We start from the raw sequence: 114785 nt of genomic DNA on the forward strand, positions 1-114785 counted from the left end.
TGAACGCTTCTGCGTAGTCGAAATCCGGGTCCATCGGATCGGACAGCGCCGAATGCCGGTGCAGGACGTTCAGGTTCAGCTGATTCGGCCACCAGTCCTTGTTCGTCGTGCCGCTGCCTGCGGTGTGATGAAACGGGCATTTCGATGGGTTCGACATGGACATTCTCCTTGGATGAGCGATGTTGCGTGGGTTCAGTGCCGCTGGTACTTCAACAGCGGGCGTCCGTTCAGTGGCTGCGTGGCGCGCGCGTTGTGCGAGTAGTGCCGCGTGAACGCGTCGATGTCGGCCGCGGACAGGTCCATCGTGTCCTGCAGCACATACCATTCGACGTTCTCGGTGAGCGGGGGCGTCGTCAGCGAGCCGAGGTAGTGGTAATAGCTGTCGAGATCGTCCGGCATCAGCGCCGCGACGTCGAACGATGCCAGCGGCGACGCGACGCCGCGCCGCGCCGCGCGCACGATCGACGCGAACTGCGCGTTTTCGTTGCCGTTGCGATACAGCACCGCGACGACGGCAAGCCGGCCGTCCTGCGCGCGGAACACGAAATGGCCTTCGAGCGGATAGTGCCGGCCGTCGATCGTGTGCTCGGCCGGCGCGTGGAAGTGCGCCTGAAGCAGCCGGAAGTGACGGCCGCGGATGATCACGTCGCTTTGCTTCGGCACGACCTGCACGGTGTGGCCGTTGTCCACGACGGTCGCGCCGCCCGTGGCGACGTGCACGACGATCGCGTCGTTCACGCCGGGCATGCGTTCGGCCTGCACGACGGTGTCCGACCGGATGTCGATCGGCGATTGCGAATCGCCCGACTCGATCTGCCAGGCTTGCTGATGCGCGTAATCGAAGTCGCGCGGGTCCTGCGTCGGTGCGGCGGCGACCGCGGTCGCGCCGCTCGCGATTGCCGCGGCGAACACCGGCAGCGTCGCGCGCCGGACTGCCGTGACGACCTGCGTCAGGTTGATTCGATGATTCAAACGGGATCCTCGATACGGGAAGGTGAAAGGAAATCGCTCGCGGCCGGTGCGAGATGCCTGCGCGACCGACAGCCGGGATCAATTCATTATTCGTGTCGGCCCGATGCGTTCCAATCAGACTCGTCTGATTCAAGCGCCACTCATGCGGCACGTCGCGATTCGTGTGGACCGTGCGGATCGAGCGTGCGACGCAAACGTGCGCCGATGTAGGACCAGGCCGATTGTGTCGTCGTCGGCGTCTGCCCACAATGTGCCGGTCGAACGGTTGCATGGTGATCCGTTCGATACCTCGTATCCGAAGCTCGTCTTCGTTCCGAACGCCGCCCGAGGTGGGGCGGCGTCCTTTTTCCGTGTTCGACGCACGGCAACGAACGTGGCGCGCCGCGGGCAGACAGGGAATACGCGCGACGTCGTCGACGATTTCGATACACCCTCGAGCGCGCGACGCCGCCGGCGCCATCGCGTTTCATCGTTCATACGCGCAGCCTTCGTGCGCGGTCAATTATCAAGGACTCCATCATGAAGACTCGTATTCAAGCCATTCCCACCGTGATCGCACTCGTCTGCGCCACCGGCATGACGGGCGCGGTCGCCGCCGAAGCCGGCGCGGCCCCGCTGCCGAAAGGCATCGTCGCGGTCGTGAACAACGCGCCGATCGTACAGAGCGACGTGGACACCATCGTGAAGGCGTCGGGCCAGCCCGATACGCCTGCGTTGCGCGATGCGGTGAAGCGCGACCTGATCGTGCGGCAACTGATCGAGCAGGCGGCCGACAAGGCGAACTACGGCAGCCGGCCCGAAGTCCAGGGCATCGTGTCGCGCGCGCGTGCGAGCGCGGCCGCCGATCTGTATCTGCGCGATGCGTTGGGCGCGCAGCGCGTGACCGATGCGCAGGTGAAGGCGCGCTACGACTACATCGTCGCGAATGCCGCGCAGTTCGAATACCGCGCGGAAGTGGTGGCCGTGGCCGATGCCGCGAAGGCGAATGCGGTGGCAGCCGAGCTGAAGCAGGGCGCGGCTTTCGACGCGGTCGCGAAGAAGTACAACACGACCGCGAACGCTGGCGTGGCGGAGTGGAGCGAACTGAAGACGCCGCTTGCCGAAGGCCACACGGCCGGGCTGCCGATGCCGCTCGCGCAGGCCATGACGTCGCTGAAGCCGGGCGCGGTGTCGGGCCCGGTGCAGATCGGCAATGCGTATGCGTTCGTGAAGCTCGCCGACAAGCGCCCGGTGGTCGTGCCGAGCTTCGACAAGGCCAAGCCGGTGCTGCGACAGCAACTGGAGCAGCAGGCGCGACAAAACGCGATGGCCGCGCTGGTCGACAAGCTGGCCGCGCAGGCGACGATCGAGCAGTAACAGGCGCCGAAGAAAACGAGGCTCGGCCGGCTGTGAGCCCGCCGAGCCTTTTTTCTTCCGTGCATCGTTTCGCCGGCAATCGGCCGCTTCTTCCGCCATCGGAACCGCGCCGGGCGCCAACCGCAACGGCGTCATTCCACTGCGGACTAAGCCGCTTCGACGTGAATCATGAAGGCCACGGGCCCGTCGACGCGCGTCCCGTCGAGTGCGAGTTCGACGATCGCGGGCGTCGGCCCGCTGCAATCGATCGACGCCATTTCCATCCGGTCGAACCACGCGCAGTGCGCGACTTCCGCGGACGGACGCGCTCGCGCGTGCGCATCGAGATCCGCCAGGAACACGTGATGCAGCTTGTGCTTGCCGGCCGCGCGAAACAGGTAGCGCAGGTTCCGGCAGACGAGCCCGGTTTCTTCCGCGAGTTCGCGGCGCGCGGCGTCGCTCAGCGATTCGCCCGGTTTGGGTAGGCCGCCGGGTAGTGTCCAGCGGGCGTGCGGTCGGGCGACCAGCAGAATCCGGTCGCCGCGCCGGCACAGGACGGTGGCGCGTTGTTTCATGATGGTGTCGTCCGATGGCATGCGGCGAATGCCGCGGTTGGGAAAAAAGTCGCTTCGGGGAAGCGCCGTCAAGACATTCGTGTCGAGACGTTCGCGATGCAAGGGCGTCGCGGCGTCATGCCGGTTGCGGCGGACGGTCTTGCGCCGTGACGCGTTCCACTTTATGGACACGCTGTCGGCCACTCAATCGGCCCAGTCTTAAAAGCGTCGACAGATGACGCTTGGCGGGCCGCCGGCCGGGAAGCAGGCCACATAGACTCCGGTACGCCGTGTAGGCCTCGTCCGATTCCTTCGCCCCGCCGCCGGACAATAAGACCCGTCCGATAGAGATTCGCGTCCGACTCGCCTGTAATACGCAGCATCCGCCGATATCAAGCGGCATGAACTGGCGATGGAGGACAATCGATGAGTGATGCAGATAATGTGGTCAAGGGCGCGGTGGTCGGCACGATCGCGAGCGCGGCGACCGTCGCGCTCGTGCACTTCGTGATCGAGGCCGGCACGCGCTGGAGCGCCGGCGGCCTGGCGGTGACGCTGATCTCGGCGGTGCTGATGGCGTTCGTGCTGCTCGTGCCGCCAGCGTTCGCCGCATGGCGCAACCGGATGAACGCAATCGATCCGTTCTTCGAGCCCGAGGCGTTGAAGCCGATCCTGCAAGGCCGTGCGGTGGGTATCGTGCTCGGCATCGTATTCGGCATTTCGGTCGTGACGGGCTGGCAATGATGGCGACGAACGCGCCCACCCTGCTTGCGGCGGACCCGGCCGTGCGCCCGACCGTCAAGGTCATTTCGCTGCGCCGCAGCCACGCGCGCCGGCACGCGTTCCGCGCGAACAACCCGCATCTGGATTTCGAATTCGTCGACGCGATCGACGGACACGCACTCTCGGACGCCGCAATCACCGCATCCGGCCTGTTCGCGCCCGGGTTGCCGTACACGCGCGGTGCGTTCGGCATCGCGATGACCACGCATCGGCTGTGGAGCGACATCGCGTCGGGCCGCGAGCGGGTAACGATCGCGGAGGACGATGCGATCTTCCGGCCCGATTTCCACGACGCCACGCTGCAATTCCTGCGTGACGATCGCGGCCGGCACGATTTCATCGCATGGGGCTACAACTTCGATTCGATCTTGCGCGGTTCGATCTTCAACAGCCGCGCGCCGGTGACGATGCGCTTCGACGAAGCGGCGCTCGACGGCGCGATCGGCGATTTCCGGAACGACCGCGGCCCGGTGCTGGTGATGAACCTGCTCGAGTTCTACGGGATCTGTGCGTACACGATCTCGCCGGCCGGCGCGCGCTTCCTGCTCGATCGCTGCTTTCCGCTGCGGCCGGAGACGCTCTACTCGTACGGGCTGGGCCGGACGCTCGACAATTACGGCATCGACATCGTGATGAACAAGTTCTACGGCGCGATGCATAGCGCGGCCACCTTTCCGCCGCTCGCGGTGACGATGAATGCGCGCGAGACGTCGACGATTCAGGCCTGACCCGATCGGACGCGACAACCGGCGACGTTGAATCGAAAGGGGCGCTTGCCTCGTACGTGCACCGGCACGCTTCGGCTGCCGCCCCGTTCGTCGTTGCGCGACGCGCGGTCAGACCGTCGCCGTGATACCGGCCGGGCCCGATTCCCCCGCGGCCCGCACCACGATTTCCACATGCTGGCCAAATGCCGCCAGCGTCAGCATCAGTTGATCCAGCGAAACGTTCCTGAGCCGCTCGCGCTGCTCGGGCGTGACCACCGGCCGGGCCATTTCCGCGAGCGCCGCGGCATCTTCGTCACTCAGGCCGCGCGACGCAATCAGCGCGTTGAGCTTCAGCGCAAGGACGGACTTGGCCTCCAGCTCCCCGACGTCGTAGAAATCGAAATCGGCCGGCACGGCGCCGGTGTAGTCATCCTGATCGTCGTAATTCATCGTGCTTCTCCCGTGATCGCCGAACACTGCGCGGCATCGAGCGGCGCCCTATCGGCGAGCCTGACATGCGGAACGACGCGGCGAGATTGAATGGATGTTTGCGTGTTGACGAAGCAGTCCCGGAAACGAATGGGTGCGCTATGATTCGCGTCAGCCATGGTCAACTCCTCTGTTGAGTTGGTGGTGGTCAGCGGCCTGCAGGTGTTTTACCCACCCGCAGGCCGCGCTCGTTGACGCGGCGGATGTCGATCGTTACTTCATCCAGGCGAAAACGTGCAACTACTTTAGCCAAGATTGAACGGCCGCGGGCAACGGGTGCGCGCGGTTTCAGCCGCGTTGACCATCAGGTCAGTGCCTCGCGTCCTTGCTGCTCAACGATTTCGCGGCGGCTGCGTCGGCTGGCCGATTCGTCGTTTCTTCACCGATGTGTTGAAAAGCGTGTCGATCGGCCGCGTCGAGGCACCCTGACGAACCGTTTTCACCGACGGGAAGAAATCCCAGCACGAATCGGTTCAGTCCTATTGGATGCAGGGTCCAATGACGTTAAGCTGGGTTTGCGCGGTGCCGTGGCATGGATTCGACGGCGGTCGCTGGGCCCGGCCGTTGCGCGAAGCTACGTTGGTTGTAGCACTACTCCTCACGCTGCCTTATGCGAGCGTCGATTCCCCGCCGGCGGTTGCCGCGCACTTCCTCCGCTCATCGTTCAGATGACGCGAAGCGAGCCGTCCTCCCGCTTCGCGCCTCCTTCATGCTCCATGCTTCACTCCGGCCGCAAGCGGATCGCCACGCTGCTGCGCGTGGTCGCCGGCGCGCCGCGCGAGCGCGACTTGCGCGCAGCCGCGGTATTGCTCGAACTCCCGCGCGAACGCCACCGCGTCGCCGGCTAGCGCCAGCGCTTCCAGCGACGCGCAAAGGCCCGACACGTCGCGCTCGCCGATCATCGCGAACGCGCCGCGCATACTGTGAATCTCCGCACGGGCGGCCTTCAGGTCGCCGTATTCCAGTGCACGCACGATCGCGCCATTGGCCCGGTTGGTCGCATCGACCAGCGCCGCGCACAGGTCGCGCGGCAGCGGCCCGCGCGTGCTCGCGGGCGCCGCCGCGATCGCGCGGCCCGGCCGCCACGGGCCCGTATATTTCGCGATCGCCTGTTCGAGCGAGCGCAGCGACGTCGGCTTCGTGACGATCTCGTCGATGCCGGCTTCCTTCGACAGCCGCAACTCGTCGGGCTCCGCGTGCGCGGTCACGGCCAGGATCGGCAGCGCGCGGCCGCGTTCGCGCAGCATCCGGGCGAGCGCATAGCCGTCGAGGCCCGGCATGTTGAGGTCGGTCATCACGATCGCGTAGTCGTGCCGTTCGACGAGATCGAGCGCCTGCGCCACGCTCGACGCGACGTCGGCGCGATAGCCGAGCACGTCGAGCTGATCGTGCACGAGCGAGCGGTTGACGGGGTTGTCGTCGACGAACAGCACGCGCAGGTCCGGCGTGTCGCCGCCGGCCGGCGCCGGCTGCATCCCGTGCTGATGATCGAGCGGCAGCGGCAGCGACACGACGAAGGTCGAGCCGACGTTCGGCACGCTGTCCACGGCGATGCGCCCGCCCATCGATTCCGCGAGCTTGTTGCTCAGCGGCAGGCCGATGCCCGTGCCGCCGAAGCGGCGCGCGATCGATTCGTCGGCCTGCGCGAACGGCTCGAACACGCGTTCGAGCTGCGCGGGCGTCATGCCGATGCCGGAATCGCTGACGCGGATCATCACCGGCGTGCCGTCGGCCACCGGCGCCGTCACGGACAGCGCGACCGCGCCGCGATCGGTGAACTTGATCGCGTTGCTGACGAGATTGACGACGATCTGCCGCACCCGCAGCGGATCGCCGACATACGGCCGCGCCGCCTGCGCATCGACGTCCACGCGCAGCGCGACGCCCTTTGCACGCGCGACCGGCTCGAACAGCTCGGCGATGTCGCGCGCCAGCTCGTCGATGCGGAAGCTGGTCGCCTCGAGCGTCATCCGGTCGGCTTCGATCTTCGTCATGTCGAGCACGTTGTTCAGCATGTCGAGCAGCATCCGCGCGGCCGACGTGACCGCGTGCAGCCGCGACTTCTCGCGATTGCGGTCGGGCGCCTTGTCGAGCAGTTCGAGGTTGCCGAGCATCGCGTTCAGCGGCGTGCGGATCTCGTGGCTGATCGTTGCCAGGAACGTCGATTTCGCGCGGTTCGCGCTGTCGAGCGCGCGCTCGGTGTCGGCGCGCGTCGTGATGTCGGAGAAGCCGCACAGCAGCGTGTCCTTGCCGCGGTAGCGCACGCGCACGAAGTTGACGAGCAGGTCGCGCGCGCGGCCGTCGTCGAGCGTCACCGGGAATTCCACGTCGAGCTGCACCGGCGCGCTGCCCGCGCCCTGCCGGTAGCGCGCGAGCAGGCGCTCGTGCAGCGGCGGCGCGCCGGCCGCGCTTTCGTACAGCTCGTGCATCCGGTTGCGCAGCAGCACCGCGTCGGTGTCGAGCGACACGAGCACGATGCCGAACGGCGACGTCGCGATGATCGCGCGGCTCATTTCATCGGTCTCGAACACGCGGCGCGAGCGGCGGAACACTGGCGCGAACACCTTCAGGTCGAATGCGATCACGAGCGCCCACAGCACGGCCAGGATCAGCGCGGCCACGCCGGTTTCGCGCACGATCGTCGGCCAGATCGCGATCGCGATCGTGCGCCACGAGTACGCGTAGACGATCGCGAAGCCCGTGTCGGCGATCCGGTCGCTGATCGTGAACACGCCGTGCAGATAGCTTTCGTCGAAGCGGTCGAGGCCGCGCCGCCAGCCGTTCTCGGCGAGCGCGTGACGCATCAGCGCGGCGCCGTCGATCGACGCGCGCGTGCGGTCCTCGTCCAGCAGCACGCGGCCGGCCTGGTCGACCAGCATTACCACCGCGTCTTCCGGCGCCTGCTTGAGCCGGTCGTCGAGCACGTTCACGTCGAGATCGCTGACGAAGGTCATGAAATGCCGCGGGCCGTCGAACGCCGGCTCGACGAGGCGGAACACCTTCTTGCCCGTGAGCGGGTCGATCGCGGGCGGCTCCCACGCGATGCGCCGCGTCGCGCGCCAGTAGCGCGCGACGGCCGGGTTCGACCAGTCGGCGACGTTGAACGCGAGCCGGTCGATCAGCGCGCGCGTGTCGGCCACGCCGATGCGCTCGAGCACGTCGCGATAGGGCATCGACGGCGGCGGCGTGATCGCGAGCACGTTGCGGTCGGGGCTGTACGCGTAGCCCGACAGCGGCATCCCCGATTGCCGTTCGGCGGCCGCCACCGAGATCGTGAGCCGCTCCATCAGTTGAACGTATTCGTCGGTTTCGTTGCCGGCCAGCGCGTCGGGCGTCACGGCGACGAAGATTTCGCTCACGTTGCGCAACGGCGACAGCACGACGTGGCCGTCGCGCGCGAGCGCCTCGGCCGCGCTGTGCGAATGGCGCGGATGGCTGTTCCACAGCAGCTCCGCGTTGATCACCGAGCGCCGCACCGACGCCTGTTTCGCGTCGATCTCGAGTTCGACGAGCGCCTTGTGCGTGGCGAACAGCTCGCGCCGCTTCGCGATGTAGTCGCGCACCGAGCCGTCGAGCAGCACGCTCGTCGCGAACAGGATCACGAGCGACAGCACCGCGGCCCCGCCGTACAGCGTAAAGCGCTGGTAGCGGTGCAGCAGGCTCAGGTCGCGCGCTTCGCCGTCGATCGACGCGAACGGCGCGTTGGCGTCCGCCGGGGACGCGAACAGGTGTCGGATGGGCATGGGACGAATACCGTGAAATCAATGCGCGAATCGGGGCCGCACGCGAGACGAACGGCGAGAGCCGTCGGCGGACCGCGCGCGTAGCGATATCCGTAAGCCGTGTGGAATGGCAGGCGATTGCACTGCCGGCTCGGGGAACGAGCCAATTATCGTGATGGCAGGGCCGCCGGTATGTAGGGCAGTCCGAAGCAATTCGGCAACGGCGGTAGGACTGGTCCTAATTGTCGAGGCGAGCCTGCGCGCTGCGTTTATACGGTGCGAGCGGCGCGCATGTCAAACGATCGCGCGTTTCGCGGGCGTGCCGTGTCGCGTTTTCCTCGCGGAAGTGTCAGGCATCGTCATATTCGGACCAGTCTGAGTAAATAAGTTTTGTCGCGTCTGGCTGTCTGATTATCGAAAGGCGTTGCGAAAAATATATTGGCTCACGTAGCTCGAATCTCGTCTCACACTTTCGTATAGAGGCAATCAACGTGAACAAGACATACCGCACCGTCTGGAATCCGACGACGGGTACATGGGTCGCGGCGGCCGAAACGGCGCGCTCGCAAAAGAAATCGAACTCGACGATGCGTTCGTCGGTAACGGCTGCGGTCGCGGTCATGGCGGGCGTGGGCGGAAGCGCGATCGCGATCGATGCCGGAGCGCAGACGGCGAACGGGAATGGCGCGCTGAACCTGTGCGGGGGAGCGAACGGGGGGGTTGGCCATACGTTCGGCTACTCCGGCGCAACGACGAACGCAAACTGTTCGGTGATTGGTACCAACAATCCGGTCTACCGGGGGCATGCGCCTTCCTTTGTGCTGGGAAATGGTGGTGATCTGAATGGTGCGGCCGGGGTCGGCTCGACGGCGAGCACCGCATCGGTGGCCGGCAGCCGGGACGGTCATGTGATGATTTACGGTGCCAACGGCGTTCACATCACCGGCACGACGGATTTCGCCAACGCCGTCAGCATGACGAATAACCGCATCCAGAACCTGGCTGCCGGTACGGCGGGCACGGATGCGGTCAACTTGAATCAGCTGAATGCCGCGATCGCGGCGACGGATGACAAGTTTGTGGCCATCAGTACCGGAACGTATGCGGCCGACGTGGCCGCCAGCGCTGCCAGCAGTGCAACCGCCATCGGCGCGAACGCAAGCGCTGCCGGCACGTCGGCAGTGGCACTCGGCGGCAATACTACGGCTAGCGCGACGAATGCGGTGGCGCTCGGGACGCTCGCGCGTGCAACCAGTGCCGAAACGACCGCGGTTGGCGTAGGCGCGGCGGCCACCGGGCAGAACGCGTCGGTGCTGGGGCGCGGCGCGTTGGCGAGCGGCGGAAATTCGGTCGCGCTCGGTGCGTTCTCCGTTGCCGATCGGGCAAATTCCGTGTCCGTCGGCACGGCCGCGAGCCAGCGCCAGATCACGAACGTCGCGGCCGGCACGGTGGGTACGGACGCGGTCAACGTGAATCAGCTGAACGCCGCGATTGCCGCGAGCGATCCGTATTTCATGGTCAACAGCACCAGCGCCAATCACGCAAATGCGACGGGCGCCAATGCGGTTGCCATCGGACAAAACGTGACGTCCAGCGGCTCCAGTTCCGTGGCGCTCGGATCCGCAACGGCAGCCGGCGGCTTTCACTCGGTCGCGATCGGCGCGTCGGCGAGTACGGTCGGCGACAGCAACGTGGCGCTCGGCGATGGCGCCGCGGTCGCGCAGAGCAACCGTTTCGTTCCGACGAGCGGCGTAGCCATCGGTACCAACGCTCGAGTCATCGACGGCGACATTACCGGCGCGACCGGCTCGATCGCGATCGGCAATAGCGCGACGGCCGGTGGAACGGGCACGATCGCAATCGGTACCAATGCGCGACACACCGGATCGGGTGCGACGGTTCTGGGCTCCAACGCCAGCGCGATGGGCGGGGGTGCAGGCGTCGCAGTGGGCTCGGGCAGTTCTGCCGCGGGCAGCTCGTCGGTCGCGACGGGCCCGAACGCCACGGCCACCGGCACGGGCTCGGTTGCAATCGGCAGTTCTGCCGCAACCGCGGGCAACAACAGCGTGGCGCTCGGCAATACCGCTGCCGGCAGCGCGATCAATACCACCGCGATCGGCAGCAACGCCAAGGCGACCGGCACCAACGCGACCGTGCTCGGCCAGAGCGCGTCCGCGAGCGGCCTGTCGGCGGTCGGCATCGGTTTCCGTGCGAATGCGCAGGCAGACAACTCGGTCGCGCTCGGCATGGATTCCGTCGCGAACCGGAACAACACCGTTTCCGTCGGTTCGGCCACGCAGCAGCGCCAGATCACGAACCTCGCGGCCGGCACGGCCGGGACCGACGCGGTGAACGTTGCTCAACTGAACGCCGCGATCGCGAACGTCGGCGGCAGCAATCCGTACGTCAAGGCGAATGGCGCCGGTGACGGCAGCGATGACGCCAGCGCCACCGGCGTCGGCTCGGTGGCCATCGGCTCGAACGCGAAGACGCTGGTCGACGGCGGCGTCGCGGTCGGCCGCAGCGCCACGGCTGGCATGGCCAACAGTGTCGCGATCGGTAATGACGCGGTCGCTTCGCAGGATGGCGTGGCGATCGGTCGGGATGCCCGTGCGCAAAACGCGAACGCGATTTCGATCGGTGCGGGTTCGGCGGCCGGCCAGAACGGCACGTCGCTCGGCAATAACGCGCTTGCCGGTTCGAATGCGCTTGCGTTGGGCACCAATGCATCGGCCACCGGCAACAATTCCGTCGCCCTGGGTAACGGATCGGTCGCGCTGGCGGACAACACGGTATCGGTCGGTAGCGCCGGCAACGAACGCAAGATCGTGAACGTGGCGGACGGTACGCTGTCGGCGACGAGCAAGGACGCGGTAAACGGCGCGCAACTGTTCGCGACGAACACGCGCGTCGGTTCGCTGGAAGATTCGCTCGCGAGGGGTGGCGTGATCGACCCGGTGACGGGTGAATCGCTGGCGGTGGTGTACGACGGCACCGCGAAGGACAAGGTCACGCTGGGCGGCGGCACGGCCGGCACGACGCTGTCGAACGTGAAGGCCGGCGTGGCGGACAAGGACGCAGTGAACGTGAGCCAGTTGAAGGGCTCGGGCCTGGTCGGCGACGACGGCAGCGCGATCGCCGCGGTCACGTACAACCGCAATGCCGACGGCACGCCGAACTACGACGCGGTGACGCTGGGCGGCGGCAAGTCGGCCGGTCCGGTGACGCTGTCCAACGTGGCGGACGGTGTGAACCGCAATGACGCTGTGAACCTCGGTCAGTTGCAGGATTCGGGCCTCGTTGCGCCGGTCGATCCGACGAACCCGGGTGCGGGTGTGACGTCGCTCGCGGTGACGTATGGCAAGAACGCGGATGGCTCGGCGAACTTCGACGAAGTGAAGTTGAAGGGCACGAACGGCACGACGCTGGCCAACGTGAAGGCCGGCGTTGCCGACACGGACGCGGTGAACGTGAGCCAGTTGAAGGGCTCGGGCCTGGTCGGCGACGACGGCAAGGCGATCGCCGCGGTCACGTACAACCGTAACGCGGACGGCACGCCGAATTACAACGCGGTGACGTTGGGCGGCGGCAAGTCGGCCGGCCCTGTGACGCTGTCGAACGTGGCCACGGGTGTCGCGGCGACCGACGCGGTCAACGTGCAGCAGTTGCAGCAGACCGTGGCCAACGGCAACCCGTATATCGGCGGGCGCGGCACGGGTGTCGCCGCGCAGGCGACGGGCCTCAACGCCATCGCGCTGGGCCTCGGCTCGGTCGCGGACGAGATCCGCACGGTTTCCGTGGGTAACAGCGCAACGGGCCTGCAACGTCGCATTACAAACGTGCAGAACGGCGAGGCAGACAGCGATGCGGCGACCGTCGGTCAGGTCAACGATCTGATGGGTATTGCGTCGACGAACGCGCAGGCGGCTATCGACAACGTCAGCACGACGACCACGCAAGCCATTCAGGACGTGAACAGCCGACTGGATGCGATCGGCACGCTCGCGGGCACGGATCCGTATGTTCAGGTCGACGGTCTCGGCGACGGCAGCGACAACGCATCCGTTCGTGCGGGCACGTATGGCGTGGCGATTGGCGCGGAAGCCAGCGCCACCGGCGATACGGCGATCGCGATCGGCGCACAGTCGCGTTCGACGGGCTCCGGTTCGGTCGCGCTCGGCGCGGGTGCATCGGCAACGGGTACGGGCGCTGTCGCGTTCGGAAGCGGCGTGGCGACCGGCACGAGCGCGCTCGCGCTGGGCAATGGCACGAACGCGTCGGGCAACAACGCGGTCGCCGCGGGCTTCAACGCGCGAGCCGCGGGCGTCAACGCCCTCGCGCTCGGCAATACGGCGCGCGCCAACGCGGCCGACTCTCTGGCATTCGGCACGGGTGCGCAGGTCGATCCGCTCGCCACGAACTCAATTGCGATCGGCCGTCAGTCCAGCGTTACCGGCACGGCATTGAACTCGGTCGCGCTGGGCGCGAGCTCGGTGGCGGATCGGCTGAACTCGGTCTCGGTGGGTTCGACCGGGCAGCAGCGTCAGATCATTTATGTCGCGCGCGGTACGGCCAACACCGATGCGGTGAACGTGAGCCAGTTGAAGGACGCGGTGGCGGCCTTCGGCGGCAATGCATCGGTGGGCGCGGACGGCTCCATCGTGAACCCGACGTACACCATCGGCGGCACCACCTATCGCAACGTGGGCGATGCGCTCGACGCGCTGGCCAATCTGGGCGGCGGGGGCGGCGGAACCGATCCGCTGGCCGTCACCTATGGCAGGAATAGCGACGGCACGCCGAACTTCGAAGTGGTCACGCTCAAGGGCACGGACGGCACGACGCTGTCGAACGTGAAGGCCGGCGTTGCGGACAAGGACGCGGTGAACGTGAGCCAGTTGAAGGACTCGGGCCTGATCGGTGGTGACGGCAAGGCGATCGCGGCGGTCACGTATGACCGTAACGCGGACGGCTCGCCGAACCTCGGTTCCGTCACGCTGGGCGGCGGCGCGAATGGCACGACGCTGTCGAACGTGAAGGCCGGCGTTGCAGATAAGGACGCGGTGAACGTGAGCCAGTTGAAGGGCTCGGGGCTGATCGGCGACGACGGCAAGTCGATCGCGGCGGTCACGTACGACCGTAACGCGGACGGCACGCCGAACCTCGGTTCGGTCACGCTGGGTGGCGGCACGGCCGGCACGACGCTGTCGAACGTGAAGGCCGGTGTTGCGGACAAGGACGCAGTGAACGTGAGCCAACTGAAGGGCTCTGGCCTGATCGGCGACGACGGCAAGGCAATTGCCGCGGTGACGTATGACCGTAACGCGGACGGTACGCCGAACTATCGTTCGGTGACGCTGGGTGACGGCACGAACCCGACGCAACTGAAGCATGTGGCGAACGCAACGGAAGACAGCGATGCACTGAATCTCGGTCAGCTGAAGGACTCGGGCCTGGTGGGCGACGACGGCAGCGGTAACCTGACGTCGCTGGCGGTGACGTACGACAGCGCGACGAAGGACAAGGTCACGCTGGGCGGCGGCACGGCCGGCACGACGCTGGCCAATGTGAAGGCCGGTGTTGCGGACAAGGACGCCGTGAACGTGAGCCAGCTGAAGGGCTCTGGCCTGATCGGCGACGACGGCAAGGCGATCGCCGCGGTCACGTACGACCGCAACACGGACGGTACGCCGAACTACCGTTCGGTGACGCTGGGCGACGGCACGAGCCTGACGCAGTTGAAGCATGTTGCGAACGCAACGGAAGACAGCGACGCATTGAACCTCGGTCAGTTGAAAGACTCGGGCCTGGTGGGCGATGACGGCAGCGGTAACCTGACGTCGCTGGCAGTGACGTACGACAGCGCGACGAAGGACAAGGTCACGCTGGGCGGCGGCACGGACGGCACGACGCTGGCCAACGTGAAGGCCGGTGTTGCGGACAAGGACGCAGTGAACGTGAGTCAGCTGAAGGGCTCGGGCCTGATCGGCGACGACGGCAAGGCGATCGCCGCGGTCACGTACGACCGTAACGCGGACGGCTCGCCGAACTACCGTTCGGTCACGCTGGGCGACGGTACGAACCCGACGCAGTTGAAGCATGTTGCGAACGCAACGGAAGACAGCGACGCGCTGAACCTGGGTCAGCTGAAAGATTCGGGCCTGGTGGGCGATGACGGCAGCGGTAACCTGACGTCGCTGGCAGTGACGTACGACAGCGCGACGAAGGACAAGGTCACGCTGGGCGGCGGCACGGACGGCACGACGCTGGCCAATGTGAAGGCAGGCGTTGCGGACAAGGACGCAGTGAACGTGAGCCAGTTGAAGGGCTCGGGCCTGATCGGCGACGACGGCAAGGCGATCGCGGCGGTCACGTACGACCGTAACGCGGACGGCTCGCCGAACTACCGTTCGGTGACGCTGGGCGACGGCACGAACGCGACGCAACTGAAGCATGTGGCGAACGGTACGGATCGTCAGGACGCTGTGAACCTCGGTCAGTTGCAGGATTCGGGCCTCGTTGCGCCGGTTGATCCGACGAACCCGGGTGCGGGCGTGACATCGCTGGCGGTGACGTATAGCCAGAACGCGGACAATTCGGCGAACTACGACGAAGTGAAGCTGAAGGGCACGAACGGCACGACGTTGACGAACGTGAAGGCCGGTGTTGCCGACGCGGACGCAGTGAACGTGAGCCAGTTGAAGGGCTCGGGCCTGATCGGCGACGACGGCAAGGCGATCGCCGCGGTCACGTACGACCGTAACGCGGACGGCTCGCCGAACTACCGTTCGGTCACGCTGGGCGACGGTACGAACCCGACGCAGTTGAAGCATGTTGCGAACGCAACCGAAGACAGCGACGCGCTGAACCTCGGTCAGCTGAAGGACTCGGGCCTGGTGGGCGACGACGGCAGCGGCAACCTGACGTCGCTGGCAGTGACGTACGACAGCGCGACGAAGGACAAGGTCACGCTGGGCGGCGGCACGGCCGGCACGACGCTGACGAACGTGAAGGCCGGTGTGGCCGACGCGGACGCGGTGAACGTGAGCCAGTTGAAGGGCTCGGGCCTGATCGGCGACGACGGCAAGTCGATCGCCGCGGTCACGTACGACCGTAACGCGGACGGCACGCCGAACTACCGTTCGGTCACGCTGGGCGACGGTACGAACCCGACGCAGCTGAAGCATGTGGCGAACGCCACGGAAGACAGCGACGCGCTGAACCTCGGCCAGTTGAAGAGCTCGGGCCTGGTGGGCGACGACGGCAGCGGCAACCTGACGTCGCTGGCGGTGACGTACGACAGCGCGACGAAGGACAAGGTCACGCTGGGCGGCGGCACGGCCGGCACGACGCTGACGAACGTGAAGGCGGGTGTTGCCGACGCGGACGCAGTGAACGTGAGCCAGTTGAAGGGCTCGGGCCTGATCGGCGACGACGGCAAGGCGATCGCCGCGGTCACTTACAACCGCAACGCGGACGGCACGCCGAACTACAACGCGGTGACGCTCGGCGGCGGCAAGTCGGCCGGCCCGGTGACGCTGTCGAACGTGGCGGACGGTGTGAACCGCGATGATGCGGTGAACCTGGGTCAGTTGCAGGATTCGGGCCTCGTCGCGCCGGTCGATCCGACGAACCCGGGTGCGGGCGTGACGTCGCTGGCGGTGACGTACGGCAAGAACGCGGACGGCTCGGCGAACTACGACGAAGTGAAGCTGAAGGGCACGAACGGCACGACGCTGTCGAACGTGAAGGCCGGTGTCGCGGACGCGGACGCGGTGAACGTGAGCCAGTTGAAGGGCTCGGGCCTGATCGGCGACGACGGCAAGGCGATCGCCGCGGTCACGTACGACCGCAACACGGACGGCTCGCCGAACTACAACGTGGTGACGCTGGGCGGCGGCAAGTCGGCCGGCCCGGTGCAGTTGAAGAACGTCGCGGCCGGCACGGACGGCACCGACGCGGTGAACGTGGCGCAGTTGAAGGACGCTGGCCTCGTCGCGCCGGTCGATCCGACGAACCCGGGTGCGGGTTTGGCATCGCTCGCGGTGACGTACGGCACGAACGCGGACGGTTCGGCGAACTTCGACGAAGTGAAGCTGAAGGGCGCGAACGGCACGACGCTGACGAACGTGAAGGCCGGCGCGGTGAACGCGGCGAGCACTGACGCGGTGAACGGCTCGCAGTTGTACGGCGTGTCGAAGAGCGTCGCGGATTCGCTGGGCGGCGGCTCGGCCGTCGACGCCAACGGCAACGTGACGGCGCCGACGTATTCGCTGACCGATCCGGCCAACGCCGCGACGAAGGTCGACTACCGCAACGTCGGCGACGCGCTCGACAACCTGGATGGCCGTGTTGCGACCAACACGCAGAACATCACGGTCATCAACAACCAGCTTGCCGATTCGGGCCTGGTGGATCCGGTGACGGGTCAATCGATCGCCGCGGTGACGTACGACCGCAACGCGAACGGCACGCCGAACTACAACGCGGTGACGCTGGGCGGCGGCAAGTCGGCCGGCCCGGTGCAGTTGAAGAACGTCGCGGCCGGCACGGACGATACCGACGCGGTGAACGTCGCGCAGCTGAAGGACGCTGGCCTCGTCGCACCGGTCGATCCGACGAATCCGGGTGCGGGCGTGACGTCGCTGGCGGTGACGTACAGCCAGAACGCGGACGAATCGGCGAACTTCGACGAAGTGAAGCTGAAGGGCACGAACGGCACGACGCTGACGAACGTGGCCGCGGGTGCGGTGAACGCGACCAGCACGGACGCGATCAACGGCTCGCAGTTGCACGGCACCGCGCAGAGCGTGGCCGACACGCTGGGCGGCGGCACGACGGTCGATGCGGACGGCAAGCTCGCCAACGCGTCTTTCGAGGTCAAGGGCAACCGCTACTCGACGGTCGAGCAGGCGATCCAGGCCGCGGCGGCATACGGCGCGACCGATTCGCTCGCGGTGCGTTACGACCTGAATGCCGACGGCACGCCGAACTACGGCTCGGTGACCCTCGGCGGCACGGGTGCGGCGCCGGTGAAGCTGACGAACGTCGCGGACGGCACGAGCCAGTACGACGCGGTGAACTTCGGGCAGTTGAGCGCGCTGAACGACAAGATCGGCGACCTCGACGACCGCGTCGGCGGCCTCGAGCTGCGACCGGGCAACCCGGGTGACGGCAACGGCGGCGGTTCGGGCACCAACCCGTACTTCGGCGCGACCGACCAGACCGCGGGCGGCTCGTCGGCGGCGAACCCCGGCACCGGCACCGGCAACGTGGCGGCAGGTTCGGGCTCGTCGGTCGGCACCGGCGTGAACGACGGCACGGCCATCGGCTCCGGCTCGAAGGTGGCCGCCGGCGGCGGCACGGCGATCGGCGCGGGCTCGGCCGCGAACGGCGAGAACGCGACGTCGATCGGCCAGGGCTCGAACGCGACCGGCAGCGGTTCGGTGGCGATCGGCTCGGGCGCCGTGGCGAACGAGGCGAACACCGTCTCGTTCGGCGACGGCACCGACACCGGCAACCGCCGCGTCGTGAACATCGCGGACGGTATCAACGCGAACGACGCCGCGACGAAGGGCCAGCTCGACCGTGCGGTCGGCGGTCTGTCGGGCCAGATCAACGATGTGTCGAGGAACGCGTACTCGGGTATCGCGGCAGCCACCGCGCTGACGATGATCCCGGGCGTGGATCCGGGCAAGACGCTGTCGTTCGGTGTCGGCGGCGCGACCTACAAGGGCTATCAGGCGGTGGCGTTCGGCGGCGAGGCTCGCATCACGCAGAACCTGAAGATGAAGGCCGGCGTGGGTCTGTCGAGCGGCGGCAACACGGTTGGCGTGGGCGCGTCGTACCAGTGGTAAGGCGCGGGGCGGGGCCGTGCGCCCCGCCCGTGCGAGGCCGTTCCGATTTTCAACCCTCTCAGACAAGCGCGTCCGCCCGCGGGCGGACGCCATTTCAAGACCATGACTTCAAAGCTTTTGCGCGTCGCGTCGATCGGCGCGTTCGCGATGGCGCTCGGTGCGTGTACGACGCAATCGGGGCTCACCTACGACATTCGCGCGGTATCCGTGCCGGGCAAGCCGGACAACATCTTTCGCGTGAGCTGCGACGGGCTGCTCGGCAGCGCGAATGCGTGCGCGCGCGCGGCGGAAGAGTTCTGCCGCGGGCAGGGCTTCACGCCGCTCGAGATGATCGACCGCGTCTACAGCCGCGCGCCGATGAAGGATCCGCGCGAAATCACGTTCATCTGCGGCAAGCCGCAGCCGGTCGCGCAGCCCGCGCCCGCGCCGGCGCCGCAGCAGCCGGCGCCGCAACCGGTTCAGCAGCGCCAGGTGCTGCTGCAGGGCGACGCGAATTTCGCGACCGACAGCGCGGCGCTGACCGCGCAGGCCCGCAACGATCTCGATCGCTTCATCGCGGCCAATCGCGGCATGGAATTCGCGCGCGTGTCGATCACGGGCTTCACCGATTCGACCGGCGGCGCCGCGCATAACCGCGCGCTGTCGGAAGCGCGGGCGCGCACCGTCGTCGAGTATCTGCGCGCGAACGGGCTGCAGGCCCGTTCGTTCGTCGCGGAAGGCCTCGGCGCGGCCGATCCGGTTGCGTCCAACGCGACCGCGGCCGGTCGCGCGCAGAACCGCCGCGTCGAGATCCGCCTGGACGTGAAATGACGCATTGACGTATCGCGCGGCGCCGGTTCGCCGGTGCCGCCAGGGCCTTCGTCGGTCACGAGCCGATGGAGGAGCGGGGCGCGATCGACCGCCGCACCCCGCTGTCCCGGCAGGCATGCCAAGCCGCCCGCTCTCACCGAGCCGGCGGCTTTTTTCATTGGCGGCGCGCCGCGCGGCGGGCTGCTCCCGTCCGGCCTTGGCGGCCGGCCCCGGTTTCATGCGAAACTAGCGCCCAATTACGATCCAGAAAGAACGGCGCGCACGCGCCGTCGCCGGCCATCGGGCAGCCGTTCGGCCGCCCGCGACAGCGGTGAACACTCGGACGACTATGGGAAGCTATCAGATACGTGTGGTACTGGCCGACGACCACCCGGCATTGCTCGTCGGCGTTCAGCATGGGCTTTCGTCGGTGCCGACGATCCGGCTCACCGGCACGGCCGGCAATTCGACCGAGCTGATCGCGCTGCTCGATGCGAACGTGTGCGACGTGCTGGTATCCGACTACGCGATGCCCGACAACGTGCACGGCGACGGCATCGCGCTGTTCTCCTACCTGCAACGCAACTACCCGGACGTCAAGCTGGTGGTGCTGACCATGCTCGACAACGCGGCGGTGGTCGGCGCGCTCGTGCGGCTCGGCATCGCGTGCATCGTCAGCAAATCGGATGCGGTCGATCACCTGATTCCGGCCGTGCATGCGGCCGCCACGGGCGGCACCTATTACTCGCCGTCGGTCGAGAAAGTCGTGCGCACGCTGTCCGCGCATTCGAGCGCGCGGATCGTCGACCAGGCGCCGAGCCTGAGCAGCCGCGAGATCGAGGTCGTGCGGCTGTATGCGTCGGGGATGACCGTCAACGAGATCGCGGACAAGCTCAGCCGCAGCAAGAAGACGATCAGCACGCAGAAGGCGCGCGCGATGCAGAAGCTCGGCGTGGAAAAGGATATCGACCTGCTGCGCTACGCGATGGAAAATGGCATCGTCGCCGCGTCGGGCGGCGAGGGCAAGGCGGCGGAGCAGGCGGGAGAGGAGAAAGGGCGCGCCGAGCCGGACTGACCGGCGCGCCTCGCGCATCGGCAGAACCCGGCGCGCGATCATCCGAGCCATGGGCGTGGCCGGCCGTGCGCCGGAATGGTGGTCGTACCGTCAGCGCGGATGGTCGTCGAGGGCCGGCAGCGTCGTCGCGTAACCGTAATCGGACACGAGCCCGCACGAAATCGCGTAGCGGACCAGATCGACGTCGCGCTCGATCCCGAGCTTCTGCATCGCCGAACTCTTCTGCGTGCTGATCGTCTTCTTGCTGCGGCTCAACTGATCGGCGATCGCGTTGACCGACAGGCCCGACGCGAACAGGCGAATCACTTCCAGCTCACGCGCGGACAACGCCGGCGCCTTGCCGCCCGTGTTGCCGGCGGCGCGCAGGATCCGGTCCATCGACGGCGACAGGTAGCGGCCGTTCGTATAGGCCGCGTGAATCGCCATCGTCAGGTGGCTCGTCATATCGGATTTGCTGACCACGCATGCGATGCCGAGTTCGATCAGCGCGCGCAGCGCCACCGCGTTCTCCATCATCGTCATCACGACGATGCGCAGATTCGGGTGTCGCTTCAGGATCGCGGTGAACATCGCGAGGCCGTCGCCGAATTCGGTGCCCGGCATCGCGTAGTCGGAGACGAGCACGTCGCATGGATGGCTCGCGAGCGCTTCCATCAGTTCCGTCGAGTTGCCGGCGGTCGCGACCACCGCGAGCGTATTCGTCGCGGACAGTTCGTAACGTGCGCCGATGACGACCGCCGGATGGTCGTCGGCGATCACGATGCGGATGGGGAAATTTCCTGGCATGTCGGTGTACCTGCATGTTGCGGCGCGCAGTGGGCGCCGCGCGGTGGAGATCGGTGCGAACGGCTGCGCGTGCGGCGTGCAAGCCGGCCGCACGCGAAGCCGTTGCGCCGACGGCCGGTGGCGGCTCGTGCGGAACCGTCACCGGCCGTCGGCCGAACGAGCGGGGGATCGCTCCCCCGCTTCGGGTCGAGGCTCCGCGCGACGCGGAGCCGTCCGGTCAGAACTCGTAGCCGACCTGCGCACGCACGCCTGCGTCGCCCGTCGACGTGACGGACACGGCGCCGTTCATCAGCCACTTGCCGTCGCGCGTCCGGTAGGTCGCGCCTGCCGCGATCGCCGAGCCGCTCTTGTAGTTCGCGGCGCCGGCCGCGACGACGGTCTTGCCCGGCTGCGACGGCGTCAGGTTCGGCATCGCCATCGCCGCCGCGACACCGGCGTACGCGTTCTTCGCGACGTCGTTGATCATCCGGTTCGTTTCGCCGAAACGCTGATCCAGCTGACGCACGTTCACGGCGTCGGTCGGTGCGGTGCCGTCCGCGACATTCGTGATCTGGCGTTCGTGACCGGCCGAGCCGACCGACACGCTGTTGTCGCGATCCGCCACGGAGCCCGCGCCGATCGCCACCGAACCGTTGCCGGTCGCTTTCGAACCCTGGCCGATGGCCGTGCTGTCCGAACCCGATGCGACCGAGCCTTGGCCGATGGCCGAGCTGTTCGAACCGCTGGCCGCCGAGCCCTGGCCGACCGCAGAGCCGTTGTTGCCCGACGCCACCGCGCCCTGGCCGACCGCCGTGCTGTTCTCGCCCGACGCAACCGAGCCGTCGCCGACCACGAGTGAGCCGTCGCCGCCCGTGCCGCGGCCGACGTTGTCGTTGCCGCCACCACCGCCGCCGCCCGAACCGCCACCGGTTTCGAGGTCACCGACCCGGCCGTCGAGTCGTGCGTATTCCTGCGCGAACCGCTCCTGGAGGTCGTGCAGTTGGCCGCCGTTCACGGCTTCCATGCTGCCCGCCGCGATCAGGCCCGGCGCGACGTTGAGCAGCTTCGTGCCGCTCGAACCGCCGAAAGTCACGCTGCCGAGCGAGATGTCGTCATACGTGACGGCTGCGATCTCCTTGCCCGTGTAGTCGATGAGGCCGGTTGCCCTCAACTGCGCGATCGTCACCGCATCGTCGTCGTTCACGCCGTTCGCGACGCCCGACAGCTTGCGTGCGCCGGCCGTGCCGGCGAAGCTCACCGCCGCGCCGTCGGTGTTCGCGCCGACCGTCAGATTCGCGCCCGGGCCGGCCTGCTGGACGAGGCCGACCGTGCCGTTGCCGAGCTGGTCGGCCAGCGATGCCACCGCGCCTTCGGTCGTCGTCACACGGCCGTCGAGGTTCGTCACCACGTCGCCGACCGAGTGAACCGTGGTCGTGCCGCCGCTGCCGTCGCCGACCGTGAAACTTGGTGCGGAGATCGAGCCGTCGGCGTTCACGGTCGAGCCGCCGCCGATGGCCGATGCAACGCTGTCCGACACGCCGTGCAGTTGCGAGCCGTTCACTGCGTCCTTGCTGGTGGCCGTGACCGCACCTCCGTCGACGCCGGTCAGCTTGCGCGCGCCGGCCGTGCCGGTGAAGTCGACGGCCGCGCCGTCGGTGTTCGCGCCGACCGTGATGTTCGCGCCCGCGCCGGCCTGCTGCACGAGGCCGACCGTGCCGCTGCCGATCTGGCTGGCCAGGTCGGCGATGTCGCCGGTGTTGCGTGCGATGTTGTCGTTGGCCGTCGTGAGCGCGCCGTCGAGCGCGCCGAGTGCGCCACCGACCGTCGTTTGCGTGCCGCCATTGGCGAGCGTGTACGTCGGGCCGGTCACGGCGCCCGTTGTCGGGTTGATGGTGGCGCCGCCGCCGAGTGCGTCCACGACCGGCTGGAGCTGCGCAACGTTCACGGCGTCGGTGCCCTGCGTACCGGCGGCCATGTTGGTGATCTGGCGTTGCAGCGTGGAAGAACCGACCGACACGCTGTTGTCACGATCGGCACGCGAGCTGGTGCCGATCGCAACGGATTCCGATCCCGATGCGATAGCAGCCACGCCAAGTGCCGATGCGTGATAACCCGTGGCGGACGCGTATGCGCCGATGGCGGTGCTCGCGCCGCCCGAAGCCGTCGCACCCGTGCCGAACGCGGAGCTATTCGCGTCGCTCGCGACCGAGTTGTTGCCGACGGCCGTTGCCCGGGTGCCGGTGCCTTGCGCGTTTGCACCGACTGCGAGCGCGCTGGCGCCGGCTTGTGCGGGTGTGGCGCCCGACGTCGTGTCGACCTTCACGTAATCGTCGGTGACGACCGTGGCGAGCTTGCTGTTGATCGTCGTGATGTCGCCCGTGTTGCGTGCGATGTTGCCGTTGGCGGTCGTGAGCGCGCCGTCGAGTGCGCCGAGTGCGCCGCCGACCGTCGTTTGCCTGCCGCCGTTGGCGAGCGTGTACGTCGGGCCGGTCACGGCGCCCGTCGTCGGGTTGATGGTCGCGCCGCCGCCGAGTGCGGTCACGGCCGGCGAGAGCTGCGCAACGTTCACGGCGTCGTTGGCTTGCGTACCGGCGGCGACGTTGACGACCTGGCGCCGCAGCGTGGTGGAGCCGACGGAGACGGTGTTGTCACGGTCCGTGATGGATCCGGTGCCAATTGCGACTGCATCCACATTCGTTGCGCGGGAATAACTTCCCAATGCTATTGCCCTGTCTGCGCTCGCACTGGCCCCGAAGCCAATCGCGTTAGTCTGTTCGCCCGACGCGACGGCTGTGGCTCCCACGGCCGTTGCTCGCGCGGCAGTGGCTTGCGCGTAGGCGCCGAGCGCAGTCGCCCTCGCTTCCGTTGCATTAGTATTCTGCCCGAGCGCAGTGCCCAAAAGAGCCGCCGCATTCGCATTCTCACCAATCGCTGTCGCTTGTCCGGCGGTTGCCTTTGCATTCACCCCTACCGCGACGGCATAGTCGCCCGACGCGTTTGCGCCGGTCCCTGCTTCATAAGAATATTGACCGGCGAATGTGCCGATCGCATCCGTGCCGATCGTGCGCGAAGCCGTGGCCTTGCACACGCCGGCCGCATCGAGCGAACCGCCTTTCCCGTCCTCGGTCGTGCACGCGTCGGCCGCGAACGCGCCGCCGATCGACGCGCTGCCCAGCGCGAGCGCCGCCACGGCCTGGCGCGCCGCGCGCGCCGAGCCCTTCGAGCGCGAGCGCGCCGTTTCCGCTACGGCCGTCCAGGTGCCCGTCGCCGTGTTCCAGATGTTGCGATACGTCTTGTTCATTGACCCACTCCTTTCAGTTCGTCAGGTTGATGAGTCCATGGTATGGATCGGCCTCGTCCGAATCTGTCGTCCAAAACCTATTCGAGATGCGATGTTTGTAGGGCGTGTCCTACACGCGTGAACGCACGAACGGGCCGCCGCGACGGGTGGCCGTGAAAGGAGCCGAGAGGGAAGGAAAGACAGTCGCGGACGGCGGCCGATCAGGCTTGCGGCGCTTGCGCCGCGCGCCGCCGGAGCGTGTCGCGCGCGAGGCGCTCGGTGCGGTCGACCAGCGGGTCGAGCACGGCCGGATCGCCGGCCTGCACGGCATCCTGCATGTCGCGCACCGCGTCGGCCACCGCATGCTCGTGGATCGTCGCGAACGCGCCGCGCAGCGAATGCAGCTCCGCCCGCAGCGCGGGCACGTCGCCGCGCGCGAGTGCATCGCGAATCGCCGCGAGCGAACGCTCGAGCGTGTCGCCGAACAGTTCGTGCACGTCCGGTGGCAACGGGCCTTCGGCCAGATCGACCAGCGCGTTTTGCGCGGGCCGGCTTGCGGCCGCACCCTTCGCGAAGCGCCGCACGGTGCGGTCGATCATGTCGAGCAGCACCGGTTTCACCAGCACCGCGACGATCCCGGCTTCCGCGCAGCGCGCATGCTCGGCCGCGCTCGCATGCGCGGTGACCGCGACCACCGGCAGGCCCGGATACTGCGCGCGCAGCACGCGGGCCAGCGTATAGCCGTCCATGCCCGGCATGTTCAGGTCGGTCATCACGAGGTCGTAGCGCGTATCGGTACAGCACCGCAGCGCGGCCGCGCCTTCCTCGGCCGCGTCCGCCGCATAGCCGAGCGTGACGAGCTGCCCCTGCAGCAACTTGCGGTTCACCGGATGATCGTCGACCACCAGCACGCGCGCGGCGACGGCCGGCAACGCGGCATCGTCGGCGCGCGCCGCGTCCTGCGCGGCGATCTGCTCGCCTGTCGCCGCCTGCAGCGGCAGCGTGACGACGAACGTGCTGCCGTGGCCGGCTTCGCTCTTCACGTCGATCGCGCCGTGCATCATCTGCGTGAGCTGCTTCGTCAGCGCGAGCCCGAGGCCCGTGCCGCCATAGCGCCGCGTGATCGACGTATCGGCCTGCGTGAACGGGCGGAACAGCGTCGCGCGCTGTTCGTCGGTCATCCCGATGCCCGTGTCGCTGACGCCGATCGCGATCGGCGACGCGGGATCGGCGTCGTCGCGCAGGTACACCTCCAGCGTGATCTCGCCGTGGTTCGTGAACTTGATCGCGTTGCCGACGAGGTTCGCGGCGATCTGCCGGATGCGCGTCGGATCGCCGAGATAGCGCGGCGCCAGCGCATCGTCGACGAACACGTCGAATTGCAGCCCTTTCGCGGCGGCCAGCGGCTCGAACATCGCGCCGGTCTGCCGGATGGTGTCGGCGAGATCGAACGGAATCGCCTCGATCGTCATCTGGCCGGCCTCGATCTTCGACAGGTCGAGGATGTCGTTGATCAGGTCGAGCAGCACCGACGACGCGCCCTCGACCGTATGCAGCCGCTCGCGCTGCGTGTCCGCCAGCGGCTCGCGCCCGATCAGTTCGAGATTGCCGAGGATCGCGTTCAGCGGCGTGCGGATCTCGTGGCTCATCGTCGCGAGGAACGCGGATTTCGCGTTGTTCGCCGCGTCGGCCGCCTGCCGCGCGTGGTCGAGCGCGCGTTCGACGTTCTTCTGCGACGTGATGTCGGAGAAGTTGCACAGCACGACGTCCGCGTCGCGGTAGCGCGTGCGCACGAGATTGACGAGCAGATCGACCGCGTTGCCGTCGGCGGTGGGCAGCGACACATGCAGGCCCGACTGCCACGCGCCGGTATCGGCCGAGCGGTCGAAGCGCTCGAGCAGCCGCGCCGGCAGCGACGGCCCGCCCGCGCGGCGCGCGTCGTAGTCGCGCATCGTGTCGTTCTGCAGCAGCACCGCGCCGTCCGCGAGCGACAGCAGCGCGATGCCGGACGGCGCGGCCTCGACGATCGTGCGGTTCAGGTTCTCGCTGTCGATCACGCGGCGGCGGCGCGCTTCGTCCGGCTTCAGCACGCGGCGGTCGAAACGCACCAGCAGCCACCAGACGAGCGCGATCGCGGCGAGCATGATCGCCGCGTAGCCGCCCGCGCGCGCGCCGATCGCCGCGAGCAGCGAGCGCAGCGAGAACGCCTGCACGAGCGTCCAGCCGGTGTCGGGAATCGGCTGGCTCAGCGCGAACAGGCCGTCGCCGTAAGCGGCGCGCATGCCGTTGCCGCCCGTCGGGCGCGTGTGTGCCGCGAGACGCTGGAGTGCCGCGACCGTCGCCGCGTCGTGCTCGGCGGCGCCGACGCGCAGCAGCGTGTCGCCGTGCGCATTCGCGATGATGGCCGCGTTGGTCGGGACGTCGGTCGTGAGCCGCGCGCGCAGCACGTCCACAGGCAGCGTCGAGACGAGCACTTCGAGCGGCACGCCGTTGTCGTAGGCGGCGCCGACGATTCGGAACACATCGCGGCGCTGCACGGGGTCGTAGGTCGGCGCATGCCACACGAACCGGCGCGGCGCGGGCGTATCGAGATCGGCGGCGACCTGGGCCAGCAGCGCCGACGCGGGAGCGGGCGCCGGTTCGGCCGGGGCCGTGCCCGGTTCCGGGCTCGGGATCACCATCGCGAAGCGGCGGTCGGGGCTGTACGCGTAGCCGGCCACGGGCCGGCCGGCGTCCTGCTTCGCGACGTACGCGCCGACCCGGTAGCTCATGTCGCTCGCCATCGCGAGATAGCGCGCATAGGACGCGGCCGGCCGCTCGGGCGACAGGTCGGCGAGCACGAGCATCGACGGGAATCGCGGGTTGTCGCGCAGTTCGAGCCGCCCGTTTCCGGCGGCCAGCGCGGCGACGGCGGCCGGATCGGCCGCGCGCGTGTGCCATACGCTTTCGTCGTGGGTGGTGAGCATGTCCATGCCCGTCGTGCGCAGCTTGAATTCGAACTGGACGAGAAAATGCCGCACGCCGAACCCCGTATAGCGCTCCTGGATCGCTTCCCTCGCCATCGTGTACAGCATCAGCCCGCTGGCGAGCAGGATCGCGACGGTCACGGCGGCGCCGCCGGCATACAGCAGCGCGCGCTGGCGGCGGCCGGCCGGCGTGGGATCGGCGGACGGGCCGGCGGCGAGGCGGGATCGATCGGGTGCGGCGCGGTGGTCCATCGGGGCGGGGCGGTCGGCCAAGGTGCCCCCATGATAATGGAGTCCGATCGGTACGCAACGCTGCCCGTCAGGGTTGCGCGGCGCGCGTGCCGTCGGCCCGGCGCGGGTCCGGCCCGGGCGGTTCGTCCGGCTCGCACGTGACGAGCCGGTACCCGAAGCCGTACATCGTCATCATTCGCACGCCGTGCCGCCCGTCGAGTTCGAGCCGGTCGCGCAGATACGCGACGTGCGTGTCGAGCCGCCGGCTTTGCGACGCGACGAGCGAGCCCCACACGAGCTGGCTCACGTGCGCGCGATCGAGCGCGCGGCCCATGTTCAGGAAGAACGCGGTCGCGATCTGGAAGTGCTTCTCGGTCAGCACGTGCTCGCGGCCGGCGACGGTCACGCTGCGCGCGGCCGTATCGAACTCGAACTGTCCGATCCGCCAGTGGCGATGATGGATCGCACGGTGATGGGACCAGCGCAGCCACGTCGCGATGCTGCCGATCAGCGCGTCGGGCGACGCGGCGTAGGGCAGATGCTCGTTCGCACCGGCCACGAAACACGCCGATTGCGCGAGATCCGCATCGCGCTGGCTGATCGACACGATCGCCACGGTGTCGGCGAAACGCGCGCGCAGCGCGCGGATCGCGTCCGTCGTGCGGCGGCAGGCCGTTTCGCATTGCACGATGAAGAGATCGAACGCGCGCGTGTCGCAGGCCGCGAGCAGATCGGTCAGATATTCGAAGCGCAACGGCCGGTAGCCGGCGCGACGCAGGATGTCGTCGATGCGCAGCCGATCGTAGCCATGGCCCGCGCGGCGCAGCCGGTCGTCGAACATGCCGCGGCTCGGATGGTCGATCGTCAGGATCGCGATCGCGGTCGAAGGGGCGTCGGTCACGGTGCGAGCGGGCGAAGCCGGTGCGGCGCGGTGGTGGCGTGCGTTCGCGACCGGAGGGAAAGAAGCGGGATCATGGCCGGAAGGCTCCGGGCAGGGAGTGGCGTGATGCCGTCCAAAAAAAGTCCCGCCGGAGAGGGCGGGAAAAGTATCGACTATGGAGCCTGATCTCCTGGAGACGGAGAACAAGCAGGCCGATTGTGGTCGTTTCGGAGTCTGAAGAAAATCAGTCCAGTCCGAAACTGCGCGCCGCTGCCACGGAAAGCGCATGTTTGGGACCGGTCTGACAGGAAACATAACGGCATTCGGACCACAGGCCATGCGGAGTTGCCGACAATGGAGCGCATCGCGTGCGACGTCGCGACGGCTTCTCCGCGTTCGCCGCATCGCGCGGGCCGTGCGCCGCGCTGCGTGCCATCTGTCATCCGTTGCCGAATCCTCGTTGCCCATGAAACCTTCCGTCCGACTCGTCGCGCTGCTGGCGTGGCTCGCGCTCAGCCTGACCGGCACCGCGTTCGTCGTGTCGCGCGCCGTCGCCGACGCGTACAACCGCTTCTTCCAGGATTCGAGCATCGCCATCCGTCTGCTCGCGCAGAAGGCCGCGCAGCACGAGGCGATCCTCGCGACGCTCGGCGCGTCGTCGCTGGCCGCGCCGCCGGCGCACATGCTCGACAGCCTGCGCGAGCGGATGCCGCAGGTCGACGGGCTCGCGTACTGGCGCGCCGGCGCGGGCTGGCAAACCGACGGCGGACCGGCGCCGGCCGAGCCGCCGCGGCCGACGCCCGGCAAACCGTTCGCGTTGGTGTTCGACGGCGCCGCCGCGTACTGGCTCGTGGCGAATTCCGGCTGGGCCGTGCGTGTCGATCCGCGCCAGATGATCTCGCCGGGCGACTGGTCGTCGGCGATTTCATCGGCGGCGCTGGCGGTGCGCGATCGCCGTATCGACTTGCTGTCGCGTGCGTCCGGCAGCCCACTGCCCGGCTGGACGATGCGTCTGGAGAAGCGCTTGCCCGCGCAGCCGCAGGCATTCGTGCTGCACACCACGCGCACGCTGACGGCCGCCGATCTGCCGTGGTTGCCGATCGCGTTGTGGAACGCCGTGGCCGCGCTGCTCGTCGCGGGTGCGCTCGTCGCGTGGCGGCTGCGCGAGGCACGCCGACGCGAGGATGCCCGCGCGCGGCTCGACCGCTTCGGCCGGCTCGATACCTTCGGCGAAATGGCCGCGGGCCTCGCGCACGAGCTGAACCAGCCGCTCGCGGCGATCGTCAGCCACGTGCGTGCGGCCGAACGCCTGCTCGATCAACCCGACGAGCGCGACAGCGTGCGGCGAGCGCTGCAGACGAGCGTCGCGCAGGCGAAGCGCGCGGCCGCGATCCTGGAACGCATGCGCGAAGCCGTCGCCACCGCGCATGGCGGCGAGCGCCGCGCGCTCGATCCCGACGCGATCATGCACACGCTGCTGTTCCTGTACCGCGACGAATGCGCGCGCGAGCACGTCGCGCTCGGCTGGCACAACGCGGCGCCGCGCGAGCGGCCGTTCGCCGAGCCGATCGCGGTCGAGCAGATCCTGCACAACCTGATCCGGAACGCGCGCGATGCGCTGGCCGGTACCGGGGCCGGCACGTCGCGCGGCGAGATCCGCGTGAGCGGCGCGCGCGTCGGCCGGCATTACCGCTTCAGCGTCGTCGACAACGGCCCCGGCGTGCCGGAAGACGCGCTGCCGCGCCTGTTCGAACCGTTCTTCACGACGCGGGCGCGCGGGCTCGGCCTCGGGCTGCCGCTGTGCGACACGCTCGCGCAGCGCCAGGACGGCGCGCTGACGGTGCGCAACCTGCCGTCGGGCGGTGTCGAGGCCGTGCTGTCGTTGCCGCTGGCAGAGGAGGCCGCATGAATGGCTCGCCTTATTCGGCGCCTGCCGCAGCGGCCGTCGCGATCGTCGACGACGACGAAGCCGTGCGCGACGGGCTTGCGTTGCTGCTGCGCACGGTGGGCGTGCCGACGCGCTGCTATCCGGACGCGCCGGCGTTTCTTGCCGATGCCGACGACCCGGCGCTCGGCTGCGTGCTGCTCGACATCCGGATGCCGGGGATGAGCGGCCTCGACGCACTCGACGCACTGCGTGCGCGACGCGACCTGCCGGTGATCGTGATGACGGGCCACGGCAACGTCGATGCGTGCCGGCGCGCGTTCAAGCGCGGCGCGCTCGATTTCCTGCGCAAGCCGGTGGACGACGACGAGCTGATCGATACGGTTCAGCAGGCGCTGCGCCGGCAGGCGGTACAACGCGGGCAGGACGATGCGGGCCAGACGCGCGCGGCCCGTATCGCGACGCTGAGCGCGCGCGAACGGGAAGTGCTCGACGGCATCGTGCGCGGCTGGAGCAACAAGGAGATTGCGCGCGTGCTCGGGCTGTCGCCGCGGACCGTCGAGACCTATCGCGCGAACGTGTTCGACAAGCTGCGGGCCGCGTCGCTCGTCGAACTCGTGCGCGATTACGCGGCGCTCGCGGGCTCGGCGCTTCCATCGCATCGCATGGCGCCTCCGTAGCGCTACGGAGGCGCAACCCGTAGCCGAACGGGTTCAACGATCGCGGCGCGATTCCTACGATGGGGGCTTCTCCGACCAGTCATCCATCGTCAAGGATTCGATTCATCATGATCAAGCGCTTTGCCGTGCCTTCCACGCTGGCCCTGCTGTTCTCGGGCGCCGCTTTTGCCGATACCGTCGCCGCGCCGGAAACGAAGAAGACCGCCGAACCGGGCGACGCCGGCTACTACGCGACGGGCCGCGTCATCGGCGCGTTCGACAACGCGGTGAACATGGAGCTGACGAGCCCGCGCGTCACGAGCCGCGTCGGCGGCCCGGAGACGGGCTCGAACGTCACCGGCTCGCTCGGCCTCGGCTACCAGTTCGGCAATGGCTGGCGCGCGGAAGGCGAATACGTGTTCAAGCGCACCAACAACTTCACCAGCTACTGGGCGCCGTTCGACGCGAACGCGAACGAATTCCACGTGTCGGCGCAGCGCCTGATGCTGAACGGCTACAAGGACTTCGATCTCGGCCGCGGCTTCTCCGTGTACGGCACGCTCGGCATCGGCGTCGCGATCGTGTCGGCCGACGGCTGGCAGACCAACGACACGCGCCGCTTCGCGTCGAAGACGCAGACCAATCTCGCGTATTCGGCCGGCGCGGGCGTGAGCTATGCGATCAACAAGCGCTTCTCGATCGACCTCGGGTATCGCTATGTCGACATGGGCAACGTCGAGACCGGCTTCAACACGTTCGCGAACCGCGTCAACGCGCGCGACGAACAACTGAAGTCGAAGCTGTCGTCGAACGAAGTGTTCATCGGCTTGCGCGGCCGGTTCTAAGTGCCGTCCGCCGGGCCGGCCGCGCATCGGTAGGACCAGGCCGACTACCGTCCGGACCGAAGGTAACGCAGTCCGATTTACCGAAACCGGCGCGACGGCGATACTCGGGGTCATTCGTTCAACTACGGGAGCACGGATTGCCGCGGCGGATGTCGCGCAATGCGTCGTCGACATCATGAGCATGCAGGACATCACCGGCCATTACGCGATTCCGCTCGCGCATCCGTTCTCGGATGTGCCGCCGCCGTACGGCCGGCGGCGCCGGCCGTTCGTGGCGAGCCGGCGGCCGAAACCGAACGTGTTCGACCTGAAGGGCACGCGCCGCGCGGCGATGCCCGCGGCCGGGCAAACCGACATAGTTGTTCACGCAACGAAGTCGCGCAAGGCCGAGAAGGCGGTGCGTGCGGAGGATTTCGGTTCGGATAACCGGGCATGGGTCCGGCCGCACCCGCTGCGCCGCCACTGGCGGCTCACGCTGATGGCGTGCGCGCTGTTCGGCGCGACGTGCGTTTTCGCGACGCATTTCGTCGATGAACGTCAGCACGCGGCGGAGCATGGCGCCGTCTATTCGGCGGCGATCCTGGCGGCGCCGACGGCGGCCGTTGCCGCGACGCAGGTGGCGCAGGCGACCGGCAGGGCGGCCGAAGTGGCGATCGTGCCGGCCGATCGTGCGACGGCCGCGGACGGCGAGGTTGCCCGTCCGGCGGCTGTCGCGGTGGAAGCTGCGGAAGCGGCATCCGCGGCATCGCGTGCGCTGCATGCCGGCCGCGCGCCGTCGGGCGATGCGCCGGTGGCCGTGGCGATGGCGATCGCATCGGATGCCGTCGTGGCGCAAGCCGCGGCGCCGGATGCCGAACCCGCATCGCCGGTCACCTCGAAGCCGGTTGCCGCCGCCGCGCGTTCGGCGGCGAAGCCTGCCGCCATGTCGCGTGGCAAAAAGGCGCCGGACGCGGCGTCGAACGCGCCGGCGGCCCCGCCATCTCGTGGTGCGGCAACGCATGCGCAACGGGCCGCACACGCGGCAGGCGAGCCGGCGGGCACTCCCGCATCGAGTTCGGCCGAGGCCGTCGGCATGACCGCCGCCGAATTCGCGCAATGGCTTGCCACGACGCGTGACGTGTCGCGGCCGGCAGCGGGCGACACCGATCTCACGGTCGCGTTGCCGAGTCACACGCGGCTGATCGGGCGCTGACGGCACACGTCGCGCGCGGGCACGGCGCGCGTCGTCTTGGGGGCAGACCATTCCGGCGACGCCATGGTTCGGCGTCGCTTTCCTGGTTTCCATATTTCGATTATTATCGAAAAATGGAAACGAACCAGACCATTGCCGCCCTTGCGGCGCTCGCGCATGAATCCCGGCTTGCCGTCTTTCGCGCGCTCGTGCAGGCCGGGCCGCAAGGCATGCCGGCCGGCCGGATCGCGACGCTGCTCGACGTGCCGCCATCGTCGCTGTCCTTTCACCTGAAGGAGCTCGCTCATGCGCAGCTCGTCACCAGCCGCCAGGAAGGCCGCTTCGTCTTCTACTGCGCGAACTTCGACACGATGAACGGGCTGCTGGGCTATCTCACGGAGAACTGTTGCGGCGGGAATCCGTGTTCGCCGGTTTCCGTCTGTTCGCCGTCGGCAAAGAGCAACCGCAACCGGCAATCCTGAAGCGCATTCGCGTGCCCCGCCCATGACCACGAACGTCCTGATCCTCTGTACCCACAACTCGGCACGCAGCGTGCTGGCCGAGGGCATGCTCAATCACTGGGCCGCGAAGCTCGGCAAGGCTGTGCGTGCCTACAGCGCCGGCAGCGCGCCGAGCGGTCGCCTCAATCCGTTCGCGCTGGAGGCGCTGACGAACGCCGGCGTCGACGTGGCCGGATACCGCAGCAAGAGCTGGGACGAGTTCGTTGGCGACGGCGTGCCGGAAATGCGCGTCGTCATCACCGTGTGCGACGGCGCGGCGGCGGAAACCTGTCCGTACTGGCCCGGCAGCCCGGTCAAAGTCCATTGGGGTTACGCCGATCCGTCGAATGCGACGGGCGGTGACGAAGGCAAGCGCCGCGCGTTCGAACTCACGCGTCAGGCGATCGGCTATCGCATGCTGCAGTTGCTCGCGCTGCCGCTGGACCGCATGAGCCATGCCGAACTCCAGACGGCGTTGACCGCGATCTCGCAAACCTGATCATTTGCGCGGCGGTCTGCCGAAACGCGCGAGCGCCAACGACTTCGAGGCTGAACCTGTCCGATGAACACATCCAACGTCGCCCCGCCGGGCAAGGCTGTCGCAAAGCCTTCCATCAACTTCTTCGAACGCTACCTGACGATCTGGGTCGCACTGTGCATCCTCGCCGGCGTCGCGCTCGGCCAGGTGCTGCCCGACCTGTTCCAGCGGATCGGCCGGATGGCGTACGCGCAGGTCAATCTCCCGGTCGGGCTGCTGATCTGGGTGATGATCGTCCCGATGCTGGTCAAGGTCGACTTCGGCGCGCTGCACGAGGTGCGTCGGCATGTGAGAGGCATCGGCGTCACGCTCGTCGTGAACTGGCTCGTCAAGCCGTTCTCGATGGCGTTTCTCGGCTGGCTGTTCATCCGCCATCTGTTCGCGCCGATGCTGCCGGCCGACCAGCTCGACAGCTACATCGCGGGCCTGATCCTGCTGGCCGCGGCGCCGTGCACGGCGATGGTGTTCGTCTGGAGCCGGCTCACGGGCGGCGATCCGCTGTTCACGCTGTCGCAGGTCGCGCTGAACGACAGCATCATGGTGATCGCATTCGCGCCGCTGGTCGGCCTGCTGCTGGGGATGTCGGCCATCACGGTGCCGTGGGCGACGCTGCTCACGTCGGTCGTGCTCTACATCGTGATTCCGGTGATCTTTTCGCAGCTGTGGCGCAAGATGCTGCTCGCGAAGGGGCAGGCGGCGTTCGACGCCGCCATGGCGAAGACCGGCCCGTGGTCGATCGCCGCGCTGCTGGCCACGCTCGTGCTGCTGTTCGCGTTTCAGGGCGAAGCGATCCTGCGGCAGCCGCTCGTGATCGCGCTGCTTGCAGTGCCGATCCTGCTTCAGGTGTTCTTCAATTCGGCGCTCGCGTACTGGCTCAATCGCGCGGTGGGCGAAAAGCACAGCGTGGCCTGCCCGTCGGCGCTGATCGGCGCATCCAACTTTTTCGAGCTGGCGGTCGCGGCCGCGATCAGCCTGTTCGGTTTTCATTCCGGCGCGGCGCTGGCCACCGTCGTCGGCGTGCTGATCGAGGTGCCGGTGATGCTGCTGGTCGTGCGTGTCGTCAACCGGTCGAAGGGCTGGTACGAGTGCCGGGCCCGAGATCACGAGAGAACCGCCCCATGACCGACTCCCTGAAAGACCTGCCGCAACTCGACGCCACGCTGTTTCACGTGCCGGACGTCGCGCACCTGCGGCCCGCGGCGCCATCGACTCATTCGCCGAGGTTCCTGCTTCTGTACGGCTCGCTGCGTGAGCGTTCGTTCAGCCGTCTGCTGACCGAGGAAGCCGCGCGGTTGCTCACGGCGATGGGCGCCGAGGTGCGCATGTTCAATCCGAGCGGATTGCCGCTGCCGGACGATGCGCCGGAGAGCCACCCGAAAGTGGTCGAGCTGCGCGAGCACGTGATGTGGTCGGAAGGCATGGTGTGGTGCTCGCCGGAACGGCACGGCGCGATGACCGGCATCATGAAAGCGCAGATCGACTGGATTCCGCTGTCTGTCGGCGCCGTGCGGCCGACGCAGGGCAAGACGCTCGCGGTGATGCAGGTGAGCGGCGGCTCGCAGTCGTTCAACGCGGTGAACCAGATGCGCGTGCTCGGGCGCTGGATGCGCATGCTGACCATCCCGAACCAGTCGTCGGTGGCCAAGGCGTTCACGGAGTTCGACGAAGCGGGGCGGATGAAGCCGTCCGCGTATTTCGATCGCGTGGTGGACGTGATGGAGGAACTGGTGAAGTTCACGCTGCTCACGCGCGACGTCGGCCCCTATCTGGTCGACCGGTACAGCGAGCGGAAGGAAAGCGCGGAGGAACTGTCGAAGCGCGTCAATCAAGCGCGTATCTAGCATTGGCCATTGAATGAACGCCGGGGCGCTCCGGCGCATTCCGGCGCGGCGCGTCGGATTTGCGCGAGTGTGCTGGATTCGCGGAATGTCACGGCAAACCGGGAGTGGAACCATGGTACTTCTTCGTCAAGCGACCGAATCCGATCTGACCTCGATCGAGGCGCTCCTTCGTGCCAGCGGTTTGCCGATTGCGGGCGTTGCCGTACATCTGCCGCATTTCATCGTTGCCGACGCGGCATCCGGCATCGTTGGGTGTGGTGGAATCGAGCTCCACGGACGCCATGCGCTCATTCGTTCGATCGCTGTCGTCGAACACGCGCGTCGCGCCGGCGTCGGGCGGATGCTGGTGGCTCGCCTGCTCGCGGAATGCCGCGCGCGTGCCGTCCAGTCGGTCGCGCTGCTGACCACGACGGCGGAAGACTACTTCGTCACGCAAGGCTTCGTCCGTATCGCCCGCGAGGCGGTGCCCGCGCCGTTGCTGGCGTCCAGCCAGTTTCAGGGCGTCTGTCCGGGGTCGGCCGTCGCGATGCTGATGATCTGCGACGCAAAAATCGGACGTGGCTGATTTCCTTCCCGGTTCATATTCCCGACAATTCAGGTTCTGCGGCCCGGCACACCCCCGTGTGCCGGATCATGGAGATATCTCCTCTTCGCGGCTGGTCTTCCCGACTGGCCGCTTTTTTATTCCTGTTCGTTACCGGAGAGTACGATCGATGCAGCTCGACCGTCTGATCCCTGAAATCCTGTTCGGCTTCACCGGCCTGATCGGCATCATCAATCCGGTCGGTATGGCATTCGTGTTTCTCGAGCGCACGCAATCGCTGACCGAAGCCGAGCGCGCGATTCTGTCGAAGCGGCTCGCGACGAACGTCTTCGCCACGCTGCTCGTGATTTTCTTCGCCGGCGCGCCGGTGCTGAATTTCTTCGGAATATCGATGGAGGCGCTGCGGATCGGTGGCGGCTTCGCGGTGGCCGTGGCCGGCTGGTCGATGCTGAACGCGCCGGACGTACCGGCCGGCGGCGACGCCGCCGCGCACGGCGATGACCTGCACAAGCTGATGTCGCGCGCGTTCTTTCCGCTGACCGTGCCGCTGACGATCGGCCCGGGCTCGATCGCGGCCGGCATCGCACTGCACGCGAACCGCGCGCATACGGCGAGCGACTATCTGTTGTCGGGGGTCGTATCGGCGGCGGTCGCGGCGCTCGTCGCGTTCGCGATCTGGCAGATCTACAGCCGCGCGACGACGCTCGCGCGCTATCTCGGCAGCGAAGGGACGAAGGTCGCGATGCGCGTCTCCGCATTCCTGCTGCTGTGCGTGGGCGTGCAGATCATGCTGACGGGAGTGGCCGCGTTCGTGCAGACGCTGGGCGGGTAGGCGCGATGAAGGGGCGTCGTCGTGGCCTGCTTTCGAGGCCGGCGGCAATGTCGGCTACGTGTCGTTTCGATGCACATCCGCGCGCCCGCGCGGTGCCGCATCGGTTTCCCCATGCGACGGGAGCGTGGCGCCGCAATGCGGGCAACAGGATATGTCGCCCTTGCCGGCCCGCTTGTGCTCCAGCGCCGACGCGACCAGCTCCGCGCCCATGATCCCGGTCGGGAACGCGATGATCCCGTAGCCGAGCAGAATCGCGCACGACGTGATCAACCGGCCGAGCGGCGTGACGGGCGTCAGGTCGCCGTATCCGGTCGTGCTCATCGTCACGGCCGCCCAGTAGACGCCCACCGGAATGCTCGTGATCCCGTGCTCCGGCCCTTCCACGAGAAAGATCACGGTGCCGAGAATCACGACGAGCACGAACATCCCGCCGATGAACACGAAGATCTTGCGCCGCGCACGCGTGAGCGCGCGGATCAACATCTGCCCTTCCTCGAGATAGATCGACAGCCCGAGGATGCGGAACACGCGCAGCAGCCGCAGCAGCCGCACGTCGATCAGCGCGTGCAGGCCCGGGAAGAAGAACGCGAGGTAGGTCGGCAGCACCGACACGAGATCGACGATGCCGAAGAAGCTGCGCGCATACGCGGCCGGCTTCTTCGCGGTGCAGAGGCGCAGCAGGTACTCGGCGGAAAACAGCAGCGTGAACGCCCATTCGGCCGCGTAGAGCGCGTGGCCGTATTGCTGGTGCAACTCCTGCACGCTGTCGGCCATCACGACGAGCACGCTCGCGACGATCAGCGCGAGCACGGCGATGTCGAGCTTGCGCAGGAACGAAGGGCGGCGCGCGACGTGCGCGACCGCATCGCGCGCCGTATCGAAGGCGGACTGGATCAGCGAAATCATGGGCCCGAGTGTACGGGCCGTGTATCGCCCGGCCTATCGGACAGGTCTGATTCCTGCGTTGCGGGCTACTGCGCGAAGCGCTGCGTAATGGTGTCCTTCAACCGGGCGGGGGTCAGTTCGCCCATGTGCGATTCCACGAGTTCGCCTTTCGCGTCGAAGAACAACGTGGTCGGCAGCCCGCGCGAGCCATACGCATGCATTGCGTGCAGCGAAGGATCGAGCAGCACGTGATCGAAGCGCAGGTGCTGCTGTTCGAGGAAAGCGCGCACCGCTTGCGCGCTTTCTCCCTGGTTGAGCATCAGCACCGTGATGCCCGGATGGTCGCGCTGCGCCTGTGCGAGGATCGGCATCTCGCGGCGGCACGGCGCGCACCACGTCGCCCACAGGTTCACGACGACCGGCTTGCCGACGAAGCCCGCCGGCAACACGGGCGTCGAATCGAGCGCCTGGAGCGGCATCGCGGCAAGCGGCGGCGCGCCGCGCTGCAACGTCGCGAGCGTGCCTTGCGCGATACCCCACGCACCGAGGCCCGCGACGATGCCGGCCAGCACCGGCCGACGCAGCGCGGGCAGGCGGCGCAGGCGCCAGCCGGCGAACACCAGCGCGGCCGCGATACCGATGCGCGCGTCGAAGCCGCCGTCGCCGAGCGCGACGATCGCGCGCGGCGTCGCCGCATAGTCCGGCCACCATTGCGCGACGTAACCGACCCGAGCGGCGATCAGCCCGAGCAGCAGCACGTCGAGGATCAGGCTCGACGCGCTCTTGTGATGCCCGTCCGGCGGACGGCGCTGGATGAAGCGCGCGACGAGCCACGCCAGCAGCGCGGCGACGGCTACCGCGACGACGCGGATCGAGAAGGGACCGATGCTCAGCATGAGGCAGGAAGAATGATGGACGTGATCGAGCGGGGCGGAAAGGCGGATGGCCGCCGCGGCGATCGAGCCGTCGGCGGTCGTGCGGCGTTTCGACCGGTTGCCGCGGATGGGGTTCCTTTCCGGAACGTAACGGCGTGTTGCGGAAAGCGACAGGCGCCAGGCGGGGTAGCCCGGGATTGCATGCCGTTCACGCCGGCGTGCAGCGAATCAGACGGGGCCGATGGTCAGCAGCGTGCCGTTCATCAACAATATGCTTGCCGGTCTGGTGTGGTGTCCGCCGGTATCCCGCACAGGGATCTCTCCTTGACGGCCGCTCCGCTCGCGAGCGGCCGCTTTTTTTAGCGTCGTGCGTGCACGCGTGAATGCCTTGTGGCGGTCGGTGGGCGCGGCCGCACTCCGGTGTATATCGGCTGGTTTAACGGAATAGGAACGCTGCCAGATGCGAGCACAGGGCATTCACGCGTTCGCGACATGACGCCCGTCTCGGCTGCCCCGGCGTATCCGCGGGCGGCTGTCGATCGCTTGCTCACTGGCCGTCGCCGCCGGCATGCGTGCCGTAAAGCGCGGCGACGAAGTCGACAAACGCACGCACCTTCGGCGGCACGTGCCGGGATTTCGGATACAGCGCGTAGTAGCGGCGCTTCGCCAGCGTATGGCCGGGCAGGATCGGGACGAGCCGCCCGTGCGCGATGTCGTTGCTTACCGTGTGGTGCGTGAAGGCGCCGATGCCGAGGCCGCCGAGCGCGGCCGCATGCAACGCGGTGATCGCATCGATGCGCAGCGGGCCGTCGAGCCGCACCGTGACCGGTGCGCCGCTCGGCGGTGTGACGCGCCAACTGATCCGGTCGTCGCCGCCGCTGTAGGCGAGCAGATCGTGTTTCGCCAGTTCAGCGGGTGTGCGCGGCAGGCCGCGGCGCGCGACATAGTCCGGCGCCGCGACGAGAATTTCGTCGGAGATCGCCAGGGTTTTCGCGACGAGATCGGAGTCCGGCAGTTCGCCGCTGATGCGCAGCGCGACGTCGAACCCTTCGCCGATCAGATTGACGAAGCGGTCGCTGCACGACACGTCGAGGCGAATGTCGGGGTAGGCGGTGCGGAACGCGGGCAGCCATGCCGGCATTTCCAGCGTGCCGACCGACAGCGGCATGCTGACGCGCAATACGCCCGACGGCTGGCCGGGCGTATCGGTCACGCTCTCCGCCGCTGCCGCGACGCGCTCGAGAATCTCGACGCATGCGTCGTAATAGCGCTCGCCGGCGGGTGTCAGCGAGAAATGGCGCGTGTTGCGGTTGACGAGCTGCACGCCCAGGCCGGCTTCGAGCAGTTTCAACTGGCGCGATACGGTCGAATGGGTCGTGTCGAGGCGATCGGCCGCGGCCGAGAATCCTTTTGCTTCGACGAGGCTCCGATAGACGCGCATCGCGAGCAGTTGATCCATGTCGGGCTCCGGTTCGCGGAAGAAACGGTGATCGGGCCGCCGCACCCGCATCGGCGGATGCGGTGCGGCGAACGATCAGCGCAGCGGCAGGGCGAGGATGTCGGCCGTCGTCTTCACGTCGCCGAACGTATCCTCGATCTCGGCGAGCGCGGCGCGGTGCAGCGTGTCCTTGTCGATCGACTGGCCGTTCGCGCGTGCGATGGCGCGCGTCGCAGAGGCGTCCGATGCTACCACGACGCCGTAGCCGAGCGGCGCGGCATCCCGGGCGGCGCCGGCGACGCATGCGTGCGTCATCAGGCCCGCGATCACCAGCGTCTTGATACCGTCCGCCTTCAGGCGCTTGTCGATATCGGTGCTCGCGAACACGCTGACCGTTTCCTTCTGCACGACGGTGTCCTGCGCGCGCGGCTTCATTTCCGGAATGAACTCGACGGTCTTGCCGCCGAGTGCGAACAACGCCGAGCCCGCCGGCGCGACGTGCTGGACCTGGTAGACGCGCATGCCGTTGCGGTCCGCGAAGTCGATCAGGCGCTTCGCGTTGGCCATCGCCTGTTGGACGTCGGCGATCGGCATCCTGCCGTTCAGGTATTCGTTCTGGAAATCGATGACGACGAGCGCGGTCGTCTTCGGGTCGAGATGGTCGATCGGTTGCGCGCCGGCCATCGCGCGAATCGTCGGCGTGGCGGGCAGGCTGGATGCGGCTTCGGCGGTCGGCAGCATGGTGGCGGCGGACGCGAGGACGGCGTAGCGGGCGAGGTTACGGATCGAGAATGCAAACATGACGGGGCTCCTGTGGAAATGTCGAGTGCCTCGAACTATAGGGACGTCGCCGCGAATACGCGCCACCGCCGGGAAAACATCACCTGTGCGGACGGCGAACGAATCGCGCGGGACTGCGGCCTGGCGATGCGTTGTGCGAACGACAGGCCCTTGGTCTGTCCGTCGGTGCGTCATGCAAGGATAAAAAACGGGCGCGCATCGATCACTCGGTCCCGGCTGATTCAGGCGGGAATTCCCGTGAGGCGGGTCTTATCGAACGCAGGAGACACGCGCAAGCGAAAGGCGGCGTAAGCGCCGGCCGTCGTTGCGGCCGCAAGCAGCGGCGGCTTTTTGATAGACAGGCAGGCTTGCGGGAAGCGGGAAGTGCGAAGCGTGATGCCGTCAGCGTCGGGAGCCGTTGCCCGATTCCGCCTCACCGAGCCGATACGCGGTAAAGAACGCGTACCACGGCGACCCTTGCGTGACCGGTATGCCGAGTGCCGTCGTCCGCCGTTTCAGCGCACCGAACACATCGTTGACGAACGTATTCAGCGCTTTGTCGCCGAATGGAACCGGTTGCGTTCGTCCTGCGGCGAACGCGCCGTACGCGATCGCCAGCAGGCGCGCGCGGTCGTCGGTTCCCGCGATCGTCGCGTTGATCGTGTCGACGAAGCGTGGCCGGTCTTCATCGCGCGCGGCGGACAGGCACAGGAACACGATCGCCGATAGTTCACGCGGGTCTTCCACCGTCAGCAGCGCAGGCAGCCGGGCAACGATCCGCTCCGCGGGTTCCTCGCGCAGCGCATCGCCGAAGTCGAGTACGGCGGTCATCGGATTCGTGTCCGCTTTCAGGCGCTCGAGTGCCGGTTGCGACGCCGACGACACACCGTCTTGCGTCGCGGCCGGTGCGGACCGCAACGCGTCGGCCACCTGCCGCGCCCACTCCGGAAAGATCATCCGCACGTTGCCGAACTGCTCGCCGCCTTCGGCGGCCGGATTCCACCGATAGACGATCGTGCCGCCGCGAATGAACGGCGAATACAGATGCTCGGGCGTTTGCGGCGGCGGCCGCCGGTTGATCGGCAGCCACGCGAGCGTGAGCCAGTCGTAGCGGCCCGCCGCGGGCACGGCGGGGCTCGCGCTCGCGACGACCTGCCACGTGCCGCGATTCGCATAGCGGCGGCGCGCGTCGGGTACCGGGACGGTGCGTCCTTTCGCGGTGTCGAAATACGTGTTGCCCGTGACGTTCGCGCCGCTGTCAGCGGCCGGCGTGATGGTCGAGATGACCCACGACGCGCCGTCCGCCGAGCGGTAGTCGGACGGCTTCAGCGTCGCCACGTCGTGCACCATGCGCGTTTCCGCCGCGACGGGGCCCGGCGGGGCATTGGCGGGTGCGGCGAAGATACTCGGCATGGGCAGTCCTCGGATTCGGGTGCGCATCGCCGAGCAGGGGATGCGGTGCGGTTGTTTCTCGTAACTGTAGGACGTTGCTACAGATATCGCGAGGAATCCCGGCGCACAGGGCGAGGAGTGACACGGATTCACATTTTGTAGCAACATACCTACATATATGGCTTCCAGGAGTCCATCGTGACCATCACCACCCTCTCGAGTCGTGAGCTCAACCAGGACGTGACCAAGGCAAAGAAGGCGACGAAGGATGGCCCCGTGTTCATCACCGACCGCGGCAGGCCGGCCCATGTGCTGCTGAGTTTCGAGGAATACCAGCGTCTCACCCGGCAGCGGCGCAACATTGCCGACTCGCTCGCTATGCCGGGTGTCGAGGACATTGAGTTCGACCCGCCGCGCGCAAACGTCAAAATCAAGGAGGTCGGCTTCTGATGATGTTCGTTCTTGATACCAACGTGGTTTCGGAACTCCGGAAAGTGCGGGCGGGCAAGGCGGACAGGAACGTGGCGGCCTGGTGTTCGACCGTCGATGCGTCGGTGCTGTTTGTCTCGGCCATCACGATCATGGAGCTGGAGACCGGTGTCTTGCAGGTCGAGCGCAGAGGCACGGAACAGGGGGCGCTTCTCAGGGCATGGCTTGACGGGCACGTGCTGCCCGAGTTCGCTGGGCGCGTGTTACCGGTCGATACCGCCGTCGCCCAACGATGCGCACGGCTCCATGTGCCGGACCGGCGATCCGAGCGGGACGCGCTCATTGCTGCGACGGCGATCGTGCATGGCATGACGGTCGTGACGCGCAACGTTGCCGGTTTTGTTGAAACCGGTGTCGCGATTCTGAATCCGTGGGATTGAGCGAATAGATCAACTTGCTCCCGAGGCGAAATCGGATTCTGCCGCTGGTCGCAGTCGTCTTCGCGGGCATCGAACATCGGCGCGACCGACGAGTCGCGCCGCCGCGTCAGCGTTGCCCTTTACCCGCGCATCGGCGGATCGAGCCGCGCGAACGCTGCCTGCCGGCGATACGGGAAATGCGGATACGGCGCTTCCACCGCGCTCGCCGCATCGAGCGTCGCCATCTGCGCATCGGTCAGCGCCCAGCCGACCGCGCCGAGGTTCTGCCGCAACTGTTCCTCGTCGCGCGCGCCGACGATCACCGACGACACGGTCGGCCGCTGCAGCAGCCAGTTCAGCGCGATCTGCGGCACCGTCTTGCCGGTTTCCTCCGCGATCGCGTCGAGCGCGTCGACCACGTCGTACAGGCGCGCGTCGTCGACCGGCGGCCCGTAGCTGGCCGTTTCATGCAGGCGGCTGCGTTCGGGCAGCGGCGCGTTGCGCCGGATCTTGCCGGTGAGCCGGCCCCAGCCGAGCGGGCTCCACACCAGCGCGCCGAGGCCCTGATCGGCGCCGAGCGGCATCAGGTCCCATTCGTAGTCGCGGCCGACGAGCGAGTAGTACACCTGGTTCGCGACGTAGCGCGACCAGCCGTGCCGGTCGGCCGCCGCGAGCGACTTCATGATCTGCCAGCCGGCGAAGTTCGACACGCCGATATAACGGAGCTTGCCCGCGCGCACGAGATCGTCGAGCGTCGACATCACTTCCTCGACCGGCGTGCTCGCATCGAACGCGTGCAGTTGCAGCAGGTCGATGTAGTCGGTGTCGAGGCGGCGCAGCGCGTCGTCGACGGCGCGCACCAGCCGTGCGCGCGACGTGCCCGCGTCGTTCGGGCCGTCGCCGGTCGGCAGGCCCGTCTTGGTCGAGATCAACGCCTGGTCGCGGCGCCCCTTGAGCGCGGCGCCGAGCACGCGTTCGGACGCGCCGTCGGAATACACGTCGGCCGTGTCGAACAGGTTGACGCCGGCTTCGAGGCAGATGTCGACCAGGCGGCGCGCTTCGTCGACGCCGGTATTGCCCCATGCGCTGAACAGCGGGCCGGTGCCGCCGAAGGTGCCGGCGCCGAAGCTCAGGGCGGGGACCTTGAGGCCGGAGCGGCCGAGCGTACGGTATTCCATGTGCATTTCCTTTCGTCGTGTGAGCGCGGCGCGGCCGCGTGTCGATCGTCACGCGATCACTGTACCGTTTGCGGCTTTTCCAGATAATCCGGAAGATGGCGAAAATATCCTTCGGATGGAGCGAACAATGCTGCTCGACAACCTCGCGCTGTTCCTGCGCATCGTGGAGAAGGGCGGGCTGGCCGCGGCCGGCCGCGAGGTCGGCCTGTCGCCGGCCACGGTGTCCGAACGGCTGACGGCGCTCGAGCGCCACTACGGCGCCGCGCTGCTCACGCGCACGACGCGCGCGATCAGCCTGACCGACGAGGGGCGCACGCTGGTGGACGGCGCGCGACGCCTGCTGGCCGAGGCCGACGAACTGGAAAGCCGTGTGCGGCTGGGCATGCAGACGCTGTCGGGGCCCGTGCGGCTCAGCGCGCCGGCCGATCTCGGGCGCGAGCGGGTCGTGCCGATCGTCGACGCATTCCTGGCCGAGCATCCGGGCGTGACGGTCGACCTGCATCTCGGCGACGGATATGTCGATCTCGTCGGACTCGGGCTCGATTTCGCGATCCGCCGCGGCACGCTGGCCGACAGCTCGTTGCGCAGCCGCTCGCTCGGCCGGGCGCGGCGCGCGGTGTGCGCGTCGCCCGCGTATCTCGCCGCGCATGGCACGCCACGGCATCCGGACGAACTCGCCGAACACGACTGCATCGTGATGCGCTTCGGCCAGGATCTGTATGCCGAATGGCCGTTCAGCATCGACGGCACATTGAAGCGCGTGGTGGTGCGCGGCCGGCGCGTCGCCAACGACGGCGCGCTCGTACGTGCGTGGTGCGTCGCGGGGCACGGTATCGCGCTGAAGTCGCTGGTCGATATCGAGCGGGATCTGGCGTCGGGCGCGCTCGTCGAGGTGCTCGGCGCGTTCTCGCCGGGCGACGTAGATCTGCAGATCGTCTATCCGGGCGGCGTCGCGCAGCCGCGGCGCGTGCGGGCGTTGATCGACAGGCTCGCGCAGGCGCTGGCGTAGCGGCACGTTGCTTGCGCCGCGTACGAGCGGCGAGCGGTTGCGGCGGCGATATCGCTGCGATTGCATCGGTGCCCGATGTCGGCGCGTGGCGACCCACATCACGTGCCGAAAGCGCGCCCCGGATTCATTGCCCACATTTCGTCATTTAGCTAATATTCAAAACGACAAACGAAGCCGAACCCCATGGACGACGTCACCCGCCTCAGCGCCCTGGCCAACGAAAGCCGTCTGGCCGTGATGCGCTGGCTCAAGCAGCCGCGCAAGCATTTCCCGCCGCAGCCGCACGGCGATGTCGACGCGCTCGGCGTGTGCTGCACGTACATCACCGAGAAACTGGGCATCGCGCCGGCCACGACCACGCGCCACATGCGCATCCTCGCGGATGCCGGGCTCGTGCAGGCGACCCGCGTCGGCAAGTTCACGTACTACAAGCGGATCGACGGCGCGCTGCGGCAGCTCGGCCGCGATCTCTCGCAACTCTGACTCCGACCGAGGCAACCGACATGGACGAACTTGCACTGCTGGCCGATGCCGACCGGCGCGCGCACGCGTATCTGGCCGCGACGAACGAACGGCGCGCGTTTCCCGATGCGGGGGCGCTCGCCGGCCTTGCGGCGTTCGACGAGCCGCTGCCCGATACGGGCCGCCCGGCCGACGACGTGCTGCGCCTGCTCGACGAGCGCGGCACGCCCGCGACGGTCGCATCGAATGGCCCGAACTACTTCGGCTTCGTGATCGGCGCGACGCTGCCGGCCGCGGCGGCGGCCGAGCGGCTGATGCTCGCGTGGGACCAGTGCGCGTCGTCGTACGCGAATTCGCCGGTGGCCGCGACGCTCGAGCGCCAGGCCGCGCGCTGGGTCGTCGAGGCGCTCGGGTTGCCCGAAGGCAGCGCGGTCGGTTTCGGCACGAGCGCGACGGCCTGCACGCTCGTCGCGCTGGTGGCCGCGCGGCGCGCGCTGCTCGCGCGCCAGGGCTGGGATATCGACGAAGATGGCCTGATCGGCGCCCCCGAGGTGAAAGTCGTGATCTCCGCGCTCGCGCACATCACGGTGAAGAAGGCGCTGCGCGTGCTCGGCTTCGGGATGAAGCGCATCGTCGTCGCGCCGGTCGATACGCACGGCCGGATCGACCCGGCGCAGTTGCCGCCGCTCGACGACATGACGATCTTCTGCGTGCAGGCCGGCGAAGTGAACACCGGCGAATTCGATCCGTTCGCGGCGCTGATTCCGCCCGCGAAGGCGGCCGGCGCGTGGGTCCACGTGGACGGCGCGTTCGGCCTGTGGGCGCGGGCCTCGTCGAAACGCGCATTGACGGACGGCGTCGACGGCGCGGACAGCTGGACGACCGATGGTCACAAGTGGCTCAACACGCCGTACGACGGCGCGATGGTGATCTGCCGCGACGCGGCCGCGCTCGCCACCGCGATGAACAGCGACGCCGTGTACCTGAGCGGCGCGCAGGATGCGCAGAAGAATCTGAACCTCGAATTCTCGCGGCGTGCGCGCGGCATTCCCGTGTGGGCCGCGCTGCGCTCGCTCGGCCGCGCGGGCGTCGCGACGATGGTCGAGCGGCATTGCGCGCAGGCGGCGCGCGTCGCGGATGGCCTGCGTGCGGCCGGCTACGACGTGATCAATCGCGTCGTGCTGAACCAGGTGCTCGTGCGCGCCGGCACCGACGAGGAAACGGCGGCGATTCTCGAAGCCGCGCAGGCGTCGGGCGACGTGTGGTTCGGCGCGACCGTATGGCAGGGGCGGCCGGCGTTCCGGATCAGCGTGTCGTCGTGGCGCACGGAGGATGCGCACATCGATCGGCTCGTCGCATTGCTGACGAGGTTGCGCGGCGTGCACGCGGGTTGAGCGTCACGCGTCGTCCGACGTCGTAACGGTTGCGTACGCAACTTTCTGGCGTTCGATGAAGTGCCGCGCGGCATGCGGGGCGCGCGACACATCCGCAGGCGTGAAAATGTCGGACAATAGTCATCGCGCGGGCCGCGCCGGCACCGCGCGTTCAACCGAAGCATTCACGCTTGCGAGATCCCCATGTCGACTTCCTTTCCCCGGGAACTGCTGAAGGCCGCCGATATCGCGAAGATGGAACCGACGCGCGAGGTGCATTCGCTCAATCCCAATGCCGTTCGTCTGAAGCGGCAACTCGGCGACCTGACCGGCCTGACGCAATTCGGCGTTCATCTGCTCACGCTGATGCCCGGTCACGAATCGGCCGAATATCACCGCCATCTGTACGAAGAGGAATTCGTGTACGTGCTGTCCGGCACCGGCACGGTGACGATCGGCGGGCACGCCAGCGAAATCGGGCCCGGCGATTTTTTGGGTTTTCCGCGCGGCGGCGACGCGCATACGGTGCAGAACACCGGCGAGGCGCCGCTGGAGCTGCTCGTTGGCGGGCAGCGGCTCGAACACGACGTGTGCGAATACCCGCGTATCGGCAAGCGGCTGTATATCGCCGGCCAGCTCGAGGAGTATGTCGAGCTGCCGAAGGCGCCGTGACGGCGGATTGAACGTCGTCGCCGGAGCGGCCGTTCGGCCAATCAGGATGAATTCGCTTCTCGCGACCCTGTCGCGCTTATGATGCGGGAACGCCATTGAAAGGTTCCACGCCATGGACGCGCCGCTCCCGCCGATGTCTGCCCCGATTTCCGAAACGGCTCCTGAAACCGAAACCGAAGCCGCCGGCGAGCCGCGCGCGTCGCGCGTGCATCGGCCGGTCGCGCTCGTGACCGGCTCGACGTCGGGGATCGGGGCGGCCGTCGCGCGGCGCCTCGCGGCCGACGGCTACGCGGTGATCCTGCATTCGCGCACCTCGGCCGACGCCGGGCGTGCGATGGCGCACGAACTCGGCGGCGCCTATGTGCAGGCCGATCTCGCCGACGACGCCGAGCGCGTGAGATTGATCCGCGACGCACTCGCCGTGCACGGGCGGCTCGACGTGCTCGTCAACAACGCGGGCGTCAGCCGCGTGATTGCGCACGACGACCTCGCGGCGGCCACGCCCGACGTGTGGCGCGAAATGCACGAGATCAACGTGATCGCGCCGTTCCGGCTCGTCGCCGAAGCGGAGGCCGCGCTGCGCGACGCGGCGTCGCACGGGCGTGCCGGATGCGTCGTGAACGTCAGTTCGCATGCGGGCGTGCGGCCGAAGGGCGCGTCGATTCCGTATGCGGCCGCGAAGGCCGCGCTCAATCACACGACGCGGCTGCTCGCGCGCACGCTTGCGCCGGCGATTCGCGTCAATGCGGTCGCGCCGGGGCTCGTCGATACGCCGCTGACCGCCGACTGGACGCAAGCGCAGCAGCTGTGGCGCGAGCGCGCGCCGATGCGTCGCGCGGCGACGCCGGACGATATCGCGCAGACGGTCGCGATGCTCGTCGCGTCCGATTACGTGACGGGCGAGATCGTGATGCTCGATGGCGGATTGAACCTGACGTGACGGGGTGACGCGGAGAACCGGCGGCGGTGCGCGCATCGTGTACGCAACCGCCGGGTTCGTTCGCAGGGGGATCGATCAGCCGAGGTTCGACCGCAGCCGCGCGAGCGCCTGATCGTGCGTGCGTTCGAACTTCAGCGGCGTGACCGCGATATACCCTTCGCCGAGCGCGACCGTTTCCGAATCCGCATCGTCATCGCGCGGCGCACGCGCGAGCTTCAGCCAGTGATAGTCGATCTCGCGCGGATCGCGTCCTGACACGATTTCGACGCCCTGCAGCGTGCCGGCGCCCTGGTTCGTCACCTTCAGGCCGCGCACGTCGTCGGCCGGCCGCGGCGGGAAATTGACGTTGAGGCACGCATCGCTGTCCCAGCCGGCGGCGGCGAGCCGACGAATGACGTCCGGCGCGTGCGCGAGCGCGGTTCCCCACGGCACCGCGTTGCGATCCGTGAACGCCTGGCTCAGCGCGATGGCCGGCACGCCGACCAGCATGCTCGTCATCGCGGCGCCGACCGTGCCGGAAAACACCGTTTCGGTGCCGAGGTTCGCGCCGCGATTCACGCCCGACAGCACGACGTCCGGCCGCGCGCCCTTCATCAGGTGGCTGACCGCGATCGCGACGCAGTCGCCGGGGGTGCCGCGCACCGCGAAGCGGCGTTCGCCCTTGCGATGCACGCGCAGCGGTTCGTGCAGGCTCAGCGAATGCGACGTGCCGCTCTGGTCTTCGGCGGGCGCGACGATCCACACTTCGCGGGCGAGTTGCGTGGCGACCTGTTCGAGTATTTCAAGGCCGGGAGCGTCGAATCCGTCGTCGTTGGTGAGCAGGACACGATCGAACGGCGGGCGGGTTTCTTGCATCGGGACGATCCTCGCGAAGGGCAATGAGAGGCGAAGGGCGGCGTGGCGCAAGCCACGGCTGATATGACTCCCGGTGTCGACCGGGGATCGGTTTCTCGAGTCATGTTGCCAGAATTTCAGCGATTCGCCTTCAGGTAATGCCGTTATGCGGTGCCTCACCGACATCCTGGCAATTCGCAACTGCCCGGCGAGCCGAGCTGTCCACAGCGCGCCACGTAGCGTGGCGACCATGCCTCGCGGGCGCGTGGCCGGCTCCGGTATCGTGTAAAAAGCGGCGAGTCATCGATAACTTCGAAAAATCCGCACGACGGGGACGTGCGGCCATATCCTGTGCACTGCCGGCGCAGTGCGCGTACCGTCCGCTGCTCGGCCGCACGCCGATTTCCGGACGAACCGGAAATTATTCTAAAATTGAGCCGCTATTGCCCGGTATGCCGAGTACGGCCTGCAACACGATGGTGGGAGCATGCTTCCCATCGCGGCGGGGAAGCGGCGCATCACCGAAAGCCTCGGCGGAAACAGGAACATGGAAGAATTTTTTGTGCGCGTGATGGTAGCCGACGATCATCCCGCGTCCGCGCTGGGCATGTCGCAGGCGCTGCAAGGCAACAGCACGATCGGGCTCGTGGGCACCGTTTCGAATTCGACGGACCTGGTTGCAGCGCTCGACGTGCAGCAGAGCGACGTGCTCGTGCTCGACTATGTGATGCCGGGCGGCAAGTACGGCGACGGGCTCGTGCTGCTGTCGTTCCTGCAGCGGCGCTATCCGGCGCTGCGCATCGTGACGATCACGATGATCGACAATCCGAGCGTGCTGCGCGCGATCCACAAGCGGGGCGTGAGCTGCATTCTCAGCAAGTCCGATGCGATCTCGCACCTGATCGGCGCCGTGCATGCCGCGTACGTCGGTGCGAGCTACACGTCGCCATACATCAAGCAACTCCTGCACGACGCCAAACCCGAGCCCACCGCGCGCGCATTGACCACGCGCGAAATCGAGGTGGTGCGATTGTTCGGTGCGGGCTACACGGTGGGCGAGATCGCCACGCAGCTTCATCGGAGCAAGCAGACCGTCAGTTCCCAAAAGTCGAGCGCGATGAAGAAACTCGGTATCGTTCGCGACGCGGATCTGATCCGCTACAACGGCGAGCAGGATCTCGACGGCGCGCCCGACGACGAGGCGTCGCGGACGTGACGCGCCCGCGGGCCGGCTGTGCTCCGACTCCGCTGCGGGCCAGTGCCGCTGAAACGATGCATGTGCGTGTCGGCGGTGCGCGCCGCGCGACAACGCTGTTTTCGGGGCGCCGACGCGTGGAAGTCGGTGAACGATGCGGCATCCGCGGCCGCGTGTGACGAGATCGACAGGACATGCCTGCAAAACTGAAAAGACTTCTTTCGTCCGCCACGCCGACGGGTCGCAAGTCATTCGAACCGGCTCGCGTGAGGCGACAGCAGCAGTTCCTGCTGTATGCAAGCGGCGCCGCGATCTCGGTGTTCATTCTGGTGTGTGCGGCGCTCGTCGTGCTGCTCGATGTGAAGGAATCCCTCGAGCGCGCCCGCGTTGACTTCACCGAGCGCAAGGCGGAGTTCTTTGCCGAGCTGGAGGTGATGAAGGCGCTGCAGAATCGCTATGTCGACAACATGGAGCAGCGTTGGGCGCACGGCCCCGTCATTGCGCCGGGCTCGCCCGGGCTGTTCGACGGCAAGCGCGGTAAACAAACCCTGGTCGGCCGGATCGGGCCGGTGGCGGTCGCGGCCTTCGTCGATGTCCCGTCAGCCGATCCGGCGAATACGCGCCTGCCCTATCTCGAAAACTTTCTCGGGCAGGTCGAGACGACCGGCGTGCTGCCGCCGAAACCGGCGATTTCGGTATTCGCGTCCTATCTGATCGATTCGAACGGCGATTATCTTGTCGCGATGGGGTATCCGGTGGTCAAGCGAGCGCTCTCGTGGCCGGCCGGTTTCGACGTGCGGGCACTCATTCGGCAACTGCGGCCGCTGAACGACGGCGCGTCCGCCCCGGCGGCTTCCGCGCCGAACGCGATCACGCTTGACCGTCGATTCGACCCGGTGCTCGGGCGCGCCGTGTTGCGGCTGGTGCAACCGGTGCGCGGCGCGAACGGCAAGCCGGTCGCCTGGTTCATCACCAACAGCCGGCCGCAGATGGACGAGATCGTGCGTCCGTCGAGCATCGGCGCGGACTACGCGCTCGTCGACGTCGGCGGCAATCTGCTGGTCGGCCGTCAACCCGATGATGTGACAGCCGCCCTTGCGCTCGCCGACGCGCGCCGCACGCAAACGGTCGTTCGTCGTGTCGGCACGCACTTCGTCATCGGCAGCCAGATACGGGAATCGGATGCGGTGCTGATGGCGACGCTCTCGTGGCGCGGCGTTCTGTACGACATTGCCGCCGCCCTCGGCGTGACGCTCGGGGCCGCCGTGTTCGCCATTGGGCTGCTGTGGGGCGCCATCGTGTCTTTCGACCGGCGCGCGCTGCGTCCGGCGAATCGCCGTGCAATTCGCCTGATCGAAAGCGAGGCGCTCAACCGTACGCTGATCCGGACCGCGCCGGCCGGGCTCGTGCTGTTGTCCTTTGCCGATGGCGAAGCGATCATGCGCAACGAAGCGATGATCGCGTACGAGCGGGAGGTGACGGGCGAGCCGCTCGGCACACTGCTGTGGCGCGCGTACCGGGACGGCGCCCCGGCCGGCAACGCGCGCAAGCGCGTGACGCGAGAGCTGGGCGTCGAGCGCGCGGGGGCCGGCATCGTCTATTTCGACGCGCACATCGCGCGCACCAAGTACCGCGGCATCGACGTGCTGCTGTGCACGCTGCTCGACATCACGGTGCGCAAGCAGGCGGAGGAAAAGCTGCGCGAGGCGCGCGAAGCCGCCGAACTCGCGAACAAGGCGAAGTCGACGTTCCTCGCGACGATGAGCCACGAGATCCGCACGCCGCTGAACGCGATCATCGGCAACCTGGAGTTGATGGCGCACGCGCAGATGGCGCCGCCGCTGCGGCGCCGGCTCGGCACGATCGTGTCGTCGTCCGATGCGCTGCTGCGCGTGATCAACGACGTGCTCGACCTGTCGAAGGCGGAATCGAATCAGATGACGCTGGAAGTCATGCCGTTCGACCCCCGTCGTCTGCTGCTCGACATCGCGGCGTTTTTCCGTCCGCTCGCCGATGCAAAGGGACTGGCGCTCGAGTGCGCCGTGTCGGCGGAGTTGGCTGATGGTTATGTCGGCGACCCGACCCGCCTGCGGCAACTCGTGTCGAACCTCGTCAGCAACGCGATCAAGTTCACCGAACGCGGCAGCGTGACGCTCTCGGCAGGGCCGGCGCGCATCGGCGCCGACAGGCGCGGCCTCGAAATACGCGTCGCGGACACCGGCATCGGCATACCCGCCGACCGCATGCCGGCTTTGTTCGACGTCTACATCCAGGCCGATGCATCGACCTATCGCCGCTTTGGCGGCACCGGCCTCGGGCTGCCGCTATGCCGCCATATCGCCACGCTGATGCACGGCGAACTGACCGTCGGCAGCCGCGTCGACGAAGGCACGACGTTCACCGCGACACTGCCGCTGCCGGCCGCCCCGGCCGGATGGCGTGCGGATACGTTCGAGCAGGACGTGGCGGCCGACGCAAGGCCGGAACCGGATGACCAACCCCGCGCGCCGTTGCGGGTGCTGGTTGCCGAGGACCATCCCGCGAGCCGCGCGTTGCTGCGCGACCAGCTCGATGCGCTGGGGTACGACGCGATAATCGTCAGCAACGGCGTGGAGGCGATGCGGGCGTTCTTCGAGCATCCGTTCGATGTCGTGTTGACCGATCTGGGCATGCCGGAGCTCGACGGCTACGCGCTGACGAATTTCCTGCGGGAACAGGGGGCAACGGTGCCCGTGATCGCGATGACCGCGCATGCGACGGAGGAAGACTACCGACGCTGCGCACGGGTGGGTGCCGCGGAAGTCGTACTCAAGCCGCTGTCGATGTCGGCGCTCGATGCCGCGCTGAGGCGGCATGCGGCTTCCGGCTCGCCCGCCGTGGAGCATGGTGATCACGGCAAGCAGCCGGCGATGACCGACGAGATCCGGCTGAAACTGTGCGAGGCGACGCTTCGCTCGCTCGCGGCAATCGACGCGGCGCTGGCGAGCGGCGATATCGGCACGCTGAAGACCGAATTGCACTCGCTGCGAGGCGGTTTCGCGCTGGCCGGCGACACGCGGACACGGGACGCATGCGCCCGCGCGGAACGTATCGCGATGGATGAAGGCGTGGAAGGGCTCGCGCCGGCATGGCCGGCCTGCCGCGCGACGATCGCGGCCGCGCTGGAGCGGTTGTCCGGCGCCGAAACGCGAGCCCCGCGTACCTCGAACTGACCGATGGCGGCGCACGGCCGGTTGTCCCGATCCGCTTCGGCTCTATTGATACGAAAGCGTAAAGGACGCCCGCGCATTGACTTGCCCCGGTGTGATTTTAGGTGCGGTCTTCACGTATTTCGCGACGATCGGAATGGTCAGGGTGCCGCTTCCCGTCACTCTGCCTGCGAGCCACTGATTGGTGTTGCCTTTCAATGAGGAATCGGGGCCGAAACCGAGCGGCGTCGAACTTCCCTCCTTGAAGAGCTGGATGCCGATACCCGTTGCCGTCGCCTCGGGAGCGAGACTGAGAACGTTTCCGGTGTTCGTTGGCGTGACGACATCGGTCAACGTCACGTAGACGCCGGTCGATTGCTTGCAATTGACTATGAGCGATGTGGTGCCGGATTCGGTGGACACGTCGCCCACCGAAGCCAGCCTGGGGGCAAACAGCTCCGGTAGCGCGACGCTGCTCTGCGTGGCCGACGTCAGTGAGCAGCTGGTGGCGGTGATGTTGATCCTGAGCGCGTTCATATAAATCGCGGAAGCACGACCTCCAGAGCCCTGGTCCAGGTAAACATCCCCGATTTTGGTATAGGGGATGGAATAGGAGCCCGAAACGAGTGCTCCGCTGAATACAAGCGCAACGCGAGCGTAGAGGTCCGAGCTGGAGGGGTACACCGGAATCTGTGTCCAGTCCGAAGTAACGGGGGACCACGGCGATAGCGGGCTGGCGCCGTTCTGTACCGCTGCCATGAGTGCGTAGCCGATTCCGGGAATGCCGGTTTCATATACCGGGTGCGATTTTCCGCCATAGGAAAAGGTGATGCCGGGAACCAGTTTTCCCGGTGACCGGACTCTATACTGTTTGCCGTCGCAGTCCGGGCCTATGAAGTAGGTGGTTCTTTGCTGTTCACTGAGTGCGCCCGAATTCACGAGCGTGCCGGGATTTTTCGCGTCCCGGTTGCTCGTAATGCTCGTCTGGAGCGTCGGAGACAATGGTGGAGGCGCATCGCCGGGAAACGAACATGCGCGAGCGGCGTCCGACAGGATGAACGGTGCACATCCCAATGCAAGAAGCGACAGTAGGACATTCCAACCGCGCGAAGCGGATAAGCGAGGTTTCGTGGATGGTTTCACCCGTTGCTCCTTTGAAAAGAAGCAAGGCGTACGCTTGCTTCGTAAATGAATGGGTCGTGGTTCATGTCGTGCACGGCATGCTCGCGGGCGATCAGCCGCGCCGGACCACGCGCGGCCACACCACGCCGGTCAGGGTTTAGCGCAGACGCCGGCGATCTGGCTATATCCGTTCGAACCGTGCTTGCCCTGTCGAACCGGAAGGTCGTACGAGATGCGGCACGACGAATTCGCATCGTCGGCCCACTTGACGGTGAGTTCGCCGTGGGGGTCGAGCCCGCGCGCAAAGATCTTGCTTGCCTGCCCGACGACGCCGAGTTCCTTGCCCGATCGGTCGTACACGGTCGCGCCGAACGGCAGCGGTGCGCCGTTCGCCTGCCGCGCCTTGATGACCGCCGCGCGCCCCATATCGGTCGCGAACTTCAGCAGCGGCACGGCGCCGGCTCGCGGCGCGACCTGCTGGCTCGTCTCCTTCAGCTCGACATCCATCGAGATGCCCTTCGGGTCGAGCTCGACGGTATTCAGGTTGTAGGGCGTCAGATACGGCACGATCGCATAACCGCGACCGTCGACGCGCACGCCCGACGCATTCGTGATGCGCGCGCCGGCAGCGCCCGGCGCCTCGACGATCCCGAACGTTTCGGACAGCGGCTGCGACAGCGTGATGCCGCCGCCATGCGCGACCGCCGCGCCGCGGATGCCGATCGACCCCTGCTGATAATCGCCGCTCGCGCTGGCGCTCGCGCTGAGTTCGGCGAAGCGTGCACGGTAGGTGGCGCTGCCGCCGCCGTCGGTGCTCGAACTGCCGGTATCGGACGCGTGGTTCACGTTGACGCTGTACGACAGCGCATTGTCGACGCCGAGCGAATCCGACAGCGTCGTCTGAACCTGCGTACGGCCGCGGGTATCGTGCGTGACGCTGCCCGACACCGTCGTGGGCCGCGATCGGCCGAGCGGAATCGTGACGCTGACGTAATACAGCGTGCTCATTTCGCCGCCCTGGCTGCGCTGCCGCGCGGCCGACAGGTTGTACGAAATATTGCGGTACGCGTTGTTGTAGCTGACCGAATAGCTGGTGTCGGAGCCCTGGCGATTCCAGTAGTCGGAGGCCGACGCGGTGACGCCGAGCTGGCCGCCCTTGTCGCCGAGGCGCTGACTGAGGGTCAGCGACGCGCGATTGCGCTGACGCCAGATCGAGTCGACAAGCCCGCCTTCGCGCACGGTGTCGCGTGTGCGCATCGCGTCGTTCAGGCCGAAGTAGCCGCTCGTCGAGTAGCGGTACGCCGCGATCGCGATATCGGTATTCGTCTGCGCGATCGACTTCGAATAGCTGACCCGCATGCTCGAGCCGTTGAAGCGCTTCACGCCCGGGATCGATGTGGTCGCATGCGTGATGTCCGCACCGAACGCGCCGATCGACGTATTGAGCGCGGCGCCGACCATCGCGGACACATAGCCGGTCGCGGCCGTCACGCCGCCATAGCCCGTGATGAGGTTCGTCAGGCCGCGCTGGTACGTGGCCTGCGCGAACAACGGATGGCTGCTGCCCTGCGGATTGCGCAACGAGCCGACGGAAAAGCTGTAACGGCTGATGCCGGGCCGCAGCGACATCGGAACGGCCGCGTACGGTACCGAGAACGTATGCACGGAGCCGTCGGCTTCGGTGACGGACACCTGCAGGTCGCCGCCATAGCCGGTCGGATAGAGATCGTTGATCTCGAACGCACCGGGCGCGACGGTCGTCTCGTACAGCGTCACGCCGTTCTGGCGAATCGTGACCTTCGCGTTGGTGTTGGCGATACCGCGCACCACCGGCGCGTACCCGCGCAGCGAATCGGGCAGCATGCGATCGTCCGACGACAGTCGCACGCCGCGGAACTGCGTGGAATCGAACAGGTCGCCGGACGTATAGGTTTCGCCGATCACGAGTTGCGACGACAGCGACGGGAGGTCGCGCTGAGCGTAGGTGGAAATGTCGTCGTACTGGCTGCTCCCTTGCGACGACCAGCTATACGAGCCGTCGTGGCGGAAGTGCCAGTTGCCGATGTTCACGCCGCCGTTCAGGCCGAGATAGCCTTGCGTCTGCGTCGAGTTGCCGCGGTTCTTCGAGCCGTAGAGGTTGAAGTTGTAGCCGAGCATCGCGACCGGCACGCCCGAGCTCCACTGGTCGGGGCTCACGTAGCCGCGCGCCTGGTGCGCGAGCGACGCTTGCGGGATGCTCAGTGTCAGCGTCTGCTCGCTGAAATCGAACGCGGCGCTCGCTTCCGGAATGACTTGACCGATGCGGCGGCATTCGCCTGCGACGGCGAGTTGCGCGACGAGCTCGGGCGACAGTTTGCGGAAATCGACGCCGATGCGCTTCAGCATCTTTTCGTCGAAGCAAGGCTGCGCGTCCGGCGTGCCGGGCGCGGCCTTGAATGGGACGTCGTACCGGCCGATCCAGTCGGCGCCGACGTAGAGGTCGACGCTATATTCGCCGGGCAGCGCGACGTTGCCGCGCGCATAGCGCGACAGGTCGACTTGCCTTCCGTTGCCGTTGCTCAGGAAGCCGGGATCGAATTCGACCTGCGCGAACTCCGTCTGCGCGACCTGGATCGGCGCGGGCGGAGACGGCGGGGGCGTTTCCGCACGCGCGTTTTGCGACCACGCGCCGATGCAGGACAGAACCAGCACGTAGATGGGCTTGAGGTGCGGCATGCCGGGCACGTTCGTGCGCACATGTCGATTCGAAGTCATTCCCAGCTGCTCCTGTCGTGATCGGGTGCACGGCGCCACGCGCAAAGCCCGTTACGGGCTGCGTGTTTCGCGGCATCGCTCGGCGTTCGTTGCAAATAGAAAAATCGGTGTTGTTCGCGAGGCCTGGCCTCCGACGAAGATGTGAAGCGGCGGTGCGCGTTGCGATTGCGGATGTCGAACCCGCAGCGCGCGGCGCGGCTGGGTATCGCGTCAGTGCGCTATCGAAACGGGGCGCTCGTTGTCCGACGACGAACCCCAGTCGTCGATACTGCCGAACGAGGCCGTCGCGCCGCTCGACGGCAGCGCGCCGAGTTGGTTGACCGGGAACTGTTGCGTGCCGCCGGGCAGCACGTATCCCATCCCCGCGTCGTATTGATGGCCGGCGGCCTTCAGCGACACGCTGCCCAGATTGACGACGTAGGGCGTCGGATTGCTGGCCTGCAGCGCATACCCTTCGCCAGCCTTGACGAGGCTCCAGTTCAGTTGCTTCGGCGCGGCGCTGGCGTTGCCGGTCAGGCCTTCCGGGCGGAACATCACCTTGATGCGCGAGCGGAACGCGATCTGAAGCTGGTTGCGGTCGTTTCCGGGCGCCGCTTTGGGCGGGATCTCGAGCACGTTGAGCCAGAACAGCGATTCCTTGTCGGCCGGAAGCGGTTCGCGCGTATAGATCATGCGCAGCGTCTGCCCTTTGCCGGGTTCCATCCGGAACATCGCGGGCGTCAGCGTGAACGGGACGTCGATATTGTCGGGAGACGCGTTCGGGTCGCCCTTGTCGAGCCATGCCTGCACGAGCACGGGTGCCTTGCCTTCGTTCGTGAGCTTGACCGTGACCTCGCGGTCGTTGCCCGGAAAGACCACGCGCGTCCCGGAAATCACCACGTCGGCGCAGGCGTGGGACGTGACGAGGGCGGAAAACAGCGCGAACGTCGAAAAATATTTTGCGGACAGCATGGTCAACTCCGGTAAATATGTAGTAGTTCTTATCAGGCGGAATGCCGAGGAGCCGGAAAGGCCCGGCCGGAAGTCTTTTTTGAAAAGCTCCTCGGATTCCGTTGCGATCGATTACTGGTAGGTCAGCGAGTACTGAACCTTCGAGTTGGCCTGGCCGGCGGTGGCCGCGGCCGTTGCGTAGTACTCGGCGAAGTAGTTCAGCGTTGCCTTGCCGTCTGCCGCGATGTCAACGAGCTGACCGCCTTGATCGCCCATCGCGCCGATCTTGATCGGCGTTTGCTTGTCGTTGAGCACGTTGATTTCGACGTTCTTTGCGGCATCCGTGCCGCCGTCGAGCGTCAGGCGGCCGGTCGACTGGTTGACGTTCGAGCCGGATTCGAACACGACGCCGACCTTCGTCGGGTTCGCGCCGCCGGAGGTGCAGCCTTCCAGCACCACGGAGAACGGCGTGCGGCCCGCCGTCTTGCCCGCCTCGCCGAGCGTGTTCGCGCCGATCTTCGGCAGCGTCACGGCAATAGTGTTGGCCGAGCCGTTCGTCACCTTGCAGGTCGAGGCAATGACGCTGCCCGTGAACGTGATCGTGCCGTCGGATGCATGCGCGGCCGAAGCGGCAGCCAGACCGGCGGCAGCCAGGATCAAGGAAAGAGCATGAGTGCTTTTCGTGATTTTCATTAATCTAGTTCCAAACGGTGATTGATATGAGGGTGAAATGCGAACGCGAGAGCCGCTGCGGAGCGGGTGCGCGATGAATGTCGGCATGTGCATTTCAAGACGGATTTTCCAGATATGGGAAGGAATGGTGAATGGGACGGCATCCAAATTGACGGGAAAATAACTAGTACAAGTACTAAATATGTAAAAGGCGGTGTAGATTTTTAGGAAAGTCTTGTAAATTGTTAAATCCTGCGCGTGGGGCTGGCCAATCGATTCGGCGCGAGAACGGATGCGTTGGCTCCGTTGCCTGCTTCAACAACGGTTCAGTCACGGTTTGCGGCCAGGACACCGGTTATGAGGCGGGGTCGAAGACGGTTATCAGGATGCGGACGGTTTTCCCGCCCGCCGTGACAGTCATCCGTGATTGTTGCCGTCGGCAGGCGTTACAAGCGGGGCCAGGTGGCGCCTGAACCGATTGTTGGCGATCGTCATGGAGCACCCGGCACGGCCGTCACGAAGCATGCTCGGCCGATCGGCGAAGCGAGCAAGACATCGGGCGTGGACGCACATGCCCGCGGCGGAGAAGCCGGCTACGCCGGGCAGGGCCACGAGCAGCAGACCGAACCGGATATGGCGCGGCGTCCGCTCGTATCTGACGACGTACCGGCGAGCATGATCGAATGCCCGCGATTCCGCGGTGACCTGATGCATTCATGTCGGGTTATGGTGCTTACGCCTTGACATCTATCGCTTGAACGACCGGCCATACTTCGTCATGCCCCCCCACGGGTTGGCGCATCGTGTAAATCATTTCGGGCGTTCGCCGGCCCCGTGGCAAGCTCCGCGCAGTCGCGTTTCCCACCGCCCGTCGTGGCGCCGACGCGCCGCACGCTCGATGCAGGCCTCCCGCATGGCACCGGCACCTCAGTCCCTACGCGCCCACACGTGATTTCGTGCTGACGCGCTCGCCCGGTGCGTCACGGTCCGCCTTTCGGGAACGCCGCGTCCGGCGCCACAAGCCGCGTCGCGGATCGTCCACCATTCGCTGCCAACTTCCGGATTTTGTCATTCGATGCAACGTACGGCGACGACGTGCGTGCGATTCGCTCGACCAAAACTTTAATCATCTCGCTCGGAACATTGTCAAATCGTCCTGACAATCAACGATTTAAAGCCACGAATCTATATTTTTCGTACTTGTCCTATCTGATTTGCCGTGCAAATTCGAAATCGTCCAGTTTATCGACTTTGGCAACATTCATAAAATATCAACAGTGGAATTCATTCTTCCACGCGTCGGGTTTCGATCGGTTAGCTAATCGAAATTCGCTCCGAAATCAATTCTTTACATAGAGATCATTCGATGAAACTCAACAAAATTGCGCTGGCACTGGGTATGGGCGCTGCACTGTTCGGCATGGCGCAAACGGCACAGGCGCAAACGGCAAAGCTCGACTCCGTTTCGAAGAAGATCACGCTGACGGCGCAGATCAACGACGCCATGTTCGTGTCGAAGCCGGACGGCTCGACCTGGTACGGCACGGAAGAACTGAATGCCACGGACTACAAGCAGAAGCAATTCACGAAGACGCTGCCGATCCGCATCTGGACGAAGAACCCCGACTTCAACGTGTCGCTCGCGCAAGAGCTGAAGATGTCGAGCGGCAGGTACGAGATGAAGAACGCGCAAGTGACGCTGTCGAGCAACGGTGGCGACAAGGCGGTCGCGTTCGGCTCGACCCAGAAGATCACGCAAGTGGCAAAGACGCTCGATGGTTACGACGAAGTCCACAACCTGAAGATCGACGTCGAAGCGCCGGACATGATCGGTACGAACAGCACCAACGGCAGCTACAGCGGCGATCTCGTGATGGTGTTCGAGCCGGTCGCAGCCGCCGCTCCGTAATCGTTCCACCTGGAGCCCCGATTCGATCGGGGCTCGCTTCCTGTCGAGTTCACATGGCCGCTCGTCCAAATCCCAGTCCTCCATAGAAGAGAAGAAATCAGCGTGATCGCCTATCAAGCTCCTTTCCGTTTCAACAAGCTGTGGCTGGGTGCGTTTCTTTTTGTTTCGTCGCACTCATTCGCAGAACTGAAGGTCACGTATGGGGTGCCTGAAGGGTTCAGTGCGGTCGAACTCGACGATAGCGCGAATTATGTCGGGACGTTCAACGGGCGCACGCTGCCGGGGTTCATCAGTTATTCGTCAGCCAACACGTCGCTCCAGTTCGATGCGGCCAAGTATGCGGCGAACGGCATCTTGCCCGCCGACGTCGACACCATCCGGGAAGTCATCTCGAAGCTCGACTACAAGCGTTGCAGCAAGGGGTGCGACGTCGAGATCGCCGGGTACTACGTCACGGTCGACAAGCTGAAGCGGTCGATCTCGATCCGCGATTCGCGCGATGACTACATCGCGCCGGAAACCGGTTTCGGGCTGGTCAACAACCAGGCGGTCGACTTGCGCGCGTCGTCCGACGGGTACCGTGCCGTCAACGTGAGCGGCAACACGTACGTCGGGCTTCCGTTCCAGAGCTTCGGCTACATGAGCTGGTACGCGAACCGCTCCGAAACGCGCAATTACAGCGGCGGCCAGCAGGGGCTGTCGTCGTACTACCTGCAGAAGAACTTTTCCCGCACGTACTTGCGGGCAGGTAAGCAGAACAATATCGACTACGAGGCCGGATCGGTCAGCACGCTGCTGACGCCGAGCTTCGACCAGTTCGTGACCGTCGGCAGTCAGACCCATCTGCGGGTCGACACCAACACCGGCTCGCTGATCCTCTATTCGTCGGCCGAAGGCAACTACGAGTTCTACCGGAATGGCCGGTTGATCCTGAAGCGGCCGGCCGTGCTCGGCCGCAACGAGATCAGCTTTGCCGATTTGCCGGGTGGCTACTACTCGGTCGAGATCCGGCTCGTCGACCGCAACGGTAACGTGGTCAACCGGGAAACCCGCGAGGTCAACAACCTCAATTTCGGCGCGAGCAGCGGCAACGCATGGCACGTGACGGCCGGCAAGGAGATGGGTACCGGCGGCTATCTGCTCGAAGTCGCGATGAGCCGGAACTTCAAGCAGTTCTATCTCAACGGATCGATGCTGGCCGGCCAGAGCGGCAAATGGGCGGCCGAAGTCAACGTCACGCGGCCAACGCGGCTGGGCGGGGTCGACGTCACGCCCACGCTGGGCCTGTTGAGCGGGGAACGCAGCACGGGCGGCTACGTCAACCTGTCGGTGGCGAGCGAGGCGCTCGGCAGCCTGATGGTCAGCCGCTATCAGAACACGAACGTGTCGCGCTTCTACTTCGGTCAGCCGAGCACGGGTGTGTCCTACAGCCGCCTCTTCCGCGGGGTGACGTTCAGCTACAACTATCAGCGCTCGAAATTCAGCGAGTCGCAGCAGGCCGAGGCGCGCTGGAACTACCGGCCGAACGGTCTGTGGGGCACGTTCGCGCTGGGCGTCCAGAAGGGCAGCTATCAGGGCAGCGGCGGCTATGGCGTGTATTTCAACATGACCATGGTGCTGGACAAGGTGCAGGGCAGCTTCAGCGCCGCGCATGCGCGCGGGCAGACCCAGCTCAGCGGCGACGTTCGCAAGGATTTCCAGGACAGTTTCGGCACGACGTCCGTCGGCCTGTCGGCGAGCCGGATCGGCACCGACTACGGCGTGAACGTCTACGGCACGCGCTCCGGCACGCGCGGCGACGCGTCGCTGAACCTCGGGCAAAGCAGCTCGGGCAGCAACGTCGACTTCAACTATCGCGGGATGGTCGCGGCCAGCAAGCAAGGCGTGGCGTTCGGGCGCTACAGCTCGAGCGGCAGCGCGATGTTGTTGAAGACGCCGAATATCCCGGGCATGAAGTACGGCTTCAACGTCGAGGGCAGCCCGGTTGCGGGCAACAGCACGTATGCGGTGCCGCTCAACGCTTACGCCGACGTGCCGTTCGCACGCGTGATCAGCAATAGCGAAACGATCGACATGAACGTCGAAGTGCCGGCAAACATCGTTCGGGCTCACCCGGGCCAGGTTTATGCGGCGAAGGCGAAGGTCGACATCAACATGGTGTACAGCGGTTTCCTGAAGGATATGAACGGCAACCCGCTGAGCGGGAAGTTGCTTGAAACCGGCGACAAGGTGCACCCGAACGGTTTGTTCTCGATCGTCAGCAAGGAGATGCTGTCGCAGATCACGCTCGACCAGAACGGGCATCGCTACACGTGCAGCCTGAAAGACGCCAACGGAAACGACTTCCGTTGCCAATGACGATGCATTCAACCATATCCAGGAATTGACGACATGATCCACAACTTGCGAACCACGCTTCCGATTCTATGTGGCCTGCTGATTGCGGCGTCTCAACCGGCCAAGGCCGAAGGCGAGCTGATGGTGATGCCGGCCACGACCAAGGTGTTCAGCGCTCACGATCAGCACGTCACCGTGAAGAACATGGGCGACGCGCCGCTCTATCTGACGATTTCGGCCCAGAAGGTGCTGAATCCGGGCAAGACGCCCGAACAGAAAGAGGACATCGGCAACCTGCCGCATCCCGGCATGCTCGCGAGCCCCGACAAGCTGACGCTCGGGCCGAACCAGACGCGCTCGATCGTGCTCAAGTCGCTCGTGGAGCCGGCCAGTGAGGAACTGTATCGGCTCTATATCTTGCCGGTCAGATCGCTGAAGGTCGACGACGCGCCGCAAGACAGGATCACCGCGCCGATGTCGGTAGCCGTCGGGTATGGCGTGCTTGTCCGGCATATGCCGCCCCCCGGCAAGCAACGTAGCGGCTGGACGCATCGCTGCGAAGATGGCGGCCTCACCCTCGAAAACACCGGCAACGTGCGGGAAGTCTTCACCGATGTGAAATACGACCAGGCGCCCACCGCTCAAACCATTGCCGTCTTTCCGGGCACGCCGCAGCACTTCGCGACGAAGCGGATGTCGCTCACGGTCGACGACAAACCGCACACGCTGGAGTGCTCGTGATGGGCGGTGCGTCGCGTATTGCGCTGGGGACGTTGGCGGCGCTCATGTGCACGTGCAGCATGGCCGCCGGCGTCCTGAAGCTGTCGCGCGCGGAGTTGACACTGGAGCCGGGCCAGCCGGCGGGCGAGCTCTACGTCGAGAACGCCGGCGATACGCCGCTCTATCTGGATGTCGAACAACATCTGCTGCTCAATCCGGGCGATACGCCGGAGCGTCTGGTGCCGGTCGGGGAAGTGGAGAAGCCGACCCTGCTGGTGTCGCCTGGTCGATTGGCGGTGGCGCCCGGGCAGAAGTATCGCATCGGGTTGAAGGTGCTGGCCGTGCCGTCGCAGACGAACGTGTGGCGGATCACGTTCAGGCCGAACGAGCGGATTCTCGTCGATGCATCGTCGAGCGACGGTGCGCCGGCACCGTTATTCGTCAATGTCGGCTATGGCGTGGTGATCTACCAGCACGGGGCGGCGAAGCACTGAATCGTCCATGCGACGGCATGGGCTTGCGCCTTCGGCGCCGTTGAAGGTGTGAGCAATCGCGTATCGCGCGCCGGGCCGACGAAGGTGTCCGTCATGTTGCCGTATCCGCCAGCACGCGGAAATGTGCGATCGGGTGAGATGGTGAAATGGATTGAATATTAAGCGAAAGGATTAAATCGATGGGCAGGATAGAAATCATCAAGTACTGGCGGAGTTGTGCGTTGGCTGTATGTCTTTCCGTGCTTTCATTTAATGCATCCGCCTTCATACTCGAAACCGCGAAAGTCATCGATAGCTATAGCGCGTGCAGGTGGAAGAACAATGGCGATGGAACCAGCACGCTCGGTGTCACGATAAAATTCCGCCCGGCCGCCGGCAATCACGGGAATGTGGCATACGTCTCCCGAGGGATACTGGTGTACAACTACGATCGCATGGGAAATCTGAGGCCCAGTACCACGGCGGCCAAACGTATTATACTGAATGGCAGCTATAATTTTTCGTCTTATGTCGGAGACGGTTACGCCATTTATTATGGTTTGTCGACTGAGTGGAGAACTGAGAGAGCTTTTACGGCCAACATCGAGGTATTGATCGACAATTCCCAGATAGCGGACTGGCCTGGAATGTCCCTTCGTGCCGCCAACTACACGCAGGGTAACGATTTCGGCGAGGTAACGGGCGCAGCCTATCTCACCATGGCGAGCACCGACGGTACCTGCATCGTGCTGGACCCTGCGAAGCCGCCGCCACCGGCGCCGTCGTTTGTTCTCGACACGGTCGCGCCGGATTGGGATCTCGGCGAACTGCCGCGAGGGGAAAGCCAGAAGACGCTTGCCGGTGCATCGCAGCAGCTCTGCTTCACGTACACGGGGTTTGCCAGCTCTGGCAATTTCGTCATTAACGCGACGAATGCGAACGGAATGTCCGGTAATCGCTATCTGCTCAGGAATACCAGCAAGCCGGAGCAAACCGTTCCGTACAGCGTGACGCTGAACGGCGGCAGCGCGAATTTCCCGTTACCGAACATCGGCGCCAGCGCGATCAGGCTGAACACTGGCAATCGCACGTGTTTCGTGCCGACATTCAAGACGTCCGTTGGCATGTCCGCGGGGGCTGGCGACTATAGCGACGTGCTGTTGTTCACGGTCGTGACGAAATCGTAGGAGTGGACATGAAGAAAATCATCCTGAGCGGATCGTTGGCGGTTCTGGCTTTGGTGCCGACGTTTGCGTCGGCGCAAGTTGCGGCGCTCACCGGCAAGACCGAAAGCAGGGTCACGGCAAAGGTGATTCGCCCGAACAATCTGATCATCACCGACGACAAGGGCGGCTGGTTCGGGCAAGGCCTGACGATGCAGCAGTTAGGCGCGTGGGATACCCCTTACGAGGTGAAGGCGCGCCTGCGCGTCGTATCGACGACGGGCACGTTTCAGGTCCGCATGGACCAGCCGCTGGACATTCGTAACCAGGCGAAACCGACGCTCGCGTTCCGGAAGCCGGTCGTCAGCATGGGCGCCGAAAACGCCGCCCTGAAGCAGTTCACCGTCGGGCAGGCGATCGAATTCGTGAATCCGGCGCCACCATCCGAGGAAATCGACTCGGAAGGCTACTATACGCTTGACGTTTCCGCGTATCCGCCGGAAGGCGATTTCAAGAGTACGACCGGAACCTATACAGGTACGCTGTCGCTAGTCTTCGAGCCGATCGTGCCGAAACAGAAATAGCGCGGCCGCTGCTCGCGGCATCGCCGCCCGGGTTCATGATCGTTCGCCCGCGCGCGAGCGGTGCATTTTACCGATCGTCGTTGATTTCGCTTTTTCGAGCATGACGCGCACGTGAGCGATAACCGGCAAGACGCCCCTCCGGCATGTTTCAGCACGATGCCGATTCACCGAGACGCGAACATGAAACTGCACACATTCTCTTTTTCGATTGTGCCGATTGCGGCAGTGATCGCCGGGTTCATATCGAGCCCGGCGCTTGCCGCGATCGACGTGCTTCCGAAGGAAATCACGGTTGGCTCGAATACGACGAACGTAGAGATCGTCAACAACGGCGACCGGCCCGAGTACGTGACCATTTCGCTGTCTCGTCTGCTCAATCCGGGCGTGCCGCTGGACGACGAGAAGCTCGAACCCGTCGGAACCCTGGCCAGGCCGGCGCTGTATGCGTATCCGTTCAAGCTGAGTCTTGCGCCCGGGCAATCCAAGAAGATCGTGTTGAAAGCGCTGCAGCCGGTGCAGAACGAAACGGTATATCGGCTGGACGTCAAGCCCGAAATCAAGGTGTCGACCCAGGAGCAGCAGAACACAACCGGCAGTATTGTCGTCAACTTCGCATTCCGCGCACTCGTGCGCCAGTTGCCCGAGAGTACGCGCGAGGCACTGTCCGTCGCGTGCGATGCGCACGGCGCGCTTCTGACGGCGACCGGCAACATACGCTATGCGGTGAAGGATGCCACGGTCGACGGGCAGGCAGTGCCCCGCTTCAATGTCTACCCGGGGGTGCCGCGGCCGCTGCAAGGTCGTGTCGTCGAGATTCCGGGGTATCCGGCGTGTCGCGGCGATTCCGCCCTGCCGGGCGCGAAACCGTCCCGCGTCGACGGACTGCCGCCAAGCTTTCTATCAACTTCCTCGAACTGAGCTTCCCCCCCGGCTCTTCGCGTTTCAACGGCCCCGGATGATGCCGCGGCTTCCCCCCGTCCACTTCCGTCCACCGCGTTCGTCGTGTCGCGGAATGGATTGCCGGTGCGGCCGGCCGGCCCCGCTCAGCCGAGCAGGTAGCGCAGCAGGCCGGCCGACACGACGCCGACGATGACGGTCGGCAGGATCGACAGGCGCGTCGCCGCGAGCAGCGTGATCGCGAGCGCGAGCAGGTCGGCGGGGCGTGTCGACACGAAGGCCGGCGCGATCACCGAAATCAGCACGCAGCCGGGCACGTTCTCCATCACCGAAGCCATCCGCGGGCTCAGCGTGCGGTTGCGCAGCAGCACGTAGCCGAGAATGCGCGACAGGTACGTGGTCGACGCCATCAGCACGATCGTCGCGACCGTGCCGAAATCCGGAAGCTCAGGCATCGCGCGGCTCCCACAGCAGCGCGGCGATCAGCCCCGCGCAGGCGCCGGCCGCGACATACCACGCACCGGGCAGCGCGAGATGGGTGGCCGCCGCGACGACGAGGCTCACGAACCACGGGCGGCTCGCGCGCACGCCTTTCCACATCCCGCGCAGCAGCACCAGAAACACGGCCGTGAACGCCATGTCGAAGCCGTACTGTTCGACGTTGCCGATCGTCGGGCCGACCGCCGCGCCGAGCGTCGTCATCGAGATCCACGTCAGATAGAGCCCCATGCAGATGCCCGCGTAATAGGGCACGCTGATGTGCGTGGCCGAGCGCTCGCGCGCGTCGGCGAGCGACATCGCCCAGCTCTCGTCGCACATGAAGAACAGCGCGACGAACGCGCGGCGGCGCGGCAGGCGCCGGATATAAGGCTCGAACGCGGCGCCCATCAGGATGTGGCGCGAATTCACGAGAAACGACATCGCGACGATCAGCGCGATATGCGGCGGCGACGTCCACAGATGGATCGCCGCGAATTCGGAGCCGCCGCCGAAGTTCAGGCCCGTCATCATCGGCACCTCGAACAGGCTCAACCCTTTCTGCGCGGCCTGCGCGCCCAGCACCAGCGCGAACGGCACGAAACCCAGCATGACGGGCAGCGCCGCGCGCAAACCGCGACCCATCTCGGCGACATGGGCGGGCCTGTCGCGAAGCCCGGACGACGTTGAAACGCTACTGCTCATTACTCCTCCTTCGGGGGAGGGATTGTCTGCTTTTTTGACTCGAATCGGGTTGCGTTGTGGCCATATTTTTCTCAGAATTTGGCATTGAACGCGTGATACGCGAATTTTTTGGAATCAGGTGCCAAATGAAGCTTGACGCTATCGACCGCCGGATCCTGAGCGCGCTGCAGCGCGACGGCCGCATGCAGAACGTGGAACTCGCGCACGAGGTCGGGCTGTCGCCGTCGCCGTGCCTGCGGCGCGTGCGGCTCCTCGAGGAAGCCGGCGTGATCGAGAAATACGTGGCCGTGCTGAATCCCGCGAAGGTCGGCAAGGGGCTGACGATCTTCACGCGCGTATGGCTGAAGGGGCAGGACGCGGAATCGGTGAACCGTTTCGCCGAGGCCGTCCAGCAGATGCCGGAAGTCGTCGAATGCCACCTGATGGCCGGCGACTGCGATTTCCTGCTGCGCGTCGTCGCAGCCGACATCGACGATTACCGGCGCTTCCAGATGGAATACCTGACGCGCATTCCCGGTGTGCTGAGCGTGAAGACCGACATTCCGATGCAGAAGGTCAAGCTCACGTCGGCGCTACCGACCTAGCAAGGAGTGGGCGCGTGGCGGCGCATCGATGCGCGGTCATCGCGCAGTGACAATCGCCCGATAAACTGATGGGGTGGGTCGCGTCGCACAGGATGAGCCGTGCGATCGCCCACTGTTCGATGTGCAAGCAACTAACGGTCAATGCCGATGCAGTCGGCCCAGCGGCGCGGCGTGGCGCGCCGGGTCGTGCGTCGGTGCGGATGCGTTTTTTTCTGTCGAGTCCTGCATGCAGCCATTCAATACGCCGTGGAATTCACTGGAAATCGTCAAGCTCGTGCTCGGCGTGCTGACGCCGTTGTCGGTCGCGTGCCTCGGCTGGCTCGTCGCGCGCCGGCTGAAGCGGCTCGAACTCGTACAGTGGACCAACCAGCGGCTGATCGAGAAGCGGCTGGCGCTGTACGACACGGTTGCGCCGCAACTCAATGCGCTGCTGTGCTTCTACACGTGGATCGGCTACTGGAAGGACATCTCGCCGGACGACGTGATCCGCGCGAAGCGCGACCTCGACCGCACATTCCACATCTACCGTTACCTGTTCGACGACGACGTGTACGACGCATATCACACGTTCATCCATGCGCTGTTCGAGATGCATACGGGGCCGGGCCGCGACGCGCGGATCCGCTCGCTGATCCAGGCGCCCGACGGCGACCGCAGCGTGCACGGTTCGTATGAATGGAAGCCGGCGTGGTCGGAGCGTTTCGCGACCGCGAACGTCGTGCCGAAGGACGACGTGCTGAAGCATTACACGCAGTTGATGGAGCGGCTGCGCGTGGCGCTGGGCGCGACGCGCTGACGGCTTCGGCGCTCGCGCGCCATGCCGGTATTGAAATCCGTCATGGAAGCCGACCGTTTCGAGCGTGCGTGATTCACGCGAACGAGATCACGAGCCTCTTGCCGCAAGCCGCCGCATACTTGCGCAGCGTATCGACGGACGGGGAATGCTGCCCCGTTGCGAGCGCACGCTCGAGTCGCGTAATGGCGGGCGCTTTCGTGCCCATCCGTTCCGCCACATCGGCTTGCGACAAGCCAGCCTCTCGCCGCGCAGCCAGCATCGCGTCGAGCAGCGCGAATTCCTCGCGATTCAATCGTTCGTATTCCGTGCGCACCGCGGGGTCGGCCAATGCCCGCTCACGTAGTTCCCTATACGTTGCCATCTCGAACCTCCTTCAATCGACGACGCGCGATTTCCGGTTCCTTCAGAGGTGCCCTTGGCGTCTTCTTCACGAAACAGTGCAGCATGACGATACGCCGCTCGACGAGCGCGCAGTAAAACACTCGGGCAATACCTTCCGCGCCCTTCTATCGCATTTCGTACAGGCCGTTTCCCATCGGTCGGGAGTGAGGCTTCCCGAGATTCGGACCGTACCGCTCCATTCGGTCAGCGAGTGCAAAGTACCGGGCAAGCAGGGTCGTCGGCAACGACGCGACTCCCGCCGCTACACGGTCGTTGAAGAACTGGATCTCGTAACCATGAGTCGACATAGTAACAAATATGTTATGTTGCGGCAAGAACGACGCCGGGCCGCAGATGCGGGCACAGGCGGTTGGTCACACGTGAGGGAGTTCGCGACCGTATTTCTTGGGTCGGAGATATCGATGACGATGCACGGAACCGAGCGCGCTCGGGAATTCGGGCCCGGGAAGCAGCGCGACTCGGTGTCAGCGTGGAGTGGGTACCACGGATTCGCGACGGGGTTAGTTCCGCCCCGCCACCGCGAGCCGCGCCGCCAGCCCCACGAACACGGACCCGAGCAGATACTGCGGCACCTTCGACGGCCGGCGGCGTGCGCCGATCCGCTGGCTCAGCCGGCTCGCGGAGAGAATCACCGCGCCGTTCACAACGATCCCGATCAGGTTGAGCACCGTCGCGAGCACGAGAATCTGCACGGCGATCGAGCCATGTTCGGGCCGCACGAACTGCGGGAACAGCGCGAGCACGAACAGCGCCATCTTCGGGTTCAGCAGGTTCGTCGTCAGCCCTTGGCGGAAGATCGTCGCGGTCGAGTGGCGACGTTGCGACGCGACGGGCGACAGCGCGGTCGCATCCGAACGGAAGGTTTTCCACGCGAGATACAGCAGATACGCGGCGCCAGCGAAGCGCACGACGTCGTACGCGAGCGGCACCGCGACGAAGAGCTGCGACAACCCGAGCGCCGCAGCGAGCGCATGGCAGTAGGTGCCGGCCTGAATGCCCGCGAGCGTCGCGAAGCCTGCGCGCCGGCCCTGGCTCACGCTGCGGGACGCGATCAGCAACATGTCCGGGCCGGGCGTGGCGGTGAGCGCGAGACACGCGCCGGAGAACAGCGCGAGCGTGGAGAGATCGATCATGGCGGCCCCTTTTGCCGGTGCGGCGTTAAAGGGAGGTCAGTTTAGGAGGGCGCCCGAGGCCGGTCAATCGAGCGAACGGACGATGGCCCGATGGCCAGACGGCACGCATCGCGCGTGTGCCGCCTGCACGCCACTCACTGTTTGCGGCAAGCAACCTGATAGTCGATCACGGTGTTCTCGGAAGGCTTGTCCGGCGCGCCACCCACCGTGGTCACGCCGAGCACGCCGGCCGCGTTCCGGTAGCGCAGCGCGCAATACCCGACGCCGGTGCCCGAGCACGCTTCGGCTTCGACGATGCCGTGCTTCGCGAGCGTTGCAGCGCCATCCGCCGCGTCCGGCTTTTCGCGCGGACGCAGCGGCTGCCAGCCATGCGCGATCAGCATCTTGCGTGCCGCGTCGAGCGGCTTGCCATACACGTTCGGCACGACCGCGCGGCCGTTGCAGTGCGTACTTTCGGCGGCGACGCGGGTCAGCCGCAGGCCGCCGCTTTCCGCGTGCAACTCGCCGACGGGCGCGCCGGGGCCGTCGCCGCCCCAGACGAGCAGCGCGCCGTTTTCCAGACGATCGACCGAGCCGAGCTGCCAGCCGGCCTTGCGCGCGGTGTAGCCGAGCGCGACGAGCGTCGTGCCGTCGAAGACGCCGATATTGCCGTTGCGCGCGAAGCAGATCGCGCTCGTGCCGGCGTTGAATCCGCTTGCGAAGGTCACGACCGTATAGCGCCCGAGCGGTGCCTCGGACGTCACGATCCAGTCGCGCTGCGCGACTTCGCGGCCGGCGGCCGTGGTCGTTTTCGCGCGATATTGCGCGCAGAACGGATCGAGCGCACCGCTTTCAGGCGAGTGCGGCAGCGTGCCGAGCGGCACGAGCGACGCGCCGGCGATATCGGAGCCCGTGCGCAGCGGCTCGGCCGATGCCGCGCCGCCGAACGTGGCGCCGGCTAATACCGCGATCGAAACGATCGAAGCAAGATTGCGGGCGAGCGGTGAGGCAACGGAAAGGAACACGCGGGCTGTCTCCGGGGAAAGTGGGGCGGGCGCGGCAATCGCGTTTTTCCGCCCGTCCATCACGGTTGCGCGCACCGCCAGGCGGCACGCGCGTGTCGCCAACGACTCAGCCCTTCGCGACCACGTCGATGCGCAGCGCATCGCCGCCCGCGACGATCGCCAGCAGGCGATCGACGTTCGGATGCGCGCCCGGACGATTGCGCGCGTCGGCCGTATGCTCGGCGAACACCGCGAGGCCGTGCTCGGCCGCTTTCGCGTCGAGCGTGCCGAACGCCTGCTTCAGATAGTGGTACACCGCGAGCGAGCCCTGCTTGCCGGGCTGGTTCTCGATGGTCGCGACCACGTCGCCGTTCGCGCCGACGAGATCGATGCGCGCGATGCCGTCGATGGCCGGCAGTTGCGCGAGGTTGTCCTTGAATACTGCGGTCGGTTGAATCACTGAAAACACTCCGTCGGTTCGGTCATGGGCCCAGATGCGTGGCCGGCCGTATCTTATCCGATCGGCGCCGGCGCGCCGGCCGTGCGCCACGCGAGCGCCGCGCCCGCGAGCTGTAGCGTGCCGCCCGTCAGCATCGCGACTCGCAGCCCGGTCGCACCACCGCCGCACGCGTCGTACAGCGCGCCCGGCATCGCCCCGCCGAATACCGCGCCGGTCATCCGCGTCACGTTCATCAGCGATGCCGCCGTGCCGGCGCGTGCGGCGTCATGACCGCACGGAACCGGTCAGTACGCCCGCCTCGCGCGAGCGCTCGATATCGGGGCTGCGATACGCATGCTCGGGAATCTCGGCGAGCCGCGACGCATGCACCTGCCGGGGCGCCAGCCCGTAGAACTTCTGGAAGCTCATGATCAGCGGCGACCACTTGTCCGGATCGATGCGGTCCGGATGATCGTCCATCAGCAGGTCGGGATGCACGTGCACACGCTGGATGCGCACCTCGAACACACGAATGCGGCCGCGCAGGTCGGGCATGTCGTCGCCGATCCCGTGCGTGGCCGCGACGACCGCCTCCAGATGCACCGGGCATTCGAGCGCGCGTGGCGGTGCGACGGTTTGCGACGCGGCCTCGGTGAGCCCGGCCGTGCCGAACTTGTCGGGTTCGAATGCGTAGCCTTTCGCGCGCTTGCCGTCGGGCACCGGATACGTGCCCGTCGTGCGCGCGATCCGGTCCACGGCGTCCGCCTGCGCCGACGACGGCAGGTTCAGCACGCATTCGCCGGTGCGCAGCAGGTTGCGCGTGGTCTGCGAACTGGCGGCGATGCCGAGCACACCGCGCCAGCCGAGCCAGAACGCGGACGAGATCGGCGCGAGATTGGCCGTGCCGTTTTCGTTGAGCGAGCTGACCAGCACGACGGGCGTGCCGAAGTAGAGGATGTTCGGTTCGGTGACGCAATGCGGCGCGTTCATGGTCGAGTCCTTCGGTGACGGGTCAGTCCGCATGCTGACCCTGTCGCGGCGGCGCGGCGCTCCGATTCTTGTCGTGTCATTCCGAAAGGCGCGCAAAGGGGCACGGGTACCGCGCCGGGCCGAGCCGGCAGCGGCCGGGCTTTTCCGCTACAGTAGGAAATCGAAGGCCGCGCGCCTGCCTCACGCCGACGCGCGCGGTCGCGTTTCGCCAACGTACACGAGGGCCCGATGGACACCGAGCAACGCTACACCGCCAACGCGCCGACCCGCGCGGAAGTCGACGCACTGGGCGGCGCAACCGTCATCGAATTCGGCGCGAACTGGTGCGGGATCTGCGCAGGTGCGCAGCCCGCGATCACGGCGTCGTTCGCCGCGCATCCTGCCGTGCGGCACCTGAAGATCGAGGACGGCCCCGGCCGTCCGCTCGGCCGTTCGTTCGGCGTGAAGCTGTGGCCGACGCTGGTATTCCTGCGCGACGGGGTCGAAGTCGCGCGCGTCGTGCGCCCCACCGACGCGAAGCAGATCGAAGCCGACGGCTTCGCCGCGCTGGCCTGAGGTCACGGCGATGCAACAGGCCATCACGCACATCGGCGTCGATACGCGCGGCAGCGGCCTCGTCGAAGTCACGCCGCAGGTACGCGCGTTCGTCGATCAGCAGGCGATCCGCACCGGCCTGCTCACCGTGTTCTGCCGCCATACCTCGGCGTCGCTGCTGATCCAGGAGAACGCGGATCCGTCGGTGCGGCGCGATATCGAACGCTATTTCGCGACGCTCGCGCCCGAGGACGACACGCGTTACGAGCACGATACCGAAGGCGCCGACGACATGCCCGCGCATCTGCGCACGGCGCTCACGCAGGTGCAGTTGTCGATCCCGGTCGAGCATGGGCGTATGGTGCTCGGCACGTGGCAGGGGATCTATGTGTTCGAGCATCGCCGCGCGGCGCACCGGCGCGACATCGTGCTGCATCTGATCGGCGAGTAGGCGAGCAGGCGAGTGGCCGGGCAAGCGCGAAGCGCGCGATGCCGCGCCGGCGTGCGGCTCAGGCGAGCAGCTTCTCGACGAGCGCGCCGAGTTCGCGCAGGTGGACGGGCTTCGGCAGGAACGCGTCGAACACCCGCTTGTTCTCGCGCAACGCGGCCGATTCATACGCGCTGACGCCGAGGATCGCCGGATGCCGGCCGTCGCCGTCGGGTTGCGCCACCGCGCGAATGCGCCGCGCCACGTCGAATCCGCTCAGGTCCGGCAGTTCGAGATCGAGCACGACGAGGTCGTAGCGCGCCGAACCGAAGCGCGCGACGCCCTCCTGCCCGGTGCCGCACAGGTCGGCCTCGATGCCGAGCGCGGACAGCATCGCGCCGAGCGTTTCGCGCGCGTTGTCGTTGTCGTCGACCACCAGCGCGCGCCGGTCGCGTTGCGGAAGCGCGGGCGGTAGCGCGGGCGCGTCCCCTGCTGCGTTGCCGGCCGATTCGACGCCGGGTGCTTCGACCGGCAGCGTCACGACGAACTCGCTGCCTTCGCCGACCACGCTGCGCACGTCCACATGCCCGCGCAGCGTCGTCACGATTTCGCGCACGACCGCGAGCCCCATGCCGATCCCGTCCACGTGCAGCCCGACCGCGTCGTTCGCGCGATAGAACGGCTCGAAGATCTTCGGCAGATGCTGCTTCGCGATGCCGGCGCCGGTGTCGCGCACGGCGATCCGCACCTGCTCGCCGGCCGGCGCGTCCGCGAGCGTGATCGCCACCGTGATCGAGCCGCCGACGGTGTACTTGACCGAGTTCTCGATCAGGTTCGACAGCACCTGCCGCAGCAGCTTGCGATCGGAGCGGATCGCGAGGCCGGGCGGCTCGACGAGCTGCGTGACCGCGATCCGCTTGGCCGCGATCTTCCCGCGCAGCGGTTCGAGCACTTCGGCGAGCAGCGGCGCGATGCCGACGGTATCCAGTTCGGCGACGCGTTTCGTCGAGCGCAGCTTGATGTAGTCGGTGAGGTCCTTGACGAGCGCTTCCAGCGACAGTGCGGAATTCTGCAGCCGCCGGATCGTCTTCAGGTTCGCGTCGGACTGCGGGCGTGCCAGCAGGATCTCGATCGATCCGCAGATCGCCTGCAGCGGCGTGCGCAGTTCGTGGCTGACCATCCCGAGGAACGCGTTCTTCGCCTCGATCATCTCGAACGCGCGGTCGGACGCCTTGCGTTCCGCATCGAGTGCCGCGTTTTGCCGCGCCAGCAGGTCGTCGCGCGTACGCATCGTATAGAACAGCAGCAGGAACAGCGCGCACAGGATCACGCCGAGCACGATGCCGAGGATCAGGATCGCGCGCTGCTTTTCCTTCAATTGATGGAACGTGAAGTCGCGCTGCGCCATTTCGATCGCGCGGAAGTAGTTCGCGAGGCCGTTGACCTTCGGCCAGTACGCATTGACTTCGTCGATCACCTGATGCGCCTGCTTCGGCGCGTCGCGCAGCAGCGGCACCTCGCGCTTCAGGCGCGTCATGAATTCGCCGAGCGCGTCGATCTCGTTGCGCGCGCGCGGGATGCGCAGCCAGTATCGTGACACTTCCGACGGCCGCTGCAGGAACCCGAACGACACCGACAGGCTGTCGAGCTGCATCTGCACGTGATCGAAATCGTCGTCCTCGCGCGTCGCGTAGAGAATCAGCTGCCGGTCGAAGCGCGTATAGACGTTGCGGTATTGCGCGGCGGTCCAGAACACGCCTTCGCGCGGCCCCTCGAGCACGCCCTCGTTGACCGAGGTGGCGAGGAGATCCCACAGCAGGAACGCCCATGCGGTGAACCCCGCGATCCACAGCGAGCCGAGGATCAGGATGATCTTTCTGTTTCTCCAGCGCCGCCGCGTCATGTCACTTCACGGTCAGGCCGATGATCTGCCACGCGAATTTGGCTTCGCCGAGCGGCGTCTTCAACTCGTCGGGATACTGATCGCGCGGATACATGATCCACAGCGGGCCGTAGTTGTCGTTGCCGAGCACCTTGCCGTTCATCGTCCGCGCGAGGATCACGCCGTACTTGTCGGCATCGGAAACGGGAATCGTGAACGTGTATTCGTCGATGCAGTGGAATTCGATCTGCGTACCCTGCGCGCCGACCGTCTTCAGCACGTCGGACAGGCGCGGGCCGGTGAAGGTCGCCTTCGGCGTCCAGCTCGTCGACGTGACGATCGTATGCTGCGGCAGCGCCATCAGCGCCGGCTCGGAAAAGACGTAGGCCGTTTTCCCCTGCTGATTGCTCTTGCTGATCTTGCCGTCGACGGTGAACGTGAACGACGACGCGGCCCATGCCGCGGCGGCCATTCCGAGCAGGCAGGCCGCGAGCACGGTCTTGATCCAGATGGTTGAAACGCGCATGTCTTTCCCTCGGTCTGGTGGTTCGTGTGGTGGTGTGTCGCTCCGGCTTCAGTTCGCGGCGGCCGCGCCCGGCAGCGTGAGCTTCAGTTCGCGCGCGACTTCCGCGAACAGGATCGGCAGGCGCACCGGCTTTTCCTCGCAGCGCGCGTTGTAGTGCGACACGATGTGCGCGATCTCGTCCTCGCTCGCTTCGCCGGTCGAGATCTTGCCGGTCAGCAGGAAGATCGGCGCGCCGCTGTTCTCGCTCGAGCGGATGCCGCGCACGAGTTCGGCGGCCGTCTGGTCGCCGAGCATCCAGTCGAGGATGTAGCCGTCGAAATCCTCGACTTCCAGCGCCTTGCGGAAGCTCGCGCCGTCGAAGTACGGGATCGCGTTCACGCCTTTCTCGATGAAATATTCACAGACCGTTTCGGCGACGTCGTGCGAATCGTCGACCACGGCGATCCGCGCGGCATACACGTTCGGCTGCGCCGAGCGCAGCTCGATCACGTCGACCGGATACGTGCGCCCCTCGCGCGCGTGCGCACGCTCGGTGACGATCCATTCGCCCTGCCACTGCAGCGCGACGAAATCCGTTTCGATCTGGCTGGTGGCCTTCGTCGAGATCGCGGCGCGGCAGCGCAAGCGCTTCGATTCGATCACGAACGTCGCGTCGATCATCTCGGGCGCGGCCGGCTGCATGCCCTTGTCGTCGAGCAGGATCGCGGGCGGCACGCCGAAGTGCGTCGCGATGTCCTGCAACTGCGACAGGTTCCACGGGATCAGGCCTTTCATCTTGCGCGTGACGACCGAGAAGCTCAGGCCGAGCACGTTCGCGATCGTCGTGTTGTGACTTCGAGGCGGAATGCCGTTCCGGTTCAGGAGATCGCGCACCTTGTTGGCGGTGATGAGATCGACGTTGGCCTGCTCGGTGGTGGACATCTCGAGGGGGTCTCCAAGGGTTTTGGCGAGGAAGAGCATATCAAAGCTGACGCGCCACGCAAACTTTAAACGCGCGATGGAACTTGACATGCCATTTTTCTCCATTATTATTGCTCACCACGTCACTATTGTTTGTCGCGTCATGTTTGGAGGTCGATGCCGGCCATGGGCGGGCGGCGAAAAGCGGCGGCAATAAACAGTGACGGAACGATTCGAAGAGAGAACCTGAGAGAGCCTTGGGATGCGTGTCGGCGTTGGCGGATGGAATTGTATCCGGTGCGCCGCACGCAACCGGGTACGAGCTCACGGGGTGGATAGCTCGAAGCATTGCGGTGCCAATAAGAACCTGAGGATAGTACCCATGTATCGCCGTTTACTCGCACCGGGGCTGCTGTTGCTGTTGGCCGCCTGCGCGCAGGATCCGTCCATCACCAGCAGCACGGTACGGATCTGCGACGACACGGGGTGTTCCGATCGCCCTAAAGATCAGGTCTCCTATCAAAAAAGGGACGATGCGGACGACCGGGAAGATCCGCGCATCGCCGCGCTCAAGCAAACCGCGAAGACCCAGCCGAAGGCCGCCTACGATCTCGGCCTGCGCTATTTCCGCGGCGACGGCGTGCGCCAGGACAGCTACCAGGCCCTCAAGTGGATGCGCGAGGCCGCCGAACGTGGCGACCTGAACGCGCAGAAGGCGCTCGGCAGTTTCTACCTGTTCGGCCTCGAGGAAATGGGCTCGGATGCGCGCGAAGCGGAGAAGTGGCTGTCGATCGCGGCCGGCCGCGGCGACAAGGAATCGAAAAAGCTGCTCGATCTCGCGCGCAAGGCGAAGAAGGAAGACGAAGAAGACTGGAAATGGCGCACGCAGTGGCGTGACGTCTATTACGGCTACTGGTACTCGGGCTATCCGTACTACGGCGTCTGGCAGCAGACGTACTGGTACTACTGACCGGGCATCGGGCCTGAAGCAACGGGGGCAGCCGCGGGGAGACCACCATCGCGCGCCAAGCCGGGGGGGCTTATCGAAGTTCGCACGGACCCATAAGCCGAACAACGACTCTAATCGATCGACAACGACATGAAGACCAACCTTTCCCAACGTCTGATTCAAGGTGCGCTGGTTGCAGCGCTTGGCGCGTCCGTCGCGGGGTGCGGCGGCATGGTGACGCCCGGCGGGCAGAACGCCGGGGTGACGGGCGCGGCGGCCGGCGGCGCGAGCGCCGGCGCCGATTCGCAGTTGCAGCGCTGCGCGTCGCCGCTGGGCACGATCGCGGTCGACGACGGCCGCAACGCCGACTGGTGGGGCCCGTTCGGCAGCGCGACGAAGGTGACGAGCATCGACCCGCTGCTGCGGCTGGCCGTGCAGCAGTCGAACTGCTTCGTGATCACGTCGATCGGCAACCAGAAGAGCGACGCGCGCCTGTCGCGCATCACGCAACTGCAACGCAACTCGGGCGAATATCGCGCGGGCTCGAAGCAGCAGAAGGGCCAGCGTGTGGCGGCCGACTACTACATGGAGCCGCAGATCGTGATCAACGATTCGCCGATCGGCGGGATCGGCAGCATGATCGGCGGGCTGATCGGCAACAGCGCGGTGGCGGCGGTGGCGGGGCACCTGCAGACGAAGGCGTCGGTGGTCACGCTGACGCTGTTCGACGTGCGCTCGGCGGTGCAGATCGCGGCATCGGAAGGCAGCTCGACGGCGACGAACTACGGCGCGGCGCTGGGCGGCCTCGGCGGCGGGGTGGGCGGCGGGCTCGCCGGTTTCTCGACGACGCCGGAAGGCAAGGCGACGGTCGTCGCGTTCATCGACGCGTGGAACAAGATGGTCGTCGCGCTGCGCAGCTACAAGGCGCAGGACGTGAAGGGCGGCCTGGGCCGCGGTGGCCAGCTTCAGGTCAACTGACGCTGACGGGCCGGCGGGATGCCGCCGGCCGCTTGTCGGGCCCCGATTCCTGATTCCTGATTCGTGATGGTCGGTGCGTGCGGTGTGAGCCGCGCGTACGGGCGTCGTTCGTCCTGCTCGTTTGAAAGGTGATTCCGATGAAAGCCGTTGCACTGATCGCATTGACTTGCCTCGCGCTGACCGCTTGCGGCGGCGACGACAATTCATCTCCCGCGTCGTCCGGCGGTTCGGGGACGACCAACAACGGCGGCAGCGGCGGGACGGGCGGCGCGGGTTCCGGCGGCAACGGCGGCTCGGGAGGCTCGGGCGGCTCGGGCGGCGGCACGCTGACCTGGCGCTACGAGGCGCAGCCTGTCGCGGCCGATCGGGCCAGTTTCCTGACGCTGGTCAACAACGAAGGCGCGAAGGGCTATCGTTATCTGGGCGACTACTTCTACGCTGCGGGCAATGGCGGCACGCAGTCGATCTTCGTGAATGACGGCACCGCGCAGACCTACACGTATCAGTTGCAGACGGCGCCGGCCGACATGACGTCCTTCGTCAATACGGCCAACGCGCAAGGGGCGAGCGGCTACCGCTACGAAGGGCCGCTTACGTACGGCGATCTCTATCGCAAGGACGGTGGCTCGTCGGCCACCTACACGTACACGACGACCGGGCTGCCGGCCGATGCGAACGCGTTCCTCACACAGGCGAACGGCCAGGGCCAGTCGGGTTACTGGTTCGTCGGCCCGCTGATGGTCGGGGCCGTGCAGGCGAACGTCTACATGAAGAACGACGCGTCGAACGCAACCTATACGTACGACGCGCTGACGCCGACGTCGACGGTCGGCGACTTCATCGCGCAGGCCAACAGCGAAGGCGCGAAAGGCTACCGCGCGAAGGGCGCGATGGCGTTCGGCACGGCGATCTCGTGGGTCTACGTGAAGGACCAGACGCAGTCGCCGACCTTCACGTACCAGTCGGCCGCGATCCAGTCGACCGGCGCGAACTTCGTGCAGCAGGCGAACACGTTCGGCGCGCAGGGCTCGGCGTATCTGAGCGACATCGCGCTCGGCACCACCGTGCCGCCGGTGATGGCGTCGTTCTATTTCGCGCCGAAGAACTGCACGGGCTTCCTGTGCACGACGCTGAATCCGCTCACGCAGAACTGAGCGGGCGCGCCGCGCGGGGCGTTCATTCGAGAATGATCCGCGCGCGCCTCATCGAGTGCCTCAGGTGCGACACGCGATGCGTGGGCGCATCTTTTGCCGCCGGCTTGCCGGCGGTATTTCGTTTCTGCATACGCCGCGCTTTGCCGTTCTCCGCGTGACGCCGCGGCCCGGATCGGTCGAAATGTCGCATCAAAGACTCGGTCAAGTTCAAAACAATTATTCAAATTATTCAGACGAGTACTAAATCGGCCTGACTCGACTGATTTCCCCCGAGTCGTTTGGCATGATCGGGACAACTCCATCCCTTTCATTCCATCGTGACGTCCGTCCGGGCCGAGCATCCGCTCACCGCCGAACCCGACGTGCCGTCGCGCCAGGCCATGCCGTACAGCACGCTTCAGTCCATTCGCCGCTATCAGAGCATTTCGATGTTCGGCGGCGCCATTGTCGTGACGATCCTGATTCTCGTTGCCTGCGGGCTCGGGATCGTGTCGATCGTATACGGCTATCTGGACGGCGAGCGGCGCAATTTCCTGAACGGCGTCGAGGAAACCGTCGACGAGATTCAGGTGAGCGAGACGTCGTTCCGCAACGGCGTCGCGAATACGCAGCTGATCTGGCGAGAGCTCGATGCGGCGCCGGCGTCCGTCGTCGACGCATTCTTCGCCGACGGCGAGAAACTCGCGATCAAGCCGTATCCGTCGCTGGTGGTCGGCGTGCCGGGCCAGACGACGCGGCGCGACGAGGTGGCGCGCTACCTCGCGCTGTCGTTCATGCTGTCGCGTATCTGCGCGGCGAGTTCGCTCAATCGCGGACGCACCTTGGAGGGTTACCACTACAGCACGCGCACGGGGCTGTTCGGCCTGGTGCCGCACCTGTCGGGCGACAACCCGGCGCTGGCCACGGCCGAAGCGCGCGCGCATGTGCTCGACGCGTTGCGCATCGATTTCACACCCACGCCCGAACTCGGCGCGGATGGTCGGCCGCACGTGCATTGGTTGCCGCCCTACGTCAACCCGGTGACGGGGCAGGCCCGCATCCGGATCGCCGCGCAGGCGCGCGCCGACGGCCAGCCGTTCGCGGTGCTCGTGACGGAGTACGCGCCCGAATATCTGCTGTCGTGGCTGCAGGATCGCCACGCGGCGGGCGTGTTCTTCATCACGACCGCGGACAACCGGCTCATCACGATCGATCCCGGGGTCGAGCGCACGCCGGCGCTCGACGCGCGTCTGCTCGCGCTGGACGTCGCGCACGAGCACGCGGCGCCGGCCGAGGCGATGTTTCGCGACGGCACGATCGTGTTCCGCGGCCCGCTCGCCGCAACCGGCTGGACGATCGCCTATGCGCTGTCGCTGGCCGATGTCGCGGCCGCGATCGGCGTGCAGGCCGGGGCGCTCGTCGCGACGTCGCTGCTGGCGATCGCGGTGATGTGGCTGCTGCTGGTGCGTTTCTACCGGCGCATGCTCGTGCCCGTCTACGCGCGCTCGGCACGCGTGTTCGACAGCGAGGATCTGTGCCGCAGCGTGATCGGAATGGCGCCCGTCGGCATCGGGCTCGTGTCACGATCCGATCGCCGCGTGATACTGGCGAGCGACGTGCTGGCGCAGATGCTCGTGCCGTACGGCGGCGATCCGCAGGCGCTGGCGGCGCAGGTCCTCGCGCAATACGAGGGGTTCGTCGCGGACGAAGGCGCTGGCCGAACGATGACGACCGAACTCGTGCTCGACGCATCCGGCGCCGCGCCGCTGCATCTGGAGGTCATCGCGCACGGCGCGCGCTATCAGGGCGAGGACGTGATGATCGCGTCCTTCGCCGACACGAGTGCCCAGCGCCGGCTCGTGCATCAGCTCGAGGAAGCCGTGCGCGCGGCCGATTCGGCGAATGCCGCCAAGTCGTCGTTTCTCGCCGCGACGAGCCATGAGATCCGGACCCCGCTCAACGTGATCCTCGGCAACCTCGAATTGCTCGAGCGCACGGCGCTCGATGCATCGCAGCAGAGCCGCGTGCAGACGTTGCGCGCATCGGCGGAGGGCCTCCTCGCGATCGTCAGCGATATCCTCGATTTCTCGAAGATCGAGGCCGGCGCGATGTCGGTCGAGTCGATCGAGTTCGACGTGATTGCGGTGATCGAGCGCGAACTGGCGGCATTTTCCTCCGTCGCGAAGGCGAAGGGATTGCCGCTGTTCGCCGACATCGACGCGAGCGGCGCGCAGCGCATGCGTGGCGATCCGACGCGGCTCGCGCAGGTGGTCGGCAACCTGCTGGGCAACGCGATCAAGTTCACCCGCGAAGGCCGCGTCGTCGTCCGTGTGGTGGCGGGGCGAGGCACGGGCGGCGTACCGGAACTCGCGATCGGCATCGAGGACACGGGCATCGGCATCGATCCCGCGCAGCGGGCCCGGCTGTTCAAGCCGTTTTCCCAGGTCGACGCGTCGATCACGCGGCGCTATGGCGGCACGGGGCTCGGCCTCGCGCTGTGCGATCGGCTCGTCGCGGCGATGGGCGGGACGATTTCGGTCGACAGCGCGCCGGGCGTCGGCAGCCGGTTTACCGTTCGATTGCCGCTGCGCATGGAGATTGCGCCGAAATCCCGGGCGGTGACGGGCGAGCGACGGACACTGATCGTCGTGTCGCCCGACGACGCGTGGCGCGCGTTCGCCTTTCCGCATCTGCGTGCATGGGGTTTCGATGTCGCGATGCATCCGAGTCCGATCGGGATTGCCGCCGGGTGCCTCGAGCGTGCTCACGCGATCGTACTCTTCGGCGATTCGGAGCAGTGGCGGCGCGACGAGCTCGACAGTCTCGGCGGCGGTACGCCGGTCGTACTCGCGACACCGGACGGCCCGCTGCAGCCGAACGTCGCGGGCCGCACGATCCGCGTGTCGAGCTATTCGTTGAACGGGTTGTGCACGGCGATCGAGCAGGCGCGCGTCGCGACGGCCGAGCAGCGGCGGCCGCCGGCGCGGGAAGGGAGTGACGATCGGCCAGCGGGAACTTCCGGCGCGCGTGTGCCTCGCGTGCTGGTTGCCGACGACGCGTCGGTCAACGGGTCGATTTTCCGCGAGCAGCTCGAGGTGCTCGGTTGCGCGGTCCGGTGCGTGTCGTCCGGCGGCGCCGCGCTCGATACGCTCGCGAGCGGTGCGTGGGACGTGCTGCTGCTCGGCGCCGACCTGCCCGACATGTCGGCATGCGAACTCGCGGAAGCCGTCCATGCGCGCGCGCTGCCTGGCGACATGGTCGCGGTCGCATCGCATTTGACGCCCGAGGACGCGCGTCGTTACGCGGCGTCGAACATCGACTGCGTATTGACCAAGCCGGTGACGCTGGCCGACCTGCGTCGCAGCCTGGCCCGTATCGCACGACAGCGCGAGATACGGTTTCCCGCCGCCGCCGCGGACGAACGGCCGACGTCGAGAGCAGCCGTGGCTGCGGCGGCGCACTGGCCAGGACGATAAAAATGAACGATGCGACTGCGGCGTAGATCGCCCGTATCCAGACTGGGAAGGCAGACACGCGGCATCGCCTGGATGCCGCGTGATTTCGATTGAACAAGGAGGGCGAAGGCCGTGCGCTATATGGGGAAGGTGTTCGGGCTGCTGCTTGGATTCGCGACGCTACCGGAGAAATCCAGACGGGATTTTCTCACGAGGCTGAACGAGTTCATGATGATGTCGCCGTCGCAGAAGCGGCGGGCGATCACTGAGTGGCAGCATGCTGCGGACGACAGGATGGATGAACCGGACAAGACCGTGGCCAGGCGTTAGGCAACGGGCCAAGGCGCTTTGCGGGACGGGATGGATCGACGGTGTGGGGGCCGTCGATCGGGTGTGCGTGGGCGTCCGATTGCCGAACGTGCGTGCCGTCGCGGCGCCGTGTTCCAGCCGGCGGCCGGCGCGTCGGCGGTGGCGTCGAAGCTCGACGGGCGCGGACCGGCGGAAGCGCCGCCCGTCCCGATTCTCGGTGGCGACGCCGAACCCGTCTATTATCCTAAAATTACGCTGCGCACCGCCCGGTTCGCTGAACGTCGCAATCCAACCGTTGCGAGATCGATTCGAATCCCGGCGCGTCGCGCAACATGGCACGTCGGGCCGCGTGTATCGGGAGAAGAATAAAGATGGATGAATTTTTTGTGCGAGTGATGGTGGCGGACGATCATCCGTCGTCCGCACTCGGGATGTCGCAGGCACTCGCGGGCAGCAGCACGATCAAGCTGCTCGGCACTGTCTCGAATTCGACCGATCTGGTGGCGATGCTCGACGAGCAGCAGAGCGACGTGCTCGTCGTCGATTACGTGATGCCGGGCGGCAAGTATGGCGACGGCCTCACGTTGTTGTCGTTTCTGCAGCGCCGCTATCCCGCGCTTCATCTCGTCACGATCACGATGATCGACAATCCCAGTGTGCTGCATGCGATCCAGCGGCAGGGCGTGGGGTGCATCCTCAGCAAGTCCGATGCGATTTCGCATCTGGTCGGCGCGGTTCACGCGGCCTATGTCGGCGCGAACTATCTGTCGCCATTCGTCAAGCAGTTGCTCGAGGGCACCGAGAAATCGACGGGCACGCGTGCGCTGACGGCCCGCGAAATCGAGGTCGTGCGGCTTTACGGGGCCGGCATGACGGTCGGCGAGATCGCCATTCAGCTTCACCGGAGCAAGCAGACGATCAGCTCGCAAAAGTCGAGCGCGATGAAGAAGCTCGGCATCGTCCGCGACGCGGATCTGATCCGCTATGCAAGCGAGGGCCATCTGCCCGACATGCCTGCGACCGATGCGTAGACTAGCAACCGGCGGGCGGTAACCGTGACCCGGGCTGCGCGGGCGGCTGCACCGGCGCCGACGCGACTTCCACGACACCTGGAAAATCCAACAAAAGTATCGCTGCGCAGACCGCCCGTCGACGTGAGCCGCACGGCAGTGGCCTCGGACAAACCCGCTGGGGCGTCGAGCGCCCCTTCGCATGGCTGCGCAACTCCAGGCGCTTGCGTATCCGGTTCGAACGCCTCGCTGCCATACGCGAGGCGTTCATGAAAACCGCCGCTTGCATCCTCTGCTGGCGGCAACTTCAAAAATCATTCTGCCAGCGTCTCTTATGCCCACCAAACTGAAAGCGCTGATTGCGCACGCTACCGCGCCAGGCCGCAAGCCGTTCGAGCCCGGGCGCGTGCGGCGCCAGCAGCAATGGCTGCTGTACGGGAGCGGTGTGGCGATCACGGTGTTCGTGCTGGTTTGCGCGGCACTTGTCGTGCGACTCGACCTGCAGGAATCGCTTACGCAGTACCGTTCGGAGTTTCTGGTGCGCAAGGCCGACCTGCTCACGGAGATGGAGGTGGTCAGGGCGCTGCAGAACCGCTATGTCGAGAACATCGAGTTGATCGCCAGGAACCGCACGGCCGTGGCGCCCGATACGCTCGGGCGCTTCGCCGACGATCGCGGCAGGCTGGTCGTCGTTGGCGAGGCGGGGCGGGTGGCCTTTGCCGCGTTCGCGGTCGCTTCGTCATCGCAGTCGGCAAAGGCCTACGCTCCGTGGCTGGGCAGGCTGCTCGCGCAGAGCGAGGTCACGGGCACCATGCCGGCACAACAGCCCGGCGATCCGGGAATGGGCGGATATCTGATCGATCCGGAAGGCAATTTCGTCATTGTCGCCGGGTATCCGTTGGTCAAGCAGGTGCTGGCGCTGCCCGCGGGCTTCGACATCAAGGCATTGATCCGGCAGTTGCAGCCGCCGCCCGAGTTCATATCGGCGGCGGCCGAATCGGATTACCGGAAGATCCTGCTGGACCGGCGACAAGACCCGCTCGTCGGGCGTTCGGTGCTGCGGTTCGTGCAGGCAGTACGCGACGCGCAGGGCAAGCCGATTGCCTGGTTTGCCCTTGTCACGCGACCTGCGATCGACGATTTTCTGCGTTCGTCGTCCGTCGGCAAGGATTACGCGCTGGTCGCCCCAGGCGCGCATGTCCTGACGGGGCGCGAAGCGGATCCGGCGCTGACTGCCCGCGCACTCGACTTTGCGCAAGGGGCGCGCGATGAAAGGGCGGCGCTCCATCGCGTCGGCATGAATATCGTCATCGGCGACCAGATGGCGGGGTTCCGCGCGGCGTTGATCGCGACCATCTCGTGGCGCAGCCTGTTCGACGACGTGGCTGCCCGCCTCGGAATCGCGATCGGTCTCGCGGTGCTGGCGATCGGCATGGTGTGGTTCGCGATCGTGATGTTCGACCGACGCGCGCTGCGCCCGATGAACCGTCGTGCAATCCGGCTGATCGAAAGCGAGGCGCTGAACCGAACGCTGATTCGCACGGCGCCGGCCGGGCTCATGCTGCTGTCGCTCGCCAACGGCGACACCATGGTGCGCAACGAGGCCGCGCAGGCATTTGACGACACCCGAACCGAGCCGCCGCTCGGCAAGCGCATCTGGCAGGCCTATCACGACAGTATGGCGGGTGGGCGGACGCCACGTGTCGTCACGCACGAATTGCCGGTCGGTCTCGCCGGCGCCGGGACGGCCTTTCTCGCCGCGCACATCGTCCGTACGCGCTATCGCGGCGTCGATGTGTTGCTCTGTACGCTGACCGACATCACCGCGCACAAGCAGATGGAGGGCATGCTGCGCGAGGCCCGGCAGGCGGCGGACGATGCGAACAAGGCGAAGTCGACGTTCCTCGCGACGATGAGCCACGAGATCCGCACGCCGCTGAACGCGATCGTCGGCAATCTGGAGTTGATGGAGCGCGCGCCGTTGCCGGCCGACGAGCGGCGACGCCTGCAGACGGTGATGTCGTCGTCGGATGCGTTGCTGCGCGTGATCAACGACGTGCTCGATCTGTCGAAGGTCGAATCGAATCAGATGGTGCTGGAGGCCGTGCCGTTCGATTTGCGTGCGGTTGTGCGCGACGTCGCGGCGATTTTCCGTCCGCTCGCCGCCGCCCGGCACCTCGCCCTCGAATGCAGGATCGATCCGCGGCTGGCCGACGGTCATGTCGGCGACCCCACTCGCCTGCGTCAGATCGTGTCGAATCTCGTCAGCAACGCAATCAAGTTCACCGAGCGCGGCAGCGTGACGATCGAGGCGCGCCCGACGGGCGCCGACGGTCGAGCGCATGGCGTCGAGGTGGTGGTACGCGACACCGGTATCGGTATCGCGCCGGAGAGTCTGCCGACGTTGTTCGACGTGTATGTCCAGACCGATGCGTCGATCTACCGGCGCTTCGGCGGCACGGGGCTCGGCCTGCCGTTGTGCCGGCGCCTCGCGCGGCTGATGCATGGCGACCTGGCGGTCGAGACCCGGCCGGGCCAGGGCGCGACGTTCATCGTGTCGCTGCCGTTGCGCGACGCCCCGTCCGGATGGCGCGCCGAGTTCGACGAGACGGATTCCGCCGCGTCGTCGTTGCCGGCATACGCGGCGGGCGAGACGCCGCTGCGCGTGCTCGTTGCGGAGGATCATCCGGCGAGCCGCGCGCTGCTGCGCGATCAGCTCGATGCGCTGCATTGCGACGCCATGCTCGTCGCGAACGGTGTCGAGGCGATGCGCGCGTTCTTCGCGCATCCGTTCGACGTGGTGCTGACCGATCTCGGCATGCCGGAACTCGATGGCTTCGCGCTCGCGAACTTCCTGCGCGAGCAGGGCGCGAAGGTGCCGGTGATCGCGATGACCGCGCATGCGACCGAGGAGGATCGGCGGCGCTGCGCGCAGACCGGCGTCGCGGAGGTCGTGCTCAAGCCGCTGTCGATCGATGCGCTCGGCGCGGTGTTGCGGCGCCACGGAGGACGCGGCGCGGCGGCGTCGCATCAGGCCGATCGTGCCGCCCGGCCGGTGCCGCCCATGACGGACGAGATACGCGAAAAATTGCGTGCCTCGACGCTGCATTCGCTGGCGACGATCGATGCCGCGTTGCTGCGCGGGGACGTCGCATGCCTCCGCGGCGAACTGCATTCGATGCGAGGCGGTTTCGCGCTGGCCGGCGATGCGGAGTCGAGCGAAGCATGCGCGAAAGGCGAGCGCATGCTGGCTGCGGGCGGTCTCGACGCGCTCAAGCGGGAATGGCCGGAGATACGCGCGGCGATGGAGGCCGCGCTGGCGAGATTGGCCGGCATCTGAACCGAATGGCGCCGCGCCGGGCTGCAGCCCCCTGCGCCCGCACTTCGTCCGCGAAACCGATGAAGCCGAGCCCGCCGAGCGGATGCGCGTTCATGGTGCTCGCGGAGATCCTGTCCACGCACGCGTTGCCGCTGTCGCGCGGCGTGACGGCCGGTTTCGCGCGGGTGTTCCGCGCGCAACGGGCCGCGATTGCACCGATCAGACGTCAGTTTGCGTCCTTGACTATCATGCGCCCATGCGGGGCAGATGCCGCATGTCGCGATAACCTAACTGTGAGGGCATCATGGCAAGACAGACGATGGCGGAATACCTGGCGAAGACGCTGGCGGCAGCGGGCGTCGAGCGCATCTGGGGCGTGACGGGCGACAGCCTGAACGGCCTGTCGTTCAGCCTGAGCCAGATCGGCTCGATTCGCTGGATGCATACGCGGCACGAGGAAAGCGCGGCGTTCGCGGCCGGCGCGGATGCCGCGTCGACCGGGCGGCTCGCCGTTTGCGCGGGCAGCTGCGGCCCCGGCAACCTGCACCTGATCAACGGCCTGTACGACTGCCACCGCAATCACCAGCCGGTGCTCGCGATCGCCGCGCACATCCCGTCGACCGAGATCGGCCTCGGCTATTTCCAGGAAACCCATCCGCAGGATCTGTTTCGCGAGTGCAGCCACTTCGCCGAACTCGTGACGAACGCGTCGCAGTTTCCGCGCGTGCTGGCGCGGGCGATGCGCACCGCGATCGAGGAACGCGGCGTCGCGGTGATCGTGCTGCCGGGCGACATCGCGCTCGGCGACGGCCCCGACGAGGCGCCTGCCTGGAGCGAATCGGCACCGCCGTCCATCGTGCCGGCCGATGCCGATCTCGACCGGCTCGCGGCGCTGCTCAACGGGTCCGACGCCGTCACGCTGCTGTGCGGCAGCGGCACGCAGGGCGCGCACGACGAAGTGGTCGCGCTGGCCGACACGCTCGGCGCGCCGGTCGTGCATGCGCTGCGCGGCAAGCAATTCGTCGAATGGGACAACCCGTTCGACGTCGGGATGACGGGGCTGATCGGTTTCAGCTCCGGGTATCACGCGATGGAATCGTGCGACACGCTGCTGATGCTCGGCACGGATTTCCCGTACCGGCCGTTCTATCCGGCGAACGCGAAGGTCGTGCAGATCGACTGGAAAGGCTCGCAGCTCGGCCACCGCGCGCCGCTCGCGCTCGGGCTCGTCGGCACGGTGAAGGAGACGATCGCGGCGTTGCTGCCGCGCTTGACGCGCAAGACGCAGCGGCGCTTCCTCGAGAATGCGCTGAAGCACTATGCGGCCGCGCGCAAGGGGCTCGACGATCTCGCGGTGGCCGAGCCGCCGGGCCGCGCGATTCATCCGCAGTACCTGACGAAAATCATCGACGAAGTCGCGGCCGACGATGCGATCTTCACGGCCGACGTCGGCACGCCGACGCTGTGGGCGGCGCGCTACCTGACGATGAACGGCAAGCGGCAACTGCACGGCTCGTTCAACCACGGGTCGATGGCGAATGCGATGCCGCAGGCGCTCGGCGCGCAGGGCGCGCATCCGGGGCGGCAGGTCGTGTCGCTGTCGGGCGACGGCGGGCTGTCGATGCTGCTCGGCGATCTGCTGAGCGCCCGCCAGCTCAAGCTGCCGATCAAGATCGTCGTGTACAACAACAGCCTGCTCGGCTTCGTGTCGATGGAGTTGAAGGCGGCCGGCTATCTCGACACGAACGTCGACCTGAGCCCGACCGACTTCGCGGCGATCGCGAAAGGCGCCGGCATTTTCAGCGTGCGCGTCGAGCATTCGGAGAACGTCGAGCACGCGTTGCGTACGGCATTCGCGCATGACGGGCCGGCGGTGGTCGACGTCGTCACGTCGAAGTACGAGCTCGCGATGCCGCCGAAGATCGAGCTCGCGCATGCGAAGGGCTTCAGCCTGTTCATGCTGCGCGCGATCCTCAGCGGGCGCGGCGACGAGATCGTCGAACTCGCGAGAACCAACTTGCGGTGACGTGTGCTGCGCGTCGTGCAATCAGCATGGCGCGCGGTGCACAGCGCCGGCAGTGCCGCCTGCTCGCACATGGCATCGAAGACCACCGTCGACGCCGTCGGCGGGTAGGGCGCGGGCGAATGGCACTCCGCGTCAATGCCCCCGACCCCATTTCGACCGCCGCCGTGGGGGCGCGGGCCGACGATCTCGCCGCGATCGAGAGACGATGCTGCGGCAGGTCCGGATCGCCGGCGAGCGTTGCGCCGCGCGCTTGCCGCGGCGCGTCGATCGCCGACCGTGGAACGGGCGGGTGGTCAGGCACGAATTGGTCAGGCGAATCAGGGTCAATCTTCACGTCGCCTTAAGTTTGCGTTTCCTAGAATCGATTGATCGTCGCGCGTCCTGCGGCGGACAGATTCGCCGAGGAGGATACGCATGAACCTTGTCCGTGTCGCCGTCACCCTGTTCCGCGCAGTCGTCGGCACGCCGCGGCTGACCGCACAAGCGCTGGAGGCGCGCCTATGACGTGGCCGAACGCGTGGCGTGTCTCGGCACTGTTCGTGCGCGAGTGGGTCGGCCGGCCGGCCTCGGTCGGTGCGTTGTGCCCGAGTTCGCGGCATCTGGCGCGCGAGATGGCCGACGCGGTGCCGGGCGGCGACGGGCTGGTCGTCGAGCTCGGCGGAGGCACTGGCGCGATCACCGCGGCGCTGCTCGAACGCGGCGTCGCGCCGCGGCGCCTCGTCGTGGTCGAACGCTCGCCGGCGTTCGTGCAGCATCTGCGGCGTCGCTTTCCCGGCCTCTCGATCGTGTCGGGCGACGCGCGGCAGCTCGAGCGGCTGCTGCCGCCGGGCGCCACGGTCGACGCGATCGTGTCGTGCCTGCCGCTGCGCACGCTGCCGCGTGAGGACGTGGCGGCGATCCTCGGTCAATGTCAACGCGCGCTGTCGGCCGACGGCGTGATGATTCAGTTCACGTACGATCTGTGCCCGCCCGGCCGTCATCCGCTCGGCGATCCGGGATTCGTCGCGTGCGACAGCCGGATCGTCTGGGCCAATCTGCCGCCGGCGCGCATCGTGACCGTGCGCTGCGCCGCCGCCGAATACGCCGGCTGAGCTGGCCCCGGCGCGCTGCCGCATCCTAGCAGCGGCCATACCGACTCTTCCAGATTCCATCCATCGTGCCGTCATGTCCGATTCTTGCCGCTGGATGGGTCGACGCGTCGTGAGCAATGCTTGCGATCAGGTCGCCGGTGTCGTGTCGGCGATACCGGCGATACGGTCACGCGCTAGACACGCGCGCTGTCCGTTACCTGCACCCCGGGCCGCGACGCGACCCGCCTGATGAAGCGATCGAGCGGCGTCGCGTAGCCGCGTGCGATGACCGCGCTCACGCCGGCCGACAGCGCCAGATAGGTGACGAGCAGCGCCAGCTTGCCGTTGCCGTGCGTGGCAGACGGCGGCCAGAACGTGCGCAGCGCGCCGAGCACGATCAGGTGGAACAGATACAGCTCATAGCTGAGCCGGCCGCTCCAGCGCAGCGGCGCGAGCGTGCGACCGCGAGCGGCGCCGCGTTCCGCATGCGCGCCGATCAGCAGTATGGCCGTGCCGAGCGCCATCGCGGACACACCGAACACATGGCTTTCGGCGATCGGCCACGCGAGATAGAGCGCGGTCATCAGTGCGGCGGCGAGCCATTGCACGGGCGCGGCCGCAAGCTTCTGCCATCGCGCGCGTGCGGCCAGCAGCGCGGTGCAGCAGCCGATCGCGATGCCGTCGAAGCATGCGAAGTACGCGTACAGGAACCCGCCTTCATCACCCGGATGCGTATAGCGGTACACGGGACCGATCGCGGCAATCAGCAGCCAGAACGCGAACAACCGCGTGTCGCGACGCAGCGCGATACACAGCAGCGGGAACGACAGATAGAACACCTCTTCGACCGACAGCGACCACAGCACGCCGAGCGCGTAGTTGACCCATCCGTACGCGCCGATCAGCACGTTCATCCAGAACGTGAGCGACGCCAGATTCACGAGCCAGTACGACACGGCGATGCCCTGCGGCGCATGGTTCGTGAAGATCGGCACGCCGGCCGCCGCGAGGCCGTTGACGAGCGCGAGCAGCAGAAGCAGGCACGGAACGATCCGGGCGACCCGTGACACGTAGAACGCGCGCACGTCGAGCGCGCCGAGGCTGCCCCAGCGGCGGCGCGCGTTCGACGTGATCAGGTAGCCCGAGATCGTGAAGAACATCGTCACGCCGTAGTTGCCATTGCGCACGATCGCATGGATCGTGTCCCAGCCGAGCACGCGCGCGAGCGCGGTGTCGCGCAGCGAATACGCGATGTTGAAGTGATGCAGCAGGACGAGCAGGATCGAGACGCCGCGCAGCAGGTCGATGCGGGCGTTGCGGGGGGCGGTGCTCATTGCGGCCGGGCCGGTTCGGCCAGCGTCGGCAGCGCCGCGAGGAACGTGTCGCGCGAGCGCAGGCCGGCATTCGGCGTCTGCCGCTCGTCGTCCTGGATCAGGTTCGCGAACACCAGCGTGCGCGCGCCCTTCGTCGCCCAGCCGACAAACCAGCCGTATGCGTGCGCGGCGTCGTACTTGATACCCGGCGAGCCGGTGCCGGTCTTGCCGTGCACCGTCCAGCCGCCCGGCTGCGTGTCGATCAGCGTGATGCGTGCGGTCATGTCGTACGCGTGCGCGCTGACGGGCAGCGTCCGTCGCGCGATCCCGCGCATGAACGCGACTTGTTCGAGCGGCGAAATGCGTAGCGACGAATTGACCCACGCGCCCATCACGCCGGGGCGTTCGCCGTCGTTGCTGGTGACGTCGGCGTTGCCGTAGCCGAACGCGCTCGTGTACTGCTGGAAGCGTGCCTGCCCGAGCGCCTGCGCGACCTGCTGCGAATACCAGAAGATCGACAGCTTCATCCAGCGTGCCGGGTCGGTCGGCTCGCGCCACGGCGCACCGCCCCAGTCGGGGTAGCCGGTGTGGAAATCGAGCGTGGGCGTGTGCTCGTCCTTCAGCACGCCGGCGTCGAAGCCCATCAGGCTGATTGCGACCTTGAACGTCGATGCAGGCGTCACGCGGGTCGTGCAGTCGCCCTGCTGCACGAGCACCGTGCCGGTGTCGGCGTCGGCGACGACGGTGCAAACGGGATGGGCGTGAGACGGCGCGGCGGCCGCGAGGCCGGCGAAGGCGAACAGCGCATGGCGCCAGGGCTTCAAGTGCAACTCCTTGGAAAGCGTGCGGAAGGTGCGCGGGCGGGAAGCGGGAGGGCCGTGCGCAATGGAAGCCGACGGTCGGCATGGGTGAGCGCGATCGAGGCCGTCGGGGTGGGTCACAGTGTATCGGCGGATCGCCGACTGTCGACCTGTCATGGTTGACGGGGCGCGCATGGCGACCCTCGCCGGGTCCAGCGGCTCGTGTCGATCACACGCATTGTCACGCCGATGAAAGGCTCGCGGCCGGCCTGTGCCTGCGGGCGGACAAAGACACCTCGCGCAGACCGGCGCGGTTGTCGCATGGTGGCAGGGGGAGGCGGCTGCCCGGGGCCTGCGACGCGTTACAGGTCCGGATCCAACCCGAAGTGCAGGAGCGTTTCGCGGCGGCAACGCGCTTCGGCGTCGGCTATCGAGATGACGCTCAGCGTGCTCTTCGACCGGTCGATCGGCCCCACGTCGAAGACTTTTCGTTGCGGTGGCGCGGGCGAGTGGAGGGCCGGCAGTGTATCGGGCGCGACGGTAGTCGTATTTGACGCCTGCGAGTGTCCGTCATGACGTTCGTGCGTGATGAGCGCGTCGATGAACTGCTTGAACTGCGAGAAGCGAATGGGAAGATGGGTGTTCGGCGCGCGACCGCGTCCGGCCGTGGGCTTCACGATCCGAAAGCCGGCAATTGGACGGTGTTTCCGAGTCATCCGTATATCTCTTTTTCGATCAGGTATCGTTGCAGTGCCAGTACTGACGCGCCATGAGGCGCAACGTTGAATGTCATCACGCGATGCGATCCGGCCGCCCGCCAGAAGTCTCGTCCGGATCGCGTCGCGTAAAGCGCATGCAGAGACCGAAGCGATCCGTCGGCCAAGCCGACCGGATATCCCTGGAAGTACTGGAACAGTGCAGCCTCGTCGCCATGCGTGCCGGGAATGGGCGCATCGAAACCAAACCGCGGCCACGCGTAATATCCGCAGAGCCGAGGCCCGCCGGGTTCGGGTGGTGCTTTGCGGCCGCCTATTGCGAATGCGCTGATCCGCGCGATCTTCAACCTATCACATGCCCTGACGATTCGCCACAGCATCGCCGCGCCGAGCCCGACGACAGCGTTATCGACGAGATCGATGATCCCAAGTTCCAGTATGGACGCTTCGTGGGTTTGAAGCACGGATACGCGGTTCTCGGATCGGATGAGTCCTGGATGCGTCACGGAGAACGTCAGTCGATTCGTGCTATCGAGATACACCTGAACGTCCGACCCGGCAGGCGCACCACACAGCGAAACCAGCAGTTCGTCCGGCACGTCGCCGTCCACGCCGAGGCACGCGGAGATATCCAGATCGTTTCGATCGACCGTGAGCCGATCGTCGAAGTACATCGTCTCGTATGGGAGGACGTGACTGAGATCGACACGCTGAACGGTCATGGCTGCGGGCGACGAGTGGAAAGCGCCCAGCATATCGCCGCGCCCCCGGCGGGCCGAGTCCGCCAAACGGCCGATCGGATGTCGACTCGATTGCCCGTCGTATCCGCCTTGCCCCTGTCGAACGTCGGCAGCGCCACGCGGCAGCTCGGCTCGTAAAACAGCAGGATCCGTCCGTCGCGCGGCATGCCGTTTTTTGCACGACCGCCCCGTTTTTTTGCACGGCTTTTATACGGTCGCTTCTAAGCTGGGGACGTGTCGAACAGCCGGGACGGCTTCCGTCCGCGCCATGACCTTCATTCATCCCTTTCCCGCGCTCGATGTCGCCAGCCGACGGTTACGCGCCGGCGCACCCGACGACGTCGCACCGTTTCCGCCGCCGCGCCCGCGCCTGCAACTGCCCGTCACGCTGACGGCCGACTCCGCCGAGGCCGCGCACGCCCGGCTCGCCGGGTTGCTGCACTCCCCGCTCGGTGTGTATGTCGTCAGCGCGCGCGCCGTGTGCAACGTGATCCACGTGCATGTCGACATCGCACCGGAAGACCTGGATTTCACGCTGCACACGCTGATCGCGCAGCAAGTCGACGCGGTGATCGGGCCGGTCGCGCGCCGCTTGCGCATTCCGCCCGCCGCCCGCTGAGCCGGGAACGCCGATTGCTTGGTTAATCCGCCGCCGATTCGCCGGCCGGCGTGCTGTCCGCCGGCTGGCAACGGCGGCCGTTTGTGCGCTGCGTCGAACGCGGCGCTACCCCTGAACAGGGAGGGCCCATGTACCTTACGGAAGAAGTGCGTATCGCGCGCCCGGCCGCCCGCCGCGCGCACGCCGCGGCGTTGCCGTCGGGCAGGCAGCTTGCCCGGCAATTGATGGTGACGGTTCGCGCGGCGGACGTGCTGCTGCGCCAGGCGATTCGCGTGCCCGATCGGCATCAGTGGTCGGTCGACGCCGAGCGCGTCGATGCGGCCGGCGGGCCGCTCGCCGCGTGGGATTCCCACGTGACGTTCCGCATCGTCAAGTCACTCGCACCGGCGTTCGATGCGGACGGGGATGCGAATGCGGCCGACCCCGATCAAGTCGCGGTCGAGATCCGGTTGTTTCTTCCCGAACAGGCTTATGTGGCCGAGCGGCGCATCGGCATCTTCGGCCGGCGACACGGCCAGCGGTTCAGCGCGACGCTGTCGGTCACGGCCGGCTCGCAGTGGGGCGGCCGGCGCGGCGAGCATGTTCCGCCGGCAGGGCGGCACGTGCACGGCGACACGCTCGAAGCGCTCGTGGACACGGTGGCCGGCATCGTCAACGCGGCGTTGCGCGCGGCCGGACATGGCGCGACGGGCCACGGGTGAGCCCGCGGCGAGCGAGCGCCGGCGGGCTCACGCGTCGCCGGTCTGCCCGGTCTGCCGTTGCAGGTCTTCCATCAATTGTTCCGCGAGGAAGTCGCACGGCGGCCGTTTCGACTTGGTGCTGCGCGCGAGGATCAGCTCGAGCGGCGGCAGGTCGGGCAGCCCGTGCGAGCGGCCGAGCATCGACAGTTGCGCGGGGATCGCGCAGCGGGCGAGCGGCGCGACCGCGAGGCCGGCTTCGACCATGCTGAGCAGCCCGAGCAGGCTCGGGCTTTCATACGACGTGCGGTACGGCACTTTCGCGCGTTCGAGGCTGCGGATGGCGTTCTCGCGCGCGACGCTGCCCGGCATGAACACCGCGATCGGCAGCGGCCGCTCCTCCCACACGCGCGGCCCGTTCGTCATCGCGGCCCACGCCATCGGCTCGTGGCGGATGAAATCGCCCGACAGCCCCTTGATGCGCGTCCCGCACACGAGATCGACGGTGCCCTCCTTGATCAGCGGCGCGAGCGCGCTGCTCGGCAGCCCCATCACCTGAATCTCGACCTTCGGGTAGGTCGCGGAGAATTTCTTCAGCACCGATGGCAGCAGCGACGACGCATAGTCGTCCGGCACGCCGATCACGACCTTGCCGGTCACTTCCGGCCGCACCACGGCCGCCCATGCCTCGTCACGCAGCGCCAGCATGCGTCTGGCGAATCCCAGCAGCACCTCGCCTTCGCGCGTCAGCACGATGCTGCGCGGCTTGCGCACGAACAGCGGCCGGCCGATCGCGTCTTCCAGGCTCTTGATCTGCATGCTCACGGCCGACTGCGAGCGATTCACGGCCTCGGCCGCGCGGGTCATGTTGCCGGTTTCCGCGACGGCGACGACGGTGGCCAGCACGTCGTGATCGAGCATCTTCATGGGGTATCAGGAAAACTGAACGTAACGATCAGCATTATGCGTTTTTATTGTTGCTGTGTGTCTGCCATAGTGCGATCACGCTGGCGTTTCGCCCGAGTGCGGCGCGGCGGTTGGCCGGTCGATCCGGCGTGCGGGACCGAACAGGGAAGCGTGGTGAATCGATGATGGACCATCCGTTGCGCGCCGCACTGGCCGCGGAATTGCATGCGCGGCCGTTCCTGCGGCTCGCCGAAGCCGTATCGCTCACGCATTACGCGATCTATGCGGACGGCCAGCCCGACATTCACGAAACGCTGCTGCACGCGCTGTGCCGCGACACGGGCATCGACGCGCCGCATGAAGGCGCGACGCACTACGCGGTGCAGTCGCCGTGCGGCTGGCACCTGAAGTGGGAGCGTCACACCGAATTCTCGACCTTCACGTTCGTCGCGCCGCGTCGCGACACCGGTTATTTCGACGATCTCGCGATCGCCGGCATTCCGGCCGCGTGGTTCGCGCGGCTGGCCGGCATCCGCTTCGTCGCGGTGCGGATGGAGCTGCTGTCCGGCGACGCCGCGCGGCGCGTGTGCGGCGGCCTGCGGCGCTGGATCGACGGGCCCGCGCTCGTCGGCAGCCACGTGCTCGGCGGCGGCAAGGTGTTCTGCGACTGGCACGTGCGCGACGACGGCTTCATGCGCTTTCTCGTCGTCGACGAGGATTTCCGCGAGGAGCAGGGCGGCCGCCTGCTGCAGCGCCTGTACGAAATCGAAACCTACCGGATGATGGCGCTGCTCGCGTTGCCCGTCGCGCGCCGGATGAGCCGCGAGCTCGACGAGATCCATGCGGCGCTGCATGCGTTGATGCAGCGGATGGACGCGAGCGGCGCCGACGGCGACGACGCGGCGCTGCTCGTCAGGCTCACGCATCTCGCGGTGCGCGTCGAATCGTTGTCCGGATCGGGGGCGCGCTTCAGCGCGTCGCGCGCATACGAAAAGCTCGTGCTGGCGCGCATCCAGGAGTTGCGCGAGGAGCGTATCGAAGGGATGCCGACGATCGCCGAATTCATGGAGCGGCGCTTCGCGCCGGCGATGGAAACGTGCCGCAGCGTGTGGGCGCGCCACGAGCAGATCGCCGCGCGAATCGCGCGTGCGGTCGACCTGCTGCGCACACGCGTGAATCTCGCTCAGGAAAAGGACGTCACGCGCCTGCTGGCCGGCATGGAGCGCACCGCGCGCAACCAGCTGCATTTGCAGCACGCGGTCGAAGGGCTGTCGGTGGCGGCCATTTCGTACTACGTGCTATCGCTCGCGACGGCGGCGTTCAAGGCGCTGCACGTGATGAACCTGCCGGTCGATCCCGAACTGGCGGAAGGGCTGCTGATCGCGCCGGTCGTGTTCGCGGTGATCCACATCACGCGACGCACGCGTGCGCAGCTTGCGCGTTCGGAGGCGGCGCATGACGGTGCGCCCGTGCATGCGGCGGCGTTGAAGCGGGCCAGCTAAAACATCAACGACCTATCAAGGCAAAGGAGTGGAGATGACTTTTTCGCAGAAGCAAGCGGCGTTCTATAGCGGTTTCGATGCCGCGTTCGACGAGCCGGCCGCGGATGACGCGGGTATGCCGGAAGAAATGCGCGTGACGTCGTATCAGGCCGTGCTGCAGGAACCGATGACGTCGCTCGTCGGGAATACGCTCGACCGGCCGGAGGTCGCGGCGGTGGCGATTCTCGGGTACAACTGACGCGCGTTTCGTTCGCCGCGATCGTTGTGACCTGACGCGCTATAGTCGTGCGATATCCGCCGCGTGTGCTGCGCAGCCGGCGGCCTATTCACGTACGCGTTCGCTTCGATGACAACCCATCCCGACGTCACCCTTCAACTGACCGACACCGAGCAGCCGGCCGCCCGGGACTTCATCAGCCGCAAGCTCGGCGAATTCAACCACGCGATGACGGGGCGCACCGATACGGCCGCGCTCGACGTCTACGTGACCGATCCCGCGACCGGCGACGTATTGGGCGGCCTCACCGGCCGGACGTCGCTGGGCCTGTTCTTCATCGACCTGTTCTATCTGCCCGAATCGCTGCGCGGCGGCGGCTTCGGCAGCCGGCTGCTGCGCGAGGCGGAAGCGGAGGCGAAGCGGCGCGGTTGCGCGCGTGCGGTGCTGTACACGATCTCGTTCCAGGCGCCGGACTTCTACCGGAAGCACGGTTACGAGACGTTCGGCGAAGTGCCGTGCGAGCCGGAAGGCGCGGCGCGGGTGTTCATGGTCAAGGTGCTGTGAGCGGCAACGGGCCGCTTCCTGTCATCTCATGACGCCCCGTTAGCCCCGTACCGCTCACCGATCATCGCCCGGGCGCCGCACGCTCGACGATCATGTCGTACAGCGCCCGCGCCGCGGGCGACAGTTGCGCGCTTCGGCGCGTGACGAGCACGAGCGTGCGCGACACCGACGGCTCGACGAGCTCGATCGTGCGGATCATCGGATACGCATTCTTCTGGATCGCGAGCTTCGGCACGACGGCCGCGCCGAGCCCTTGCGCGACGAGCCCGAGCGCGGTCGAACTGCGCTGCACCTCGTAGAACGAATGCAGCGATACGCCGCTCGTTTTCAGCGCGCCTTCGAGCAGCCCGCGATTGCCGCTCACTTCGCCGGCGAAGATCAGCGGATGCGGCTGCAGCGCTGCCCAGCGAATGCGACGCCGCTTCGCGAGCGGGTGATCGTCGCGGCACACGAGTACGTAAGGGTCATGCGTGAGCGGCACGCTGACGAGTTCCGGGTGCTGGTCGCCGGCGATGCCGATGCCGAATTCCGCCTCGCGCCGCAGCACGGCCTGCAGCACCGACGCCGACGCGTGATCGAGAATCTTCACGCGATCGTGCGGACGGTGCCCGGAAAACGCGCGCAGGATGCGCGGCAGGTACTGCACGCCGACCGTCGGCACGCACGCGATCGTGACGTCGCCGCGCTGGCTCAGGCCCGTCTCGCGGATTTCGGTCAGCGCGTCGGAGAGCTCGTTCAGCAGCCGGCGCGCCTGCGGCAGGAAACGCCGGCCGATCTCGGTCAGCGTGGTGCGGCGCGTCGTGCGTTCGACCAGCGCGACGCCGAGATACGCCTCGAGCTTGCGCAGCCGCTGCGTGATCGCCGTTTGCGTGACATGGAGCGTATCGGCTGCCTGCCTGAAGCTGCCGCCGTCGGCAATCGCGACGAAAGCCTGGACACCGAGCGTATCGATTTTCATCAGAATTTTGAATCAATCACGATATTAAATTCATTTTACTGAAGGCCGGCGGCAGTCGCAGAATGCGCTGGACCGATGGCCAGCCGCTTCCCCCGCGCGGATGCGCGGCGGCCGCTCATGCCGACAAGGAGATCTATCGTGACGACCCCGCTCGATCAATACGCGAATCAGTACGTGCAGTTCGAGGACGAACGAACACGGCCGGTGCGCGACCTGCTGGCCGCCGTGCCGAGCACGCCGATCCACACCGCGATCGATGTCGGCTGCGGGCCGGGCAATTCGACGGAAGCGCTGATCGCACGCGCGCCGGACGCGACGATCCACGGGATCGATGCGTCGGCGGACATGATCGCGGCCGCGCGCAAGCGCCTGCCGGCGCTGCGTTTCGACGTGGCCGATGTTTCCACCTGGGACGATCCGGGCGGCTATGACCTGATCCTGTCGAACGCGGTGCTGCAATGGGTGCCCGCGCACGACGCGCTGTTCCCGATGCTCGTCGGCCGGCTCGCGCGAGGCGGCCACCTCGCGGTGCAGATGCCCGACAATCTCGACGAACCCGCGCACCGGCTGATGCGCGAAGTCGCGGCGGCCGGGCCGTGGGCCGACAAGCTGAAAGGCGCGGCGCGCACCGAGCGGTTCGATGCGCGTTATTACCATGCGCTGCTCGCGCCGCTGTGCTCGCGCGTGGACGTGTGGCGTACGACCTATTACCACCCGCTGCGCGGCGGCGCGGATGCGGTCGTCGAATGGTTCAAGGGCAGTGCGCTGCGTCCGTTCCTCGCTGCGCTCGACGCGTCCGAACAGCGCGCGTTCGTCGCGCGCTATCGCGACGCGCTGGCCGGCCCGGACGGTTATCCGGCGCAAGGCGACGGCACGGTGCTGCTGCCGTTTCCGCGCCTGTTCATCGTGGCGACGCGCAAGTAACGTGGCAACGACGCGGCATCGATTAGACCGATGGCCGTGCGTCAGCGCACCGCCTGCAGCGATGCCGGGACGCCGACGCGGTGGCGCAGGTCAGCGCAAGATGGCCGGCGGCGCGCCGCCGTCGCGCGCTTCGGCGGCGGGGCGCGCGGAGGTGGCCGAACCCCACGCGGCGAGTTCGCGCTTCGTGCGTACGCCGAGCTTCGCGAAAGCACGCTTCACGTAAGACTCGGCCGACGCGACCCGCACGCCGAGAATCCCGGCGGTTTCCGGCACGGTCTTGCCGGAGAGCAGGTGCTTGCAGGTTTCGTATTCGCGCTTCGACAGCTTCACGCCGTCGGCCGCGAGCCGCGCATCGAATTGCGCGAGCGGATGGACGTCGGGCGTCGCGTGCGCGATGCGCCGCGCGGCGGTGGTCGACGCATGCAGTTCGAGCAGCGGGAACAGCATGTCGCTGATGCTGCGGAAGCGGTTCATCTCGGCGAGCGTGAACGGCGGGCGGTCGCGGCCGCGCTCCAGCGCGATCGAATGCTGCGAATAGCGCGTGCCGCGTGCGAGCACGCATTCATGCCCGATATGCACGTCGTCGAACAGGCGCTGGCGGAATTCGCCGGGCGGGATCGCCGCGACGTCGCGCACGACGAGCATCGTGCCCGTCTTGCCGCGCAGCCCCGCGAACAGCGGGTCGGCGTCGAGAAAGCGCTCGTAGTAGAGCGTCATCACGTCGGAGATTCCGGTGGACGCGGCGCCGATGCCGCTGCTGCCGATCCATTCGCAACGGTAGCCGGTGGGCATCGTGCCGTCGACGCGCGAGCGTTCGACGTGTGCGACGTCGAGCGGCACGATATCGTTCAGCAGTTGCGTGAGGCGCGGCACGAAGTGCGGCGTGCCGACCGTCTCGATCAGCTCGCCCAATGCCTTGAACGATACGTTGAAGCGGTCGTTGTCGCGGTGGAAGGAATTCACGTTGAGCAGCATGCGGTTCCGAAGGGCCTGTTCCGCCCATGACCCGCGTTCCCCTGATACGAAAAAAACAGGTGTCGGGCCGGCCCTCGGCGGGGCCGACCGCCCGCCCGTCATCCGCGGGAGCACGCCCTTGACGCGGCTGGATTCTAGCGCTTGCCGTTCGCCCCGTAAAACGTCGCGCGTCACCCCGAAGAGGGCATACCGGGGCAGTGTAAACGAGTCACTGCATCTCCACCTTTTTTCTTGCGCGGCTACGCGTCGATGCGTGCCACCTCGCCGACGAGCAGCCCGTACGATGGCTGCCCGCGAGCGCCATCGCGGCGATGCAGGTGGGCCACGGTCGTCTCCTGTGGTCTATGCGCCGGCCAGCGCGCGCGAACGAGGCGGCCGGATCGAATGGCGTTGGAGCGAACGTTGGAGCCGTGGCGCGGCGTGCGTGACATTTGGGCAGGCATCCCGTTAATGGGATGTTCAGCGCTCGATATGTGGCGGCGGGGAAGCACTGCATCGTGCCTCAGTTTCCCATCGCTTCCTTCGCACTGACCCAGCCCTGCACGGCGCCGGCTTGCGGATTGCGATACCGCACCTTCAACCACCGGAAATCGTCGCTCGCGTCGATCACCTCCACCGTGTCGCCCGCGACGACATAGCGGCGCGTGGGTGCGTCGGCCATCGCGACGTGCAGCGGCAGGCGCGCCGGCCGCACCTTGAACGTGACCGTGCCGCCATCATGATCCTGCGGGCGGCGCGACACGCGCCCGCCGTGCTCGTCGTAGGTGAGCAGCATCGACGACGGGCCCGAGTCGCCGTCGAGCAGATCGCGCAGATCGTCGGGGATCGCTTCGCTGGTTTGATACAGATACATCTTGCCGTTGCCGTCGAAGCGGTACGCATCGGTGTACCAGATCGGGCCGCCGCGGCACGAGCTGTACAGCGTGCGCGTTTTCGGCTTCGCTTGGACGTTGATCAGGTCGTCGCAATTGCCGTGCGGCCCGTTGCCCGCCGGCATCTTCAGCGGTTCGAACCGCTGGCGCGCGGGGTCGTACAGGTAGATGCCGTAGTTCTCGTTGACCATGCCGAGCACCGCGCGCATCGCGAGATCGCGATGGCCGTCGAAGTTGTAGTCGTCGGTCGCGAGGTGGTAGCGGCCTTCCTCGTCGGCGGCGGTGACGGCCAGCGTCTGGGTCGTTCCGCTCGGCAGGAAGCGGACCGTGACGTGCGCGCCGTCGGTGCGCTCGACGCGTGCCGTGACGGCATCGTCGACCTTGAACTCGAGCAGCGGCCGGGCGGCGTGCGCGGCGGGTGCGATCGACGCACACGTGGCGAACAGCAGCGCGGCGACACGGGCAAGCGGGTGGAATCGCGGAAATCGTGTCATGGGCGGTTGTCGTGGCGAGGAAGAGCGTGCAGGCGACCGATCAACCACGCGTGCTGTCGTCGCGATAGCCGTCCTTGCCGACGAAGATTTCATTCAACGCGGCGCGCAGCGTGACCGGATCGTACTGACCGGGCGCGAGATGGATCACGTAGCGCGTGTGGCCGTCGAGACGCGCGGCGACGCCCGGTTCGATCTCGACGTCGATCGTGTCGTCGGTCAGCCGCACCGACAGATCCTTGACGCGCAGGTTGAGCTGGTCGCGCACCATCACTTCGATCAGCGTGTCGTCCGGAAAGCGCGACAGCGCGAAGCAATAGTCCTGATCCGCGTCGTGACAGTAGATGTTGGCGAAGCTTTCGTCGTCGTCGAGGTCGGACGTGGCCGCGCCGACGGTAGCGTGAAGTTCCATGAGCGTGGTTCCTGCGTGGGGTTATCGGGGGACATGCGCCGTCGGCTCGATTGCGGCCGGGGCGTTGGGTGTCGCGTCGGCGTGCGCGTCGCGTGCCTTCAGCCACAGCCCGAGTTCGCGCATCACGTCGACCACCGGCCGCAGCCGGTCGCCGTCCGCGGTGAGATCGTACTCGACGCGCACCGGCACTTCCGGATAGACGGTGCGCCGCACGAGGCTCGCGTCTTCCCGGCGCCGTGCCGATGCGAGATATTAGCGCCCGCGTCGCGGCGAATCGATACATGGACAACCCACGAAGGAAACGCACGAAGCTCTATCACGCTCCCGGCAGCTGTTCGCAGGCGATCTGCATCGTGCTGCGCGAAGGCGGGTTCGACGCGGAGATCGTCGAGGTCGACGCGCGCAAGCATGTCGTCGAGGACGGCCGCAATTACTACGACGTGACCGAACTCGGCTACGTGCCGCTGCTCGAACTCGACGACGGCACGATGCTGCGCGAAGGGCCGGTGATCGCGCAGTATCTCGCGGACCAGCGCCCGGAAGCCGCGCTTGCGCCCGCTTACGGCACGCTCGCGCGCTACCGGCTGATGGAATGGCTGAACTTTCTCGGCACCGAGATCCACAAGGGCTTCATCCCGCTGCTGTATGCGGTGCAGGCGGGGAAGTACGTCGAGCCCGTGCGGCAGAAGCTCGACGGCCGCTTCGCGTGGATCGACCGCCAACTCGCCGGCAACGCTTTCCTGACGGGCGACACGTTTACCGTCGCCGATGCGTACCTGTTCGCGCTGACCGGCTGGGGCAAGGCCGGCTGGATGCGTTCGGTGTACAACGCGGATATCGACCTGAGCCGGCATGCGCATCTGCGGGCGTGGTACGAGCGGGTGCGCGAGCGGCCGGCCGTGCAGGCCGTGCTGGCGGCGGACGACCTGCCGCGATGACGCGCGGCGCCCACCGCGGGGAATGCGCATCATTTCGTCGTAGTGACGCCGCGCCATGCCGCAACGGGCCGCGCTATAATCGCCGCCATGAAACTGTTTCGGACTTTCATCCTGCTGCTGCTGTGCGCGGTGCTGCCCATCACTGGGCTGGCAGCCAGCGGCCTGACCGGTGAATGTCCGATGCAGCACACGATGTCGATGGACGCGGATACGGGCATGAACATGGCCATGTCCGCCGACATGAGCAACTGCGATTCGATGCAGCCGCCCTCCGCCGATCACGCGAAGGCCAAAGCCAAGGGCATGGCCTGCAAGGTAACGGCCCAATGCCAGTTCGGCAGTCTCTACCACCCGGCCGCCCGCGTCGACGTCAGCCGTCCCGCTGCCTTCGCCAGCACGATCGTCTTCCACTACACGCAGTCCGTCCCGGCTCGCGACCCGAACGGGTTGTGGCGCCCGCCACGCATCAGCTGATCCCGATTTGACCGGTTCACCGCGCACGCGGTGAGGTTTCGTCCTGTGCGCAGGACGTGGAATCCCTTTGGGTTCCGATTTGGGGTTACACCATGTCATTCGCTTTCCGCACGCCGCGCATGCCGCGTGCATGCCGGCGCGCGCCCGTATCGTGGGCCGCGCTGCTGATGGCGGGCGCGGTTCACGCGCAGCAGTCGCCGCTCACGCTGGACGCCGCGCTGCAGTCCGCCACCGATCGTTCCGCATCGATGCAGGCCGCGCAGGCTTCCGTGCTCGCGCGTGCCGAAGCGGCGGTCAGGGCCGGCCAGTTGCCGGACCCGATGCTCAAGGCCGGCATCGACAACCTGCCGATCAACGGCGGGCAGCGCCTCACCGTCGGCCAGGACTTCATGACGATGCGCCGCATCGGCATCGAGCAGGAATGGGTGTCCGGCGACAAGCGGCGCCTGCGTACCGCGCTGGCCGACCAACAGGTCGGCCGCGAGCGCGCGGGCTATCTCGTGGAGCTGGCGGCCGTGCGCCGGCAGACCGCGGCCGCGTGGCTCGATGCCGTCTACGCGAAGCAGGCGCTCGCGCTTCAGCAGGCGCTGCTCGGTCACATGAACCATGAACTCGCCGCGACGCAGGCGTCGTATCGCGGCGCGAAGGCGAGCGCGGGCGACGTCGTGCAGGCCCGCGCGATGCTCGCGCAGACGCAGGATCAGGTGCTCAAGGCGCAGCAGGCGTATCGCACCGCGCTCGTCGCGCTGGCCCGCTGGACGGCGGCGCCCGTGACGGACGTGACGGGTACGCCGCCCGCGCCCGAATCCGTCGTATCGGCATTGCCGCCGGACGAGCTGCGCGTGTCGCAGCCGGCGCTCGTCGCCGCCGCGGACGATATCGCGGTGGCCGAAGCCGACGCCGCGGTCGCGAACAGCGAGCGCAGCCCCAACTGGACGTGGGAAATCGCGTACCAGCAGCGCGGCGGCGCGTATTCGAACATGGTGTCGGTGGGCGTCTCGATCCCGCTGCCGCTCAATCGCAAGAATCGCCAGAACCGCGACGTGGCCGAAAAGGCGGCGCTCGCGACGAAGGCGCGCCTGATGTACGAGGACACGCTGCGTCAGGTACAGGCCGACATCCGTACGCAATCCGACACGCTGGCGAGCGGCCGCGAACGTATCGCGAACCTGAGCTCAGCGCTGTTGCCCGCCGCCGATCAGCGCGTGCAGCTCGCGACGGCCGCGTACCGGGCCGGCACGGGGTCGCTCGCCGACACGTTCGCCGCGCGGCGTGCGCAACTCGAAGCGCAGTTGCAGGTGCTCGACCTCAGGCGCGACGTGTCGCAGACCTGGGCGCGGCTCGAATATCAGGTCGTGCCGTCGGCGATGGCCGCCGCTCAGTGAAGGAGACGCTCATGACAAGGCAATCACTGATGCGTGCGGCGCTGATCGCATCCGCCGGCGCGATACTCGTCGGCGCCGGCTATGTCGTCGGCGTCCGCCATGCGATGAACGGCGCGGCGGCGTCCGCCGTGCCCGCTGCCGCGCCGTCGGGCGCGCCGGCGCCGCAGGCCGCGCGCAAGGTCCTGTACTGGCACGACCCGATGGTGCCGAACCAGCACTTCGACAAACCGGGCAAATCGCCGTTCATGGACATGCAGTTGCAGCCCGTCTATGCGGACGAAGGCGGCGACGCACCGGGCGTCCGGATCGATCCGGGCCTGCAGCAGAACCTGGGCATTCGCTATGCGACCGTGCGCCGGCAGCAGACGGCGGCCGGCTTCGACGCGGTGGGCGCCACGCAGTTCGACGAAGCGCGCGCGGCGGTCGTGCAGTCGCGCGTGACCGGCTACATCGACCATCTGTATGCACGCGCGCCGATGCAGCGCATCGCGAAGGGCGCGCCGGTCGCATCGCTGTTCGTGCCCGACTGGCTCGCGCCGCAGGAGGAATATCTCGCGCTGAAGCGCGGCGGGATGGACGGCAGCCTGCTCGACGCGGCGCGCGCGCGGATGCGGGCGCTGTCGATTCCGGACGGCATGATCGCGGCCCTCGACCGCACCGGCCGCGCGCAGACGCACGTCGTGCTGAGTGCGCCGGAGGCCGGCGTCGTCAGCGAGCTGAACGTGCGCGACGGCGCGATGGTCGCGCCCGGCCAGACGCTTGCGAAGATCGCCGGCTTGTCGACGCTGTGGCTGATCGTCGAGGTGCCCGAGGCGCTCGCGCTGAACGTGCAGCCGGGGATGTCGGTCGACGCGACGTTCGCGGGCGATCCGGCGCGGCATTTCAGCGGACGCATCCGCGAAGTGCTGCCCGGCATCAGCACGGGCAGCCGCACGCTGCAGGCGCGCGTGGAGATCGACAACGCATCGCTGACGCTCACGCCCGGCATGCTGATGCGCGTGCGGGTCGCGGAGAAGGAGACGGTGTCGCGCCTGCTCGTGCCGTCGGAGGCCGTGATCGCGACCGGCCAGCGCACGATCGTCATCGTGAAGCACGGCGACGGCCGGCTTCAGCCGGCGTCGGTGACGGTCGGCAGCGACGTCGGCGGCGACACGGAAGTGCTCGCCGGGCTGAACGAAGGCGACACGGTCGTCGCGTCGGGGCAATTCCTGATCGATTCGGAAGCCAGCCTGAAAAGCGTATTGCCGCGGCTGGAGCGGGCGGCCGGGGCAAGCGCGGCCGCATCGTCCGCGACGGCAACCGCGCCGGTCTACGAAACCACCGGCAAGGTGGAGAAAGTCACGGCCGACGACATCACGTTCTCGCATCAGCCGGTGCCGGCGCTTGGCTGGGGCGCGATGACGATGGCGTTCGGCAAGCCGTCGGCGCACGCGTTTTCCGACGTGAAGCCGGGCCAGACCGTGCGTTTCGCGTTCACGCAGACCGACGACGGCTACCGGCTGACGAAGGTCGAGCCGCAGCGAGGTGAGCGATGATCGCGCGCATCATTCACTGGTCCGTCCACCACCGGTTTCTGGTGCTGCTGGCCACCGTGCTGCTCGCGGCATGGGGCGTGCATTCGCTGCGACAGACGCCGCTCGACGCATTGCCCGACCTGTCGGATACCCAGGTGATCGTGAAGGCGTCGTATCCGGGCAAGGCGCCGCAGGTCGTCGAGGACCAGGTGACCTATCCGCTGACGACGACGCTGCTCGGCGTGCCGGGCGCGAAAACCGTGCGCGCGTATTCGTCGTTCGGCGACGCGTTCGTCTACGTGCTGTTCGACGACCGCACCGATCCGTACTGGGCGCGCTCGCGCGTGCTCGAATACCTGAGCCAGGTGCAGAGCCGCCTGCCGGCGGGCGCGACCGTGTCGCTCGGCCCGGATGCGACCGGCGTCGGCTGGGTCTACGAGTACGCGCTCGTCGATCGCACCGGCCGTCACGATCCCGGCCAACTGCGCGCGCTCAACGACTGGTTCCTGAAGTTCGAGCTGAAGGCCGTGCCGGACGTATCGGAAGTCGCGAGCATCGGCGGCATGGTGCGCCAGTACCAGGTCGTGCTCGATCCCGACAGGCTGCGCGCGTACGGCATCACGCAGGCGGCGGTCGCGGAGGCGCTCGGCAAGGCCAACCAGGCATCCGGCGGCTCGGTCGTCGAGCTGGCCGAGTCGGAGTACATGGTGCGGTCGTCCGGCTACCTGCGCACGCTCGACGATTTCCGTCGCGTCGTGCTGCGCACCGACGACGCCGGCACGCCGGTCCTGCTCGGCGACGTCGCGCGCATCCAGGTCGGCCCGGCGATGCGGCGCGGCATCGCGGAGCTGAACGGGCAGGGCGAGGTGACGGGCGGCGTCGTCGTGATGCGCTCGGGCAAGAACGCGCTGACGACGATCGACGCGGTGAAGGCGAAGCTCGCCGAGCTCAAGCGTTCGCTGCCGGCCGGCGTCGAGATCGTCACGACCTACGATCGTTCGCAACTGATCGCGCGCGCGGTCGACAACCTGACGGACAAGCTGATCGAGGAATTCGTCATCGTCGGTGTCGTCTGCGCGGTGTTCCTGTTCCATCTGCGCAGCGCGCTGGTCGCGATCCTGTCGCTGCCGCTCGGCGTATTGGCCGCGTTCATCGTGATGCGCTATCAGGGCGTGAACGCGAACCTGATGTCGCTCGGCGGGATCGCGATCGCGATCGGCGCGATGATCGACGCGGCGATCGTGATGATCGAGAACGCGCACAAGCATCTGGAAGCGTACGACCGCGCGCATCCCGGCGAGCCGATCACGGCCGCGCGCCGCTGGGAACTCGTCGCGGCCTCGGCCGCGGAGGTGGGGCCCGCGCTGTTCTTCTCGCTGCTGATCATCACGCTGTCATTCGTTCCGGTGTTTTCGCTGGAAGGGCAGGAGGGCAAGCTGTTCGCGCCGCTGGCGTTCACGAAGACCTATACGATCGCGGCCGCCGCCGGGCTGTCGGTGACGCTGGTGCCGGTGCTGATGGGCTATCTGGTGCGCGGCCGCATTCCGCCCGAGCACGCGAACCCGATCAACCGCGTGCTGATCCGCCTGTACCGGCCGCTGCTCGACGCGACGCTGCGGCGCCCGTGGGCCGCGATCGGCGTCGCGGTCGTCGTGCTCGTGGTGACGGCCGTGCCGTTGTCGCGCCTCGGCGGCGAATTCATGCCGCCGCTCGACGAAGGCGATCTGCTGTACATGCCGACCGCGCTGCCGGGCATCTCGGCCGACAAGGCGAGCGAGCTGCTGCAGCAGACCGACCGGCTGATCAAGACCGTGCCGGAGGTCGACACGGTGTTCGGCAAGTCGGGCCGCGCCGATACGGCGACCGACCCGGCGCCGCTCGAGATGTTCGAGACGACGATCCGCTTCAAGCCGCGCAGCGCGTGGCGGCCGGGCATGACGCCGGAGAAGCTGATCGACGAACTCGACCGGACGGTGAAGGTGCCGGGCCTGTCGAACGTGTGGGTGCCGCCGATCCGCAACCGGCTCGACATGCTGTCCACCGGGATCAAGACGCCGGTCGGCGTGAAGATTTCCGGGCCGGACCTCGCGGGGATCGACGCGATCGCGACGCAGGTCGAGGCCGCCGTGAAGCGCGTGCCGGGCGTGACGTCCGCGCTCGCGGAGCGGCTGAACGGCGGCCGCTACATCGACGTCGACATCGACCGGCTCGCCGCCGCGCGTTACGGGCTGTCGGTGGCCGATATCCAGTCGGTCGTGTCGTCGGCGATCGGCGGCGAGGACGTCGGCGAAGTGATCGCGGGACGCGAGCGCTTCCCGATCAACATCCGCTATCCGCGCGAGATCCGCGATTCGCTCGAGAACCTGCGGCAGTTGCCGATCGTCACCGCGCGCGGCGCGCAGATCCGCCTTGGCGACGTCGCGCGTATCGCGATCGCCGACGGGCCGCCGATGATCCGCAGCGAGAACGCGCGGCTGTCCGGCTACGTGTACGTCGATCTCCGCGGTACCGACCTCAGCACGGCCGTGCGCGCGATGCAGCAGACCGTCGCGCGGCAGGTTGCGTTGCCGCCCGGCTATTCGATCGCTTGGTCGGGGCAGTTCGAGTATCTCGAACGCGCGGCGGCGACGCTGCGCACCGTCGTGCCCGTCACGCTCGTCGTGATCTTCGTGCTGCTGTTCGTCACGTTCGAGTCGGCGGCCGACGCGCTGCTGCTGATGTCGACGGTGCCGTTCGCGCTGGTCGGCGGGTTCTGGCTCGTGTGGGCGCTCGGCCATGCGGTGTCCGTCGCGACGTCGGTGGGTTTCATCGCGCTGGCGGGCGTGGCCGCGGAATTCGGCGTCGTGATGCTGCTGTACCTGAAGGGTGCGCTGCAGCGCCGGCTCGACGCAGGCGAACCGCCGACCGATGCGTTGCTGCTCGATGCGATCCGCGAAGGCGCGGTGCTGCGCGTGCGGCCGAAGGCGATGACGGTCGCCGTCGTGCTCGCCGGGCTCGTGCCGATCATGATCGGCCACGGCGCCGGTTCCGAAGTCATGCAGCGGATCGCCGCGCCGATGGTCGGCGGCATGGTCACGGCGCCGCTGCTGTCGATGTTCGTCATTCCCGCCGCGTGGCTTCTGCTTCAGCGCCGTCGTGCGCGAAGCGCGGGCCGCGCGCGGCATTCCGATGCAGTTCCTTCCGGCACGAACGTGCCATCCCTTCCCACCGGAGAATCACGATGAAGATGAATCAACTGATCGCCACTGCAACCGCTGTCGTCGCGCTGAGCGCTTTCGCGGTACCGGCGTTTGCCGCCGGCGACATGTCGGACATGGACATGTCCGGCATGAAGATGTCGTCGGGCGGCGCGGCGGAGTCGAACGCCGCGCTGACCGACGCCGAAGTGAAGAAGGTCGATGCCGCGAGCGGCAAGATCACGCTGAAGCACGGCGCGCTGGAGAATGTCGGGATGCCGCCGATGACGATGGCGTTCAAGGCGAAGGATGCGGCGATGCTCGCGCACGCGCATGCGGGCGACAAGGTCAAGGTGCGGATCGAGAAGGTCGACGGCACGTTGACGATCGTCAAGCTCGTCAAGGCTTCCTGAGCGTCCGGATGCGGATGGCGCCGCCGCCCGCATCGCATGCAGCGACGCGCACCGAGCCGACGTGTCGGTCGGCCGGTGCGCCCGCCCGGCGCATTCAGCGCGCCAGCGTCAACGCCAGATACCCCGCATAACCGGCGCCGTTCGCGAGCAACGCCCAGATCGCGAGCCCGCGCGTGCGCGCATTGATGCGCAGCCACGCGGCCGCCGCAAGCGTGATGATCACGCCGGTCAGCACTTCGGGGCGCGGCTCCCACGGCGTCAGCATGATGCCGATCGCGGGCAGCAGCGTGCCCTGGAACACCATCGCGCCGGTGATGTTGCCGAACGCGAGCGTGTCCTTCCCGCGGCGGATCCACAGCACGCTGTTGACCTTCTCCGGCAGTTCCGTCGCGATCGGCACGATGATCAGCGACAGCAGCAGCGCCGACACGCCGAGCACGTGCGACACGCCTTCCACGCCGTGAATGAAGCCCTTTGCACCGCCGACCAGCAGCGCGATGCCGATCAGCAGTTGCAGCACGATCGTCGCCAGGTTGGTCGGCAGGCCGACGCGCGACAGGAACATCGCGTGCGGCGCCTCGGTGCCGTGCCCGGCGTCGACGAGCCCGGTCGACGCGCGGAACGTCAGCACGACGTACATCACGTAGAGGCCGACCAGCATCGCGGCGAGCAGCGCGCGCACGGCCCAGTTGTGATGCGGGACGAACATCGCGACGGTCGCCAGCGAGAATGCGGCGAGGAAGGTGTTCATGTCGCGCACGAAGCCCGTGCGTTCTGGCGCGATCGTGCCGCGCAGCCCGCGCGAGCGGATCACGGCGAGCGTCATCAGGAACGTGGTGAGCGTCGTGAGCATCAGCGGCGCGCCGAGAATCGCGCCGACGCCGATCTCCTCGTTCACGGCCTGGTTCGACGTGCCGCCGGCCAGCGCGAGCAGCGGCACCATCGTTTCGGGCAGCGCGGTGCCGACGGCCGCGAACAGCGAGCCGGTCACGCCTTCGGAAATCTTCAGGCGTTCGCCGAGATGTTCGAGCGCATTGGTGAAGAGTTCGGCCGCGACGAGGATGACGATCAGCATGAACGCCAGTTCGACGAACATGAACGTCATGCGGCACCTCCGCAGGCAGCGGTGGCGTGGGGGAGGTGAGCAGGGAGGGACATGGGGACTCCGTGGTCGGACGCTGACGAACCATGACACATCCGCCGCCGTCCGACCAGGAACGACGCGACGTGCCGATGGTCTCGCCAGGCCGATCAGGCCGAACGCGCCACGGCCGCAGGCCGAGTGTGTTGACGCGTTCGCTTTCCGGCGGACGGAAAGCAGG

Annotated in this window: 98 protein-coding genes, 3 pseudogenes and 1 riboswitch (1 of these 102 running past the window's edge); of the genes and pseudogenes, 58 read left to right on the forward strand and 43 right to left on the reverse strand. The window is 66.9% G+C overall.

Annotated elements, in window-relative coordinates; genetic code table 11:
- Positions 1 to 192: 192 nt before the first annotated feature.
- On the reverse strand, positions 193 to 972 hold the full coding sequence (locus tag CFB52_RS16775) for a carbonic anhydrase (protein ID WP_099316984.1): 780 nt from the start codon (positions 970 to 972) through the stop codon (positions 193 to 195).
- A gap of 519 nt (positions 973 to 1491) precedes the next feature.
- On the opposite strand from CFB52_RS16775, the gene CFB52_RS16780 reads away from it, so the two are divergent.
- The gene (locus CFB52_RS16780) at positions 1492 to 2328 is read left to right on the forward strand and encodes a peptidyl-prolyl cis-trans isomerase (RefSeq protein ID WP_099316985.1); all 837 of its coding nucleotides are present in this window, start codon (positions 1492 to 1494) and stop codon (positions 2326 to 2328) included.
- Between the two features lie 146 nt (positions 2329 to 2474).
- Here the strand turns inward: CFB52_RS16780 and CFB52_RS16785 are convergent, their stop codons facing one another.
- Positions 2475 to 2882, reverse strand: coding sequence for an NUDIX hydrolase (locus CFB52_RS16785; RefSeq protein WP_099317845.1), 408 nt, complete (start codon positions 2880 to 2882; stop codon positions 2475 to 2477).
- Between the two features lie 405 nt (positions 2883 to 3287).
- Here CFB52_RS16785 and CFB52_RS16790 point away from each other — a divergent pair, with 405 nt between their 5' ends.
- Positions 3288 to 3605, forward strand: a complete 318-nt coding sequence (locus CFB52_RS16790; RefSeq protein WP_059576341.1) for a hypothetical protein — start codon at positions 3288 to 3290, stop codon at positions 3603 to 3605.
- Positions 3602 to 4372, forward strand: a complete 771-nt coding sequence (locus tag CFB52_RS16795) for a glycosyltransferase family 25 protein (protein WP_059576337.1) — start codon at positions 3602 to 3604, stop codon at positions 4370 to 4372. The genes CFB52_RS16790 and CFB52_RS16795 overlap by 4 nt, the downstream gene beginning before the upstream one ends.
- Positions 4373 to 4480: 108 nt before the next feature.
- On the opposite strand, the gene CFB52_RS16800 is transcribed toward CFB52_RS16795, so the two are convergent.
- Together CFB52_RS16800 and CFB52_RS16805 are read right to left on the reverse strand one after the other, a co-directional pair.
- A complete protein-coding gene (locus CFB52_RS16800; RefSeq protein WP_059576333.1) occupies positions 4481 to 4801 on the reverse strand; it encodes a helix-turn-helix domain-containing protein in 321 nt (106 codons plus the stop codon).
- A gap of 746 nt (positions 4802 to 5547) precedes the next feature.
- Positions 5548 to 8583 (reverse strand): ATP-binding protein, encoded by a 3036-nt coding sequence (locus tag CFB52_RS16805; RefSeq protein ID WP_099316986.1) that lies wholly within the window; start codon positions 8581 to 8583, stop codon positions 5548 to 5550.
- Between the two features lie 470 nt (positions 8584 to 9053).
- On the opposite strand from CFB52_RS16805, the gene CFB52_RS16810 reads away from it, so the two are divergent.
- The 3 genes from CFB52_RS16810 (at position 9054) to CFB52_RS16820 (ending at position 20283) form a co-directional block, all read left to right on the forward strand.
- The gene (locus CFB52_RS16810) at positions 9054 to 18419 is read left to right on the forward strand and encodes a YadA-like family protein (protein WP_257220487.1); all 9366 of its coding nucleotides are present in this window, start codon (positions 9054 to 9056) and stop codon (positions 18417 to 18419) included.
- Positions 18420 to 18521: 102 nt separating this feature from the next.
- On the forward strand, positions 18522 to 19229 hold the full coding sequence (locus CFB52_RS16815) for an OmpA family protein (protein ID WP_059638836.1): 708 nt from the start codon (positions 18522 to 18524) through the stop codon (positions 19227 to 19229).
- A 328-nt stretch (positions 19230 to 19557) separates the two neighbouring features.
- Positions 19558 to 20283 carry a response regulator transcription factor gene (locus CFB52_RS16820; RefSeq protein WP_099316987.1) on the forward strand — a complete coding sequence of 242 codons (726 nt, stop codon included), beginning with the start codon at positions 19558 to 19560 and terminating at the stop codon, positions 20281 to 20283.
- A 90-nt stretch (positions 20284 to 20373) separates the two neighbouring features.
- On the opposite strand, the gene CFB52_RS16825 is transcribed toward CFB52_RS16820, so the two are convergent.
- The 5 genes and pseudogenes from CFB52_RS16825 to CFB52_RS16840 form a co-directional block, all read right to left on the reverse strand.
- Positions 20374 to 21069 carry a response regulator transcription factor gene (locus CFB52_RS16825; RefSeq protein WP_099316988.1) on the reverse strand — a complete coding sequence of 232 codons (696 nt, stop codon included), beginning with the start codon at positions 21067 to 21069 and terminating at the stop codon, positions 20374 to 20376.
- 217 nt (positions 21070 to 21286) lie between these two features.
- Positions 21287 to 23740, reverse strand: coding sequence for a YadA family autotransporter adhesin (locus CFB52_RS16830; RefSeq protein ID WP_373680971.1), 2454 nt, complete (start codon positions 23738 to 23740; stop codon positions 21287 to 21289).
- A gap of 48 nt (positions 23741 to 23788) precedes the next feature.
- Positions 23789 to 24349 (reverse strand): annotated as a pseudogene (locus tag CFB52_RS35380) (ESPR-type extended signal peptide-containing protein); the annotation flags it as partial.
- 200 nt (positions 24350 to 24549) lie between these two features.
- Positions 24550 to 27546 carry a sensor histidine kinase gene (locus tag CFB52_RS16835; RefSeq protein WP_099316990.1) on the reverse strand — a complete coding sequence of 999 codons (2997 nt, stop codon included), beginning with the start codon at positions 27544 to 27546 and terminating at the stop codon, positions 24550 to 24552.
- 67 nt (positions 27547 to 27613) lie between these two features.
- The gene (locus tag CFB52_RS16840; protein WP_059638842.1) at positions 27614 to 28426 is read right to left on the reverse strand and encodes a winged helix-turn-helix domain-containing protein; all 813 of its coding nucleotides are present in this window, start codon (positions 28424 to 28426) and stop codon (positions 27614 to 27616) included.
- Between the two features lie 445 nt (positions 28427 to 28871).
- Between CFB52_RS16840 and CFB52_RS16845 the strand changes: the two genes are divergently transcribed.
- The 10 genes from CFB52_RS16845 to CFB52_RS16890 all read left to right on the forward strand — a co-directional run bounded on the left by CFB52_RS16845 (position 28872) and on the right by CFB52_RS16890 (position 37220).
- Positions 28872 to 30314 carry a sensor histidine kinase gene (locus tag CFB52_RS16845; RefSeq protein WP_099316991.1) on the forward strand — a complete coding sequence of 481 codons (1443 nt, stop codon included), beginning with the start codon at positions 28872 to 28874 and terminating at the stop codon, positions 30312 to 30314.
- Positions 30311 to 30970: a response regulator transcription factor gene (locus tag CFB52_RS16850; protein WP_099316992.1), complete on the forward strand. Its 660-nt coding sequence runs from the start codon at positions 30311 to 30313 to the stop codon at positions 30968 to 30970. The genes CFB52_RS16845 and CFB52_RS16850 overlap by 4 nt, the downstream gene beginning before the upstream one ends.
- Positions 30971 to 31077: 107 nt before the next feature.
- On the forward strand, positions 31078 to 31794 hold the full coding sequence (locus tag CFB52_RS16855) for an outer membrane protein (protein WP_099316993.1): 717 nt from the start codon (positions 31078 to 31080) through the stop codon (positions 31792 to 31794).
- A 175-nt stretch (positions 31795 to 31969) separates the two neighbouring features.
- Entirely contained in the window at positions 31970 to 32986 is a 1017-nt protein-coding gene (locus CFB52_RS16860) for a serine protease (RefSeq protein ID WP_099316994.1), read from the forward strand.
- 113 nt (positions 32987 to 33099) lie between these two features.
- Complete coding sequence (locus CFB52_RS16865) at positions 33100 to 33447, forward strand: helix-turn-helix transcriptional regulator (protein WP_059576298.1); 348 nt, start codon at positions 33100 to 33102, stop codon at positions 33445 to 33447.
- 22 nt (positions 33448 to 33469) lie between these two features.
- Positions 33470 to 33964, forward strand: coding sequence for an arsenate reductase ArsC (locus tag CFB52_RS16870; protein ID WP_099316995.1), 495 nt, complete (start codon positions 33470 to 33472; stop codon positions 33962 to 33964).
- A 63-nt stretch (positions 33965 to 34027) separates the two neighbouring features.
- Positions 34028 to 35125: an ACR3 family arsenite efflux transporter gene (gene arsB / locus CFB52_RS16875; protein WP_099316996.1), complete on the forward strand. Its 1098-nt coding sequence runs from the start codon at positions 34028 to 34030 to the stop codon at positions 35123 to 35125.
- The gene (gene arsH, locus CFB52_RS16880; protein WP_099316997.1) at positions 35122 to 35844 is read left to right on the forward strand and encodes an arsenical resistance protein ArsH; all 723 of its coding nucleotides are present in this window, start codon (positions 35122 to 35124) and stop codon (positions 35842 to 35844) included. The genes arsB and arsH overlap by 4 nt, the downstream gene beginning before the upstream one ends.
- A 112-nt stretch (positions 35845 to 35956) precedes the next feature.
- Entirely contained in the window at positions 35957 to 36409 is a 453-nt protein-coding gene (gene arsN2, locus CFB52_RS16885) for an arsenic resistance N-acetyltransferase ArsN2 (protein ID WP_099316998.1), read from the forward strand.
- 148 nt (positions 36410 to 36557) lie between these two features.
- Positions 36558 to 37220, forward strand: coding sequence for a MarC family protein (locus tag CFB52_RS16890; RefSeq protein ID WP_059576287.1), 663 nt, complete (start codon positions 36558 to 36560; stop codon positions 37218 to 37220).
- A 54-nt stretch (positions 37221 to 37274) separates the two neighbouring features.
- On the opposite strand, the gene CFB52_RS16895 is transcribed toward CFB52_RS16890, so the two are convergent.
- The 5 genes from CFB52_RS16895 to CFB52_RS16915 form a co-directional block, all read right to left on the reverse strand.
- The gene (locus CFB52_RS16895; RefSeq protein WP_099316999.1) at positions 37275 to 38126 is read right to left on the reverse strand and encodes an ion transporter; all 852 of its coding nucleotides are present in this window, start codon (positions 38124 to 38126) and stop codon (positions 37275 to 37277) included.
- Positions 38127 to 38191: 65 nt separating this feature from the next.
- The gene (locus CFB52_RS16900; RefSeq protein ID WP_099317000.1) at positions 38192 to 39001 is read right to left on the reverse strand and encodes a TlpA disulfide reductase family protein; all 810 of its coding nucleotides are present in this window, start codon (positions 38999 to 39001) and stop codon (positions 38192 to 38194) included.
- A gap of 526 nt (positions 39002 to 39527) precedes the next feature.
- Positions 39528 to 40439: a LysR family transcriptional regulator gene (locus CFB52_RS16905; protein WP_099317846.1), complete on the reverse strand. Its 912-nt coding sequence runs from the start codon at positions 40437 to 40439 to the stop codon at positions 39528 to 39530.
- 75 nt (positions 40440 to 40514) lie between these two features.
- Positions 40515 to 41219 (reverse strand): cysteine hydrolase family protein, encoded by a 705-nt coding sequence (locus CFB52_RS16910; protein WP_099317001.1) that lies wholly within the window; start codon positions 41217 to 41219, stop codon positions 40515 to 40517.
- A gap of 381 nt (positions 41220 to 41600) precedes the next feature.
- The gene (locus CFB52_RS16915) at positions 41601 to 42611 is read right to left on the reverse strand and encodes a hypothetical protein (protein ID WP_099317002.1); all 1011 of its coding nucleotides are present in this window, start codon (positions 42609 to 42611) and stop codon (positions 41601 to 41603) included.
- 177 nt (positions 42612 to 42788) lie between these two features.
- Here CFB52_RS16915 and CFB52_RS16920 point away from each other — a divergent pair, with 177 nt between their 5' ends.
- Positions 42789 to 43040 carry a type II toxin-antitoxin system Phd/YefM family antitoxin gene (locus CFB52_RS16920; protein WP_059638851.1) on the forward strand — a complete coding sequence of 84 codons (252 nt, stop codon included), beginning with the start codon at positions 42789 to 42791 and terminating at the stop codon, positions 43038 to 43040.
- Complete coding sequence (locus tag CFB52_RS16925) at positions 43040 to 43459, forward strand: type II toxin-antitoxin system VapC family toxin (RefSeq protein ID WP_179231754.1); 420 nt, start codon at positions 43040 to 43042, stop codon at positions 43457 to 43459. Before CFB52_RS16920 ends, CFB52_RS16925 begins: the two co-directional genes overlap by 1 nt.
- A gap of 119 nt (positions 43460 to 43578) precedes the next feature.
- Here CFB52_RS16925 and CFB52_RS16930 read toward each other — a convergent pair whose 3' ends face one another.
- On the reverse strand, positions 43579 to 44616 hold the full coding sequence (locus tag CFB52_RS16930; RefSeq protein ID WP_059576272.1) for an aldo/keto reductase: 1038 nt from the start codon (positions 44614 to 44616) through the stop codon (positions 43579 to 43581).
- A 127-nt stretch (positions 44617 to 44743) separates the two neighbouring features.
- On the opposite strand from CFB52_RS16930, the gene CFB52_RS16935 reads away from it, so the two are divergent.
- From CFB52_RS16935 to CFB52_RS16955, 5 genes are all read left to right on the forward strand, one after another.
- On the forward strand, positions 44744 to 45625 hold the full coding sequence (locus CFB52_RS16935) for a LysR family transcriptional regulator (RefSeq protein WP_059576269.1): 882 nt from the start codon (positions 44744 to 44746) through the stop codon (positions 45623 to 45625).
- A 183-nt stretch (positions 45626 to 45808) separates the two neighbouring features.
- Entirely contained in the window at positions 45809 to 46108 is a 300-nt protein-coding gene (locus tag CFB52_RS16940; protein ID WP_059576266.1) for a helix-turn-helix transcriptional regulator, read from the forward strand.
- A gap of 20 nt (positions 46109 to 46128) precedes the next feature.
- Positions 46129 to 47481: a pyridoxal-dependent decarboxylase gene (locus CFB52_RS16945; RefSeq protein ID WP_059576263.1), complete on the forward strand. Its 1353-nt coding sequence runs from the start codon at positions 46129 to 46131 to the stop codon at positions 47479 to 47481.
- 183 nt (positions 47482 to 47664) lie between these two features.
- Positions 47665 to 48132 (forward strand): cupin domain-containing protein, encoded by a 468-nt coding sequence (locus tag CFB52_RS16950; RefSeq protein ID WP_059576260.1) that lies wholly within the window; start codon positions 47665 to 47667, stop codon positions 48130 to 48132.
- 112 nt (positions 48133 to 48244) lie between these two features.
- Positions 48245 to 49072, forward strand: a complete 828-nt coding sequence (locus CFB52_RS16955) for an SDR family NAD(P)-dependent oxidoreductase (RefSeq protein ID WP_059576258.1) — start codon at positions 48245 to 48247, stop codon at positions 49070 to 49072.
- Between the two features lie 75 nt (positions 49073 to 49147).
- Here CFB52_RS16955 and surE read toward each other — a convergent pair whose 3' ends face one another.
- Positions 49148 to 49927, reverse strand: a complete 780-nt coding sequence (gene surE / locus CFB52_RS16960) for a 5'/3'-nucleotidase SurE (protein WP_099317003.1) — start codon at positions 49925 to 49927, stop codon at positions 49148 to 49150.
- A 526-nt stretch (positions 49928 to 50453) separates the two neighbouring features.
- Here surE and CFB52_RS16965 point away from each other — a divergent pair.
- A complete protein-coding gene (locus CFB52_RS16965) occupies positions 50454 to 51122 on the forward strand; it encodes a response regulator (RefSeq protein WP_059576254.1) in 669 nt (222 codons plus the stop codon).
- 173 nt (positions 51123 to 51295) lie between these two features.
- Entirely contained in the window at positions 51296 to 54313 is a 3018-nt protein-coding gene (locus CFB52_RS16970; RefSeq protein ID WP_099317004.1) for a hybrid sensor histidine kinase/response regulator, read from the forward strand.
- Positions 54314 to 54355: 42 nt separating this feature from the next.
- Here CFB52_RS16970 and CFB52_RS34250 read toward each other — a convergent pair whose 3' ends face one another.
- From CFB52_RS34250 to CFB52_RS16990, 4 genes are all read right to left on the reverse strand, one after another.
- Positions 54356 to 55432 (reverse strand): fimbrial protein, encoded by a 1077-nt coding sequence (locus tag CFB52_RS34250; RefSeq protein WP_124659218.1) that lies wholly within the window; start codon positions 55430 to 55432, stop codon positions 54356 to 54358.
- Between the two features lie 129 nt (positions 55433 to 55561).
- Positions 55562 to 58165: a fimbria/pilus outer membrane usher protein gene (locus CFB52_RS16980; protein ID WP_099317006.1), complete on the reverse strand. Its 2604-nt coding sequence runs from the start codon at positions 58163 to 58165 to the stop codon at positions 55562 to 55564.
- 210 nt (positions 58166 to 58375) lie between these two features.
- A complete protein-coding gene (locus CFB52_RS16985) occupies positions 58376 to 59116 on the reverse strand; it encodes a molecular chaperone (protein WP_059576242.1) in 741 nt (246 codons plus the stop codon).
- A gap of 111 nt (positions 59117 to 59227) precedes the next feature.
- On the reverse strand, positions 59228 to 59788 hold the full coding sequence (locus CFB52_RS16990) for a fimbrial protein (RefSeq protein ID WP_059576239.1): 561 nt from the start codon (positions 59786 to 59788) through the stop codon (positions 59228 to 59230).
- Positions 59789 to 61133: 1345 nt separating this feature from the next.
- Between CFB52_RS16990 and CFB52_RS17000 the strand changes: the two genes are divergently transcribed.
- The 7 genes from CFB52_RS17000 to CFB52_RS17030 all read left to right on the forward strand — a co-directional run bounded on the left by CFB52_RS17000 (position 61134) and on the right by CFB52_RS17030 (position 67871).
- Positions 61134 to 61676 carry a CS1 type fimbrial major subunit gene (locus CFB52_RS17000; protein WP_059576236.1) on the forward strand — a complete coding sequence of 181 codons (543 nt, stop codon included), beginning with the start codon at positions 61134 to 61136 and terminating at the stop codon, positions 61674 to 61676.
- Between the two features lie 102 nt (positions 61677 to 61778).
- Complete coding sequence (locus tag CFB52_RS17005; RefSeq protein WP_099317007.1) at positions 61779 to 64034, forward strand: TcfC E-set like domain-containing protein; 2256 nt, start codon at positions 61779 to 61781, stop codon at positions 64032 to 64034.
- 33 nt (positions 64035 to 64067) lie between these two features.
- Positions 64068 to 64754 carry a hypothetical protein gene (locus CFB52_RS17010; protein ID WP_059576228.1) on the forward strand — a complete coding sequence of 229 codons (687 nt, stop codon included), beginning with the start codon at positions 64068 to 64070 and terminating at the stop codon, positions 64752 to 64754.
- Entirely contained in the window at positions 64754 to 65227 is a 474-nt protein-coding gene (locus tag CFB52_RS17015) for a hypothetical protein (RefSeq protein ID WP_099317008.1), read from the forward strand. Before CFB52_RS17010 ends, CFB52_RS17015 begins: the two co-directional genes overlap by 1 nt.
- Before the next feature lie 179 nt (positions 65228 to 65406).
- Positions 65407 to 66393: a hypothetical protein gene (locus tag CFB52_RS34255; protein WP_063892420.1), complete on the forward strand. Its 987-nt coding sequence runs from the start codon at positions 65407 to 65409 to the stop codon at positions 66391 to 66393.
- Positions 66394 to 66401: 8 nt separating this feature from the next.
- Entirely contained in the window at positions 66402 to 66953 is a 552-nt protein-coding gene (locus CFB52_RS17025; RefSeq protein WP_059576219.1) for a hypothetical protein, read from the forward strand.
- Positions 66954 to 67133: 180 nt separating this feature from the next.
- Positions 67134 to 67871 carry a hypothetical protein gene (locus CFB52_RS17030; RefSeq protein ID WP_099317009.1) on the forward strand — a complete coding sequence of 246 codons (738 nt, stop codon included), beginning with the start codon at positions 67134 to 67136 and terminating at the stop codon, positions 67869 to 67871.
- 125 nt (positions 67872 to 67996) lie between these two features.
- Here the strand turns inward: CFB52_RS17030 and CFB52_RS17035 are convergent, their stop codons facing one another.
- On the reverse strand, positions 67997 to 68305 hold the full coding sequence (locus CFB52_RS17035; RefSeq protein WP_099317010.1) for an AzlD family protein: 309 nt from the start codon (positions 68303 to 68305) through the stop codon (positions 67997 to 67999).
- The gene (locus CFB52_RS17040) at positions 68298 to 69032 is read right to left on the reverse strand and encodes an AzlC family ABC transporter permease (RefSeq protein ID WP_059576213.1); all 735 of its coding nucleotides are present in this window, start codon (positions 69030 to 69032) and stop codon (positions 68298 to 68300) included. The genes CFB52_RS17035 and CFB52_RS17040 overlap by 8 nt, the downstream gene beginning before the upstream one ends.
- 125 nt (positions 69033 to 69157) lie before the next feature.
- Here CFB52_RS17040 and CFB52_RS17045 point away from each other — a divergent pair, with 125 nt between their 5' ends.
- A complete protein-coding gene (locus CFB52_RS17045) occupies positions 69158 to 69616 on the forward strand; it encodes an Lrp/AsnC family transcriptional regulator (RefSeq protein WP_006486309.1) in 459 nt (152 codons plus the stop codon).
- A 226-nt stretch (positions 69617 to 69842) separates the two neighbouring features.
- Positions 69843 to 70412, forward strand: coding sequence for a hypothetical protein (locus CFB52_RS17050; protein WP_059576210.1), 570 nt, complete (start codon positions 69843 to 69845; stop codon positions 70410 to 70412).
- Between the two features lie 73 nt (positions 70413 to 70485).
- On the opposite strand, the gene CFB52_RS17055 is transcribed toward CFB52_RS17050, so the two are convergent.
- The 7 genes and pseudogenes from CFB52_RS17055 to CFB52_RS17085 form a co-directional block, all read right to left on the reverse strand.
- Positions 70486 to 70773, reverse strand: a complete 288-nt coding sequence (locus tag CFB52_RS17055) for a helix-turn-helix domain-containing protein (RefSeq protein ID WP_060314794.1) — start codon at positions 70771 to 70773, stop codon at positions 70486 to 70488.
- Positions 70760 to 71101: pseudogene (locus tag CFB52_RS17060) on the reverse strand (type II toxin-antitoxin system RelE/ParE family toxin). The gene CFB52_RS17055 and the pseudogene CFB52_RS17060 overlap by 14 nt, the downstream one beginning before the upstream one ends.
- Positions 71102 to 71314: 213 nt before the next feature.
- On the reverse strand, positions 71315 to 71947 hold the full coding sequence (locus CFB52_RS17065; RefSeq protein WP_059576201.1) for a LysE family translocator: 633 nt from the start codon (positions 71945 to 71947) through the stop codon (positions 71315 to 71317).
- Between the two features lie 134 nt (positions 71948 to 72081).
- Positions 72082 to 72951: a PASTA domain-containing protein gene (locus CFB52_RS17070; protein ID WP_059576198.1), complete on the reverse strand. Its 870-nt coding sequence runs from the start codon at positions 72949 to 72951 to the stop codon at positions 72082 to 72084.
- Between the two features lie 106 nt (positions 72952 to 73057).
- A complete protein-coding gene (locus tag CFB52_RS17075; RefSeq protein WP_059576195.1) occupies positions 73058 to 73390 on the reverse strand; it encodes a DUF2322 family protein in 333 nt (110 codons plus the stop codon).
- Positions 73391 to 73443: 53 nt separating this feature from the next.
- Positions 73444 to 73623: a hypothetical protein gene (locus CFB52_RS17080; RefSeq protein WP_059576192.1), complete on the reverse strand. Its 180-nt coding sequence runs from the start codon at positions 73621 to 73623 to the stop codon at positions 73444 to 73446.
- Between the two features lie 31 nt (positions 73624 to 73654).
- Positions 73655 to 74359, reverse strand: a complete 705-nt coding sequence (locus CFB52_RS17085) for a flavin reductase family protein (protein ID WP_099317011.1) — start codon at positions 74357 to 74359, stop codon at positions 73655 to 73657.
- Between the two features lie 228 nt (positions 74360 to 74587).
- On the opposite strand from CFB52_RS17085, the gene CFB52_RS17090 reads away from it, so the two are divergent.
- Together CFB52_RS17090 and CFB52_RS17095 are read left to right on the forward strand one after the other, a co-directional pair.
- Positions 74588 to 74914: a thioredoxin family protein gene (locus CFB52_RS17090; protein WP_059576186.1), complete on the forward strand. Its 327-nt coding sequence runs from the start codon at positions 74588 to 74590 to the stop codon at positions 74912 to 74914.
- 10 nt (positions 74915 to 74924) lie between these two features.
- The gene (locus tag CFB52_RS17095; protein WP_059576183.1) at positions 74925 to 75344 is read left to right on the forward strand and encodes a secondary thiamine-phosphate synthase enzyme YjbQ; all 420 of its coding nucleotides are present in this window, start codon (positions 74925 to 74927) and stop codon (positions 75342 to 75344) included.
- 58 nt (positions 75345 to 75402) lie between these two features.
- Here CFB52_RS17095 and atsR read toward each other — a convergent pair whose 3' ends face one another.
- The 3 genes from atsR to CFB52_RS17110 are packed head-to-tail and all read right to left on the reverse strand — an operon-like array spanning position 75403 to position 78649.
- Positions 75403 to 77223, reverse strand: coding sequence for a hybrid sensor histidine kinase/response regulator AtsR (atsR, locus tag CFB52_RS17100; RefSeq protein ID WP_099317012.1), 1821 nt, complete (start codon positions 77221 to 77223; stop codon positions 75403 to 75405).
- A 1-nt stretch (position 77224) separates the two neighbouring features.
- Positions 77225 to 77728, reverse strand: a complete 504-nt coding sequence (locus CFB52_RS17105) for a molybdopterin-dependent oxidoreductase (RefSeq protein ID WP_059576176.1) — start codon at positions 77726 to 77728, stop codon at positions 77225 to 77227.
- Between the two features lie 48 nt (positions 77729 to 77776).
- Positions 77777 to 78649 (reverse strand): helix-turn-helix domain-containing protein, encoded by an 873-nt coding sequence (locus CFB52_RS17110; RefSeq protein ID WP_059576173.1) that lies wholly within the window; start codon positions 78647 to 78649, stop codon positions 77777 to 77779.
- A 361-nt stretch (positions 78650 to 79010) separates the two neighbouring features.
- On the opposite strand from CFB52_RS17110, the gene CFB52_RS17115 reads away from it, so the two are divergent.
- The 10 genes from CFB52_RS17115 to CFB52_RS17160 all read left to right on the forward strand — a co-directional run bounded on the left by CFB52_RS17115 (position 79011) and on the right by CFB52_RS17160 (position 92898).
- On the forward strand, positions 79011 to 79598 hold the full coding sequence (locus tag CFB52_RS17115) for a tetratricopeptide repeat protein (protein WP_059644760.1): 588 nt from the start codon (positions 79011 to 79013) through the stop codon (positions 79596 to 79598).
- 129 nt (positions 79599 to 79727) lie between these two features.
- A complete protein-coding gene (locus CFB52_RS17120; protein WP_059581218.1) occupies positions 79728 to 80555 on the forward strand; it encodes a hypothetical protein in 828 nt (275 codons plus the stop codon).
- A 137-nt stretch (positions 80556 to 80692) separates the two neighbouring features.
- Complete coding sequence (locus CFB52_RS17125) at positions 80693 to 81709, forward strand: hypothetical protein (protein WP_099317013.1); 1017 nt, start codon at positions 80693 to 80695, stop codon at positions 81707 to 81709.
- A gap of 380 nt (positions 81710 to 82089) precedes the next feature.
- Entirely contained in the window at positions 82090 to 85164 is a 3075-nt protein-coding gene (locus CFB52_RS17130; RefSeq protein WP_099317847.1) for an ATP-binding protein, read from the forward strand.
- 120 nt (positions 85165 to 85284) lie between these two features.
- On the forward strand, positions 85285 to 85473 hold the full coding sequence (locus CFB52_RS35115; protein ID WP_081059181.1) for a hypothetical protein: 189 nt from the start codon (positions 85285 to 85287) through the stop codon (positions 85471 to 85473).
- A gap of 350 nt (positions 85474 to 85823) precedes the next feature.
- Positions 85824 to 86483: a response regulator gene (locus CFB52_RS17140; protein ID WP_089465317.1), complete on the forward strand. Its 660-nt coding sequence runs from the start codon at positions 85824 to 85826 to the stop codon at positions 86481 to 86483.
- A 98-nt stretch (positions 86484 to 86581) separates the two neighbouring features.
- Complete coding sequence (locus CFB52_RS17145) at positions 86582 to 86812, forward strand: transposase (protein WP_099317014.1); 231 nt, start codon at positions 86582 to 86584, stop codon at positions 86810 to 86812.
- A complete protein-coding gene (locus CFB52_RS17150; RefSeq protein WP_099317015.1) occupies positions 86797 to 89802 on the forward strand; it encodes an ATP-binding protein in 3006 nt (1001 codons plus the stop codon). Before CFB52_RS17145 ends, CFB52_RS17150 begins: the two co-directional genes overlap by 16 nt.
- A gap of 283 nt (positions 89803 to 90085) precedes the next feature.
- On the forward strand, positions 90086 to 91807 hold the full coding sequence (gene poxB / locus CFB52_RS17155; RefSeq protein WP_059579660.1) for a ubiquinone-dependent pyruvate dehydrogenase: 1722 nt from the start codon (positions 90086 to 90088) through the stop codon (positions 91805 to 91807).
- A gap of 500 nt (positions 91808 to 92307) precedes the next feature.
- Entirely contained in the window at positions 92308 to 92898 is a 591-nt protein-coding gene (locus CFB52_RS17160) for a class I SAM-dependent methyltransferase (RefSeq protein WP_099317016.1), read from the forward strand.
- A gap of 173 nt (positions 92899 to 93071) precedes the next feature.
- Here CFB52_RS17160 and CFB52_RS17165 read toward each other — a convergent pair whose 3' ends face one another.
- The 4 genes from CFB52_RS17165 to CFB52_RS17180 all read right to left on the reverse strand — a co-directional run bounded on the left by CFB52_RS17165 (position 93072) and on the right by CFB52_RS17180 (position 96461).
- Positions 93072 to 94211 (reverse strand): acyltransferase, encoded by a 1140-nt coding sequence (locus tag CFB52_RS17165; RefSeq protein WP_099317017.1) that lies wholly within the window; start codon positions 94209 to 94211, stop codon positions 93072 to 93074.
- Positions 94208 to 95014: an OXA-1043 family class D beta-lactamase gene (gene blaOXA / locus CFB52_RS17170; protein ID WP_099317018.1), complete on the reverse strand. Its 807-nt coding sequence runs from the start codon at positions 95012 to 95014 to the stop codon at positions 94208 to 94210. Before blaOXA ends, CFB52_RS17165 begins: the two co-directional genes overlap by 4 nt.
- Before the next feature lie 338 nt (positions 95015 to 95352).
- The gene (locus CFB52_RS17175; RefSeq protein WP_059579670.1) at positions 95353 to 95706 is read right to left on the reverse strand and encodes a hypothetical protein; all 354 of its coding nucleotides are present in this window, start codon (positions 95704 to 95706) and stop codon (positions 95353 to 95355) included.
- Positions 95703 to 96461: a hypothetical protein gene (locus CFB52_RS17180; protein ID WP_257220494.1), complete on the reverse strand. Its 759-nt coding sequence runs from the start codon at positions 96459 to 96461 to the stop codon at positions 95703 to 95705. The genes CFB52_RS17175 and CFB52_RS17180 overlap by 4 nt, the downstream gene beginning before the upstream one ends.
- Before the next feature lie 253 nt (positions 96462 to 96714).
- On the opposite strand from CFB52_RS17180, the gene CFB52_RS17185 reads away from it, so the two are divergent.
- Together CFB52_RS17185 and CFB52_RS17190 are read left to right on the forward strand one after the other, a co-directional pair.
- A complete protein-coding gene (locus tag CFB52_RS17185; RefSeq protein ID WP_099317020.1) occupies positions 96715 to 97065 on the forward strand; it encodes a hypothetical protein in 351 nt (116 codons plus the stop codon).
- Between the two features lie 128 nt (positions 97066 to 97193).
- Complete coding sequence (locus CFB52_RS17190; protein ID WP_059579673.1) at positions 97194 to 97766, forward strand: hypothetical protein; 573 nt, start codon at positions 97194 to 97196, stop codon at positions 97764 to 97766.
- A gap of 27 nt (positions 97767 to 97793) precedes the next feature.
- On the opposite strand, the gene CFB52_RS17195 is transcribed toward CFB52_RS17190, so the two are convergent.
- Positions 97794 to 98669, reverse strand: a complete 876-nt coding sequence (locus CFB52_RS17195) for a LysR family transcriptional regulator (RefSeq protein WP_006485479.1) — start codon at positions 98667 to 98669, stop codon at positions 97794 to 97796.
- A 161-nt stretch (positions 98670 to 98830) separates the two neighbouring features.
- Here CFB52_RS17195 and CFB52_RS17200 point away from each other — a divergent pair, with 161 nt between their 5' ends.
- From CFB52_RS17200 to CFB52_RS17210, 3 genes are all read left to right on the forward strand, one after another.
- A complete protein-coding gene (locus CFB52_RS17200; protein ID WP_099317021.1) occupies positions 98831 to 100150 on the forward strand; it encodes a DUF3422 family protein in 1320 nt (439 codons plus the stop codon).
- A 34-nt stretch (positions 100151 to 100184) separates the two neighbouring features.
- Positions 100185 to 100388, forward strand: coding sequence for a hypothetical protein (locus tag CFB52_RS17205; RefSeq protein ID WP_059579677.1), 204 nt, complete (start codon positions 100185 to 100187; stop codon positions 100386 to 100388).
- Positions 100389 to 100496: 108 nt separating this feature from the next.
- The gene (locus tag CFB52_RS17210) at positions 100497 to 100931 is read left to right on the forward strand and encodes an N-acetyltransferase (protein ID WP_099317022.1); all 435 of its coding nucleotides are present in this window, start codon (positions 100497 to 100499) and stop codon (positions 100929 to 100931) included.
- Positions 100932 to 100992: 61 nt separating this feature from the next.
- On the opposite strand, the gene CFB52_RS17215 is transcribed toward CFB52_RS17210, so the two are convergent.
- Positions 100993 to 101889 (reverse strand): LysR family transcriptional regulator, encoded by an 897-nt coding sequence (locus CFB52_RS17215; RefSeq protein ID WP_099317023.1) that lies wholly within the window; start codon positions 101887 to 101889, stop codon positions 100993 to 100995.
- 138 nt (positions 101890 to 102027) lie between these two features.
- Between CFB52_RS17215 and tam the strand changes: the two genes are divergently transcribed.
- Positions 102028 to 102813: a trans-aconitate 2-methyltransferase gene (gene tam / locus CFB52_RS17220; RefSeq protein WP_099317024.1), complete on the forward strand. Its 786-nt coding sequence runs from the start codon at positions 102028 to 102030 to the stop codon at positions 102811 to 102813.
- Positions 102814 to 102903: 90 nt separating this feature from the next.
- On the opposite strand, the gene CFB52_RS17225 is transcribed toward tam, so the two are convergent.
- The 4 genes and pseudogenes from CFB52_RS17225 to CFB52_RS17240 form a co-directional block, all read right to left on the reverse strand.
- The gene (locus tag CFB52_RS17225) at positions 102904 to 103788 is read right to left on the reverse strand and encodes a helix-turn-helix transcriptional regulator (protein WP_099317025.1); all 885 of its coding nucleotides are present in this window, start codon (positions 103786 to 103788) and stop codon (positions 102904 to 102906) included.
- Positions 103789 to 104290: 502 nt separating this feature from the next.
- Positions 104291 to 105154: a hypothetical protein gene (locus CFB52_RS17230; RefSeq protein ID WP_099317026.1), complete on the reverse strand. Its 864-nt coding sequence runs from the start codon at positions 105152 to 105154 to the stop codon at positions 104291 to 104293.
- 40 nt (positions 105155 to 105194) lie between these two features.
- Entirely contained in the window at positions 105195 to 105563 is a 369-nt protein-coding gene (locus CFB52_RS17235) for a hypothetical protein (protein ID WP_060316113.1), read from the reverse strand.
- Between the two features lie 21 nt (positions 105564 to 105584).
- Positions 105585 to 105800, reverse strand: a pseudogene (locus CFB52_RS17240) (winged helix-turn-helix transcriptional regulator); the annotation flags it as partial.
- Between the two features lie 44 nt (positions 105801 to 105844).
- On the opposite strand from CFB52_RS17240, the gene gstA reads away from it, so the two are divergent.
- The 6 genes from gstA to CFB52_RS17270 all read left to right on the forward strand — a co-directional run bounded on the left by gstA (position 105845) and on the right by CFB52_RS17270 (position 113463).
- Positions 105845 to 106501 carry a glutathione transferase GstA gene (gstA, locus tag CFB52_RS17245; protein ID WP_099317027.1) on the forward strand — a complete coding sequence of 219 codons (657 nt, stop codon included), beginning with the start codon at positions 105845 to 105847 and terminating at the stop codon, positions 106499 to 106501.
- Positions 106502 to 106588: 87 nt separating this feature from the next.
- Positions 106589 to 106975 carry a hypothetical protein gene (locus tag CFB52_RS17250; protein WP_059579699.1) on the forward strand — a complete coding sequence of 129 codons (387 nt, stop codon included), beginning with the start codon at positions 106589 to 106591 and terminating at the stop codon, positions 106973 to 106975.
- A 92-nt stretch (positions 106976 to 107067) separates the two neighbouring features.
- Complete coding sequence (locus CFB52_RS17255) at positions 107068 to 108360, forward strand: TolC family protein (protein ID WP_099317028.1); 1293 nt, start codon at positions 107068 to 107070, stop codon at positions 108358 to 108360.
- Between the two features lie 11 nt (positions 108361 to 108371).
- Entirely contained in the window at positions 108372 to 109895 is a 1524-nt protein-coding gene (locus CFB52_RS17260; RefSeq protein ID WP_099317849.1) for an efflux RND transporter periplasmic adaptor subunit, read from the forward strand.
- A complete protein-coding gene (locus CFB52_RS17265; protein WP_099317029.1) occupies positions 109892 to 113098 on the forward strand; it encodes an efflux RND transporter permease subunit in 3207 nt (1068 codons plus the stop codon). The genes CFB52_RS17260 and CFB52_RS17265 overlap by 4 nt, the downstream gene beginning before the upstream one ends.
- Positions 113095 to 113463: a copper-binding protein gene (locus CFB52_RS17270; RefSeq protein WP_099317030.1), complete on the forward strand. Its 369-nt coding sequence runs from the start codon at positions 113095 to 113097 to the stop codon at positions 113461 to 113463. Before CFB52_RS17265 ends, CFB52_RS17270 begins: the two co-directional genes overlap by 4 nt.
- A 94-nt stretch (positions 113464 to 113557) precedes the next feature.
- Here the strand turns inward: CFB52_RS17270 and CFB52_RS17275 are convergent, their stop codons facing one another.
- Positions 113558 to 114568, reverse strand: a complete 1011-nt coding sequence (locus CFB52_RS17275) for a sodium:calcium antiporter (RefSeq protein WP_099317031.1) — start codon at positions 114566 to 114568, stop codon at positions 113558 to 113560.
- A 69-nt stretch (positions 114569 to 114637) separates the two neighbouring features.
- A riboswitch (yybP-ykoY riboswitch) is annotated at positions 114638 to 114785 on the reverse strand (it continues 21 nt past the right edge of the window).

It is taken from the genome of Burkholderia sp. AU18528, assembly GCF_002223215.2.
GTDB classification, from domain to species: Bacteria; Pseudomonadota; Gammaproteobacteria; order Burkholderiales; family Burkholderiaceae; genus Burkholderia; species Burkholderia semiarida.

What these genes read in the sequence shown, in the direction of transcription:
- CFB52_RS16780 (WP_099316985.1), top strand. Translation starts at nt 1,492, where the DNA reads ATGAAGACTCGTATTCAAGCCATTCCCACCGTGATCGCACTCGTCTGC.
- CFB52_RS16785 (WP_099317845.1), bottom strand. Translation starts at nt 2,882, where the DNA reads ATGAAACAACGCGCCACCGTCCTGTGCCGGCGCGGCGACCGGATTCTG.
- CFB52_RS16790 (WP_059576341.1), top strand. Translation starts at nt 3,288, where the DNA reads ATGAGTGATGCAGATAATGTGGTCAAGGGCGCGGTGGTCGGCACGATC.
- CFB52_RS16795 (WP_059576337.1), top strand. Translation starts at nt 3,602, where the DNA reads ATGATGGCGACGAACGCGCCCACCCTGCTTGCGGCGGACCCGGCCGTG.
- CFB52_RS16800 (WP_059576333.1), bottom strand. Translation starts at nt 4,801, where the DNA reads ATGAATTACGACGATCAGGATGACTACACCGGCGCCGTGCCGGCCGAT.
- CFB52_RS16805 (WP_099316986.1), bottom strand. Translation starts at nt 8,583, where the DNA reads ATGCCCATCCGACACCTGTTCGCGTCCCCGGCGGACGCCAACGCGCCG.
- CFB52_RS16815 (WP_059638836.1), top strand. Translation starts at nt 18,522, where the DNA reads ATGACTTCAAAGCTTTTGCGCGTCGCGTCGATCGGCGCGTTCGCGATG.
- CFB52_RS16820 (WP_099316987.1), top strand. Translation starts at nt 19,558, where the DNA reads ATGGGAAGCTATCAGATACGTGTGGTACTGGCCGACGACCACCCGGCA.
- CFB52_RS16825 (WP_099316988.1), bottom strand. Translation starts at nt 21,069, where the DNA reads ATGCCAGGAAATTTCCCCATCCGCATCGTGATCGCCGACGACCATCCG.
- CFB52_RS16835 (WP_099316990.1), bottom strand. Translation starts at nt 27,546, where the DNA reads ATGGACCACCGCGCCGCACCCGATCGATCCCGCCTCGCCGCCGGCCCG.
- CFB52_RS16845 (WP_099316991.1), top strand. Translation starts at nt 28,872, where the DNA reads ATGAAACCTTCCGTCCGACTCGTCGCGCTGCTGGCGTGGCTCGCGCTC.
- CFB52_RS16850 (WP_099316992.1), top strand. Translation starts at nt 30,311, where the DNA reads ATGAATGGCTCGCCTTATTCGGCGCCTGCCGCAGCGGCCGTCGCGATC.
- CFB52_RS16855 (WP_099316993.1), top strand. Translation starts at nt 31,078, where the DNA reads ATGATCAAGCGCTTTGCCGTGCCTTCCACGCTGGCCCTGCTGTTCTCG.
- CFB52_RS16860 (WP_099316994.1), top strand. Translation starts at nt 31,970, where the DNA reads ATGAGCATGCAGGACATCACCGGCCATTACGCGATTCCGCTCGCGCAT.
- CFB52_RS16865 (WP_059576298.1), top strand. Translation starts at nt 33,100, where the DNA reads ATGGAAACGAACCAGACCATTGCCGCCCTTGCGGCGCTCGCGCATGAA.
- CFB52_RS16870 (WP_099316995.1), top strand. Translation starts at nt 33,470, where the DNA reads ATGACCACGAACGTCCTGATCCTCTGTACCCACAACTCGGCACGCAGC.
- arsB (WP_099316996.1), top strand. Translation starts at nt 34,028, where the DNA reads ATGAACACATCCAACGTCGCCCCGCCGGGCAAGGCTGTCGCAAAGCCT.
- arsH (WP_099316997.1), top strand. Translation starts at nt 35,122, where the DNA reads ATGACCGACTCCCTGAAAGACCTGCCGCAACTCGACGCCACGCTGTTT.
- arsN2 (WP_099316998.1), top strand. Translation starts at nt 35,957, where the DNA reads ATGGTACTTCTTCGTCAAGCGACCGAATCCGATCTGACCTCGATCGAG.
- CFB52_RS16890 (WP_059576287.1), top strand. Translation starts at nt 36,558, where the DNA reads ATGCAGCTCGACCGTCTGATCCCTGAAATCCTGTTCGGCTTCACCGGC.
- CFB52_RS16895 (WP_099316999.1), bottom strand. Translation starts at nt 38,126, where the DNA reads ATGATTTCGCTGATCCAGTCCGCCTTCGATACGGCGCGCGATGCGGTC.
- CFB52_RS16900 (WP_099317000.1), bottom strand. Translation starts at nt 39,001, where the DNA reads ATGCTGAGCATCGGTCCCTTCTCGATCCGCGTCGTCGCGGTAGCCGTC.
- CFB52_RS16905 (WP_099317846.1), bottom strand. Translation starts at nt 40,439, where the DNA reads ATGGATCAACTGCTCGCGATGCGCGTCTATCGGAGCCTCGTCGAAGCA.
- CFB52_RS16910 (WP_099317001.1), bottom strand. Translation starts at nt 41,219, where the DNA reads ATGTTTGCATTCTCGATCCGTAACCTCGCCCGCTACGCCGTCCTCGCG.
- CFB52_RS16915 (WP_099317002.1), bottom strand. Translation starts at nt 42,611, where the DNA reads ATGCCGAGTATCTTCGCCGCACCCGCCAATGCCCCGCCGGGCCCCGTC.
- CFB52_RS16925 (WP_179231754.1), top strand. Translation starts at nt 43,040, where the DNA reads ATGATGTTCGTTCTTGATACCAACGTGGTTTCGGAACTCCGGAAAGTG.
- CFB52_RS16930 (WP_059576272.1), bottom strand. Translation starts at nt 44,616, where the DNA reads ATGGAATACCGTACGCTCGGCCGCTCCGGCCTCAAGGTCCCCGCCCTG.
- CFB52_RS16935 (WP_059576269.1), top strand. Translation starts at nt 44,744, where the DNA reads ATGCTGCTCGACAACCTCGCGCTGTTCCTGCGCATCGTGGAGAAGGGC.
- CFB52_RS16940 (WP_059576266.1), top strand. Translation starts at nt 45,809, where the DNA reads ATGGACGACGTCACCCGCCTCAGCGCCCTGGCCAACGAAAGCCGTCTG.
- CFB52_RS16945 (WP_059576263.1), top strand. Translation starts at nt 46,129, where the DNA reads ATGGACGAACTTGCACTGCTGGCCGATGCCGACCGGCGCGCGCACGCG.
- CFB52_RS16950 (WP_059576260.1), top strand. Translation starts at nt 47,665, where the DNA reads ATGTCGACTTCCTTTCCCCGGGAACTGCTGAAGGCCGCCGATATCGCG.
- CFB52_RS16955 (WP_059576258.1), top strand. Translation starts at nt 48,245, where the DNA reads ATGGACGCGCCGCTCCCGCCGATGTCTGCCCCGATTTCCGAAACGGCT.
- surE (WP_099317003.1), bottom strand. Translation starts at nt 49,927, where the DNA reads ATGCAAGAAACCCGCCCGCCGTTCGATCGTGTCCTGCTCACCAACGAC.
- CFB52_RS16965 (WP_059576254.1), top strand. Translation starts at nt 50,454, where the DNA reads ATGGAAGAATTTTTTGTGCGCGTGATGGTAGCCGACGATCATCCCGCG.
- CFB52_RS16970 (WP_099317004.1), top strand. Translation starts at nt 51,296, where the DNA reads ATGCCTGCAAAACTGAAAAGACTTCTTTCGTCCGCCACGCCGACGGGT.
- CFB52_RS16980 (WP_099317006.1), bottom strand. Translation starts at nt 58,165, where the DNA reads ATGACTTCGAATCGACATGTGCGCACGAACGTGCCCGGCATGCCGCAC.
- CFB52_RS16985 (WP_059576242.1), bottom strand. Translation starts at nt 59,116, where the DNA reads ATGCTGTCCGCAAAATATTTTTCGACGTTCGCGCTGTTTTCCGCCCTC.
- CFB52_RS16990 (WP_059576239.1), bottom strand. Translation starts at nt 59,788, where the DNA reads ATGAAAATCACGAAAAGCACTCATGCTCTTTCCTTGATCCTGGCTGCC.
- CFB52_RS17000 (WP_059576236.1), top strand. Translation starts at nt 61,134, where the DNA reads ATGAAACTCAACAAAATTGCGCTGGCACTGGGTATGGGCGCTGCACTG.
- CFB52_RS17010 (WP_059576228.1), top strand. Translation starts at nt 64,068, where the DNA reads ATGATCCACAACTTGCGAACCACGCTTCCGATTCTATGTGGCCTGCTG.
- CFB52_RS17015 (WP_099317008.1), top strand. Translation starts at nt 64,754, where the DNA reads ATGGGCGGTGCGTCGCGTATTGCGCTGGGGACGTTGGCGGCGCTCATG.
- CFB52_RS34255 (WP_063892420.1), top strand. Translation starts at nt 65,407, where the DNA reads ATGGGCAGGATAGAAATCATCAAGTACTGGCGGAGTTGTGCGTTGGCT.
- CFB52_RS17025 (WP_059576219.1), top strand. Translation starts at nt 66,402, where the DNA reads ATGAAGAAAATCATCCTGAGCGGATCGTTGGCGGTTCTGGCTTTGGTG.
- CFB52_RS17030 (WP_099317009.1), top strand. Translation starts at nt 67,134, where the DNA reads ATGAAACTGCACACATTCTCTTTTTCGATTGTGCCGATTGCGGCAGTG.
- CFB52_RS17035 (WP_099317010.1), bottom strand. Translation starts at nt 68,305, where the DNA reads ATGCCTGAGCTTCCGGATTTCGGCACGGTCGCGACGATCGTGCTGATG.
- CFB52_RS17040 (WP_059576213.1), bottom strand. Translation starts at nt 69,032, where the DNA reads ATGAGCAGTAGCGTTTCAACGTCGTCCGGGCTTCGCGACAGGCCCGCC.
- CFB52_RS17045 (WP_006486309.1), top strand. Translation starts at nt 69,158, where the DNA reads ATGAAGCTTGACGCTATCGACCGCCGGATCCTGAGCGCGCTGCAGCGC.
- CFB52_RS17050 (WP_059576210.1), top strand. Translation starts at nt 69,843, where the DNA reads ATGCAGCCATTCAATACGCCGTGGAATTCACTGGAAATCGTCAAGCTC.
- CFB52_RS17055 (WP_060314794.1), bottom strand. Translation starts at nt 70,773, where the DNA reads ATGGCAACGTATAGGGAACTACGTGAGCGGGCATTGGCCGACCCCGCG.
- CFB52_RS17065 (WP_059576201.1), bottom strand. Translation starts at nt 71,947, where the DNA reads ATGATCGATCTCTCCACGCTCGCGCTGTTCTCCGGCGCGTGTCTCGCG.
- CFB52_RS17080 (WP_059576192.1), bottom strand. Translation starts at nt 73,623, where the DNA reads ATGAACGTGACGCGGATGACCGGCGCGGTATTCGGCGGGGCGATGCCG.
- CFB52_RS17085 (WP_099317011.1), bottom strand. Translation starts at nt 74,359, where the DNA reads ATGAACGCGCCGCATTGCGTCACCGAACCGAACATCCTCTACTTCGGC.
- CFB52_RS17090 (WP_059576186.1), top strand. Translation starts at nt 74,588, where the DNA reads ATGGACACCGAGCAACGCTACACCGCCAACGCGCCGACCCGCGCGGAA.
- CFB52_RS17095 (WP_059576183.1), top strand. Translation starts at nt 74,925, where the DNA reads ATGCAACAGGCCATCACGCACATCGGCGTCGATACGCGCGGCAGCGGC.
- atsR (WP_099317012.1), bottom strand. Translation starts at nt 77,223, where the DNA reads ATGACGCGGCGGCGCTGGAGAAACAGAAAGATCATCCTGATCCTCGGC.
- CFB52_RS17105 (WP_059576176.1), bottom strand. Translation starts at nt 77,728, where the DNA reads ATGCGCGTTTCAACCATCTGGATCAAGACCGTGCTCGCGGCCTGCCTG.
- CFB52_RS17110 (WP_059576173.1), bottom strand. Translation starts at nt 78,649, where the DNA reads ATGTCCACCACCGAGCAGGCCAACGTCGATCTCATCACCGCCAACAAG.
- CFB52_RS17115 (WP_059644760.1), top strand. Translation starts at nt 79,011, where the DNA reads ATGTATCGCCGTTTACTCGCACCGGGGCTGCTGTTGCTGTTGGCCGCC.
- CFB52_RS17120 (WP_059581218.1), top strand. Translation starts at nt 79,728, where the DNA reads ATGAAGACCAACCTTTCCCAACGTCTGATTCAAGGTGCGCTGGTTGCA.
- CFB52_RS17125 (WP_099317013.1), top strand. Translation starts at nt 80,693, where the DNA reads ATGAAAGCCGTTGCACTGATCGCATTGACTTGCCTCGCGCTGACCGCT.
- CFB52_RS17130 (WP_099317847.1), top strand. Translation starts at nt 82,090, where the DNA reads ATGCCGTACAGCACGCTTCAGTCCATTCGCCGCTATCAGAGCATTTCG.
- CFB52_RS35115 (WP_081059181.1), top strand. Translation starts at nt 85,285, where the DNA reads ATGGGGAAGGTGTTCGGGCTGCTGCTTGGATTCGCGACGCTACCGGAG.
- CFB52_RS17140 (WP_089465317.1), top strand. Translation starts at nt 85,824, where the DNA reads ATGGATGAATTTTTTGTGCGAGTGATGGTGGCGGACGATCATCCGTCG.
- CFB52_RS17150 (WP_099317015.1), top strand. Translation starts at nt 86,797, where the DNA reads ATGCCCACCAAACTGAAAGCGCTGATTGCGCACGCTACCGCGCCAGGC.
- poxB (WP_059579660.1), top strand. Translation starts at nt 90,086, where the DNA reads ATGGCAAGACAGACGATGGCGGAATACCTGGCGAAGACGCTGGCGGCA.
- CFB52_RS17160 (WP_099317016.1), top strand. Translation starts at nt 92,308, where the DNA reads ATGACGTGGCCGAACGCGTGGCGTGTCTCGGCACTGTTCGTGCGCGAG.
- CFB52_RS17165 (WP_099317017.1), bottom strand. Translation starts at nt 94,211, where the DNA reads ATGAGCACCGCCCCCCGCAACGCCCGCATCGACCTGCTGCGCGGCGTC.
- CFB52_RS17175 (WP_059579670.1), bottom strand. Translation starts at nt 95,706, where the DNA reads ATGACTCGGAAACACCGTCCAATTGCCGGCTTTCGGATCGTGAAGCCC.
- CFB52_RS17180 (WP_257220494.1), bottom strand. Translation starts at nt 96,461, where the DNA reads ATGCTGGGCGCTTTCCACTCGTCGCCCGCAGCCATGACCGTTCAGCGT.
- CFB52_RS17185 (WP_099317020.1), top strand. Translation starts at nt 96,715, where the DNA reads ATGACCTTCATTCATCCCTTTCCCGCGCTCGATGTCGCCAGCCGACGG.
- CFB52_RS17190 (WP_059579673.1), top strand. Translation starts at nt 97,194, where the DNA reads ATGTACCTTACGGAAGAAGTGCGTATCGCGCGCCCGGCCGCCCGCCGC.
- CFB52_RS17195 (WP_006485479.1), bottom strand. Translation starts at nt 98,669, where the DNA reads ATGAAGATGCTCGATCACGACGTGCTGGCCACCGTCGTCGCCGTCGCG.
- CFB52_RS17200 (WP_099317021.1), top strand. Translation starts at nt 98,831, where the DNA reads ATGATGGACCATCCGTTGCGCGCCGCACTGGCCGCGGAATTGCATGCG.
- CFB52_RS17205 (WP_059579677.1), top strand. Translation starts at nt 100,185, where the DNA reads ATGACTTTTTCGCAGAAGCAAGCGGCGTTCTATAGCGGTTTCGATGCC.
- CFB52_RS17210 (WP_099317022.1), top strand. Translation starts at nt 100,497, where the DNA reads ATGACAACCCATCCCGACGTCACCCTTCAACTGACCGACACCGAGCAG.
- CFB52_RS17215 (WP_099317023.1), bottom strand. Translation starts at nt 101,889, where the DNA reads ATGAAAATCGATACGCTCGGTGTCCAGGCTTTCGTCGCGATTGCCGAC.
- CFB52_RS17225 (WP_099317025.1), bottom strand. Translation starts at nt 103,788, where the DNA reads ATGCTGCTCAACGTGAATTCCTTCCACCGCGACAACGACCGCTTCAAC.
- CFB52_RS17230 (WP_099317026.1), bottom strand. Translation starts at nt 105,154, where the DNA reads ATGACACGATTTCCGCGATTCCACCCGCTTGCCCGTGTCGCCGCGCTG.
- CFB52_RS17235 (WP_060316113.1), bottom strand. Translation starts at nt 105,563, where the DNA reads ATGGAACTTCACGCTACCGTCGGCGCGGCCACGTCCGACCTCGACGAC.
- gstA (WP_099317027.1), top strand. Translation starts at nt 105,845, where the DNA reads ATGGACAACCCACGAAGGAAACGCACGAAGCTCTATCACGCTCCCGGC.
- CFB52_RS17250 (WP_059579699.1), top strand. Translation starts at nt 106,589, where the DNA reads ATGAAACTGTTTCGGACTTTCATCCTGCTGCTGCTGTGCGCGGTGCTG.
- CFB52_RS17255 (WP_099317028.1), top strand. Translation starts at nt 107,068, where the DNA reads ATGTCATTCGCTTTCCGCACGCCGCGCATGCCGCGTGCATGCCGGCGC.
- CFB52_RS17260 (WP_099317849.1), top strand. Translation starts at nt 108,372, where the DNA reads ATGACAAGGCAATCACTGATGCGTGCGGCGCTGATCGCATCCGCCGGC.
- CFB52_RS17265 (WP_099317029.1), top strand. Translation starts at nt 109,892, where the DNA reads ATGATCGCGCGCATCATTCACTGGTCCGTCCACCACCGGTTTCTGGTG.
- CFB52_RS17270 (WP_099317030.1), top strand. Translation starts at nt 113,095, where the DNA reads ATGAAGATGAATCAACTGATCGCCACTGCAACCGCTGTCGTCGCGCTG.
- CFB52_RS17275 (WP_099317031.1), bottom strand. Translation starts at nt 114,568, where the DNA reads ATGACGTTCATGTTCGTCGAACTGGCGTTCATGCTGATCGTCATCCTC.